The organism is Methylobacterium sp. UNC300MFChir4.1, from assembly GCF_900110155.1.
Classification (GTDB): Bacteria; Pseudomonadota; Alphaproteobacteria; order Rhizobiales; family Beijerinckiaceae; genus Methylobacterium.
The window spans coordinates 1-109,712 of sequence record NZ_FOCS01000010.1; the positions used below are offsets into that span (position 1 = coordinate 1).

General features: G+C 72.0%; 114 protein-coding genes and 1 tRNA gene (1 of these 115 running past the window's edge). 59 read left to right on the top strand and 56 right to left on the bottom strand.

Annotation, left to right across the window (positions count from 1 at the left end; all coding sequences use genetic code 11):
* The 3 genes from BMY19_RS14775 to ybgC form a co-directional block, all read left to right on the top strand.
* Nucleotides 1–165, top strand: a 165-nt coding sequence (locus tag BMY19_RS14775) for a Holliday junction DNA helicase RuvB C-terminal domain-containing protein (protein ID WP_280141635.1), incomplete at its 5' end; no start/stop codon positions are given.
* Between the two features lie 367 nt (nt 166–532).
* Nucleotides 533–1,258 (top strand): DUF4142 domain-containing protein, encoded by a 726-nt coding sequence (locus BMY19_RS14780; RefSeq protein ID WP_042669273.1) that lies wholly within the window; start codon nt 533–535, stop codon nt 1,256–1,258.
* 90 nt (nt 1,259–1,348) lie between these two features.
* Nucleotides 1,349–1,801 (top strand): tol-pal system-associated acyl-CoA thioesterase, encoded by a 453-nt coding sequence (gene ybgC / locus BMY19_RS14785; protein WP_091679884.1) that lies wholly within the window; start codon nt 1,349–1,351, stop codon nt 1,799–1,801.
* A gap of 3 nt (nt 1,802–1,804) precedes the next feature.
* Here the strand turns inward: ybgC and BMY19_RS14790 are convergent, their stop codons facing one another.
* Nucleotides 1,805–2,593, bottom strand: a complete 789-nt coding sequence (locus BMY19_RS14790) for an HpcH/HpaI aldolase family protein (protein ID WP_020093362.1) — start codon at nt 2,591–2,593, stop codon at nt 1,805–1,807.
* A gap of 308 nt (nt 2,594–2,901) precedes the next feature.
* On the opposite strand from BMY19_RS14790, the gene tolQ reads away from it, so the two are divergent.
* From tolQ to tolB, 4 genes are all read left to right on the top strand, one after another.
* On the top strand, nt 2,902–3,618 hold the full coding sequence (gene tolQ, locus BMY19_RS14795; RefSeq protein ID WP_012317751.1) for a protein TolQ: 717 nt from the start codon (nt 2,902–2,904) through the stop codon (nt 3,616–3,618).
* Nucleotides 3,619–3,645: 27 nt separating this feature from the next.
* On the top strand, nt 3,646–4,092 hold the full coding sequence (locus BMY19_RS14800; RefSeq protein ID WP_020093363.1) for an ExbD/TolR family protein: 447 nt from the start codon (nt 3,646–3,648) through the stop codon (nt 4,090–4,092).
* A 9-nt stretch (nt 4,093–4,101) separates the two neighbouring features.
* Complete coding sequence (tolA, locus tag BMY19_RS14805; RefSeq protein WP_100252134.1) at nt 4,102–5,439, top strand: cell envelope integrity protein TolA; 1,338 nt, start codon at nt 4,102–4,104, stop codon at nt 5,437–5,439.
* A gap of 66 nt (nt 5,440–5,505) precedes the next feature.
* The gene (tolB, locus tag BMY19_RS14810; protein ID WP_100252135.1) at nt 5,506–6,843 is read left to right on the top strand and encodes a Tol-Pal system beta propeller repeat protein TolB; all 1,338 of its coding nucleotides are present in this window, start codon (nt 5,506–5,508) and stop codon (nt 6,841–6,843) included.
* Between the two features lie 219 nt (nt 6,844–7,062).
* Here the strand turns inward: tolB and BMY19_RS14815 are convergent, their stop codons facing one another.
* From BMY19_RS14815 to secA, 7 genes are all read right to left on the bottom strand, one after another.
* Nucleotides 7,063–8,295, bottom strand: a complete 1,233-nt coding sequence (locus tag BMY19_RS14815) for an MFS transporter (RefSeq protein WP_100252136.1) — start codon at nt 8,293–8,295, stop codon at nt 7,063–7,065.
* 37 nt (nt 8,296–8,332) lie between these two features.
* Complete coding sequence (locus tag BMY19_RS14820; RefSeq protein ID WP_100252137.1) at nt 8,333–10,936, bottom strand: sensor histidine kinase; 2,604 nt, start codon at nt 10,934–10,936, stop codon at nt 8,333–8,335.
* 371 nt (nt 10,937–11,307) lie between these two features.
* On the bottom strand, nt 11,308–12,708 hold the full coding sequence (gene ahcY / locus BMY19_RS14825) for an adenosylhomocysteinase (protein WP_012317745.1): 1,401 nt from the start codon (nt 12,706–12,708) through the stop codon (nt 11,308–11,310).
* 158 nt (nt 12,709–12,866) lie between these two features.
* Nucleotides 12,867–13,271, bottom strand: coding sequence for a hypothetical protein (locus tag BMY19_RS14830; RefSeq protein WP_056525297.1), 405 nt, complete (start codon nt 13,269–13,271; stop codon nt 12,867–12,869).
* Nucleotides 13,272–13,578: 307 nt separating this feature from the next.
* Entirely contained in the window at nt 13,579–15,522 is a 1,944-nt protein-coding gene (locus tag BMY19_RS14835; RefSeq protein WP_100252138.1) for a potassium transporter Kup, read from the bottom strand.
* 114 nt (nt 15,523–15,636) lie between these two features.
* A complete protein-coding gene (gene bioD / locus BMY19_RS14840; protein WP_100252139.1) occupies nt 15,637–16,308 on the bottom strand; it encodes a dethiobiotin synthase in 672 nt (223 codons plus the stop codon).
* 7 nt (nt 16,309–16,315) lie between these two features.
* Complete coding sequence (gene secA / locus BMY19_RS14845; RefSeq protein ID WP_100252246.1) at nt 16,316–19,207, bottom strand: preprotein translocase subunit SecA; 2,892 nt, start codon at nt 19,205–19,207, stop codon at nt 16,316–16,318.
* 261 nt (nt 19,208–19,468) lie between these two features.
* Between secA and BMY19_RS14850 the strand changes: the two genes are divergently transcribed.
* The gene (locus tag BMY19_RS14850) at nt 19,469–20,392 is read left to right on the top strand and encodes a peptidylprolyl isomerase (protein ID WP_100252140.1); all 924 of its coding nucleotides are present in this window, start codon (nt 19,469–19,471) and stop codon (nt 20,390–20,392) included.
* A 46-nt stretch (nt 20,393–20,438) separates the two neighbouring features.
* On the opposite strand, the gene BMY19_RS30910 is transcribed toward BMY19_RS14850, so the two are convergent.
* Nucleotides 20,439–20,597, bottom strand: a complete 159-nt coding sequence (locus BMY19_RS30910; RefSeq protein ID WP_020093373.1) for a hypothetical protein — start codon at nt 20,595–20,597, stop codon at nt 20,439–20,441.
* Between the two features lie 93 nt (nt 20,598–20,690).
* Nucleotides 20,691–21,773, bottom strand: a complete 1,083-nt coding sequence (hemH, locus tag BMY19_RS14855) for a ferrochelatase (RefSeq protein ID WP_020093374.1) — start codon at nt 21,771–21,773, stop codon at nt 20,691–20,693.
* Nucleotides 21,774–22,055: 282 nt separating this feature from the next.
* Here hemH and BMY19_RS14860 point away from each other — a divergent pair, with 282 nt between their 5' ends.
* Nucleotides 22,056–22,745, top strand: coding sequence for a uracil-DNA glycosylase (locus BMY19_RS14860; protein ID WP_100252141.1), 690 nt, complete (start codon nt 22,056–22,058; stop codon nt 22,743–22,745).
* 25 nt (nt 22,746–22,770) lie between these two features.
* Here the strand turns inward: BMY19_RS14860 and BMY19_RS14865 are convergent, their stop codons facing one another.
* Complete coding sequence (locus BMY19_RS14865; RefSeq protein ID WP_020093376.1) at nt 22,771–23,184, bottom strand: hypothetical protein; 414 nt, start codon at nt 23,182–23,184, stop codon at nt 22,771–22,773.
* A gap of 285 nt (nt 23,185–23,469) precedes the next feature.
* On the opposite strand from BMY19_RS14865, the gene BMY19_RS14870 reads away from it, so the two are divergent.
* The 4 genes from BMY19_RS14870 to BMY19_RS14885 all read left to right on the top strand — a co-directional run bounded on the left by BMY19_RS14870 (nt 23,470) and on the right by BMY19_RS14885 (nt 26,825).
* A complete protein-coding gene (locus tag BMY19_RS14870; RefSeq protein ID WP_091976969.1) occupies nt 23,470–23,940 on the top strand; it encodes an AMP-dependent synthetase in 471 nt (156 codons plus the stop codon).
* 118 nt (nt 23,941–24,058) lie between these two features.
* Nucleotides 24,059–24,871 (top strand): enoyl-CoA hydratase, encoded by an 813-nt coding sequence (locus BMY19_RS14875; protein WP_100252142.1) that lies wholly within the window; start codon nt 24,059–24,061, stop codon nt 24,869–24,871.
* A gap of 140 nt (nt 24,872–25,011) precedes the next feature.
* Complete coding sequence (locus BMY19_RS14880; RefSeq protein ID WP_100252143.1) at nt 25,012–25,323, top strand: hypothetical protein; 312 nt, start codon at nt 25,012–25,014, stop codon at nt 25,321–25,323.
* A 65-nt stretch (nt 25,324–25,388) separates the two neighbouring features.
* Nucleotides 25,389–26,825 (top strand): phospholipase D-like domain-containing protein, encoded by a 1,437-nt coding sequence (locus BMY19_RS14885; RefSeq protein WP_020093380.1) that lies wholly within the window; start codon nt 25,389–25,391, stop codon nt 26,823–26,825.
* Here BMY19_RS14885 and BMY19_RS14890 read toward each other — a convergent pair.
* Nucleotides 26,743–27,528, bottom strand: a complete 786-nt coding sequence (locus BMY19_RS14890) for an endonuclease/exonuclease/phosphatase family protein (protein WP_170862974.1) — start codon at nt 27,526–27,528, stop codon at nt 26,743–26,745. The genes BMY19_RS14885 and BMY19_RS14890 overlap by 83 nt on opposite strands.
* A 243-nt stretch (nt 27,529–27,771) precedes the next feature.
* On the opposite strand from BMY19_RS14890, the gene BMY19_RS14895 reads away from it, so the two are divergent.
* Both BMY19_RS14895 and BMY19_RS14900 read left to right on the top strand, forming a co-directional pair.
* On the top strand, nt 27,772–29,010 hold the full coding sequence (locus tag BMY19_RS14895) for a metallophosphoesterase family protein (RefSeq protein WP_100252144.1): 1,239 nt from the start codon (nt 27,772–27,774) through the stop codon (nt 29,008–29,010).
* Nucleotides 29,011–29,032: 22 nt separating this feature from the next.
* Nucleotides 29,033–32,509, top strand: a complete 3,477-nt coding sequence (locus tag BMY19_RS14900) for an ATP-binding protein (RefSeq protein ID WP_100252145.1) — start codon at nt 29,033–29,035, stop codon at nt 32,507–32,509.
* Nucleotides 32,510–32,556: 47 nt separating this feature from the next.
* On the opposite strand, the gene BMY19_RS14905 is transcribed toward BMY19_RS14900, so the two are convergent.
* The 5 genes from BMY19_RS14905 to BMY19_RS14925 form a co-directional block, all read right to left on the bottom strand.
* Nucleotides 32,557–34,056, bottom strand: coding sequence for a carboxypeptidase M32 (locus tag BMY19_RS14905; protein ID WP_020093384.1), 1,500 nt, complete (start codon nt 34,054–34,056; stop codon nt 32,557–32,559).
* Between the two features lie 44 nt (nt 34,057–34,100).
* Complete coding sequence (locus BMY19_RS14910; RefSeq protein WP_056525268.1) at nt 34,101–35,903, bottom strand: ATP-binding cassette domain-containing protein; 1,803 nt, start codon at nt 35,901–35,903, stop codon at nt 34,101–34,103.
* A gap of 66 nt (nt 35,904–35,969) precedes the next feature.
* Nucleotides 35,970–36,206, bottom strand: coding sequence for a hypothetical protein (locus tag BMY19_RS14915; RefSeq protein ID WP_026604965.1), 237 nt, complete (start codon nt 36,204–36,206; stop codon nt 35,970–35,972).
* A gap of 80 nt (nt 36,207–36,286) precedes the next feature.
* A complete protein-coding gene (locus BMY19_RS14920) occupies nt 36,287–36,601 on the bottom strand; it encodes a polyhydroxyalkanoic acid system family protein (RefSeq protein WP_100252146.1) in 315 nt (104 codons plus the stop codon).
* Between the two features lie 123 nt (nt 36,602–36,724).
* Nucleotides 36,725–37,075: a septal ring lytic transglycosylase RlpA family protein gene (locus tag BMY19_RS14925; protein WP_100252147.1), complete on the bottom strand. Its 351-nt coding sequence runs from the start codon at nt 37,073–37,075 to the stop codon at nt 36,725–36,727.
* A 586-nt stretch (nt 37,076–37,661) separates the two neighbouring features.
* On the opposite strand from BMY19_RS14925, the gene BMY19_RS14930 reads away from it, so the two are divergent.
* Complete coding sequence (locus tag BMY19_RS14930; RefSeq protein ID WP_280141631.1) at nt 37,662–38,852, top strand: site-specific DNA-methyltransferase; 1,191 nt, start codon at nt 37,662–37,664, stop codon at nt 38,850–38,852.
* A 100-nt stretch (nt 38,853–38,952) separates the two neighbouring features.
* On the opposite strand, the gene mutY is transcribed toward BMY19_RS14930, so the two are convergent.
* Entirely contained in the window at nt 38,953–40,296 is a 1,344-nt protein-coding gene (mutY, locus tag BMY19_RS14935) for an A/G-specific adenine glycosylase (RefSeq protein WP_100252247.1), read from the bottom strand.
* 133 nt (nt 40,297–40,429) lie between these two features.
* Between mutY and BMY19_RS14940 the strand changes: the two genes are divergently transcribed.
* From BMY19_RS14940 to BMY19_RS14975, 8 genes are all read left to right on the top strand, one after another.
* Complete coding sequence (locus BMY19_RS14940) at nt 40,430–40,912, top strand: DUF721 domain-containing protein (protein WP_020093391.1); 483 nt, start codon at nt 40,430–40,432, stop codon at nt 40,910–40,912.
* 89 nt (nt 40,913–41,001) lie between these two features.
* Nucleotides 41,002–41,646 (top strand): DsbA family protein, encoded by a 645-nt coding sequence (locus BMY19_RS14945; RefSeq protein ID WP_100252149.1) that lies wholly within the window; start codon nt 41,002–41,004, stop codon nt 41,644–41,646.
* Nucleotides 41,647–41,837: 191 nt separating this feature from the next.
* Nucleotides 41,838–42,212: an AtpZ/AtpI family protein gene (locus BMY19_RS14950; RefSeq protein WP_056525259.1), complete on the top strand. Its 375-nt coding sequence runs from the start codon at nt 41,838–41,840 to the stop codon at nt 42,210–42,212.
* Nucleotides 42,213–42,286: 74 nt separating this feature from the next.
* On the top strand, nt 42,287–43,042 hold the full coding sequence (locus tag BMY19_RS14955; protein ID WP_020093394.1) for a F0F1 ATP synthase subunit A: 756 nt from the start codon (nt 42,287–42,289) through the stop codon (nt 43,040–43,042).
* 66 nt (nt 43,043–43,108) lie between these two features.
* Nucleotides 43,109–43,336: a F0F1 ATP synthase subunit C gene (locus tag BMY19_RS14960; protein ID WP_007566773.1), complete on the top strand. Its 228-nt coding sequence runs from the start codon at nt 43,109–43,111 to the stop codon at nt 43,334–43,336.
* 168 nt (nt 43,337–43,504) lie between these two features.
* On the top strand, nt 43,505–44,059 hold the full coding sequence (locus BMY19_RS14965) for a F0F1 ATP synthase subunit B family protein (RefSeq protein ID WP_244534929.1): 555 nt from the start codon (nt 43,505–43,507) through the stop codon (nt 44,057–44,059).
* Between the two features lie 15 nt (nt 44,060–44,074).
* Nucleotides 44,075–44,560 carry a F0F1 ATP synthase subunit B family protein gene (locus tag BMY19_RS14970; RefSeq protein ID WP_170855147.1) on the top strand — a complete coding sequence of 162 codons (486 nt, stop codon included), beginning with the start codon at nt 44,075–44,077 and terminating at the stop codon, nt 44,558–44,560.
* 214 nt (nt 44,561–44,774) lie between these two features.
* Complete coding sequence (locus BMY19_RS14975) at nt 44,775–46,055, top strand: NAD(P)/FAD-dependent oxidoreductase (RefSeq protein ID WP_091976979.1); 1,281 nt, start codon at nt 44,775–44,777, stop codon at nt 46,053–46,055.
* A gap of 79 nt (nt 46,056–46,134) precedes the next feature.
* Here the strand turns inward: BMY19_RS14975 and BMY19_RS14980 are convergent, their stop codons facing one another.
* Together BMY19_RS14980 and BMY19_RS14985 are read right to left on the bottom strand one after the other, a co-directional pair.
* Nucleotides 46,135–47,004 (bottom strand): formate/nitrite transporter family protein, encoded by an 870-nt coding sequence (locus BMY19_RS14980; RefSeq protein ID WP_091976981.1) that lies wholly within the window; start codon nt 47,002–47,004, stop codon nt 46,135–46,137.
* A 43-nt stretch (nt 47,005–47,047) separates the two neighbouring features.
* Entirely contained in the window at nt 47,048–47,788 is a 741-nt protein-coding gene (locus tag BMY19_RS14985; protein ID WP_020093399.1) for a competence/damage-inducible protein A, read from the bottom strand.
* A gap of 77 nt (nt 47,789–47,865) precedes the next feature.
* Here BMY19_RS14985 and sfsA point away from each other — a divergent pair, with 77 nt between their 5' ends.
* The gene (sfsA, locus tag BMY19_RS14990) at nt 47,866–48,579 is read left to right on the top strand and encodes a DNA/RNA nuclease SfsA (protein ID WP_091924979.1); all 714 of its coding nucleotides are present in this window, start codon (nt 47,866–47,868) and stop codon (nt 48,577–48,579) included.
* On the opposite strand, the gene BMY19_RS14995 is transcribed toward sfsA, so the two are convergent.
* A complete protein-coding gene (locus BMY19_RS14995; protein ID WP_100252151.1) occupies nt 48,566–49,408 on the bottom strand; it encodes an FkbM family methyltransferase in 843 nt (280 codons plus the stop codon). The two genes, sfsA and BMY19_RS14995, sit on opposite strands and share 14 nt — an antisense overlap.
* Nucleotides 49,409–49,524: 116 nt before the next feature.
* On the opposite strand from BMY19_RS14995, the gene BMY19_RS15000 reads away from it, so the two are divergent.
* Nucleotides 49,525–50,289 carry an alpha/beta fold hydrolase gene (locus tag BMY19_RS15000; protein ID WP_091679936.1) on the top strand — a complete coding sequence of 255 codons (765 nt, stop codon included), beginning with the start codon at nt 49,525–49,527 and terminating at the stop codon, nt 50,287–50,289.
* 4 nt (nt 50,290–50,293) lie between these two features.
* Here the strand turns inward: BMY19_RS15000 and BMY19_RS15005 are convergent, their stop codons facing one another.
* The 12 genes from BMY19_RS15005 to BMY19_RS15060 all read right to left on the bottom strand — a co-directional run bounded on the left by BMY19_RS15005 (nt 50,294) and on the right by BMY19_RS15060 (nt 60,856).
* A complete protein-coding gene (locus BMY19_RS15005; protein ID WP_042673785.1) occupies nt 50,294–51,055 on the bottom strand; it encodes an ABC transporter permease in 762 nt (253 codons plus the stop codon).
* Nucleotides 51,056–51,069: 14 nt separating this feature from the next.
* A complete protein-coding gene (locus BMY19_RS15010) occupies nt 51,070–52,005 on the bottom strand; it encodes an ABC transporter ATP-binding protein (protein WP_042673784.1) in 936 nt (311 codons plus the stop codon).
* Between the two features lie 171 nt (nt 52,006–52,176).
* Nucleotides 52,177–52,428, bottom strand: coding sequence for a hypothetical protein (locus tag BMY19_RS15015; protein ID WP_056525243.1), 252 nt, complete (start codon nt 52,426–52,428; stop codon nt 52,177–52,179).
* Between the two features lie 273 nt (nt 52,429–52,701).
* Nucleotides 52,702–53,028 (bottom strand): hypothetical protein, encoded by a 327-nt coding sequence (locus BMY19_RS15020; protein WP_100252152.1) that lies wholly within the window; start codon nt 53,026–53,028, stop codon nt 52,702–52,704.
* A 300-nt stretch (nt 53,029–53,328) separates the two neighbouring features.
* Nucleotides 53,329–53,646, bottom strand: coding sequence for a hypothetical protein (locus BMY19_RS15025; protein WP_244534923.1), 318 nt, complete (start codon nt 53,644–53,646; stop codon nt 53,329–53,331).
* A gap of 261 nt (nt 53,647–53,907) precedes the next feature.
* Nucleotides 53,908–54,291 carry an SUF system Fe-S cluster assembly protein gene (locus BMY19_RS15030; RefSeq protein ID WP_020093409.1) on the bottom strand — a complete coding sequence of 128 codons (384 nt, stop codon included), beginning with the start codon at nt 54,289–54,291 and terminating at the stop codon, nt 53,908–53,910.
* A gap of 50 nt (nt 54,292–54,341) precedes the next feature.
* Nucleotides 54,342–55,586 carry a cysteine desulfurase gene (locus BMY19_RS15035; RefSeq protein ID WP_100252154.1) on the bottom strand — a complete coding sequence of 415 codons (1,245 nt, stop codon included), beginning with the start codon at nt 55,584–55,586 and terminating at the stop codon, nt 54,342–54,344.
* A gap of 203 nt (nt 55,587–55,789) precedes the next feature.
* Complete coding sequence (locus BMY19_RS15040; RefSeq protein ID WP_100252155.1) at nt 55,790–57,112, bottom strand: SufB/SufD family protein; 1,323 nt, start codon at nt 57,110–57,112, stop codon at nt 55,790–55,792.
* A gap of 3 nt (nt 57,113–57,115) precedes the next feature.
* Nucleotides 57,116–57,868, bottom strand: coding sequence for a Fe-S cluster assembly ATPase SufC (gene sufC, locus BMY19_RS15045; RefSeq protein ID WP_020093412.1), 753 nt, complete (start codon nt 57,866–57,868; stop codon nt 57,116–57,118).
* 15 nt (nt 57,869–57,883) lie between these two features.
* A complete protein-coding gene (locus tag BMY19_RS15050; protein ID WP_100252156.1) occupies nt 57,884–58,123 on the bottom strand; it encodes a cytoplasmic protein in 240 nt (79 codons plus the stop codon).
* 25 nt (nt 58,124–58,148) lie between these two features.
* The gene (gene sufB, locus BMY19_RS15055) at nt 58,149–59,618 is read right to left on the bottom strand and encodes a Fe-S cluster assembly protein SufB (RefSeq protein ID WP_100252157.1); all 1,470 of its coding nucleotides are present in this window, start codon (nt 59,616–59,618) and stop codon (nt 58,149–58,151) included.
* 68 nt (nt 59,619–59,686) lie between these two features.
* Nucleotides 59,687–60,856: a cysteine desulfurase family protein gene (locus tag BMY19_RS15060; protein WP_020093415.1), complete on the bottom strand. Its 1,170-nt coding sequence runs from the start codon at nt 60,854–60,856 to the stop codon at nt 59,687–59,689.
* Nucleotides 60,857–61,129: 273 nt separating this feature from the next.
* Here BMY19_RS15060 and BMY19_RS15065 point away from each other — a divergent pair, with 273 nt between their 5' ends.
* From BMY19_RS15065 to BMY19_RS15075, 3 genes are all read left to right on the top strand, one after another.
* The gene (locus tag BMY19_RS15065) at nt 61,130–61,786 is read left to right on the top strand and encodes an alpha/beta hydrolase (protein ID WP_010686946.1); all 657 of its coding nucleotides are present in this window, start codon (nt 61,130–61,132) and stop codon (nt 61,784–61,786) included.
* A gap of 85 nt (nt 61,787–61,871) precedes the next feature.
* The gene (locus tag BMY19_RS15070) at nt 61,872–62,258 is read left to right on the top strand and encodes a response regulator (protein ID WP_026604970.1); all 387 of its coding nucleotides are present in this window, start codon (nt 61,872–61,874) and stop codon (nt 62,256–62,258) included.
* A 58-nt stretch (nt 62,259–62,316) separates the two neighbouring features.
* Nucleotides 62,317–63,609 carry an O-acetylhomoserine aminocarboxypropyltransferase/cysteine synthase family protein gene (locus tag BMY19_RS15075; protein ID WP_100252158.1) on the top strand — a complete coding sequence of 431 codons (1,293 nt, stop codon included), beginning with the start codon at nt 62,317–62,319 and terminating at the stop codon, nt 63,607–63,609.
* Between the two features lie 130 nt (nt 63,610–63,739).
* Here the strand turns inward: BMY19_RS15075 and BMY19_RS15080 are convergent, their stop codons facing one another.
* Together BMY19_RS15080 and BMY19_RS15085 are read right to left on the bottom strand one after the other, a co-directional pair.
* Nucleotides 63,740–64,909 (bottom strand): acetyl-CoA acetyltransferase, encoded by a 1,170-nt coding sequence (locus tag BMY19_RS15080; RefSeq protein ID WP_091679956.1) that lies wholly within the window; start codon nt 64,907–64,909, stop codon nt 63,740–63,742.
* A gap of 200 nt (nt 64,910–65,109) precedes the next feature.
* Entirely contained in the window at nt 65,110–65,679 is a 570-nt protein-coding gene (locus BMY19_RS15085) for an NUDIX domain-containing protein (RefSeq protein ID WP_100252159.1), read from the bottom strand.
* A gap of 129 nt (nt 65,680–65,808) precedes the next feature.
* On the opposite strand from BMY19_RS15085, the gene BMY19_RS15090 reads away from it, so the two are divergent.
* The 7 genes from BMY19_RS15090 to BMY19_RS15120 are packed head-to-tail and all read left to right on the top strand — an operon-like array spanning nt 65,809 to nt 70,029.
* Complete coding sequence (locus BMY19_RS15090; RefSeq protein ID WP_100252160.1) at nt 65,809–66,312, top strand: hypothetical protein; 504 nt, start codon at nt 65,809–65,811, stop codon at nt 66,310–66,312.
* A complete protein-coding gene (locus tag BMY19_RS15095) occupies nt 66,309–66,560 on the top strand; it encodes a monovalent cation/H+ antiporter complex subunit F (protein WP_020093421.1) in 252 nt (83 codons plus the stop codon). Before BMY19_RS15090 ends, BMY19_RS15095 begins: the two co-directional genes overlap by 4 nt.
* Nucleotides 66,557–66,841 carry a monovalent cation/H(+) antiporter subunit G gene (locus BMY19_RS15100; RefSeq protein ID WP_100252161.1) on the top strand — a complete coding sequence of 95 codons (285 nt, stop codon included), beginning with the start codon at nt 66,557–66,559 and terminating at the stop codon, nt 66,839–66,841. Before BMY19_RS15095 ends, BMY19_RS15100 begins: the two co-directional genes overlap by 4 nt.
* On the top strand, nt 66,838–67,089 hold the full coding sequence (locus BMY19_RS15105; protein WP_100252162.1) for a Na(+)/H(+) antiporter subunit B: 252 nt from the start codon (nt 66,838–66,840) through the stop codon (nt 67,087–67,089). The genes BMY19_RS15100 and BMY19_RS15105 overlap by 4 nt, the downstream gene beginning before the upstream one ends.
* A complete protein-coding gene (locus tag BMY19_RS15110) occupies nt 67,086–67,862 on the top strand; it encodes an MnhB domain-containing protein (protein ID WP_100252163.1) in 777 nt (258 codons plus the stop codon). Before BMY19_RS15105 ends, BMY19_RS15110 begins: the two co-directional genes overlap by 4 nt.
* Nucleotides 67,859–68,278 (top strand): sodium:proton antiporter, encoded by a 420-nt coding sequence (locus tag BMY19_RS15115; RefSeq protein WP_100252164.1) that lies wholly within the window; start codon nt 67,859–67,861, stop codon nt 68,276–68,278. Before BMY19_RS15110 ends, BMY19_RS15115 begins: the two co-directional genes overlap by 4 nt.
* On the top strand, nt 68,275–70,029 hold the full coding sequence (locus BMY19_RS15120) for a complex I subunit 5 family protein (RefSeq protein ID WP_100252165.1): 1,755 nt from the start codon (nt 68,275–68,277) through the stop codon (nt 70,027–70,029). Before BMY19_RS15115 ends, BMY19_RS15120 begins: the two co-directional genes overlap by 4 nt.
* A 111-nt stretch (nt 70,030–70,140) precedes the next feature.
* Here the strand turns inward: BMY19_RS15120 and BMY19_RS15125 are convergent.
* From BMY19_RS15125 to BMY19_RS15135, 3 genes are all read right to left on the bottom strand, one after another.
* Nucleotides 70,141–70,216, bottom strand: a tRNA-Thr gene (locus tag BMY19_RS15125).
* A gap of 109 nt (nt 70,217–70,325) precedes the next feature.
* Complete coding sequence (gene aroB, locus BMY19_RS15130) at nt 70,326–71,465, bottom strand: 3-dehydroquinate synthase (protein WP_100252166.1); 1,140 nt, start codon at nt 71,463–71,465, stop codon at nt 70,326–70,328.
* A gap of 19 nt (nt 71,466–71,484) precedes the next feature.
* Nucleotides 71,485–72,108 (bottom strand): shikimate kinase, encoded by a 624-nt coding sequence (locus BMY19_RS15135; protein WP_020093428.1) that lies wholly within the window; start codon nt 72,106–72,108, stop codon nt 71,485–71,487.
* Between the two features lie 244 nt (nt 72,109–72,352).
* On the opposite strand from BMY19_RS15135, the gene BMY19_RS15140 reads away from it, so the two are divergent.
* The 3 genes from BMY19_RS15140 to BMY19_RS15150 all read left to right on the top strand — a co-directional run bounded on the left by BMY19_RS15140 (nt 72,353) and on the right by BMY19_RS15150 (nt 74,094).
* Nucleotides 72,353–72,505 (top strand): hypothetical protein, encoded by a 153-nt coding sequence (locus BMY19_RS15140; protein WP_012317685.1) that lies wholly within the window; start codon nt 72,353–72,355, stop codon nt 72,503–72,505.
* A complete protein-coding gene (locus BMY19_RS15145) occupies nt 72,502–73,446 on the top strand; it encodes a site-specific tyrosine recombinase XerD (RefSeq protein ID WP_100252167.1) in 945 nt (314 codons plus the stop codon). Before BMY19_RS15140 ends, BMY19_RS15145 begins: the two co-directional genes overlap by 4 nt.
* Before the next feature lie 129 nt (nt 73,447–73,575).
* The gene (locus BMY19_RS15150; RefSeq protein WP_170862975.1) at nt 73,576–74,094 is read left to right on the top strand and encodes a MarR family winged helix-turn-helix transcriptional regulator; all 519 of its coding nucleotides are present in this window, start codon (nt 73,576–73,578) and stop codon (nt 74,092–74,094) included.
* A 63-nt stretch (nt 74,095–74,157) separates the two neighbouring features.
* Here BMY19_RS15150 and BMY19_RS15155 read toward each other — a convergent pair whose 3' ends face one another.
* Together BMY19_RS15155 and BMY19_RS15160 are read right to left on the bottom strand one after the other, a co-directional pair.
* The gene (locus BMY19_RS15155; RefSeq protein WP_042673136.1) at nt 74,158–74,523 is read right to left on the bottom strand and encodes a c-type cytochrome; all 366 of its coding nucleotides are present in this window, start codon (nt 74,521–74,523) and stop codon (nt 74,158–74,160) included.
* Nucleotides 74,524–74,733: 210 nt separating this feature from the next.
* Nucleotides 74,734–75,750 carry an NAD-dependent epimerase gene (locus tag BMY19_RS15160; RefSeq protein ID WP_100252168.1) on the bottom strand — a complete coding sequence of 339 codons (1,017 nt, stop codon included), beginning with the start codon at nt 75,748–75,750 and terminating at the stop codon, nt 74,734–74,736.
* A gap of 146 nt (nt 75,751–75,896) precedes the next feature.
* Here BMY19_RS15160 and BMY19_RS15165 point away from each other — a divergent pair, with 146 nt between their 5' ends.
* The 7 genes from BMY19_RS15165 to xseA all read left to right on the top strand — a co-directional run bounded on the left by BMY19_RS15165 (nt 75,897) and on the right by xseA (nt 81,967).
* Entirely contained in the window at nt 75,897–76,127 is a 231-nt protein-coding gene (locus BMY19_RS15165; protein ID WP_100252169.1) for a hypothetical protein, read from the top strand.
* 148 nt (nt 76,128–76,275) lie between these two features.
* On the top strand, nt 76,276–76,548 hold the full coding sequence (locus BMY19_RS15170) for a hypothetical protein (RefSeq protein WP_100252170.1): 273 nt from the start codon (nt 76,276–76,278) through the stop codon (nt 76,546–76,548).
* Between the two features lie 104 nt (nt 76,549–76,652).
* Complete coding sequence (locus BMY19_RS15175) at nt 76,653–76,910, top strand: DUF6894 family protein (protein WP_020093435.1); 258 nt, start codon at nt 76,653–76,655, stop codon at nt 76,908–76,910.
* Between the two features lie 67 nt (nt 76,911–76,977).
* Nucleotides 76,978–77,184 carry a ribosome modulation factor gene (locus BMY19_RS15180; protein ID WP_020093436.1) on the top strand — a complete coding sequence of 69 codons (207 nt, stop codon included), beginning with the start codon at nt 76,978–76,980 and terminating at the stop codon, nt 77,182–77,184.
* Complete coding sequence (locus BMY19_RS15185) at nt 77,184–78,500, top strand: MFS transporter (protein ID WP_100252171.1); 1,317 nt, start codon at nt 77,184–77,186, stop codon at nt 78,498–78,500. The genes BMY19_RS15180 and BMY19_RS15185 overlap by 1 nt, the downstream gene beginning before the upstream one ends.
* Before the next feature lie 182 nt (nt 78,501–78,682).
* Nucleotides 78,683–80,155, top strand: coding sequence for an MDR family MFS transporter (locus BMY19_RS15190; RefSeq protein WP_100252172.1), 1,473 nt, complete (start codon nt 78,683–78,685; stop codon nt 80,153–80,155).
* Between the two features lie 111 nt (nt 80,156–80,266).
* A complete protein-coding gene (gene xseA / locus BMY19_RS15195; protein ID WP_100252173.1) occupies nt 80,267–81,967 on the top strand; it encodes an exodeoxyribonuclease VII large subunit in 1,701 nt (566 codons plus the stop codon).
* 49 nt (nt 81,968–82,016) lie between these two features.
* Here xseA and BMY19_RS15200 read toward each other — a convergent pair whose 3' ends face one another.
* The gene (locus tag BMY19_RS15200) at nt 82,017–82,769 is read right to left on the bottom strand and encodes a GNAT family N-acetyltransferase (RefSeq protein ID WP_100252174.1); all 753 of its coding nucleotides are present in this window, start codon (nt 82,767–82,769) and stop codon (nt 82,017–82,019) included.
* 125 nt (nt 82,770–82,894) lie between these two features.
* Between BMY19_RS15200 and BMY19_RS15205 the strand changes: the two genes are divergently transcribed.
* Both BMY19_RS15205 and BMY19_RS15210 read left to right on the top strand, forming a co-directional pair.
* Entirely contained in the window at nt 82,895–84,322 is a 1,428-nt protein-coding gene (locus BMY19_RS15205; protein WP_100252175.1) for an alpha/beta hydrolase, read from the top strand.
* Nucleotides 84,319–85,866 (top strand): GMC family oxidoreductase, encoded by a 1,548-nt coding sequence (locus BMY19_RS15210; protein WP_100252176.1) that lies wholly within the window; start codon nt 84,319–84,321, stop codon nt 85,864–85,866. Before BMY19_RS15205 ends, BMY19_RS15210 begins: the two co-directional genes overlap by 4 nt.
* A 6-nt stretch (nt 85,867–85,872) precedes the next feature.
* On the opposite strand, the gene BMY19_RS15215 is transcribed toward BMY19_RS15210, so the two are convergent.
* Both BMY19_RS15215 and BMY19_RS15220 read right to left on the bottom strand, forming a co-directional pair.
* Nucleotides 85,873–86,589: a GNAT family N-acetyltransferase gene (locus BMY19_RS15215; RefSeq protein ID WP_100252177.1), complete on the bottom strand. Its 717-nt coding sequence runs from the start codon at nt 86,587–86,589 to the stop codon at nt 85,873–85,875.
* Nucleotides 86,586–87,212: an FMN-binding negative transcriptional regulator gene (locus BMY19_RS15220; RefSeq protein ID WP_100252178.1), complete on the bottom strand. Its 627-nt coding sequence runs from the start codon at nt 87,210–87,212 to the stop codon at nt 86,586–86,588. The genes BMY19_RS15215 and BMY19_RS15220 overlap by 4 nt, the downstream gene beginning before the upstream one ends.
* Before the next feature lie 98 nt (nt 87,213–87,310).
* On the opposite strand from BMY19_RS15220, the gene BMY19_RS15225 reads away from it, so the two are divergent.
* Entirely contained in the window at nt 87,311–88,816 is a 1,506-nt protein-coding gene (locus tag BMY19_RS15225; protein WP_100252179.1) for a MocR-like pyridoxine biosynthesis transcription factor PdxR, read from the top strand.
* Here BMY19_RS15225 and BMY19_RS15230 read toward each other — a convergent pair.
* From BMY19_RS15230 to BMY19_RS15275, 9 genes are all read right to left on the bottom strand, one after another.
* On the bottom strand, nt 88,788–90,062 hold the full coding sequence (locus BMY19_RS15230) for a hypothetical protein (RefSeq protein WP_100252180.1): 1,275 nt from the start codon (nt 90,060–90,062) through the stop codon (nt 88,788–88,790). The two genes, BMY19_RS15225 and BMY19_RS15230, sit on opposite strands and share 29 nt — an antisense overlap.
* 88 nt (nt 90,063–90,150) lie before the next feature.
* The gene (locus tag BMY19_RS15235) at nt 90,151–91,176 is read right to left on the bottom strand and encodes an ABC transporter ATP-binding protein (RefSeq protein ID WP_091679999.1); all 1,026 of its coding nucleotides are present in this window, start codon (nt 91,174–91,176) and stop codon (nt 90,151–90,153) included.
* An 8-nt stretch (nt 91,177–91,184) separates the two neighbouring features.
* Complete coding sequence (locus BMY19_RS15240) at nt 91,185–92,240, bottom strand: ABC transporter ATP-binding protein (RefSeq protein ID WP_100252181.1); 1,056 nt, start codon at nt 92,238–92,240, stop codon at nt 91,185–91,187.
* The gene (locus BMY19_RS15245; RefSeq protein WP_091680005.1) at nt 92,237–93,172 is read right to left on the bottom strand and encodes an ABC transporter permease; all 936 of its coding nucleotides are present in this window, start codon (nt 93,170–93,172) and stop codon (nt 92,237–92,239) included. The genes BMY19_RS15240 and BMY19_RS15245 overlap by 4 nt, the downstream gene beginning before the upstream one ends.
* Nucleotides 93,173–93,186: 14 nt before the next feature.
* Complete coding sequence (locus BMY19_RS15250) at nt 93,187–94,140, bottom strand: ABC transporter permease (protein ID WP_056522601.1); 954 nt, start codon at nt 94,138–94,140, stop codon at nt 93,187–93,189.
* 159 nt (nt 94,141–94,299) lie between these two features.
* Nucleotides 94,300–95,922, bottom strand: a complete 1,623-nt coding sequence (locus BMY19_RS15260; RefSeq protein WP_091680008.1) for an ABC transporter substrate-binding protein — start codon at nt 95,920–95,922, stop codon at nt 94,300–94,302.
* Nucleotides 95,923–96,029: 107 nt separating this feature from the next.
* Nucleotides 96,030–96,413, bottom strand: coding sequence for an oxalurate catabolism protein HpxZ (hpxZ, locus tag BMY19_RS15265; RefSeq protein WP_091680011.1), 384 nt, complete (start codon nt 96,411–96,413; stop codon nt 96,030–96,032).
* Entirely contained in the window at nt 96,410–97,810 is a 1,401-nt protein-coding gene (locus BMY19_RS15270) for an AtzE family amidohydrolase (RefSeq protein WP_100252182.1), read from the bottom strand. The genes hpxZ and BMY19_RS15270 overlap by 4 nt, the downstream gene beginning before the upstream one ends.
* Entirely contained in the window at nt 97,807–98,001 is a 195-nt protein-coding gene (locus BMY19_RS15275) for a DUF4089 domain-containing protein (RefSeq protein WP_020093454.1), read from the bottom strand. The genes BMY19_RS15270 and BMY19_RS15275 overlap by 4 nt, the downstream gene beginning before the upstream one ends.
* A 767-nt stretch (nt 98,002–98,768) precedes the next feature.
* Here BMY19_RS15275 and BMY19_RS15280 point away from each other — a divergent pair.
* The 3 genes from BMY19_RS15280 to BMY19_RS15290 all read left to right on the top strand — a co-directional run bounded on the left by BMY19_RS15280 (nt 98,769) and on the right by BMY19_RS15290 (nt 100,018).
* The gene (locus tag BMY19_RS15280; protein ID WP_020093455.1) at nt 98,769–99,149 is read left to right on the top strand and encodes a DUF6481 family protein; all 381 of its coding nucleotides are present in this window, start codon (nt 98,769–98,771) and stop codon (nt 99,147–99,149) included.
* A 171-nt stretch (nt 99,150–99,320) separates the two neighbouring features.
* Nucleotides 99,321–99,626, top strand: coding sequence for a hypothetical protein (locus tag BMY19_RS15285; RefSeq protein WP_100252183.1), 306 nt, complete (start codon nt 99,321–99,323; stop codon nt 99,624–99,626).
* Between the two features lie 104 nt (nt 99,627–99,730).
* On the top strand, nt 99,731–100,018 hold the full coding sequence (locus tag BMY19_RS15290) for a hypothetical protein (RefSeq protein WP_100252184.1): 288 nt from the start codon (nt 99,731–99,733) through the stop codon (nt 100,016–100,018).
* Between the two features lie 15 nt (nt 100,019–100,033).
* Here BMY19_RS15290 and BMY19_RS15295 read toward each other — a convergent pair whose 3' ends face one another.
* From BMY19_RS15295 to BMY19_RS15310, 4 genes are all read right to left on the bottom strand, one after another.
* Nucleotides 100,034–100,240 carry a hypothetical protein gene (locus BMY19_RS15295; RefSeq protein ID WP_091680024.1) on the bottom strand — a complete coding sequence of 69 codons (207 nt, stop codon included), beginning with the start codon at nt 100,238–100,240 and terminating at the stop codon, nt 100,034–100,036.
* Between the two features lie 189 nt (nt 100,241–100,429).
* Nucleotides 100,430–101,095 carry an HAD family hydrolase gene (locus BMY19_RS15300; protein WP_100252185.1) on the bottom strand — a complete coding sequence of 222 codons (666 nt, stop codon included), beginning with the start codon at nt 101,093–101,095 and terminating at the stop codon, nt 100,430–100,432.
* Nucleotides 101,096–101,249: 154 nt separating this feature from the next.
* On the bottom strand, nt 101,250–101,687 hold the full coding sequence (locus BMY19_RS15305) for a DUF2934 domain-containing protein (RefSeq protein WP_100252186.1): 438 nt from the start codon (nt 101,685–101,687) through the stop codon (nt 101,250–101,252).
* 109 nt (nt 101,688–101,796) lie between these two features.
* The gene (locus BMY19_RS15310) at nt 101,797–102,264 is read right to left on the bottom strand and encodes an atp-dependent helicase (RefSeq protein WP_091680183.1); all 468 of its coding nucleotides are present in this window, start codon (nt 102,262–102,264) and stop codon (nt 101,797–101,799) included.
* Between the two features lie 190 nt (nt 102,265–102,454).
* On the opposite strand from BMY19_RS15310, the gene BMY19_RS15315 reads away from it, so the two are divergent.
* The 7 genes from BMY19_RS15315 to BMY19_RS15345 all read left to right on the top strand — a co-directional run.
* The gene (locus tag BMY19_RS15315; protein WP_020093462.1) at nt 102,455–103,021 is read left to right on the top strand and encodes a NifU family protein; all 567 of its coding nucleotides are present in this window, start codon (nt 102,455–102,457) and stop codon (nt 103,019–103,021) included.
* Between the two features lie 288 nt (nt 103,022–103,309).
* Nucleotides 103,310–103,984 carry a tRNA (adenosine(37)-N6)-threonylcarbamoyltransferase complex dimerization subunit type 1 TsaB gene (gene tsaB / locus BMY19_RS15320; RefSeq protein ID WP_026604975.1) on the top strand — a complete coding sequence of 225 codons (675 nt, stop codon included), beginning with the start codon at nt 103,310–103,312 and terminating at the stop codon, nt 103,982–103,984.
* Nucleotides 103,981–104,496 (top strand): GNAT family N-acetyltransferase, encoded by a 516-nt coding sequence (locus BMY19_RS15325; RefSeq protein WP_100252187.1) that lies wholly within the window; start codon nt 103,981–103,983, stop codon nt 104,494–104,496. The genes tsaB and BMY19_RS15325 overlap by 4 nt, the downstream gene beginning before the upstream one ends.
* A gap of 4 nt (nt 104,497–104,500) precedes the next feature.
* Nucleotides 104,501–105,367 carry a lysophospholipid acyltransferase family protein gene (locus BMY19_RS15330; protein ID WP_020093464.1) on the top strand — a complete coding sequence of 289 codons (867 nt, stop codon included), beginning with the start codon at nt 104,501–104,503 and terminating at the stop codon, nt 105,365–105,367.
* A gap of 343 nt (nt 105,368–105,710) precedes the next feature.
* Entirely contained in the window at nt 105,711–107,447 is a 1,737-nt protein-coding gene (locus BMY19_RS15335; protein ID WP_056522564.1) for an L-lactate permease, read from the top strand.
* Between the two features lie 154 nt (nt 107,448–107,601).
* The gene (gene miaB / locus BMY19_RS15340) at nt 107,602–108,939 is read left to right on the top strand and encodes a tRNA (N6-isopentenyl adenosine(37)-C2)-methylthiotransferase MiaB (RefSeq protein ID WP_020093466.1); all 1,338 of its coding nucleotides are present in this window, start codon (nt 107,602–107,604) and stop codon (nt 108,937–108,939) included.
* 127 nt (nt 108,940–109,066) lie between these two features.
* A protein-coding gene (locus BMY19_RS15345; protein WP_244534931.1) for a PhoH family protein crosses the window boundary here: on the top strand, nt 109,067–109,712 show its 5' portion. It continues 371 nt past the right edge of the window; the window shows 646 of its 1,017 coding nt (coding positions 1–646); it begins with the start codon at nt 109,067–109,069; the stop codon falls past the right edge of the window.

A 109,712-nucleotide genomic window follows, 5' to 3' on the forward strand; every position in this document is an offset into this window, starting at 1 on the left:
GCGATCGAGGACATCATCGAGCCCTACCTGATCCAGCGCGGCTTCGTGCAGCGCACACCCCGCGGACGCGTCCTCACCCGACACGCCTACCGGCACATGCAGATGCCGGAACCGAAGCGCGAGACGCCCGGGCAGTTCGGCTTCTTCGGTGACGGAGAGCCCTGAGGACCGGTCAACGCGTCTCCATGCATTGAATTCGGACCAGCATTTCACCGGGCACATGCGCGGATCGCGCGATGCTGCGCGCGGCAGACGGGTGAGTTCCGCGTCGCGATCTCGGCAAGTCGCTGCCGTAACAGCCATTTTGTCGATCGTCTCGGAACAATATTGCCAAGCTTAGGCGGGGATCTCGTCGATCACGTAAGTGTAAAAACTGCCGGATCGCGTGGAACAGCGCCGAAACGCGACAGTTGGGGAGGCGACCGCGCCGGGTCCGCTCGGCGCCGGCAAGGCTGTCCCGATCAGGGTCCTGCCCTCCGATCGCGGCAGATCTTCGCGATCTCAAGAACAACGTCAGGGATAAACTTCCGCCATGAAGAAACTCACGCTCGCCGTGCTCGGCCTGTCCGTCGCCGCCATCTCGGCGCCCGCCTTCGCGCAGGACGCCCTGCCGATCCGCGTGCTGCCCTTCGCCAATCAGGACGGCGTCGGCGCCGCCGCGACCGAGACGCCCGCCTTCCGGGCCGAGGCGCTGCGTTCGGACGCCGCCAGCATCGAGGCGAGCCGGATCGCCCTCCAGCGGTCGCGCAACCCCCGGGTCCGCAACTACGCCAACCGCGTCCTCGTCGAGCGCAAGGCGACCACCGACGCGCTGCTGCCGCCGAACACCTCCCTCACCCGCAACGGCTCGGTGGTCTCCGACAACCAGGGCATCCGCACCGACCTGAGCAACCCGGTCGGCCTGGTGCTCGCGCCGGTGACGGTAGCCGCCAACATCGGCACCGGCATCGTCGGCGGCGCCCTCGGCGCGGTCGGCATCGTCGACAACAGCCCGGCCGAGCCGGGCCGCCGCGTGGCCCTCGGCGAGCGCGGCCAAGCGCGTCTGGCGCAGCTCCAGGCGGCCCCGAACGGCCGGGCCTTCGACCGGACCTACATTGACCAGCAGGCCCGCTCGGACGCCCGCACCCTGGCGCTCTACGACGCCTACGCCAAGCAGGGCGACAACGCCCAGGGCCGCAAGTTCGCCACCGAGGCCCTGCCCTACATCGCCGACGAGCACGCCCACTCGGCGAGCCTCGCGGCCCGCATCGGCGGCTGAGCGCCGCGCATGGCGTGATCTGCGCGAGGGCCGCCCCAGGGCGGCCCTCGTCGTGTTGCGCCGTCGCACAGCCCGTCGCTAAAGGGGCGCATGAGCGCGATCGAGCCCGCCAAGAATGGATCCGCGGAGGACGGTGCCCCGCCCCACCGGATGGGCGTGCGCGTCTACTACGAGGACACAGACTTCTCCGGCTTCGTCTACCACGCCAGCTACCTGCGCTTCCTCGAGCGCGGCCGCACCGAATTGTTGCGGGAACTCGCCGGCGACCAGTCGGACCTGCACCGCGACGCACGCGGCCTCGTCTTCGTGGTGCGGCGCATGAGCCTCGATTTCCTCCGGCCGGCCCGGATGGACGACCTGCTCACCGTCGTGACCCGCACGCGCGCCCTGCGCGGCGCCTCGATGCAGCTCGCCCAGGACGTCCGACGGGGCGACGAAGTGCTGGTCTCCGCGGAGGTCACGGTCGCCTGCGTGCGGGACGGCCGCGCCGTCCGCCTCCCGGACGCGCTGCGGCGGCGGCTCGCGCCCGGCGAGGCCGCCTAGACCTCAGCCGGCCCGCGCCGGGTCGGCCTCGCAGAGCACCCGCGCGAAGGCGTTGACGATGGTCAGCGCGTCGTACTCGACCGAGACCAGCTGGTAGCCCATCCCGACCATCTCCCGGGCCCGGGCCGGCGACGGCGCGAAGGCGCAGGGGATCTTGCCCGCCGCCCGGGTCTTGCGCGCGATCTCCCCGAGGGCCGCCGTGACCGCCGATCCCAGCGGGTCGATGGCCGCCCCCTTGGACAGGGCGATCGACAGGTCGGCGGGGCCGACCAGGACGCCGTCGATGCCCGGCACGGCGAGGATCGCCTCCAGGTCGGCGATCCCCGCCTCGGTCTCGCACATGGCGATCGTGAGCGCCCGATCGTTGGCGCCCGCGAGGTAGTCCGCGCCGTTCCGGAGCCCCGAGAGCCACATGGCCCGGTCCGGTCCCCAGCTCCGCTGCCCGACCGGCGGGAATTTCGCGGCCGCGGCCAGGGCCTCGGCATCCGCGACGGTGTTGATCATCGGCGCCACGACGCCGGCCGCGCCCGCGTCGAGCATCCGCGAGACCATGGCGAAGTCGCCCACCGGCACGCGCACCAGGGTCGATTTGCCGGCGAGGGCGACCTCGGTGATCGCCGCACACGACGTCTTGTAGTCGTAAGTGCCGTGCTGCTGATCCAGCAGGACGGCGTCGAAGCCGGCGCGCGCCAGGAAGCCGGCCAACATCGGGTCGGCGATCATGGACCAGCCCAGGAACCGGGCCGGGCCGGTGGGCAGCAGATCGGGCAGGCTGGGAACGGGGAGGGTCATGCGCGTCCTGCGGATCTCAGGGCTGTCGACTCGGCGCCGTGGGCCGCGACCATACGGGAGGCGCTTTCGACAGGTCCAGCCCGGAAGGCCCGTCGGACGGCGGCACATGCCTCAGGATCGCCCGGATCGAAACCGATCCTTAACCCTGCCGCGCCCTTAACGGAGGCGATGCCACGGCGGGGCGCGGGGGCCGTCGACGGCCCTTACTTTCGACAGATTCGCGGGCGACAGCGTTGATATCGCTCACGGATCCGGCGGACGCGGGCCTCGCCCGGCGCATCGCGATCCGGAGCAGGAGACCTCGACGGATGAACCCAGCCGACGCGATGCAGGCCGCGCCTGTCGCCGACATGACGCTGCTCGGCCTGTTCCTGCAGGCCCACTTCGTCGTGAAGATCGTGATGATCGGGCTGCTCAGCGCCTCGATCTGGTGCTGGTCGATCATCGTCGACAAGACGCTGCTGTTCCGCCGGACCAAGGCCGAGATGGACGCGTTCGAGGACGCCTTCTGGTCCGGCCGCTCCCTGGAGGAGCTGTTCCGCTCGTTCAACGACCGGCCGGCCACGGGCCTCGCCGCCGTCTTCGTCGCCGCCATGCGCGAGTGGAAGCGCTCGTTCGAGGGCTCCGGCCGGCAGATCCAGTCGCTGTCGCAGCGCATCGAGAAGCAGCTCGACGTCACCATCCACCGCGAGGTCGAGCGGCTGGAGTCGCGCCTGCTGTTCCTCGCCTCGATCGGCTCGGCCGGCCCGTATATCGGCCTGTTCGGCACCGTCTGGGGCATCATGACCGCGTTCACCTCGATCGCGGCCTCGAAGAACACCTCGCTCGCGGTCGTCGCCCCCGGCATCGCCGAGGCGCTGTTCGCCACCGCCATCGGCCTGTTCGCCGCGATCCCGGCGGTGCTCGCCTACAACAAGCTCCAGGCCGAGGTCTCCAAGGCGCAGTCGCGGCTGGAGAGCTTCGCCGACGAGTTCTCCGCCATCCTCTCCCGCCAGATCGACGAGCGCCTGCCGCTCGCCGCCTGAACCGGCTGATCCAGAGGAGACCGATCCATGGGCATGGCAGCGGGCGCATCGCAGGGCGGCAAGCGCCGCCGGCGCCGGGGCCGCCGCGGCGGACCCATCAACGAGATCAACATGACGCCGTTCATCGACGTCGTGCTCGTGCTCCTGATCATCTTCATGGTCGCGGCGCCGATGATGACCGTTGGCGTCCCCCTCGACCTGCCGCAATCCAAGGCCTCGCCGCTCAATTCCGACGTGAAGCCGATCACCCTGTCGATCCGCCAGACCGGCCAGGTCTTCCTCGGCGAGGACGAGCTCACCGACGACTCGATCGTGCCGAAGCTCATGGAGACCGCCAAGACCGGGACCGAGGAGCGCGTCTTCGTGCGCGGCGACAAGCGGGTCGATTACGGCCGCGTGGCGCAGGTGATGGCGATCGTGACCGGCGGCGGCTTCAAGAAGGTCGCCCTCGTCACCGAGCCTGAGCATCAGTAGGGCCGTCCCGTGGAGTTCCGCTTCGACCGCAAGGAACCGGGTGTCTGGATCTCCGCCGGCACCCACGTCGCGCTCCTCGCGCTGGCGCTGGTCAGCGTCGCGGCCCCGGCCTTGCCGGAGGCCCAGGAGGGCGTGCCCGTCGAGGTGATCACCGAGAACCAGTTCTCCGAGATCACCAAGGGCGAGCGTCAGGCCGACAAGCCGATGCCGAACGCCACCTCGCGGGCCGACCGCAAGGCCGAGAAGTTCGAGGACCGCGAGCCCGAGAATTCCAAGCAGGACGCGCCGACCGCCCCGACCCGCACGGCCGAGATGAAGCTCGCCAACGCGGACGAGATGCCGCTGCGCGCCGAGCCCGATCCGCAGGAGGCGGCCCAGGCCGCCAAGGCGGCTGAGAAGGCGGCGCAGGAGAAGCGCGACGCCGAGAAAGCCGCCGCCAAGGCGGCCGAGAAAGCGGCCGAGAAGGCCGCCGCGGAGAAGGCTGCCGCCGCCAAGGCCGAGGCGAAGGCCAAGGCCGAGGCGGTCGCGAAGGCCGAGGCCGAGAAGCGCGAGCAGCTCGAGAAGCTGATCGAGAAGCAGGAAGCCGAGGCCGCGGCGGCCGCCCAGAAGGCCGCCGCGAAGAAGGCCGAAGCCGCCAAGGAGGCGGCCAAGGAAGCGGCCAAGAAGGCCGCCGACGCGAAGGCCAAGGCCGAGGCCGAGGCCGAGCGTCAGAAGGAGATCGCGGAGGCCAAGGCCGAAGCCGAGCGCGAGAAGGCGGAGGCCGCCGCCAAGGCGAAAGCCGAGGCCGCGAAGGCCGAGGCGGCCGCCAAAGCCGAGGCCGCCGCCAAGGCGAAGGCGAAGGCCATGGCGGACGCGAAGGCCAAGGCCGATGCCGAGGCCAAGGCGCGCAAGCAGGCCGAGCTCGCCGACAAGTTCAACGCCGGCGACATCCGCTCGATGCTCGCCTCGAAGGCGCCGTCGCAGTCGACCGGCGCCACCGGCCACGCGGTGCAGAAGGTGGCGGCGCTCGGCGCCGCGACCGGCAACGCGCAGCGCCTCTCGCCGTCGCTGCGCGACGCCCTGGTCGGCCTGCTCCAGCAGCAGATCGAGCGGTGCTATTCGGCGCCCCCCGGCGCGGCCCAGGGCGTGGTCCTGCCGGTTCTCGACATCCGCCTGAACCCGAACGGCTCGCTCAGCACGGAGCCGCGGATCATGCGCGGCGGGGCGAGCGCGGTCGATCAGTCGATCGCGCAGGCCGCGCTCCGGGCGGTCCGCCGCTGCGCGCCGTACAACATTCCGGCCACCTACGCGCCGTACTACAACGACTGGAAGGCCATCAACGCGGAGTTCGAGTTCACGGCGACCTGAGGTCTTCCAGCCAGTGTCCCGCCGTCCCCGCGTTCCCGTCTGATCGTCACTCGGATCCGACCCACCATGCTGCACCTCCCCTCCGTCGGGCGCCTCCCGACGTCCTATGCCGCGCGCCTGCTCGCGCTCCTCGTGATGGTGACGGGCCTCCTGGCGGGGCCGGCCCAGGCGCAGCTGCAGCTGCGCATCGGCGGCGGCAACTTCCAGCCGATGCCCATCGCCATCGCGGATTTCGGCGGCGACCCGAGCCTCGCGGGCCTCGTCTCCGGCGTGGTCACCAACGACCTGCGCCGCTCTGGCTACTTCACGCCGCTCGACCACGCCCGCTTCCCCGAGCAGCCGAACTTCGACGCCGCGCCGAACTTCGAGAAGTGGCGCGCCACCGGCGTGCAGGGCCTCGTCACCGGCCGGGTCGTCCGCGAGGGCGGCCGGGTCAAGGTCGAGTTCCGGCTCTGGGACGTGACCAACGGCCAGCAGATGACCGGCCAGCAATACGGCACCGACGCCGCCAACGTCCGGCGCACCGGCCACCTGATCGCCGACGGGGTCTACACCAAGATCACCGGCCTCGGGCCCTGGTTCGACAGCCGCATCGCCTTCGTGGACGAGACCGGCCCCAAGGAGAACCGCCGCAAGCGCCTGATGGTCATGGACCAGGACGGCGCCAATGTCCGGGCGATCACCACCGGCGAGATGTCGATCGTGGCCCCGCGCTACTCGCCGGCCACGCAGGACATCGCCTTCATGGCCCAGGCCACCGGCCACCAGCCGCGGGTGCAGATGATCAACCTGGAGACCGGCTCCCGCCAGGCGCTCGGCAACGTCGATTCGATGAGCGCGAGCCCGCGCTTCTCGCCGGACGGCCGCAAGATCGTGATGAGCGTCCAGCAGGGCGGCAACGCCGACATCGTCACGATGGACCTCGCCTCGAAGGCCCAGCGCTCGATCACCAACGGCATGGCGATCGACACCTCGCCGACCTACTCGCCGGACGGGTCGCAGATCGCCTTCGAGTCCGACCGCGGCGGCTCCCAGCAGGTCTACGTGATGGGGGCGGACGGCTCGAACCCGCACCGGATCACCTTCGGCCCCGGCTCGGCCTCGCAGCCGGCCTTCTCGCCCCGGGGCGACCTGATCGCCTACACCCGCCAGCGCAACGGCGGCTTCGCCATCTGCGTCTCGAAGCCCGACGGCTCCGGCGAGCGCGTGCTCACCGAGGGCTTCCACAACGAGGGCCCGACCTTCGCGCCGAACGGCCAGTACGTGCTGTTCTTCCGCGATCCGGGCGGCCAGGGCGGTGGCAAGCTGTTCATGGTCGACATCACCGGCAAGGTGGAGCAGCCGGTCCCGACGCCCGCCTACGCGTCCGACCCGACCTGGTCGCCGCTGCTGTCGGGCCGCTGAGCGCGTCGCGGAGCCCGGCTCACGGGGCGGGCTCCGGGGCCGTTCCCGATTCTGGTGCAACGGTTCGGCAGGACGGCAGCTCCGGTCGAGAGAGCTGCGCCTTACCCCTCCCCCATACGGGAGAGGGGACCCGCGTTTCGTGCGGCGCCGGCTCGCTGCGCCACGATCGCCACGGCCGTCATCCGGGACGCGTCGCGTCCCGAGCCGCGCGAAGGCGCGCTATCCCTGCACCATCAGCCGGTCGCGCGCCTTCAACGCCGGGAAGAGCCTGCCCCAGAGCAGCGCGACCCCGACCGTCGCGGCCCCGCCGACCACCACCGCCGGGACCGCGCCGATCGCGGCGGCGAGCAGCCCCGATTCGAACTCGCCGAGCTCGTTCGAGGCGCCGATGAACACCGTGTTCACCGCCGAGACGCGGCCGCGCATCGCGTCCGGCGTCTCGCCCTGCACGAAGGTCTGGCGCACGTAGACCGAGATCATGTCGGCGGCGCCCGTGACGAACAGGCAGGCCATCGACAGCGGCAGCGACGTCGACAGCCCGAACGCGACCGTGGCGGCCCCGAACACCGCGGCGGCGCGGAGCATGCGCACGCCCGCGTGGCGCCGCAGGGGGTAGTTCGCCAGCAGCACCGCCATGGCGACAGCCCCGAAGGCCGGCATGCTCCGGAGCGCGCCGAGGCCGAGCGGGCCGACGTGCAAGACCTCCGCGGCGTAGATCGGCAGCAGCGCCGTGGCGCCGCCGAGCAGCACCGTGAACAGGTCGAGGCTGATCGCCCCGAGCACCACCGGCTGGGAGCGGATGTAGTCGATCCCGGCCGAGAGCGCCGCCCAGGTGATCGGCGGCCGCTCGCTCACCGCCGCCGGCCGGTAGCGGATCAGCAGGGTCAGGGCGCTGGCCAGGGCGAAGCTGCCCCCTGCCCCGCCGAACACGACGGCGGGTCCGAGGGCGTAGAGGAAGCCGCCGAGCGCCGGCCCCATCACCGACGCGCTCTGCCAGAGGGACGCGTTCCACGCGATCGCCGAGCCGAAGAGCGGCCCGGGCACCAGGGTCGGGAGCAGCGCCTGCAGGGCCGGGTTGGCGAAGGCCCGGGCCGTGCCGACGACGATGACCAGGGCGTAGATCGGCCAGACGGAGTGCACGCCCGCGAGGGCGCAGGCGAGGAGGCCGAGGCTCGCCGCGCTCTGGAGCGCGAAGGCCGCGGCGCCGACGAGGCGCCGGTCGTAGGCGTCGGCGACGTGGCCGGTGATCAGCGCGCACAGCACCGCGGGCAAGAAGCCCGCGAGGCCCACAAGGCCCAGCGCCAGGGCGGAATGGGTCAGGTCGTAGACGTACCAGCCGATCGCCACCGCCTGCATCTGGTAGGCGAGGCCCGTGAGGAACCGGGCCGAGCCGAACAGGCGGAAGTCGCCGATGCCGAAGACGGCCCAGCCGGAACGATCATGCGCGGACATGCCTCCTGCTGCGCGGGACCGGCCGCGGAATCAAGCGCTACGGTGACGTTCGCCGGTCGGATGTCGGCGGCTCCGGCCTGCTCGACTGCAGGGTCAGGGTCGGCTTGCGCGGCGGCGGCGGAGGAGGAGGCGACAGGACGGGCGGCTCGGGTTCGAGCGGCGGCGCGCGCCGGCCCTCTCCCGCGAGGTCGGTGGGGAACGTGCAGGTGACGCGGGTGCCGCTGCCCGGCGCGGTCTCCAGCTGCACCCGTCCCCCGTGCAGCTCGACGAAGGAGCGCACGATCGACAGGCCGAGGCCGACGCCCCGGTGGCGGGTTCCGAGGGTGTGGCTCTCGAAGCGGTTGAACACCGAATCGGCGATCTCGGGGGGCATGCCCCGGCCGTGGTCGCGCACGCTGAGGAGAAGCTCCTGCGCGGTCCGGCGGGCATGGACCTCCACGCGCTGGCCGGCATCCGAGAAGCCGACGGCGTTCGAGAGCAGGTTGAACAGGATCTGGCGCACCCGCTTCCCGTCGGCGTGAACGCTGCCGATATCCTCCGGCACGTCGAGGGCGAGGGTGATGTGCGATTCGGCGAGCCGGTCCTCGATGCCGCGGACGGCGGCCTCGACGGTGGCCTGGACGTCGACCTCCTCCCGCTGCAGCTCCAGCGAGCCGGCGTCGATCGAGGCGAGGTCGAGGATGTCGTTGATGATGACGAGCAGCGCCGCCGAGGAGCGCATGATGTGGTCGGAATACTCGCGCTGGCGGTCGTTGAGCGCGCCGACGGTCTCGTCGCCGAGAAGCTGGGTGAAGCCGATGATGTTGGTGAGCGGGGAGCGCAGCTCGTAGGAGACGTGGTGCACGAAGGTGTCGCGCAGCTGCGCGGCCTTCTCCAGGGCATCGTTCTTCTCGGTGAGCGCCCGCTCGACGTTCACACTCGCCGTGACGTCGATCAGGGTCAGGAGCGTCGCGCCCTCCGGGAGCGGCTGCGCGGCGCAGTCGAGCACGGTGCCGTCGACCACCTCGAGGCGGCAGGTCCGGGCCGTGCGCGATTCGAGGCCGACCACCGCGTCGCGGATGTCGAGCCACGGCTCCTCGACGGGGGCGAGCGCCCGGCAGGCAGCGATCACCGCGTCCACGTGCGGGCGCTCCTCGATCATCTCCGGGTCGAGCCGCCACACGGTGAAGAAGGCGCGGTTGGCGAGGGACAGGCGCCCGTCCGCGCCGAACACGGCCACCGGCTCGGCCAGCGTGTCCAGGGTCTCGGCCTGCAGGCGGCGCAGGGCGTTGTAGCGGGACTCGGCGTTTAGGCGGTCGGAGACGTCGTCGAACAGGTAGGTCAGGCCGCCCTGCGGGTTCGGGTCCGCGACCACGCGCAGGGTTCGGCCGTCGGGCAGGTACCACCAGGTCTGGTTCGCCTCCGCGGCCCGGTAGGCGGACAGCACGCCCTGCTTCCAGCCGCGGAAATCCGCGTGCTCCTCGAGCTTCCGCTCCGCCCGCAGGTGGTCGAGGATCTCGCCGTCGGAGGGACGCCCGTCGAGGAAGGCCTGATCGAGATCCCAGAGCTGCCGGTAGGCGGCGTTGTGGAAGATCAGCCGCTGCGAGACGTCGAACATCGCGACCGCGGTCGGCAGCTGGTCCAGGGTCCGCACGTTGGCGTTCATCTGCCGCTGCAGGTCGGCCCGGACGCTCTCGAGTTCCGACACGTCGATGGCGATGCCGACGCGGCCGGTTTCCAGCCCGGTCTCGAATACGTCGAGCATCCGCCGGTTCCCGGCCACGATGGCCGAGAGGCGCGGGACGCTCCGGGTCAGGCCGGCGAACCGGGCCGCCTCCTCGCGGGCGATCGTCTCGCGGGCCGGCCGGTCGAACAGCTCCAGGCCGGCGTCGAGGGCGGCCTCGCGGCTCTCCGCCTCGACCGCCGCCACGTAGGCGGCGTTGATCCAGCTCAGACCACCGTCGCGGTTGCGCCGCCAGACCGGCTGGGGGATCGCGTCGAGGAGCCCCGACAGGGCCGAGAGTCCCCGGCGGGTCTCGTCCAGGGTCGCGCGCAGGTCGGCGATCTCGCAGCGCTCCTGGCTGGTCTCGCGCAGGCGCAGGAGCGCCCGCCCCGCCACGGCCTGCCCGTGGGCCTCGATGTTGCGGCCGGTCTGGGTCCGCAGGCTCAGCGCGAAGCTGGTGCCGCGCGCCCGCAGGGTCTCGACGGCGGTCTCGACGGCGGCCGCGTCCGCGGCGACGAGCCACGTGCCGAAGGCCAGGACGCGGCGGGCGTAGCCGGAGGTTGGCCGCTCGCCGTGGATCGCGAGGCTGATGTCGCCCTCGACCACCGGCTCGCTGCGATGATCCCAGGTGACGATGATCTGCCGCTCGGCGTTGAGGAGCATCTCGGCCCGGTCATGGGCGCCGCGCAGGACGTCGAGGGTCGCGGCGAGCTCGCGCTCGCGGCGGGTCCACCGGCCGCGCTCGTAGAGGTGGAGGAGCGATAGGATCACCGCGAAGGCGACGAGGCCGCCGAAGATCGCCAGGGCGGCCACGCTGTGGATCTCCCGCGCGGGATGCGCGGCGGCGGCCTCCGGCAGCTCGGCGAAGGCCGCGCTCGCCGTCGTCAGCGCGAGCGCGCCCACGCCGATCCGAACGTGTGTCGCACGACCGACACCCATGGTTTGCCCTGCCCCCGTACCCGATGGCTGTCCGACCGGCGCGCGTCGCCGCGCGGCGCAGAAGGCACCGTTCCCGCGGCGATTCTCCCGAACCGCCGCAGCCCCATCGATCTAAGATTCGCCCGCACTCTAGGTGCGGCGGAATCGCCCCGGAAGGGGAACGAAGCGTGGCTTTGGGCAAAGTCGGCATAATCAGCCGTTAACGACACACAGAAGACACAGTTCGATTCGGCCGTCTGCGCTTGACAAACGAGAAGGCCCGGCGCAGCGCGCCGGGCCTCCAAATCTCTCCACCGGGCCGCGCCGCCGGATCGCGGCGGCACGGTGCCGGCCCCGGAAACGAGGCCGTCCGCGCCACCGGCGATGCGGGCTCAGTAGCGGTAGTGCTCGGGCTTGAACGGGCCGCTCTCGGAGACGCCGATATAGGCGGCCTGATCGGGGCGGAGCTTCGAGAGCTTCACGCCGATCTTCTCCAGATGCAGGGCGGCGACCTTCTCGTCGAGGGTCTTCGGCAGGGTGTAGACCTGCTTCTGGTACTTGCCCGGGTTGGACCAGAGCTCGATCTGGGCCAGCGTCTGGTTGGTGAACGAGGCCGACATCACGAAGGACGGGTGACCGGTGGCGTTGCCGAGGTTCACCAAGCGACCCTCCGACAGGAGGATGATGCGGTGGCCGTCCGCGAAGGTGATCTCGTCCACCTGCGGCTTGATGTTCGACCACTTGAGGTTCTTCAGGCCGGCGACCTGAATCTCGTTGTCGAAGTGGCCGATGTTGCAGACGATCGCCCGGTCCTTCATCGCCCGCATGTGGTCGATGGTGATGATGTCCTTGTTGCCCGTGGCGGTGACGAAGATGTCGGCGCGCGGGGCCGCATCCTCCATGGTCACGACCTCGTAGCCCTCCATGGCGGCCTGGAGCGCGCAGATCGGGTCGATCTCCGACACGAGCACGCGGCAGCCGGCGTTGCGCAGGGACGCGGCCGAACCCTTGCCCACGTCGCCGAAGCCCGCGACCATCGCGACCTTGCCGGCCATCATCACGTCGGTGCCGCGGCGGATGCCGTCGACCAGCGACTCCTTGCAGCCGTACAGGTTGTCGAACTTCGACTTGGTGACCGAGTCGTTCACGTTGATCGCCGGGAAGAGCAGCTTGCCCTCCTTGGCCAGCACGTAGAGGCGATGGACGCCCGTGGTGGTCTCCTCGGAGACGCCCTTGATGCTGTCGGCGAGACCGGCGAACCAGCCCTTCGGCTTCTCGGCGAGCTTGCGCTTGAGGAGCGCGAAGAAGACCTCCTCCTCCTCGCTGGCCGGCTTGTCGAGGAACGCGGTGTCGCCGTTCTCGGCGCGCAGGCCGAGATGGACGAACATGGTCGCGTCGCCGCCGTCGTCGAGGATCATGTTCGGCATGCCGCCGTCGTGCCAGTCGAACAGGCGCGAGGTGTAGTCCCAGTACTCCTCCAGGGTCTCGCCCTTCACGGCGAAGACCGGGATGCCGGCGGCCGCGATGGCGGCGGCGGCGTGGTCCTGGGTCGAGTAGATGTTGCACGAGACCCAGCGGATGTCGGCGCCGAGCGCCTTCAGGGTCTCGATCAGCACGGCGGTCTGGATCGTCATGTGGAGCGAGCCGGCGATCTTCGCGCCCTTCAGGGGCTGCGCGGCGCCGTACTCCTCGCGGACCGCCATCAGGCCCGGCATCTCCGTCTCGGCGATCGAGATCTCCTTCCGGCCGTAATCGGCCAGCCCGATATCCTTGACGATGTAATCCTTGGCCATGAGTCGATGGCTCCGTGTTCGCGTTGCGGGTCGGGGCAACCCCCTACCACCGCGCGGCCTACGAAGCAATCAAGACATAAAGATGTCTTTATGCGTTCTGATCGGCGGGGCGGCCGCGCGAACGCCCGCCCCGCTCCGGATCAGGTCCCGCCCGCCGCTCAGCGGGTCGGCCGCGCCAGCCACCCGAGGCCGAACGCGACGGCGGCCACCAGGGCGAGGGTCGTGCCGCGGTTCTCGTCCGCGCGCGCCGCGAGGGTGCGCCCGTGGCGCACGGCGCGGTCGCGGTAGTGCTGGCCGCGCTCGAGCGCCTCGTCCGCCAGGGCGTGCCCGCGCTCGCTGGCGTCGCGGAACCGGGCGCGCCCCTCCTCGACGAGGTGCTCGCCGCCGTCGCGCAGGTCGCGGACCGTATCCCGGGCCTCGCCGTAGGCGTACTGGGCAGCGCCGGCGGCCTGATCGTAGGCGCCGTCGAGCTGGTCGACGGCCCGGCCGCGCACCGCGCCCGCCGCCGTTTTGATCCGGCCGCGCAGATGGCGAACGCCGCCCTCGAGATGATCCCTGTTCATGCTGTCTCTCCATTCCGGCGCGCGCCCCGGGGGCGCGACGCCTGCGTCGGGGCGGAACGACGGCGGAAGGCTACGGTTCCCTGAGGAGCGGCGGAACGGCCTCAAGTTTCCGTGCATCGGCGAGCCGGCGCTGGAAACAGGTCCGGACCGGCGCAGCGTCCAGGGGCGCCACGGCGTCAATCGCCGGGATCAGATCGAGGCACATCGCGGCCGGGCGGGTGCTCCGATCTCTGCGCACGACTCGGCCTGTTCTGGACCGCGCCGCCGCGGTGACTTGCCGGGCGGCGGGAATGTCTCGGGCCGGGGCCTAGATCTCGATCTCGGTGCCGACCTCGACGACCTGCCGGGTCGGCACGCCGAAGAAGGCGCCGGTGCGCTCGGCGTTGCGCTGCATGAAGGCGAACAGGTTCTCCCGCCAGGGCGCCATGCCCCGCTTGTCCCGTCGCGGGATGATCGTCTCGTGCCCGACGAAGACGGTCATGTCGTCGAGGACGTGCGGCGGCAGGTGGCGCGATTCCACCGCGCAGGCCAGTCCCTCGGGGATCGAGGCCTCCTCCATGAAGCCGTAGCGGAGGATCACCCGGTAGAAATCCGGCGCCAGGATCGTCACGTGGGCGCGCCGGTCGCGCGGGACGGTGGGTGTCTCCTCGTAGAGCGCCGTGATGATCAGAATGCGCTCCATCAGGGCGTGGTTGCGCTCGACGAAGCGCGAGAGATGCAGAGGGATGCCGTGCTCGGCCGCCGAGAGGAACGCGGCCGTGCCCGGCAGCCGCAGCAGGTCACGGTGCTGGAGACCGCCGAGGAAGACGTCCTCCGGCAGGCGCAGGGCGGCCCTCGCCTCCTCGACCAGCTCGTTTCCCTTCTTCCAGGTCAGCATCATCGCGGCGACGAGCCCGGCGAGCAGCAGCGGAAACCAGCCGCCCTCGAACAGCTTCACGCTGTTGGCGGAGAAGAACACGAGGTCGATGGCGAGGAAGAAGCCGTTGACCGCGAGGACCAGGATCGGGTTGTAGCCCCAGCGGAGCGCGATCAGCGCGGCGAGCAGCGTGGTGATGCCCATCAGCATCGAGACCGCGATGCCGTAGGCGCCGGCCAGGGCGTCGGAGGAGCCGAAGACCACCACGGCCGTCAGGGTCGCCACGGCGAGCAGCCAGTTCACCGCCGGCACGTAGATCTGGCCGCGCTCCTCGTGCGCCGTCTGGACGATGCGCATGGCCGGCAGGAAGCCGAGCTGGACCGATTGCTGGGTCAGGGAGAACACGCCCGAGATGATCGCCTGCGAGGCGATGATGGTCGCCATCGTGGCGAGCGCGACCAGGGGCAGATGGCCCCAGTCGGGGCTGAGGCGGAAGAACGGGTTCTCCAGGGCGTCGGGCGCGGCGATCAGCAGGGCGCCCTGGCCGAAATAGTTGAGCACCAGCGCCGGCAGGACCAGCGCGAACCACGCGATGCGGATCGGCAGGGCGCCGAAATGGCCGAGATCGGCGTACATCGCCTCGCCGCCGGTCACCGCCAGGAAGGCCGCGCCGAGCATCGCGAAGCTGACGTGCCAGCCGCCATGGAGCATGAAATCGACGGCCCGGAACGGGTTGGCCGCCACCAAAATCTCGGGCTTGGCGACGATCCCGGCGATCCCGAGGAGCCCGAGGACGACGAACCAGACGAGCATGACCGGTCCGAACACCCGGCCGATGGCGGCGACGCCCTTGTGCTGGACCAGGAACAGACCGACCAGGATCACCAGCGTGATCGGCACGACGTACGGCCCGAGTGACGGCGCGTCGACCTTCAGGCCCTCGATCGCCGACAGCACCGAGATCGCCGGCGTGATCGCGCCGTCACCGTAGAGCAGCGCCGCGCCCACCAGCCCGACCACCAGGAGCAGCGCCTTCCACGTGCCAGGCCGGGCCTGACGGGCGCCGAGCAGCGCCAGCATGGCGACGATGCCGCCCTCACCCCGGTTGTCGGCGCGCAGGATCAGCACCGCGTATTTCAGCGACACGATCAGGATCAGCGACCACAGGATCAGCGACACCGCGCCGGTGGCCGCCGCAGCAACCGAGGCGCCGCCGGCGGTCGCGGCCTTCACCGCCTCCTTGAACGCGTAGAGCGGGCTCGTGCCGATGTCGCCGTACACGACGCCCAGCGCGCCGAACACGAGGGCCGGCCGGAGCCTGTCGCGCGCCGCTTCCGCGTCGACCGCGCTGGTCTCGGATCGGGGACTCGCCGCCGAGGCAAGGGTCTGGCTCACCGCAGGATTCCCCCACGGCGCCACCCGGCCTCGACCATCCGGGCGCCGGGCGCGACGCCGTGGCGGTAAAGCTAGGGGCCACGGCCGCGCCGTCCAGCGACGCTGTCGCGGCGCTCAGATCGAGCCGGTCAGCTCCTCCGGGCAGGCGTCGCCACGGCGCAGACAGAATACGGGCGCGCCGGCATGACGGGCGATGGCCGCGGCCACGGTCGCGGCGGGCGCCGGCGCGCCCGGGCTCTCGCTGACCACCACCGCGCGCAGTGGCACATCGTGGAGCCGCAGGGTCTCGCAGGCCGTGAGCGCGTGGCTGATCGCCCCGAGATAGCTCCCCGAGACGAGGAGCGCCGGGACGCCGAGCCCGCGGAGCCAGTCCAGGCCGGTGGCGGCCTCCGTGACCGGGCTCATGAGCCCGCCGACACCCTCGATCAGCAGCGTGTCCTGGGTGCGGGCGATCTCAGCCCGGCACCAGCTGACAAGGTCGGCGAGGTCCAGGGAGCGCCCCTCCAGCACGGCGGCCTGATCCGGCGAGAGCGGTGCCGCGAATCGCCAGGGCGAGCAGGCCTCCACGGCCTCCTCGTCCAGGGCGAGCCCCTGCGCGTCCAGCAGCCGGGCGGTGTCGCTCTCGACGAAGCCGGGATCGCTCAGCGGCGGGACGCCGCTCGCGAGCGGCTTCACCGTCCGCACCGTCCGGCCCTGCGCCCGCAGGCGGCGCGTCAGGGCGGCGGTAACGTAGGTCTTGCCGATCTCGGTCCCGGCCCCGGCGATGAACAGCGCCCGCGCGGGCATCCCCGCCTCAGGCCTGGAGGCTGCCGTGGCAGTGCTTGTACTTCTTGCCCGAGCCGCACGGGCACGGCTCGTTGCGGCCGACGCGGCCCCAGGTGGCGACGTCGGTCGGGTCGCGCTCCAGCACGGCGCCGTCCGCCGCGAGGCCCTGCGCCGCGAAGCCGTAGGCCGGTCCCCCGCCGCCGTCGCTGCCCGAGCCGAGACCGGCGTAGTCCATCTCGTTCTCGCCGGTGACCGGGTCGAGATGCTGGGCGAACATCGGCGGCAGCGCCGGACCGCCGGGCGGGTATCCCTCCTGCGGCTCCTGCATCATGATCTCGACCCGCGAGAGCTGCGCGGTCACCTGCTCGCGCAGGGCGGTCACGAGACCGTTGAACAGGTCGAAGGCCTCGGACTTGTACTCGTTCAGCGGGTCCCGCTGGGCGAAGCCGCGCCAGCCGATCACCTGCCGGAGGTGGTCCAGCGTCACGAGGTGCTCGCGCCAGAGATGGTCGAGCGTCTGCAGGAGGACCTGCTTCTCGATATAGGCCGTGACCTCGGCGCCGTTCTTCTCGGTCCGCTCGGCGTAGGCGATCTCGGCCGCCTTGAGCAGGCGCTCGCGCATCTCCTCGTCGGCGATGCCCTCTTCCTTGGCCCAGTCCTCGACCGGCACGTCGAGGTTGAGGATCTCCTTCACCTGCTCGCGCAGGCCGGCGACGTCCCACTGCTCGGCGTAGGCGTTCTCCGGGATGTGGCGGGCGACGAGGTCGTCGATCACGCCCTCGCGCATCTCGTCCACGGTCTCGCGGACGCTGTCCTGGCCCATGAAGTCGCGGCGCTGCTCGAACACGACCTTGCGCTGGTCGTTCATGACGTTGTCGTACTTGAGCACGTTCTTGCGCATGTCGAAGTTGCGCGCCTCGACCTTCTGCTGCGCCTTCTCGATGGCCTTGTTGATCCACGGGTGGATGATCGCCTCGCCCTGCTCCAGGCCGAGCTTCTGCAGCATCCCGTCCATGCGGTCGGAGCCGAAGATGCGCATCAGGTCGTCCTGAAGCGACAGGTAGAACTTCGAGCGGCCGGGATCGCCCTGGCGTCCGGAGCGGCCGCGGAGCTGGTTGTCGATGCGCCGCGATTCGTGACGCTCGGTGCCGATGATGTAGAGGCCGCCGGGCAGCGCCTTCTTGCGGCCCGCCTCCGGATCGGCCGGCTCGCCCGAGGCCAGCACCTTGGTGCGGTTCTCGGCGATCTCCGCCTTGATCGCCGCGATGGCGGCGTCGCGCTCCGGACCGTCGGCGAGGTGGCCCAGCTCCTTCTCGATCCGCATCTCCAGGTTGCCGCCGAGTTTGATGTCGGTGCCGCGGCCGGCCATGTTGGTGGCGATGGTGATCGCGCCCGGCACGCCCGCCTCGGCCACGATGTAGGCCTCCTGCTCGTGGAATCGGGCGTTGAGCACGGCGAAGCGCTTGGTCACCCGGCCCTCGCGGGCGGCGGCGTAGACGTCGGTCAGCGCGTTCGGGTCGGAGTAGTCGAGCAGGCTGTAGCCGGCCTTCTTGAGCATCTCGGCGAGGTGCTCCGACTTCTCGATCGAGCCGGTGCCGACCAGGATCGGCTGGTGGCGCGCATGCGCCTTGTCGATCTCGGCGATGATGCCCTCGTACTTCTCGCCGACGGTCCGGTAGACCTCGTCGTCCTCGTCGACGCGCTCGACCTCCTTGTTGGTCGGGATGTCGACCACGTCGAGCTTGTAGATCTCGGCGAACTCGTCGGCCTCGGTCGAGGCGGTTCCGGTCATGCCGGCGAGCTTCTTGTAGAGGCGGAAGTAGTTCTGGAAGGTGATCGAGGCGAGCGTCTGGTTCTCGGGCTGAATCGTGACCCGCTCCTTGGCCTCCAGCGCCTGGTGCAGGCCTTCCGAGTAGCGCCGGCCCTGCATCATGCGGCCCGTGAACTCGTCGATGATCACCACTTCGTCGTTCTTGACGATGTAGTCCTTGTCGCGGGTGAACAGCGTGTGGGCGCGCAGGGCCTGGTTCACGTGGTGGACCAGCGTGACGTTGTGGGCGTCGTAGAGGTCGCCCTCCTTCAGGAGGCCGGCCTCGCGCATCGCCTCCTCGATGAACTCGTTGCCCTCCTCGGTCAGCGAGACCGTGCGCTGCTTCTCGTCGAGGTCGTAGAACTCCTTGCGCAGGCGCGGCATCAGCGCGTCGACCGCCACGTAGAGTTCCGACCGGTCATCCACCGGCCCTGAGATGATCAGCGGCGTGCGCGCCTCGTCGATCAGGATCGAATCGACCTCGTCGACGATCGCGAAGTTGTGCCCGCGCTGTGCCAGCTGGGACAGCTCGTACTTCATGTTGTCGCGCAGGTAGTCGAAGCCGTACTCGTTGTTGGTGCCGTAGGTGATGTCGCAGGCGTAGGCCTCCTTGCGCTGCGCATCGTCGAGCCCGTGCACGATCGTGCCGACGGAGAGGCCCAGGAACCGGTAGACCTGACCCATCCACTCGGCGTCGCGCGAGGCGAGGTAGTCGTTCACGGTGACGACGTGGACGCCCTTGCCCTCCAGGGCGTTGAGGTAGACCGGCAGCGTCGCCACCAGGGTCTTGCCCTCGCCGGTCTTCATCTCGGCGATGCCGCCCTCGTGGAGCACCATGCCGCCGATGAGCTGCACGTCGAAGTGGCGCTGGCCGAAGACGCGCTTGGCCGCCTCGCGCACCGTGGCGAAGGCCGGCACGAGGATGTCGTCGAGACTCTTGCCGTTGGCGAGTTCGGCCTTCAGCATGTCGGTGCGGGCGCGCAGGGCCTCGTCCGAGAGGGCCTGGATCTCCGGTTCCAGCGCGTTGATCTGCGCGACGCGCGGGCGGTAGCCCTTGACGCGGCGGTCGTTCGAGGAGCCGAAAATCTTCTTGGCGATGGAGCCGAGCATCATAGACCTGCGGACGCGCGAGCCCGCCCACGGGTGAGCGTGGCGGGCCGGCCTGGACGGAGTTGGCCGGGCTTATAGAGGTAAACATCGCCCGGCGCACCTGGAAGGGGCAGCGCTCAACGCATGCCGGTACGGTCACGGTTCCGGCACCGGTGAAATGGCCGCGCTTGCCTTCTCGCCCGACGCGGGCCACCTGTGCCGCGGCGCGACGCCCGGCCGATCCGGCGCGGCGCCGAGACGTGAGCCGAGGACTTCGCCCGTATGCCGAACACCGCCCTTCTCCGGCGCGTCAGCGCGCTCGCCGTCATGGTCGCGATGCCGGGACTGGCGCTGGCCCAGGCACCCCAGAAGGCCCCCACGCCGGCCGCCAACACGCCGGCCGCCGCCTCGCCCGTCGCGCCGGCCGCGGCGCCGAGCGCCGACGCGGTCGTGGCGAGCGTGAACGGCAAGCCGATCACGCAGGGCGACCTCGCCATCGCGGCCGATGACCCGGCCCTGTCACTGCCCGGCGTCGACGAGGCCCAGAAGAAGAGCCTGCTCGTCGACTACATGGTCGACCTCCGCGTCGGCGCGCAGGCCGCCGAGGCCGCCAAGGTCGGCGACACGCCCGAGTTCAAGCGCAAGCTCGCCTACTTCCGCGACAAGCTCCTGCTCGACGACTACCTGGAGCAGGAGGCCAAGCGCGCGGTCACGCCCGAGGCGGAGCACGCGATCTTCGATCAGACCGTCAAGCTGATGAAGCCCGAGGAGGAGGTGCACGCGCGCCACATCCTGGTCGACAACGAGGCCGAGGCGAAGAAGATCGCCGCGCGCATCAAGGGCGGCGAGGACTTCGCCAAGGTCGCCGCCGAGGCGTCCAAGGACCCGGGCTCGAAGGCCGAGGGCGGCGATCTCGGCTGGTTCACCAAGGAGCGGATGGTGCCCGACTTCGCCAACGCCGCCTTCGCGATGAAGCCCGGCCAGGTCTCCGACCCGATCAAGACCCAGTTCGGCTGGCACGTGATTAAGGTCGAGGAGAAGCGGACCAAGCCGCAGCCGACCTTCGACGAGCTCAAGGAGCAGATCGACCAGCACCTGATCCGCAAGGCGCAGCAGGACATGATCCTGAAGCTCCGCTCGGAGGCCAAGATCGACCGCGCCGACGCGCCGCCGGCGGCTCAGACCGCGCCCGAACCGAAGAAGTGACGGTTCAAGGCTGACAGGCGCGGCCCCGCGGGGCCGCGCCCCGTCGTCAGTACGGCCGATCCGGGACGAGGTAGCTGGATCGCGCCGGGGCCGGCTGGGGCGTGATGCCGAGGGCCGAGAGTTCGGCGCCGCGGCGCCCCTCGGCGATCCTGTCGAGCACCGCGATCAGCAGCCACGGACACGCGATGCCGATGAAGAACGCCATGTGATCCTCCCGCGCCGAACCGATGGGCCCGTTCGGCTTAGGAAAATAATAGGCGGGCCGGGCCGCGCCGCAAGCGGCATCCCGGCCGGGATCTCAGATCCAGCCCTGGAGTTCGCGGCGCACGACGTGCTCGATCACCCGCATGCCGAGGTCGCTGTCGTTCAGGCAGGGGATGTAGGCGAAGCGCTCGCCGCCGTTCTCCTCGAAATAGTGCCGGTTCTCGCCGTCGAGCTCCTCGAGGGTTTCCAGGCAGTCCGCCGTGAAGCCCGGGGCGACGATCGCCATCCGCTTCACGCCCGACTTCGCGAGTTCCATCACCGTCTCGTCGGTGTAGGGCTTCAGCCACTCCTCGTTGCCGAAGCGCGACTGGAAGGTGACCCGCATCTTCTCCGGAGACAGGCCGAGCGCCTCGCGGATCAGGCGCCCGGTCTTGTGGCACTGACAATGGTACGGGTCGCCCTTGAGCAGGTAGCTCCGCGGCACGCCGTGGAACGAGGTGAGGATCACCTCCGGCTCGAAGTCGAGCTTGGCTAGGCCCTCGCGGATCGAATCGGCCATGGCAGCGATGTAGACCGGGTCGTCGTGATAGGGCGGCGAGACCCGCACCGTGGGCTGCCAGCGCATGTCCATCAGCGCCCGGAAGGCCTGATCGCAGGCCGTGGCCGAGGTCGCGGCGGCGTATTGCGGGTAGAGCGGCACCAGCAGGATGCGGTCGCAGCCCTGGTCGAGCAGCGCCTGGATCCGGCCGGCGACCTCGGGCTTGCCGTAGCGCATCGCCCAGTCGACCACCACGGACTCGCCCATGGCCGCCTGGAGGCGCTCGCTCTGGCCGCGGGTGATCGTCTTCAGCGGCCCCTCGTTGAGCGCGTTGTTCCAGACGCTGGCGTAGTCGCGGCCCTTCGGCCCGGGGCGCTTCGTCAGGATGATCAGGTTGAGGAGCGGCCACCAAATCAGCCGCGGCACCTCGATCACCCGGCGGTCCGACAGGAACTCCTTGAGATACCGGCGCATCGGCCAGTAGGACGTGCCCTCGGGTGTCCCGAGATTCATCAGGAGCACGCCGACGCGGCCCCAGGCCACCTTCGGGTGGTCGGCCGGAAGGGTGTTCGCCGCGGGCTGCAGCGGTGCGAGGGGCCGGCCATTCGCCAGCGCGGCGGGTTCGACGCGTTCGTTCATGGCAGCGTTCCGGCGCCGCGCGCCGAGATCCTTCCTCTGGCTTCCGATATCCGGCGGCCGGCGCGTACGCCTCGGCTTGGCCGGCGCTTAAACCCCGTCGGGTGCGCTTCCATGTAGGGTGCGAAGCCGCCCGGCGAAGGGCGGACGCGACATGCCGCACCGCGACAGGCCGCGCGCTCGACCCCCGTCCCTAAACACGGGCGGCTCCCGGCCGCAACCGCCGCGCCGATGACGGTGCGCGTCCGCCTCCTATCTCGGCGTGGAAACCGATCGCGAGAGACCATGGCCGCCACACCCGTCGCCGACGCCCTCACGGCCTTCCGCGCCTCCGGTTCGCCCTGGCTGAGCCTGCCGTTCTTCGCCGGCGGGGAGGCCGACGCCGTGGCGGCGCGGGTCGATGCCCGAATCGCCGCGGGCGCCCGCGTCCTGCCGGCACCGGACCGGATCTTCCGCGCCTTGGCCGAGACCCCGCTGCAGGACGTGCGGGCCGTGATCCTCGGGCAGGACCCCTACCCGACACCGGGCGACGCCAACGGCCTCGCCTTCTCGTTTGTCGGCTCCGGTCGCCTGCCCGCCTCGCTGAAGGTGATCCTGGCGGAGGCGGGATCCGACCGCGCCGCCGGCGGCGACCTGACGCCCTGGGCGCGGCAGGGCGTGCTCCTGCTCAACAGCGCACTCACCGTCGAGTCCGGCAAGGCCGGGGCGCACCTGCGCTACGGCTGGGCCGCGCTGACCGATCAGGCCGTGAGCGCCGTCTCGGCCCGCGCGGAGCCCGCCGTGTTCCTGCTCTGGGGCGCCCAGGCGCGGGCCAGGGCCGCGCTCATCGACGCGACCCGCCACGGCGTGTTCGAGAGCGGACACCCCTCGCCGCTCAACCGGGCGCGGGATTTCCCCGGCTCCGACCCGTTCGGCCGGGCCAACCGGTGGCTCGCCGCGCACGGGCGCCCGCCGATCGACTGGCGCCTCGGGTGAGGCCGGCGGCGATCCCGCGAATGGGCTATTGCGGCTTGGCGGGCTCGGCGGGCTTCGCCGGCGCGGCGGGGTCCTGGCCGGCGGGCAGGAGCACGTTCTTTGCCACCGTGCCCTCGGGCCCGTACTCGCCGGCCACCGCGAGGCAGGCCTGGTCGCGGTTCTGCGCCATCTGGTTCGACATCAGCGTGAACATGGTCTGCACCCGGTTGCCGAACGGTCCGCGCGGCTGGACGTCGCCGATCTGCACGTTCTGCTTCGCCAGCAGGGCCTCGAACTGGTCGCTGCCGATCCGGTAGCCGCAGACGTTCGAGGCCGCGAAGATGTAGGCGGCGAATTCCAGGGCCCGCGGCGACGGGGCGTTCCGGATCTGCGCCTGCGCCGGCAGGGCCGCGAGCGTGACGGCGGCGAGGAGTGTGATCCGGGTCGTTGTGGGGCGCATGCGCGGCGGTTCCTCGATCGGGGGCGGCCTCTCGCGGGCCGCCTCTGGCGGGCGGGACATAGGCCGGACCCGCGCGCGCGCCAATGCGACCGAAGATGCGACCCGAGATGTCGGCAATTCACCCGTCCCGGTTCACGGCCCGTTCGCCATAGGTCCAGTCACCGGCCCGCGCGTCGACGAAAAGACGGTCGTTTTTCGACGGAACGCCCGGGTGAGAGAGAGTGTTAACCTGCTCGCGTCACGCCAGGACCTGCAGTGTGTCCAGATTCAGGCGGTCCGCATCGCATGTACGGCGTCCATCACCCGGCGGCCTCCATCCCACTCCCGGCTCGCGACGCCGACCGGCGCGCCCGGCCGGGCGCGCAAGGAGCCGCCAGCGCGGAGCGGCGCGGCGCGCCGGCGGTGCCGGTCGCGGCGGTCTGTCCGCACCGCGTCTCGCGCTGGGCCTGGGGCGAGGGCCTGCGGGCCGGGCAGGCCGTGGCGCTCCTAGTGCAGGATCTCGGGCAGGTCGAGGCCATGCGCCTCGGCCTCACCCGCCTCGGGCTGCGCGTGGTCTGCCTCGACTGCGCCGGCCGCGACGCGGCGCTGGCGGAAAGCCTCGCGCAGTCGGGCGCTGGGCTGGTCGTGGTCGATACCGCGCTCGCCGACGCCTATGCCGGCGTGATGGGCCGGCTCACCGCCTATCCGGCGGTGTGGTGGAACGGTCCGGGCGCCGACTACGCGAGCCTCGACCTCGCCCTGGCCGAGCACGCCTGACAACCGCCGCATCGCGGATCGCGAGCCGCGGCACCGTCGCGGACCTGAACCCTGCGTGCTACCGTCCGGCGACGCGACCGGCCCCGTGCCAGGGAGGCCGGCGCCGGGAGACGCCGCCATGACCGCAGCCCTTGCCACGGCCCACGCCGCCAGCCCGGAGGAGCCGGTGCTGTTGCGCAGCGATGCCGACGGGGTCGCGACGCTGACGCTGAACCGGCCGCAGGCCCGCAACGCCCTGTCGATGGCCCTGATGGGCGCGCTCCAGGAGCAGCTCGACGCGATCCGCGCGGATCCGTCCGTGCGGGTGGTGATCCTGGAGGGGGCCGGCCCCGCCTTCTGCGCCGGGCACGATCTCAAGGAGATGCGCGCCGATCCGTCCCGCGAGGCGACCGAGGCGGTGTTCCGCACCTGCGCCCGGCTGATGCTGAGCCTCACGCGCCTGCCGCAGCCGGTGATCGCTCGCGTCCACGGGATCGCCACCGCCGCCGGCTGCCAGCTCGTGGCCACATGCGATCTCGCCGTGTGCGCCGAGACCGCCCGCTTCGCCACGCCGGGGGTGCAGATCGGCCTGTTCTGCTCGACCCCGATGGTCGCCCTGTCGCGCGCCGTATCGCGCAAGGCCGCCCTGGAGATGCTGCTGGTCGGTGAGCCGATCGACGCCGCGGAGGCCCTGCGGATCGGGCTGGTCAACCGCGTGGTGCCGGAGGCGGAGCTCGACGCGGCGGCGGGCGCCCTGGCGGCCCGGATCGCCGGGAAGGCCCGGCGCGTCCTGGCGATCGGCAAGGAGGCGTTCGGCCGGCAGATCGAGATGGGCCTGGAGGACGCCTACGGCTACACCGCCGAGGTCATGACCCGGAACATGATGATGGCCGACGCGCAGGAGGGGATCGACGCGTTCCTGGGCAAGCGGCCGCCCCGCTGGGAGCCGTGAGCCGGCGTCCCGGTCCGCGCACTGGCGCGATACGACGCAGGCCCTCCGGCGCGACGCGCATAGGTGATGGCGCCGCCCTGCCCTAGGATGAGGGGCCTGTCCGACCCTGCCGGACTCGGCGCCGCCACGCGGAACGGCTGATGAGCACCCTCGACCTGCTCGGTCTGACGCTGTCCTTCTACGGCACGATGCCGCCGCCGCGGCCCCCGCGGCCCAATCGCAACGGCGCGACCTGGGCGGCCGCCCTGATTTTCGGCGGCGTCTGCCTCGCGACGATCGGGCCGATGATCACCATCTGGAGCTTCCACCGGCCCTATGCCGAGGCCAAGGCGCGCTGCATCGCCTCCGGCGGCCGGGTCCTGTACGGGGCCCTCGACGGCAGCGGACCCTATCGCTGCGAGCGGCCCGCGGCCGCCGCGCCCATTGCGCATCCGGCCAAGCCGGCGGATTAATCCGCCCGCCGCATGCGCTTCAGGTCGATCCGGCGCCTCCCGACGCGAACCCGGATAGCCTCACCTTGGAAAACGCGATCACCCGCTGGGTCCAGTCGACCGCCCTGATGCGGTCGGATGTCGAGGCCCTGATCGGCTTCGCGCTGGCGATCGGCGTCACCCTGCACGCCCTGCTGCGCAAGCGCCGGGTCAGCGTGGCGGTGGGCTGGATCGGGCTCGCGTGGCTGTCGCCGATCTTCGGCACCGCCCTGTACCTGACCTTCGGCATCAACCGGGTCTCGCGCCGCGCGCGGCGGCTGCGGACCAAGCCGTCCGACGCGACGCAGCTGCCCGACACCGACGACGCCGTGGTGCCGGAGGCGCTCTGGCCCCTCGACCGGGCGATCCGGCGGATCACGAGCCTGCCGGCCTTCGCGGGCAACACCGTGCAGATGTTCCGCAACGGCGACGCCGGCTATCCGCAGATGCTGGCGGCGATTCGCGAGGCGCGGTCCAGCATCGGCCTGTCGAGCTACATCTTCCGGGACGACGCCACCGGCCGCGAATTCTGCGACGCCCTCGTGGAGGCGAAGGCCCGGGGCGTGCAGGTCCGCGTCATCATCGACGGGATCGGCGGCGGCTATTTCCGCGCGCCGGTCTACCACCGCCTGACGGCCGCCGGGGTGCCGGCCGCCCTGTTCATGCACTCCGCCCTCCCCTGGCGGATGCCGTTCCTCAATCTGCGCTCGCACAAGAAGCTGCTGATCGTCGACGGGCGGATCGCCTTCACGGGCGGTCTCAACATCTCGCACCCGAACCGCGTCGCCCTGAAGCCCGAGCACCCGATCCGGGACACGCATTTCCGCCTGACCGGCCCCGTGGTCGAGCAGCTCGCCGCCGCGTTCGCGGCCGACTGGGCCTTCGTGGACGGCGAGATCCTCGACGGCCCCCCGTGGTTCGTCGACCTCGAGCCCTGCGGACCGAGCGTCGCCCGGGCGGTGACCTCCGGCCCGGACGCGGACGTCGAGAAGATCGAGCAGGTCATCCTCCAGGCGCTCGCCTGCGCGCGCCGGTCGGTGCGCTTCGTGACGCCCTACTTCCTTCCCGACGAGCTGGTGACCGGCGCGCTCGCCCAGGCCGCGACCCGGGGCATCACCGTCGACGTGATCATCCCGCGGGTCAGCGACCATCCCTACATCGACTGGGCGACCCGGGCGCATCTCGACCCGCTGCTGCGGGCCGGCGTGAACGTCTGGCTCGACGAGCCGCCCTTCGACCATTCCAAGGCGATGGTGGTCGACGACATCTGGTGCTTCGTCGGCAGCGCCAACTGGGACATGCGCAGCTTCCGGCTCAATTTCGAGCTGAACGTCGAGATCATCGACGCCGACCTCGCCGCCGACCTCGACCGGTTCATGCGCGGCAAGATGGAGGCGCGGCTCAGCCGGGAGGATCTCGCCGCGCGCGGCCTGCCGATCCGTCTGCGCGACGCAGGCGTGCGACTGCTGCTGCCATACCTTTGAACCGGGCGGGGGCGTGCGCCTCCGGCGCCGGGCCGAGATGGACGACAATCGGCCGGTGATCGGAGCGTCCCCGCGGCAGCACCGCGTGCGCGTGGCAGACGAGCCCGCGGGCGAGGCAGCGGTCGAGCCGCAGCGGCAGCACCTCGACCATCGCGTGGGTCGATTGCCGCGGTCCGACGTCGCGGAAGCCCGGGATCAGCGCCGGGCCGACGATATTGTAGTCGCCGAGCACGGCCGCTCGCGGCGGCAGCTCGCTGACGATGCGCCGCAGCTGGCGCCGGTTCAGCATCTGTCCGTGCGACAGGTGGACGTTGGCCACGCCGAACTCGCCGAGATCGAGGATCTGGCAGACCCGGTGCACGAGGGCGCCGGAGGGGAGCGCGATGACCCGGGGCGGCGCCGCCCAGGGCTTCGGGCTCCACATGGCGAGCCCGTGGATCCGGCCCGGCAGGGGCGCCCAGGCGTAGTGGCCGCCGATCCGGTCCAGCAGGAAGCCGATGGCGCGGGTCGCCTCCTGCATCAGCAGCAGGTCGGGCTTCTCCTGCGCCACGAGGGCGGCGACGTCGTCCACCGCCGCGCCGGTGCGCCGCAGCAGGTTCCAGCTCACGATCTTGAAGGGCTGGTGCGGCCGCTCGGCGGGGCGGATCGGCGTGACGGGCGACGGTGCGGGGGTGGAGCGGGCCGGGCGTGCAGCAGGATTCATCGGGCCGGTCTCGTACCTCAACGCGCGGCGCTCCCGCCACCGCCACGCTCTAACGCGCCCGGAGCCGGGACGTTCGACCGCATGCGCGCCGGGCGCGGGCGCGGTCCGACCTGGGCGCCCCACAGCCCATCGCCGGGCGCCGCTTGAGGCGGACCCGGTCGGCGGCCTAAGAGCCGGCAGGGCGACGCCGGCCGCTCCGCGGATCGCCGCGCACCGCCATCCCACCGATCCCGTCCGGAGGCCATGACGGCGTTCAGCTTCATCCATGCCGCCGACCTGCATCTCGGCAGCCCGCTGTCGGGCCTCGCCGCGCGCGACGCGGAACTGGCCCGGCGCCTCGCCGCGGCGAGCCGGCAGGCCTTCGAGGATCTGGTGAGCCAGGCGATCGAGCGGTCGGTCGCCTTCGTCGTTGTCGCGGGTGACGTCTACGACGGCGACTGGGCCGACACCACGATCGGCCTGTTCTTCGCCCGGCAGGTCGCCCGCCTCGACCGCGCCGGTATCCGGACGATCCTCGTGCGCGGCAACCACGACGCCGAGAGCGTCATCACGCGCTCGATCACGCTGCCGGCCTCCGTCCACGTCTTCCCGACCGCCCGCGCCGGCACCCTGCGCCTCGACGCGCTCCGCGTCGCGGTCCACGGCCGCAGCTTCCAGGGCCGGGCCGTGGAGGAGAACCTCTCGCTCACCTACCCGGCCGCCGTGCCGGGCTGGTTCAACCTCGGGGTCCTGCACACCTCCTGCACCGGCCACGCCGCCCACGAGACCTACGCCCCCTGCTCGGTCGCCGACCTCGCGGCCCGGGGCTACGAGTACTGGGCGCTGGGCCACATCCACGAGTACGCGGAGCTGTCCCGGGATCCCTGGATCGTGTTCCCCGGCAATCTCCAGGGCCGGAGCGTGCGCGAGTGCGGCGAGAAGGGCGCCGTCGTGGTCGACGTCGCCGACGGGCGGGTGACCGGCGTCAGCCGCCTGCCCCTCGACCGGGCGCGATTCGAGCAGATCACGGTCGACCTCGCGGCGGTGGCCGACGCGCGCGGCGCCGTCGAGGCCGTCGAGGCGGCGCTGAGGCCCCTGGCCGGGATCGCGGCGCGCCGGCTGCTCCTGGTCCGCGTCCACCTCGCCGGGACGACCCGGGCCCACGACGCCCTCGCGGCCGATCGCGAGTCCCTGACGGCCGAGATCCAGGCGGCCGCGCACCGGCTGCACGAGGACATCTGGCTGGAGCGCCTGAAGATCGAGACCCGCCGCCCGCGCGCCGCGGCGGAGCCGACCGGCGCCGCCATCGACCCCGCGGCCCTGCTCGCCGACCTCGACCGCGACCCCGAGTTCCGCGCCCGGGCGAAGGCGGCGCTGGCCGAGATCGGCGGCCGGATGCCGGGGACGGCCGCCGCCGAGGCCGACCTCGACGCGGAGTTCGACGCGCTCTGCGCCGAGGCCGAGGCCCTCGTCCTCGGACGCCTCGGCGGCCGGCACTGCTGAGGCGCGCGCCCATGGACCCCCGATGCGCCTGATCCGCCTCGCCTTGGAGCGCTACGGCGCCTTCACGGACCGCACCGTCGCGTTCCGGCCCGACGCGCGCCTGCACGTCGTGCTGGGCGCCAACGAGGCCGGCAAGAGCACCGCGCTGGCGGCGGTCACCGACCTGCTGTTCGGCTTCGGGAAGACGACGCCCTACGCCTTCCTGCACGATATGCCGCAGCTGCGCCTCGGCGCCGAGATCGCCGCCGTCGACGGCCGCCGGCTGTCCTTCCGCCGCCGGAAGGGCAACAGCCGTACCCTCATCGACGCCGCCGACGCGCCGCTCGCCGACGACGCGCTGGCGCCGTTCCTCGGCGGCCTGTCCCGGACGGTGTTCTGCCGGGCCTTCGGACTCGACGCGGCGAGCCTCCGGGCCGGGGGCCGCGAGATGGTCGACGTGGAGGGCGAGGTCGGTGCGAGCCTGTTCGCAGCGGGCTCGGGCCTGCGCGGCCTCACGGAGCTGCAGACGACGCTCGACGCGGAGGCCGACGCCATCTTCGCCCCGCGCCAAGCCAAGCACCGGACCTTCTACCAAGCGCTGGAGCGCCACGAGACGGCCCGGCGAGCGATCCGCGAGCGGGGCCTGCGCGCCGGCGACTGGCGCGCCCTGAACGACGAGATCGCCGCAGCGGCCGCGCAGCTCGAGGCGCTCCGGTCCGAGCAGAAGGCCGGCGCGGTCGCGCGCGCCCGGCTGGAGCGGTTCAAGCGCGTCCGCCCGATCATCGCCGAGATCGACGCGCTCGAGCGGCGCATCGCCGCCGAGACCGACCTCGTCGACGCGGATCCCGCCTGGATCGCCCGCCTGGGGGCGGCCCTGGACGCGTGCCGCGCCGCGGACGCCGAGGCGGAGCGGGCCGAGACCGCGCGCGACCGGGCCCGCGGCGAGGCCGAATCGGTGCCGGTCGAGCCGGGGCTGACCCATCGGGCGGACGAGATCCTGGCGGCGTTCAGCGGCACCCGGGAGTTCGAGAAGGGCGGCACCGACCTGCCCCGCATCGAGGGCGACGCCCACAAGGTCGGGCTGGATCTGGAGCGGCTGCGCGCCCGGATCGGCGTGCCCGACCTCGCCGCGCTCGAGGCCCGCCAGCCCCCGGACGCCGCGCGGGCGCGGACCGAGCGGCTGATCCGCGACGGTCGGACCCTGGCGGCCGCCGAGGAGCAGATCGCCCGCGACCTCGCCGCCGCCCGCGCCGAGCAGGAACGCCTCGCCCGCGAGGTGGAGGCGGCCGACGCGGCCCGGGATCCGACCCCGCTCCGGGAGGCGCTGAAGCCCCTCGCCCGACTGCACGAGTGGATCGCCGCCCGCGACACCCTCGACGGCGCGATCCGCCGGGAGGCGGCGCTGCTGCGCAACCAGGCCGAGCGGCTGTCGCCGCCGGTGCCCGACCTCGCCGCCCTCGTGCGGACGCCCCTGCCCGCCCCCGACACGGTCGCGCGCTACCGTCAGGGCCTCGAGGCGAAGACCCGCGAGCACGAACGGGCCGCCGACCGGTGCGACGCGGCCCGCCGGCAGGTCGCGGTCACCCGGGCACGGCTGCGCGAGCGCGAGGCCGGCCGGCCCGTCGCCACCCGGGAGCGGCTCGACGCCCTGCGGTCAACCCGCGACGCGGCGTTCGCGCCGCTGCGCGACGCCCTCGCGGCCGGCCGGGCGGCCGCCGTCGCCGAGGTTGCGGCCTTCGAGCGCGCGCTCCTCGAGGCCGACCGCGTCGCGGACGAGCGCGCCTCCGACGCCGCCCGGGTCGCCGCCCACGCGGCCGACCTGGAACGGCTCGCCGCCGAGGAGGCGGAGGCCGCGCGAGCCGACGACGTCCTCGCCGGTCTCGCCGCGGAGATCGCGGCGGGCGAGGCGGCGTGGCGCGAGGCGTGGCGGCCCGCCGGGCTCGTGCCCGGTCCTCCGGCCGAGATGGCGGCCTGGCTCGCCGAGGTGGAGAGCCTGATCGAGGCCGAGCAGCGCCTCGCCGCGCAGCGGATCGAGGCCGACCGCCTCCTGGCACGGATCGAGGCCGCGCGGGGGCCCCTGGCCGACCTGCGCAGCCGCGCCGGCCTCGACGCCGCGCCGGACCTCGAGATCGCCGCCGCGCTGGACGGTCTCGAAGTGCGGATCGCCGCCCTGGCGAGCCGCTGGGAGGCCAACCTGCAGACCGCCGGCCTGCTGCGCGCGGCCGGACTGTCCGTCGCGCGGCTGGAGGCGAGCCTCGCGGAGACCGCCGCCCGCCGGGCCGCCTGGCGGGCCGACTGGGAGGCGGCGCTGCTGCCCCTCGGCCTCGACGGCACGGCCGGTCCGGAGGAGGCCGAGGGCGCGATGGAGGCGTGGCGCAGCGTGCCCGACCGGCTGGCGGAGCGGGCCGCCCTACAGCGCCGCTCGGCGGGGATCCGCCGGGACATGGATGCGTTCCGAGCCAACGCCGCCGCCCTGGTCGAGGCCCTGGCGCCCGACCTCGCGGAGGTGTCGCCCGCCGGCGCGGTCCGATCGCTCCACGGCCGCCTCGTCGCCGCGCAGGCCCGCGAGGCGCGCCGCGCCGAGCTCGACCGCCGCCGCGACGAGGCCGAGGCCGCCCATCGCGGCGCCTGCGACTCGCGCGACGCGGCGCGGGCGACGCTCGCCCGGCAGGTGGCCGAGGTGATGCCGGACCTCGCTGCGGCACCGACGCCGGAGATCGACCGGCTGTTCGGCCGCCTCAGCGCGCGGGAGGCGCTGCGCGCCGAGCGCCTGCGGCTCCGCGTCACGCTCGCGGGCGCGGCCGACGGGCTTCCGGAGGCCGAGCTGCGCGCCGGCCTGGAGACCGTGTCGCCGGAGGCGATCGAGGCGGAGCTGGCGCGGCTGTCGCTCGAGGCCGACGAGCAGGCCGAGCGCGGGCAGGTCATCTTCGCGGACCGCGACCGGGCGGAGCGGCGGCGGGCGGAGCTCGAGGGCGGCACCGGCGCCGAGCTGGCCCTCGCGGAGCGCAAGGCCGCTGAGGCGGATCTCCAGGCGGCTTCCCGCTCCTGGGCCGTCTTGCGGCTCGCCGGGCTGATGCTCGGGCAGGCGGTCGCCCGCCACCGCGCGGGGCAGCAGGACCCGCTCGTCACCCGGGCGGGCGCGCTGTTCCAGGCTCTCACCGGCGGCGCGTTCTCCGGTCTGGCGCAGATCTACGACGAGGCCGACACGCCGAAGCTCGCCGGGCAGCGCGCCGGCGGCGGCACGGTCGCCATCGAGGGCATGAGCGAGGGCACCCGCGACCAGCTCTATCTCGCCCTGCGGCTGGCCTATCTGGAGGATTACGCCGGCCGCGCCGAGCCGGCCCCGTTCATCGGCGACGACCTGTTCTCGACCTTCGACGAGACCCGGACCGGCTACGGCCTCGATGCGCTGGCGGCGATCGGCGCCCGGGTCCAGCCGATCCTGTTCACGCACCACCGCCACGTCGCGGACATCGCTCGCGACCGGCTCGGCGACGCCGTCGACGTGGTGACGCTCTAGGCGTCGCCGGCGGAGGGGTCGTTCGTCCCCTCCCCGGCCACCGCGTCTCAGCCGCCCGCGCCCCCGAGGTAGCGCGCCTCCAGATGGGCCCGGAACGCCGCCGTGCCCAGCCTCGTCCCGGTGGCGCGGGTGAGGAGGTCGTCGGTGTCGAGCAGGCTCCCCACCGCGTGGACATGCGTGCGGAGCCAGTCCCGCAGGGGCCCGAAATCGCCCTGCGCGAGGCAGCCCGGCAGCGCCGGCTCGGCCGCGCGGGCCGCCCGGAACAGCTGCGCGGCCGCCAGGGCGCCGAGCGTGTAGGTCGGGAAATACCCGAAGGCCCCGCTCGGCCAGTGGATGTCCTGGAGGCAGCCGACCCGGTCGTCGGGCACCGTGAGCCCGAGGAGATCGCGCAGGCCGTCGTTGAATGCCCCCGGCAGGTCGCGCACCGCGAGGTCGCCCGCGATCATCGCGGTCTCCAGCCGGTAGCGCAGGAGGATGTGGGCCGGATAGGTCGCCTCGTCGGCATCCACGCGGATGAAGCCCGGCGCGACCCGGGTGTTGAGCGCGTGCAGGTTCTCCGGCGACCATTCCGGCCCGGACCGCCCGAACGCCGCCTGCAGGAGCGGCGCCAGGAAGCTGAAGAACTCCCGGCTCCGGCAGGCCTGCATCTCCACGATGAGCGACTGGCTCTCGTGCAGGCTCATCCCCCGCGCCGCGCCGACCGGCTGGTTGCGCCACGCCGCCGGCCGGCCCTGCTCGTAGAGGGCGTGCCCGGTCTCGTGGAGAACGCCCATCAGCGCCCGGCCGAAATCGGCCGCGTCGTAGCGCGTCGTGATCCGCACGTCGTCGGTGGCGCCGCCGCAGAACGGGTGCAGGCTGATGTCGAGCCGGCCGCGGGTGAAGTCGAAGCCGACCGCCTCCATCAGCTTCAGGCCGAGGTCCCGCTGCACCGCCACGTCGAACGGGCCGGCGAGCGGGAGCGGCGCCGGCCGGGACGCCTGGATCTCCCGGGCACGGGCGATCAGGGCCGGCAGCCAGCCGGTCAGGTCCGCGAAGAGCGGGTCGATCGTCGCCCGGCGCATGCCGGGATCGTAGCTGTCGAGGAGCGCGTCGTAGGGATCGAGGCCGAGGGCCGCGCCCTTCGCCTGGCCGATCTCCCGCTGGAGCCGCAGCACCTCGGCGAGGTGGGGTTCGAGGCGGGCGAAATCGGCGTCGCGCCGCGCCTCGCGCCAGACCATCTCCGAGCGGGACACGGCGCGGGAGCTGGCCTCGACGAGGTCGCGGGGGACCGCCGTGGCGTGGGCCTGTGCGCGGCGCATCTCCCGCAGGTTGGCGGCGGGCCAGGGCTCGAGGCCCCCGCCCTGCTCGGCCGCCGCGAGCTCCTCGGCGGCCTCGGGGGCGGTGAGCATCCCGTGGGCGAGCCCGCGCAGGATCGCGAGCTGGTCCCCGCGGGCCTCGGCGGCGCCGTCCGGCATCAGGGTCTGCGCGTCCCATCCGAGGATCCCGGCCGCGCCCTCCAGGGCGGCGAGCCGGGCGAAGCGCTGTTCGAGGGTCTGATAGGCGGTCATGCGGTCTCCGGTCGGGTACGTCTCGCGGCGCGATGCGGCGGGTCTCATCCCGCCTGAAGCATCTCCAGTTCCAGCCAGCGGTCCTCCGCCTGCGACAGCTCGGTCTCGGCCTGGGCCAGCATGGTCGAGGCCTTGTCGAACCGGGCCGGGTCGCGGGCGTAGAGCTCGGGGTCGGCGAGGATCGTGCGGAGCTGGGCGATCGCCGCCTCCAGCTTCTCGATGCGGGCCGGCAGGGTCTTCAATTCGTGCTGGTCCTTGAAGCCGAGCTTGGGCTTGCCCGACGGCTGGGCGGCCGGCGCGGCGGCGCGCTCGCGCGACTCCTTCGCCTTCGGCGCGACGGTCCGCGCCTCGACGCCCTGACCGCGCTGGACCAGCATGTCGCTGTAGCCGCCGGCATACTCGACCCAGCGGCCGGCGCCCTCCGAGACCAGCACGCTGCCGGCCACGCGGTCGAGGAAGTCGCGGTCGTGGCTCACCAGGATCAGCGTGCCCTGGTAGTCGCCCAGCATCTCCTGGAGCAGGTCGAGGGTCTCGAGGTCGAGGTCGTTGGTGGGCTCGTCGAGGACGAGGAGGTTGGCCGGCTGGGCCAGGGCGCGGGCGATCAGCAGCCGGTTGCGCTCGCCGCCGGAGAGAACCGAGACCGGCGTGCGCGCCTGCTCGGGCGTGAACAGGAAGTCCTTGAGATAGCCGATCACGTGGCGGCTCTGGCCGTTCACCGTGACGCTGTCGCCGCGGCCGCCGGTCAGCACGTCGGTGACGGTCATCCCGGGCTCCAGCACGGCGCGGGCCTGATCGAGCACCACCGGCAGCAGGTTGGTGCCGAGCACCACCTGCCCGGCATCCGGCGCGAGCCGGCCCATCAGCAGGTTGATCAGGGTGCTCTTGCCCGCGCCGTTCGCCCCGACGATGCCGAGCCGGTCGCCCCGCATCACCCGCAGGGACAGCCCGTCGACGATCCTGCGCTCGCCGTAGCTCTTCGCGATGTCCCGGGCCTCGACGACGAGGCTCCCGGAAGATTCGGCGTCCGAGGCCTGCATGCTGACGCTGCCCACGGGGCGGCGCACCTCGCGTCGGTTCTGCCGGAGTTCGTGCAGGTTGCCGAGGCGGCGGACGTTGCGCTTGCGCCGCGCGGTGACGCCGTAGCGCAGCCAGTGCTCCTCGGCGGCGATCTTGCGGTCGAGCTTGTGCTGGTCCCGCTCCTCCTCCTCGAAGAAGGCGTCGCGCCACGCCTCGAAGCTGGAGAAGCCCTGGTCGATCCGGCGGGTCTCGCCGCGGTCGAGCCAGATCGTGGCCCGCGACAGGGCCGAGAGGAAGCGCCGGTCGTGGCTGATCAGCACGAGGGCCGCGCGGGTGCCCTTCAGCTCGGTCTCGAGCCACTCGATCGCCGGCAGGTCGAGATGGTTGGTGGGCTCGTCGAGGAGCAGCACGTCGGGCTCGGGGGCGAGCGCCTGCGCCAGCGCGGTGCGGCGCCCCTCGCCGCCGGAGAGCTTGCTCGGATCCTCCGCGCCGGTCAGGCCTAGGCTCTCCAGCAGGTAGCGCGCGCGGTGGGTCGATTCGCCCGGCGGCAGGCCGGCCTCGACGAAATCCAGGGTGGTGGCGAAGCCCGTGAAATCGGGCTCCTGCGCGAGGTAGCGGATCGTCGTGCCGGGCTGGACGAAGCGCCGGCCCCGGTCGGGCTCCGTGAGGCCCGCGGCGATCTTCATGAGCGTCGACTTCCCCGACCCGTTCCGGCCGACGAGGCAGGTGCGCTCGCCCGGCGCGATGGCGAGGCTCGCGCCCGTGATCAGCGGCGTGCCGCCGAAGGTGAGCGCGACGTCCTGGAGGGTGAGGAGCGGGGGAGCGGCCATGGGCCGGCTTATGGCAGTGCGGGGCGGCCTGTTCAAACAGAGCCGCCCCGGTCTGTCGGCGCCCGGTCAGGCGATCGGGTTGGCCGGTCCCGTCGGCGGGCTGATCTCGGGCACGCCCGGATCGTTGACGGGGATCTCGGGCGGCTGGATGCCCGGCGCCTCCGCCGGGGTGTTCCCGGGGATCTCCGGCCCGGGCGGCTGGGTCGGCGCCTGCGGCGGATCGTAGGGGCGGTCCGGCACCGGCGTCGGCTGCGGCGGCACCTCGGGGACCTGCCCCGGGTCGGCGAGCGTGAAATCGGGCACCGTCATCCTCCGCGAGACCGGCGGTGCACAGCGGCACCGGTCCCGCGGAAACAGAGTGCGGCGGATCCGGTTCCGGAGGGCTACTTCTTCGTCAGCAGGAGGTTGCCCTCCTTGCTCGCCACCTTCTGGATCTTCTCGGCGAACAGGGCGAGGAGGAACGGCAGCTTCACCTCGAGGCGCACGCTCTCCGCGCCCACGTCAATCGTGCCGGCGATCTTCTGCGCCACCGCGGACACGCCGAAATCGAGCCGGTCGCCCGTCCAGGCGAGCTGGTCCACCGTGATTCCGCTCTTGGCCAGGAGGGCCCGCGCCTGATCCGTGCCGTGCTCCAGGCGCCGCCTGGCCTCGTCGCGGCCGAGGTCGTGCGGGATGTCGACGATGAGGGGCTTGGGCATGGGTGGGTGATCCGAGCTGAACCCGGCAGCAGATGGTGCGTCCGGGTCCGGCAGACAACGCCCCGGAGGCTGCGCCGCCCGCGCGGGCGGAGGCGCGCCGGGGCGCTCGATGCCCGTGAAGGGTCAGTGCACGACGTGCAGCGACACGTAGCTGACGCCGCCCATGCCGAGGGCGCGGGCGGAGCCGCGCGACAGGTCGATGATGCGGCCGCGCACGAACGGACCGCGATCGTTGATGCGCACGACGATCGAGCGGCCGGTCCGCTTGTTCTCGACGCGGACCCGGGTGCCGAACGGCAGGCTGCGATGGGCGGCGGTCAGTCCGTTGGGGTTGAAACGCTCGCCGTTGGCGGTGCGATGGCCGCTCCCGTACCAGGAGGCCGCTCCGCTCTGGGCGGCAGCCGGGAGGCTTGTTCCGACGACGGTGGACAGCATTCCAAGCGAGACAACGAGCTTACCGAAACCGAACGACATTCTCGACGCATTCCCATTGTTTTTGTCGGGGCGGCGCCAGTCGTGCCCGAAACGGGCCGGAATATGGCAGGCTTTTTCGGGCTGTCGGGGTCACATTTTGGCCGATTTCGCGCTGGTCATCCCCATTACATGGCGGCTTATTTCAGTTTATTTCCGCTCTTGTTGCGGGTGATGCATTGGCGTGTGGTTCTGCGTATTCAGCAAGAACTGCTCGCCTCCGTCGGGGAGGATGCAAAATAGGACATCATTCTTAAGCCTTGCGCGGAGCGTGACCCTGCGTCCCGCTGAGGTGGAAGCGCGACCCGCCCGGCGCCCCTGGCACGACGATGATTGTCGTGCGCGGCTGTTTCCCAAGCACAGGCTGCCGCGGCCGCGCGCGACCCGCAGGGATAGAGTGTTGTCGCCCGATCCCGGCGGCGCCGCGCGGCCGGGTAACGGTTGCTTAATCTGTCGGAGGATTGTCCGGGCGCCCGGTCGGCAAAATCTGCAGCCCCAGAACGGGACGCGCCGGACGCGAAATCGACAACGTGACCTTTACCGTACCCGGCGCATGGTCTGCCGGTCAGTCGCGTAACCGGTGTTTGCCATGGCTTCCCCGCGTACCGTGGCTGCCGACGCCGTCGCCCGGAAACAGGTCTCGCGTGCCGGGCGGCCCGCGTCGGCGCCACGGATGGGTCTCGTACCCGCCCAGCGTTCTCTGCCCCTCGACCAGGTACTCGTCGGGGACTGCATCGCGGCCATGAACGCCTTGCCGGCGTCGAGCGTCGACTGCGTGTTCGCCGACCCGCCCTACAACCTTCAGCTCGGCGACGCCGGCCTCCTGCGCCCGGACCAGAGCCGCGTCGACGCGGTCGACGACGACTGGGACAAGTTCGCGACCTTCGAGGCCTACGACACCTTCACCCGGGACTGGCTCGCCGCCTGCCGCCGCGTGATGAAGCCGAACGCCACCCTCTGGGTGATCGGGTCGTACCACAACATCTTCCGGGTCGGGAGCGCGTTGCAGGATCTCGGTTACTGGATCCTCAACGACATCGTCTGGCGCAAGGCCAACCCGATGCCGAACTTCCGCGGCAAGCGCTTCACCAACGCCCACGAGACCCTGATCTGGGCCTCGCGCTCGGCCGACTCGAAGGGCTACACCTTCCATTACGAGGCGCTGAAAGGGGGCAACGAGGACCTCCAGATGCGCTCGGACTGGTTCATCCCCCTCTGCACCGGCGAGGAGCGGCTGAAGGATGCGGAGGGCCGCAAGGTCCACCCGACCCAGAAGCCCGAGGCTCTGCTCGCCCGGACGCTGCTCGCGGCGACCAATCCCGGCGACTTGGTGCTCGACCCGTTCTTCGGCACCGGCACGACCGGCGCCGTCGCCAAGCGCCTCGGCCGCCGCTTCATCGGCATCGAGCGCGAGGCGATCTACGCCGAGGCGGCCCGGGAGCGGATCGCCGCCGTGGAGACCCTGTCGAGGGCCGCCCTCATGGTGGCGCCGACCAAGCGCGCCGAGCCGCGGGTCCCGTTCCTGTCGGTGATCGAGGCGGGCCACATCCGCCCCGGCGAGACCGTGACCGACGAGCGCCGCCGGTTCCGCGCCACGGTGCGCCCGGACGGCCAGCTCGACAACGGCCTCGTCATCGGCTCGATCCACAAGATCGGCGCGCTCGTGCAGGGCCTGCCGGCCTGCAACGGCTGGACGTTCTGGCACGTGGAGCGCGGCGGCAAGCCGGTGGTGATCGACAGCTACCGGGCCGGTCTCCGGCAGGCGATGGCCAACGGCTGAGCCAGCACACCGTCTCTGCGAGCGGAGCGAAGCAGTCCAGCAGCGCCACGCAGACAGATGTCGCGCTGCCCTGGGTCGCTGCGCTCGCGATGACGGTCGGCTACCGCTTCCGGGCCGGCCCCGGCCGCCGCGGCGATGACCGGGCCCGCGCCGGTGCGGGCGATGGCTCGACCTCGCCTTCGAACAGTTCGTCCGTCTCCTGCGGCGGCACCGGCGCCGCCTTCGGCTGCGGCTTCGGGACAGCGCGCACGCGCGGGCGCGGGTCCGGATCCGGCATCGAGACCGGTGGCTCCATCGCCGCCAGCAGCGGCATCGGCGGCGGTTCCTTCCTCGGGCGCCCGCGCGGCTTCTTCTCGGGCTCCGGCTTCGGGTCGAAGGCGTGCGCCAGGACCTTGCGCATGAGGCCGGGCAGCGGTTCGTCCGCGAGGGCGCCGCGCGGCGTGAAGCGCATGCCGGCCGGAGCCGGCGTCGCCAGCGCGACGCGGGCCACGAACACCGTCAGCTCCAGGGGAAAATGCGTGAAGCCGTGGCGGACGAGGCCCGGGAGCCGCTTCCAACGCGCGTCGAGGGGCGCGTCCAGCAGGGCGGCGGCCACGTCGTAATCCGGCTCCCAGGCGCTCCCCGGCGGCTCGGCCATGTTGCCGAGCAGCCCCTCGGGGGCGCGGGTCCGCAGCAGCACCGCCTCGTCGCCGCTGCGGATCGCCACGAAGGCGGCGCCGCGGCGGAGCGCCCCCTTGGCGACCCTGATCTTGCGCGGGAAGGTCTCCTGCGTGCCCAGCGACCGCGCCCGGCAGGGCCGCATCCACGGGCAGAGCGCGCAGGCGGGGCGCTTGGGCGTGCAGATCGTCGCGCCGAGATCCATGAGCGCCTGGGCGAAGTCGCCCGGCCGCTCCTGCGGGACGAGCGCCTGCGTCAGGCGGCGGATCTCCGGCCGGCTGCCCGGGAGCGGGGCCGCCACCGCGTAGGCCCGGCTCAGGACCCGCTCGACATTGCCGTCGACGGCGGCCTCCGGCCGGTCGAACGCGATCGCGGCGATCGCGCCGGCCGTGTAGGCGCCGATTCCCGGGAGCTTGCGCAGGCCCTCGGCGGTGTCGGGGAAGTGGCCGCCGGCCGCCGCGACCGCCTTCGCGCAGGCGTGCAGATTGCGCGCGCGGGAATAGTAGCCGAGGCCGGCCCAGGCCGACATCACCGCCTCCTCGGGCGCCTCGGCCAGGGCGAAGATGTCGGGGAAGCGCGTCAGGAAGCGCTCGAAATACGGCCGCACCGCCGCGATGGTGGTCTGCTGCAGCATCACCTCGGACAGCCAGACCCGGTAGGGATCGGGGACTGCGCCGGCGAGCGCCCGCCAGGGCAGCACCCGCCGATGCCGGTCGTACCAGGCGAGCAGGTCGTCGGCGCGCGGTCCGGGACCGGCTTCAGGATCCGTGGCTGTGCGAGGCGGCATGGGCGGGTCGACAGGGGTCGCGCTGCATAGCCGGAGCGCCGCGGCGATCATAGGGCGGCGAAAGCGCCGGCGCGTGCTCCCTTCGTCAACCATCCTGCGCTAACCTTCTCGGATCCACGGGGCCGGAACCACCATGGCGCGCGTCAAACCGCTGGCCGAACTGATCGAGAGTTGCATCGGGCCGGCCTTCGCGGCGCAGGGTTTCGCCTCGACCGACATCCTGGCCGCGTGGCCGGAGATCGTCGGCGAGCGGCTGGCGCGCTACTGCCGCCCGTCCAAGCTGGAATGGCCGAAGCGCCGCCGGAGCGAGTCCGCCGCGCCCGAATCCGGCACGCTGGTCGTGCGCGTCGAGGGCGTCTTCGCGCTCGAGTTGCAGCATCTCGCGCCGGTGGTGATCCAGCGGATCAACGCCCATTACGGCTGGGCCTGCGTCTCCCGGATCGTGCTGCAGCAGGACCGGGTCGGGCGCGCCGGCCGGGCGCCCGCCCGCGCGCGGGTCGATCCGGCCGCCGCCGTCGAGGTCCAGCGCGCCGTGGCGGGAATCGCCGATGACGGCCTGCGCGCGGCCCTCGATCGCCTCGGCACCGCCGCCGTGGCGACGCGCCCGGAGCGGTGAACGGTCGATTCGGTCACCTTGCCAGGACGGTCGCGCCCGAGTACCGGCATCCGGACGCCACGACTGATCAATCCGGCGGAGCCTGCCCGATGACGACGCGACGCGACGCTCTCAAGTTCTCCGGCCTCGCCCTCGGCGCCGGCCTCGCCCTGCCGTATCTCGGACGTCCCGCCCGGGCGCAGAATTCCGAGATGGCGGCCCTGCTGCAGCCGGGCCCCCTCGGCGACGTCTGGCTCGGCCCGGCGGACGCCAAGTGCACGATCATCGAGTACGCCTCGATGACCTGCTCGCACTGCGCGGCTTTCCACCGGACCACGTGGCCGACCCTGAAGGAGCGCTACATCGACGCCGGCAAGGTGCGGTTCACGCTCCGCGAATTCCCCCTCGACCCGCTGGCCACCGCGGCCTTCATGCTGGCGCGCTGCCAGGGCGATGCCAAGTACTACCCGATCACCGACCTGCTGTTCGATCAGCAGGCGGCCTGGGCCTTCACGCCGAAGCCCGTGGACGCGCTGGAGCAGATGCTCCGGCAGGCGGGCTACAACAAGCAGACCTTCGAGGCCTGCCTGAAGGACCAGAAGATCTACAGCGCGGTCAACGCCGTGAAGCAGCGCGGCCTCGACGTCTTCAAGGTGGATTCGACCCCGACCTTCTTCATCAACGGCGAGCGCTACACCGGCGAGATGACCGTCGAGGGGATGGAGAAGGTGATCAAGCCGATCATCGGCGCCTGATCGGCCCGCCGGGGCCTCGCGCGCGGCGCGGCTCCGGCGCATCGCACAAAGTTGGAATACCAAACTAAAATCAATTACTTACGGTGTATGGGGTTCGCCTTGACACTCAAGATAGGCGAAACTATGGTGCGCCCCGCTTGCTGGGGGTGTCCAGCCGGTTCCACAGCTTCCCGCCCGATGAGTTTTGAGCCGTGAACGGCGACGATCCGAGGGACGGGAGAGGGACCGAGCAGACGCCGACGGACAGCGAACTCTCCGCGAGGCTCAGACGTCTCGAGACGCAGATCGAACGGAAGCGGCCGCAGGCTGCTCCCGGTCATTCCACGCGCCCTCGGGACGGCGGGCCATCCTCGCTGGGCCAGGCCATGACGCTCTCCACGGAGTTCGTCGCGGGCGTGATCGCGGGGGGCATACTCGGCTGGATCGTCGATCATGTCTTCGGGACGAAGCCCTGGGGCCTGATCGTCCTCCTGATGCTGGGGTTCGTCGCGGGGGTCTACAACGTGATGCGGGCGTCGGGTTTCGCCGGCGCGCGTCCGGGACGGCGCGATCGGCAGGAGCCATAAGGCGCGCCGGTCAGTGGGGAATGTGGGGCGGCCGACACCCGTCGGCGCGCCGGACAAGAAGGGCGGAAGCGGGAATGGCGGTCACGATCGACCCGATCCATCAGTTCGAGCTGAAGCCGCTCGTGTCGCTGGGCCATATCGGCCACCAGCAGCTCGCGTTCACGCAGTCGGCCCTCTACATGTTCGCCGCCGTCGGCGTGATCGCGCTCATCACCATCGTGGCGACCGCGTCCCGCTCGGTCGTTCCGGGCCGCATGCAGTCGCTGGCCGAGATCTTCTACGAATTCATCGCCGACACCGTGCACCAGGCGACGGGCGACGGCGGCAAGCGGTTCATGCCGCTCGTGTTCTCGCTGTTCATGTTCGTGCTCGTCCTGAACCTGTTCGGCATGATCCCCTACGCCTTCGCGGTGACCAGCCACCTGATCATCACCTTCGGCCTCGCCGCGCTGGTGATCTCCACCGTGGTGATCTTCGGCGTGATGAAGCACGGCACCCACTTCTTCGGCCTGTTCGTGCCGTCGGGCGTGCCGAAGCCGCTCCTCGCGATCCTGGTCCCGATCGAGGTGATCTCGTTCATCTCGCGCCCGATCAGCCTGTCGGTCCGTCTGTTCGCCAACATGCTGGCCGGCCACATCGCGATGAAGATCTTCGCGTTCTTCGTGGTCCAGCTCCTTCTCGCGGGCGCCTGGAGCGTGCTATCGCCGCTCCCGCTGTTCCTGACGATCGCGCTGACCGCTCTCGAGTTCCTCGTTGCGGCGCTTCAGGCCTACGTCTTCGCGACGCTGACGGCGATCTACCTCAACGACGCCCTTCACCCCGGCCACTGATCGGCCGGCTCCACCCGCCGCAAACGTCACCGCACGTTTCGATCTGAAGAGACCTCAGGAGTTACCATGGATCCCGTCGCTGCGAAGTACATCGGCGCCGGCCTCGCCTGCCTCGGCATGGCGGGTGCGGGCATCGGCCTCGGCAACCTGTTCGGTCAGTTCCTCGCCGGCGCCCTTCGCAACCCGTCCGCGGCCGACGGCCAGCGCGCCACCCTGCTCCTGGGCTTCGCCCTCACCGAGGCGCTCGGCATCTTCTCGCTGCTGATCGCGCTGCTGCTGCTCTTCGCCGTCTGATCGGCGCCAGAGGCCGCGGTCCCCGCGGTCTCCTCCCGGGCCCCGGCCCGATGAACGGGTGGACGCTCCCGCAACGGGGCGTCCGCCTTCGTCCGTCACCGCGCCGGCGGTGGCCTCAGCGAACGGTGTCAGTGTAGCGGTCTCATGGCGCAGCCCAATCCCCTCACCATGCCGCCCCCGGGCGCCGACACGCAGGTCGTGCCGGGCCATGTCGAGCATACGGAAGCGCATTCCGGCGCCTTCCCGCCCTTCGAGACCTCGGGCTTCCTGGCGCAGCTGATCTGGCTCGCCCTGGCCTTCGGCCTCCTCTACTACCTGATGGACAAGATCGCGCTGCCGCGGATCCAGTCGATCCTGCACGCCCGCGCCGAGCGCCTGCGTGCCGACCTGGACCAGGCGCAGGCGATGAAGGCCGAGGCGGATGCCGCCGGCGTGGCCTTCGAGACCGCCCTCCGGGACGCCCAGGGCAAGGCGCGCGACATCGCGCAGACCACCCGGAACGAACTGGCCGCTGAGGCCGAGACCAAGCGCAAGGCGCTGGAGGACGAGCTGAACGCCAAGCTCTCCGCCTCCGAGGCGACGATCCGCACGCGGACCGAGGCCGCCATGGGCAACGTCCGCTCGATCGCGGGTGAGGCCGCGTCGGCCATCGTCGAGCGTCTGACCGGGCAGGCCCCGGACCGGACGAGCCTCGACCGCGCCCTCGACGCCACCGCACACTGACGGGATCCCACGATGCTGCTCGAAGCCGAATTCTGGGTCGCCGTCGCGTTCGTCATCTTCATGGGCATCGCCTGGAAGGCCGGCGCCTTCTCGACGATGCTCAAGGGCCTGGACGGGCGCGCCAACCGCGTCCGCCACGAGCTCGACGAGGCCAAGCGCCTGCGCGAGGAGGCCGCCGCCGTGCTGGCCGACTACAAGCGCCGCCGCGCCGAGGCCGAGAAGGAGGCCGAGTCGATCGTCGCCGGTGCCCGCGAGGAGGCCCAGCGCGCCGCCGAGGAAGGCCACCGCAAGCTGGACGATTTCCTGGCCCGCCGCACCAAGGCCGCCGAGACGAAGATCGCCCAGGCGGAAGCCCAGGCCGAGGCTCAGGTCCGCGCCGCCGCCGCGGAGGCCGCCGTGAAGGTCTCGGAGACGATCCTGCGCGAGCGGATGCAGGGTGACGCCGCCCAGAACCTGATCCGCGCGAGCCTCGGCGAGGTGCGGACCCGCATGCGCTCCTGATCCGGAGGCAGCAGCGCGACGTTCACGAAAGCCGCCTCCGGGCGGCTTTTTTCATGGTCGACGGCCCCTGTCGGCCGACGCGATCCCGCCCGGCGCGGGATCGGGGGACGGGCCGCGCAGGACGCGCTTCCGACGCCGGGCGGAATCGGCGCGCGCCGCGGCGAACATCGAGGCCGTGACCGGCGTTCCCGACCCGTGAGGATGCGGAGACGTCATGGCGGAGAGACCACGGATCGTGATCGTCGGCGGCGGCGTCGCCGGGATCGAAGTGGCGACCAGCCTCGGACGCGGCGGCCGGGCCGACGTCACCCTCGCCGATCGCAGCCTCTCGCACGTCTGGAAGCCGATGCTGCACACCTTCGCGGCGGGTACGGCCCGGGCCGACCGGCAGAAGGTGGATCTCTTCGCCCAGGCGCGCCGCAACGGCTTCCGCTTCCAGCCCGGCGCCCTCGTGGGCATCGACCGGGCGGCCAGGCGCGTCCGGCTCGCGGTCGAGGCCGCGGAGGGGGTTCCGGAAGTGGAGCGCGCCTACGACCTGCTGGTGCTCGCCATCGGCAGCCGCGCCAACGATTTCGGCACGCCGGGCGTGGCCGAGCATTGCCTGACCATCGACGACCTGACCGAGGCCGAGCACTTCCACGAACAGCTGCGGTGCCATCTCCTGGCCCGGCTCGACGGCGGCGGCCTGCTGGAGATCGCCATCGTGGGCGGCGGTGCGACCGGCGTCGAGCTGGCCGCCGAGCTCAAGCACGCCATCAACCTCTTCGCGGCCTACGGCTCGCCCGACCTGCCGGGGCGCCTGCGCCTGACGCTGATCGAGAGCGGGCCGCGCCTGTTGCCGGCCTTCCCCGAGAAGGTGTCGCGCGCCGCCGCCCGCACCCTGTCGGATCTCGACGTGGAGGTCCGGACCGGCGCGACGGTGACGGCCGCGGACGCGGACGGGTTCATCCTGAAGGACGGCCGCCGCATCCCGGCCGGGCTGAAGGTCTGGGCCGCCGGCGTCAAGGCGCCGGACGTGCTCGCCGGCCTCGACGGCCTGGAGCGCTCGCGGGCCGGGCAACTCGTCGTCCGCCCGGACCTGCGCACGACCCGGGATCCGGCCATCATCGCCCTCGGCGACTGCGCCAGCCTCACCGACTCCCGGACCGGCCACCCCGTTCCGGCAACCGCGCAGGCCGCACGCCAGCAGGCGCAGCATCTCGCGCGCCATCTCGGCCGCGCGCTGGCCCGCGGGGATGCGCCCGACGCGGACCTGCCTCCGTTCCACTATGCCGAGAAGGGCGCGATCGTCTCGCTCGCGGATTTCAACGGCTGGGGCACGCTCGGCCGCTACACGTTCGGCGGCGGGCGCCTGAACGGGCTCTCGGCGCGGCTGACGCACGACCTCCTCTACCGGCAGCACCAGATCGGGCTCTACGGGCCGCTGCGCGGGACGATGACGTGGGTCCTCGACGATCTCGACCACCTGATCAGCCCGCCGGTGCGGCTCGACTGAGGCGGCCGGCGCGGATCCGGCGTCGCGGGCGGCGCGCGGTGCCGCCGGCGGCCCGAGTCCTCGGTCCAAGTCCTCGGTCTCAGTCCGGACGCTCGCCCTCGACCGCCTTGGTCTCCTCGACCTCGGGGGCGACCTGCCCGTAGTTCAGCACCGCCACCAGCGCCACGCCGCCGAACGTGTTGCCGAGCAGCGTCGGCAGGAAGAACTTCACCGCGTAATCGTGCAGCGACGCGGCGCCCGTGACCACGAGGTAGAAGGCCTCGACGGAGCCGGCCACGATGTGGGCGAGGCTGCAGAGCGCGACCAGCCACGTCATCAGGAGGATCACGAACGGCGCCGCGCTGGCGGTGGCCGGCAGGAACCAGACCATCAGGGCGATCATCCATCCGGCGAAGACGGCCTTGACGAAGGTCGCCCAGAACCCGTGCGCGATGGCGTCGTGGCTGATCTCCGCGAAGGCCCTGAGGACCGGCGGCTCGAAGGCGCCCGAATAGGCCAGCACCGTCGCGATCGCGAGCGTGCCCAGGATGTTGCCCGACAGCACAATCGTCCAGAGCCTGACGACGCGGAGCGCCGTCTTCACGGAGCGGTCGTGCAGGAGCGGCAGGATCGGCGTGATGGTGTTCTCGGTGAAGAGCTGCTGGCGCCCCAGGACGACGACCAGGAACCCGACCGCGTAGCCCATCGAGCCGACGATCTTGGCCCAGTCGGTTTCCGGCAGGTGGCTCCGCAGGACGCCCGGCACGATCAGCGACAGGGCGATGCTGAGCCCGGCCGCGAAGGCCGAGAGGAACAGCGCGAGGCCGTGGCGCCGCAGCTCCTCGTCGCCCTCGAGCCGGATGACCTCGTGCAGGACGTAGGCGTCGGGCCGGCCGATCTCGGAGACTTCCTTCAGCAGCTCGTCCCGGCGCGTCTCGGGGTCGGCCCGCTTGTCCCTATCCCGCACCATCCGACAGCTCCGCTACGCAACACGATCGATCGGACGGGACGAGTCAGGCCGAGAGCCGCGCCAGCAGGGCCTCGACGGCGCCGCGCGCCTCGGCGAGGGCCTCCGGGTCCCGGCTGCGCACGACGATCCGGTTGCGGAAGCCCTCCGGCGTGATCGCCGGGTACGAGCCGATGGAGACGGCTTGCCGCGCCCTCGCGATCTCGCCGAGGCCGCCCGCGTAGCTGCCCTCCGGGAGGCCGGCCGCCTCGATCGTCTCGGACAGCATCGCGGCGCCGCCCGTCAGCGTCGGGGCGATCGAGTCCAGCATGGCCTGCATGATGCTGGGCACGCCGGCCATCACGTGGACGTTGCCGATGCGGAAGCCCGGCGCCTTCGAGACGGGATTGGCGATCAGGTCGGCCCCGAACGGGATCCGCGCCATGCGCAGGCGGGCCTCGTTGAGATCCTCGGGTTTGTGCCGCTCCAGCAGCATCGCCCGGGCGCGCTCGTCGACGTCGATGCCGACCCCGAAGGCCTCGGCCACGCAGTCGGCGGTGATGTCGTCGTGGGTCGGGCCGATCCCGCCGGTGGTGAACAGGTAGGTGTAGCGGGCGCGCAGGGCGTTGACCGCCTCGACGATCATGGCCGCCTCGTCGGGCACGATCCGCACCTCGCGCAGGTCGATCCCGGCGGCGGTGAGGAAGTCGGCGATGGTGCCGATGTTCTTGTCCTTGGTGCGACCCGAGAGGATCTCGTCGCCGATGACGAGGATCGCGGCGGTGACGGATTCGGAAGGCTGGCTCATGGAACTCTGGCGTCGGGCGGGTCCTGCAGGCAGATAGCGCGACCGCGGCCCGCGACTACGTGAACCCCGAGGATCCCATGCAGTTCGCCGCGTCGCTGGTGCCGGGACGGCTCGTGCAGCGCTACAAGCGCTTCCTCGCCGATATCGACACCGATGACGGCCGCGTCACCGTTCACTGCCCCAATCCCGGAGCCATGCTCGGGCTCAATACGCCGGGCGCGCGCGTGCTGCTGTCGCGCTCGAGCAACCCCGCGCGCAAGCTGCCGCTCACCTGGGAACTGGTGGAGGCCGACCTCCCCGGCGGGGCGCAGTGGGTCGGCATCAACACGATGCGGCCGAACGCGCTCGTGGCCGAGGCCTTCCGGGCCGGCGCGATCGCGGCGCTCGACGGCCACGACGCGCTGAGGCCCGAGGTGCGCTACGCCGCGGCCAGCCGGGTCGACTTCCTCGCGAGCGGCGCGGCTACGGGGCCATGCCACGTCGAGGTCAAGAACTGCCACCTGATGCGGCGGGCGGGCCTGGCCGAGTTCCCGGACTGCAAGGCGGCCCGCAGCGCCCGGCACATGCGCGACCTGGCGCAGGTCGTGGCCGAGGGCGGTCGCGCGCTGGTGGTCATCGTCGTGCAGATGCGGGCCGAGGCCTTCGACGTCGCCCGGGACATCGATCCCGCCTTCGACCGGGCGTTCCGCGAAGCGCGCGCGGCGGGCGTGGCGGTCCGCGCCTATCGCTGCGCCGTCGCGCCGGAGGGCGTCGCCATCGCCGAGGAGATCCCGGTGATCACGCCGGCCTGACGGCGCCGCGCTCGAACATCAGGTTCAGACGCGAGCGCGCGATCTCGCGGTAGCCGTAGCGCCCCAGATGCCGCAGCAGGTCGAGCTGCCACTGGCCGGTGCCGTTCTCGACCAGCAGGATCCGCGGCAGGAGCGCGTCCGGCGCCTCGCGGAGGAACGGCTCGAGGATCAGGTCCTCGGCTCCCTCGACGTCGAGCTTGATGGCGTCGACGCGGTCGAGGCCCTCGCTGCGCAGCAGGTCGAGGAGCGTCACCGCCGGCACGGTGATCCGCGCGCCCTCGTTGGTGCCGACGATGCGCAGGCTCGACTCGCCGCGGTTGCGCGGATCGATGAACAGGGTCAGCTCGCCGGCCTTGTCGGCCACCGCGCAGGCGACCGCCTTGACGGTGTGGAACGGGTTCTGGGCGATGTTGTAGGTCAGGCGGTCGAACACGTCCGGCTGCGGCTCGACGGCGACGATCCGCGCCCCCGGCCCCGAGAACGCGGCCACGCAGAGGGCGTAGGCGCCGACATTGGCGCCGATGTCGAGGAACACGCAGTCCCGCGGCAGGCGCTCCTGCAGCAGCGCCCGCTCCTCCGGGTCGAAGAACTGCGGGGTGAAGAGCACCTTCTTCTCGCAGTTGTTGTTGTACGGGTGCAGCCGCATCCGCGCGCCGTAGCGGGTCACGTCGAGGGGCCTGCCCCCGAGGCGCGCGATCGCGATCCGGCGCAGGAACAGCGCGAGGCGCCGCCCGTACCAGGACTCGGCCGGGATCCGGTTCGTGCGGCGGGTGATCGCCGCCACGAGGCCGGACGGTTCGTAGGTGCCGTAGGGCTGCGTGTCCGTCATGACCGGGGCGGTTTGCCAGCCGGCGCTCCGACCCGCAAGCGGATCGATCCGCGTTGCTCCCGCGCGCCCGGGTGGTCTAAGCCGTGGCCGAGCTTGATGAACACAGGTTGCGTGGCATGGAGACCTTCAATTCCGACGGCGTGCGGATCGCCTATATCGACGTCCCGCCGGCGGACGGTCCGGGCAAGCCGATCCTGCTGATCCACGGATTCGCGTCGAACCACGCGGTCAACTGGGTCAACACCCAGTGGGTGAAGGCCCTGACCCAGGCCGGCTACCGCGCGATCGCGCTGGACAACCGCGGCCACGGCGAGAGCGAGAAGCTCTACGATCCGGCCGCCTACAGCTCCGAGGCCATGGCCGGCGACGCGGTCCGGCTCCTCGACCATCTCGGGATCGGGCGCGCCCACGTCATGGGCTACTCGATGGGCGGGCGGATCACCGCGCATCTCGCGCTCGACCACGCGGACCGGGTGCGCTCGGCCCTGATCGGCGGCCTCGGGATGCACCTCATCGAGGGCAAGGGCCTGCCCTCCGGCATCGCCGAGGCCCTGGAGGCGCCCGCCGGGACGCCCGCGCCCAACCCCACGGCGGCGGCCTTCCGGATGTTCGCCGAGCAGACCCGGAGCGACCTGCGGGCGCTCGCCGCCTGCATGCGCGGCTCGCGCCAGACGCTCAGCCGGGGCGAGCTCGCGCAGATCGAGGTGCCGGTCCTGGTCTCGGTCGGGACCCTCGACACGGTCGCGGGCTCGGGGCCGGCCCTCGCCGCCCTGATCCCGGACGCCCGGGCGCTCGAGATCGAGGGCAAGGACCACTCCACGGCGGTCGGCGCCAAGCCGCACCGGGACGGGGTGCTGGCCTTCCTGGCCGCGCAGCCCTGAGGCCTCAGCTCTTCAGCCGGTAGCCCGTGCGGAAGATGTAGGTCACGAGGCCGAGGCAGATCACCAGGAACAGCGCGGTCATGCCGAGGCTGACCGCGATGTTCACGTCCGCCTTGCCGAAGAACGCCCAGCGGAACCCACTGATCAGGTACACGACCGGGTTCAGCAGGCTCACCGCGTGCCAGAACGGCGGCAGCATGCTGATCGCGTAGAAGCTGCCGCCCAGGAAGGTCAGCGGGGTCACGACGAGGAGCGGGACCAGCTGCAGCTTCTCGAACCCGTCCGCCCACAGGCCGATGACGAAGCCGAACAGGCTGAACGTCACCGCGGTGAGCAGCAGGAACCCGATCATCCAGAGCGGGTGGTCGATCCGCAGCGGCACGAACAGGGCCGAGGTGGCCAGGATGATCAGCCCGATCAGGATCGACTTCGAGGCCGCGGCGCCGACGAAGCCCAGCACCACCTCCAGCGGCGAGATCGGCGCCGACAGGATCTCGTAGATCGTGCCGGCGAAGCGCGGGAAGTAGATGCCGAACGAGGCGTTGGAGATGCTCTGCGTCAGCAGCGAGAGCATGATCAGGCCGGGCACGATGAACAGCCCGTAGGGCACGTCGTCGACCGCCGAGACCCGGGAGCCGATCGCCGCGCCGAACACCACGAAGTACAGGGTCGTCGAGATGACCGGGGCCAGGATGCTCTGCCCGGCGGTGCGCCAGAAGCGTCCCATCTCGAACAGGTAGATGGCCCGGATCGCCGGCCAGTTCATGCTGAACGCCGCGCTCATGGCTGTGCCCTCTCCTCGCGCACGAGGCCGACGAAGATGTCCTCCAGCGAGCTCTGCTCGGTGTGGAGGTCGTTGAAGCGGATGCCCGCCGCCGCGAGGCCGGTCAGGAGCCCGGTGATGCCGGTGCGCTCGGCGCGGGTGTCGTAGGTGTAGACCAGCTCGGTCCCCTCCCCGCCGAGCGCCAGGCCGTAATCGGCGAGTTCCGGCGGTACCGCGGCGATCGGCTGCTGGAGGTGGAGCGTCAGCTGCTTGCGCCCGAGCTTGCGCATCAGCGCGGCCTTCTCCTCCACGAGGATGATCTCGCCCCGGCGGATCACGCCGATGCGGTCGGCCATCTCCTCGGCCTCCTCGATGTAGTGGGTGGTGAGGATGACGGTGACGCCCTGCTGGCGCAGGTCGCGCACGAGGCGCCACATGTCCTGGCGCAGCTCCACGTCGACGCCCGCCGTGGGCTCGTCGAGGAACAGCACCCGGGGCTCGTGCGACAGCGCCTTGGCGATGAGCACCCGCCGCTTCATGCCGCCCGACAGGGTCATCAGCCGGCTGTCGCGCTTGTCCCAGAGGGACAGCGCCCGGAGGATCCGCTCGATATGCCCGGGATCCGGCCGCAGCCCGAACAGGCCGCGGGAGAAGCTCACGGTGTTCAGCACCGTCTCGAAGGCGTCGGTGGTGAGTTCCTGCGGGACGAGCCCGATGGCCCGGCGCGCGGCACGGTAATCCGCCGCGATATCGTGGCCGTCGACCAGGACGGTCCCCGCACTCGCGGTGACGATCCCGCAGACGATGTTGATGAGCGTGGATTTGCCCGCTCCGTTCGGACCGAGCAGCGCGAAGATCTCGCCGCGCTCAATGGCGAGGTCGATGTCACGCAGGGCTGTGAAGCCGGACGTGTAGGTCTTCGACAGCTTCGAGATGGAGATGATCGGCATCAGAGCCTGGTGCGAGCGGGAGCGTGCACGGGTCCGGCAGCTATGCTCAGGCGCCGGACACGCGAGGGGCCGGCCGAGCGGGACGCCTCCGGCGGCGGGCGCCCCTATAGCATGGTGAATGACCGGCGCTGACCGAGCCCGTGTGCGCCACCGCACCGCGAGGGCGCCCGCCGCTCACCGGCGGCCGAGGCGCTCCGCCAGCGCGAGGCACTCCTTGCGGAGTTCCGGATCCTCGATGCGCGAGAACGCGGTCAGCAGGGCGGCGCATTCCGCGGCGCTCGGGCCGCCGGCTGCCGGGGACCCCGGCGGCCCGCGGAAGATCGAGACCGGGACGTTCAGCGCGTGGGCGATCTGGCGAAGCAGCACTTCCCGCTCGTGAGCGGAGTTCGCCGTGCCGTCGAGATCGAATCCGCCCGCGTCCGTCATGATCTCTTCGAAACCAGTCCTTCGGCCGAGCTCGGATGCACGGGATGCCCACAGACGCTGCTCACGCGGCGCGCGGCACGACCATCCACACTTTCTCGGCGGGTGCAACCTACCGTTATGGTATCAGCTTGGCAGGGCCGCACTGTCCAGAACGCGCGGACAGCCACCCCGGACCGAGATTTTGTGCCGCTCATCTGTAATCGGCGAAGTCGGTTCAGCCTCCGTTCCGAATCAACATCCAGAAATACAATTGCCGGTAGCATGGTTCCGGCGCTAGGCCGCTCGCCGAAGCGTGATCAGCGCGGCCAGACCGACAAGCGTCGCCGCACCGAGGATCCGGCGCCAGGGATTCACGCCGCGCAGGAGCTCGTCAATCGCCCACCATGTCAGCGCGATGTCGGCCCCGAAGGACAGAGCGGAGGCCGGCAGCCAGGGGGCCAGCTCTCCCCTGTCCCGAGCCAGCCAGGCCGCGAGGCTCAGGCCCGCGAAGAGCCAGAGCGGCAGGTTCGGCCACTGCGCCACGGTGATCGCGCCGGTGGTCCTGTCGCGAAACATCCAGTCGACGGCCCGCCCGAAGGTTGTGCGCGGACGTGGAGACATGGCTCGAACCTTCGTGAGCTCCGGCCGGCGCAGATCGTGCCGCCCCGCCGGACCAGAATGAGCCGACGGCTCCGGAAGAGGCCTTAACACATCGGTAACGTTAGCGAACGGAAACCGTCGGTAAATCCCTAACGGATCCTGAAAGGACTCGCGAAAAATTCGTTAATCTGGTGATCATCGGTCATCGGAACGGCGGCCAACCAGCCGAACATCGAGGATCGATCATGAGCGCCCGTCTCGAAGACCTGAAGTTCATGCTGACGCTCAGCGCCGTGGTCCTGCTCGGCAGCGGCCTCGACGTCATCCTGCGCTGATCGCGCCAATCAACCCGGTCCGCGGCGCCGCGCCGCCGGACGTGAAGGCGCGTCCGAGCGCCGCGCGGGCGGCCGACGGCCGAGCCTCCGGAGCACCGCCCCGGCCGGTCGTGTACGGGACGGCGATCAGCCGCGCGGCAGCGTCCGCGGGACGGCGCATCCCCCCTATCTCGACAATCGGGATCTGTCCGGAGCGAAGGAAGCTCCGCAAGTCCGCGGCCCGCGCCCGCCGCTCCGTCCGCATCTTGAGCACGGCGATCACGAGGCCGGCCAGCCCGGCCGCCTCCAAGAACGCCGCGACCACGTAGCCCGCAGCCATCCGCTTCCACCAACTGTATCGAGGAGAGGCCGCCCTCGCGGCGGCCGCCACCGATCTGCGGGGTCATGGTTAGCGGGGCCTTAACGGCTGCGTAGAAGTCCGCAGATCGCGCCGGCGTCGACACTCGCCGCCCGCGACCGGGGCGCGGTGCGAGCCTTTCCCGTGCAGCGATAATCGGGCGCCGCGCAGGGTCCGCGCGTCGCGCCCGGGAGTCCCTTCGGGAAGCCGTGACGCTCCGCGGGGGCGCTACCACATGTCGAGGGCGACGCGGGCCTCGTCGGACATGCGGCTCTGGTCCCACGGCGGGTCGAAGACCATGGTCACCGCGCAGGACTGGACCCCCGGCACGGCGGACACCGCGTTCTCGACCCAGCCGGGCATCTCGCCCGCGACCGGGCAGCCGGGCGCCGTGAGGGTCATGTCGATCGCGACGACGCGATCGTCGCCGATATCGACCTTGTAGATCAGGCCGAGCTCGTAGATGTCGGCCGGAATCTCGGGATCGTAGACCGTCTTCAGCGCCGCGACGATGTCGTCGGTCAGGCGGTCCAGTTCCGCCTGCGGGATCGTCGAGTCGCCGGCGACGTCGGGGGCGTTCTTGCCGCCCGTGATGGTGGCGTCGGTGCTCATCGCTTCACTCTCCCCGGGCCCGCGCGGGCGGGACCAGCCTCATCCCAGTATCAGGTGAACAGCATTTCTGCTCTGCCGAGCGCCTCGGCAAGGGCATCGATCTCGGCGGTCGTGTTGTAAAGCCCGAACGAGGCGCGGCAGGTCGAGGTGACGCCGAAGCGGTTGAGCAGCGGCATCGCGCAGTGGGTCCCGGCCCGCACCGCCACGCCCTGCCGGTCGATCACCGTGGCGATGTCGTGGGCGTGCGCGCCCTTCATCTCGAAGGCGATCACGCCGCCCTTGCCCGGTGCGGTGCCGATGAGGCGCAGGGAATTCATCGCGCCGAGGCGCTCCTGCGCGTAGGCCGTGAGCTTCGCCTCGTGGGCGGCGATCGCGTCGCGCCCGAGATTCATCATGTACTCGAGCGCGGCGCCGAGACCGACCGCCTCGATGATGGCCGGGGTGCCGGCCTCGAACCGGTGGGGCGGATCGTTGTAGGTGATCGCGTCCTCGCTGACCGTCCGGATCATCTCGCCGCCGCCCTGGTAGGGCGGCAGGCGCTCCAGCCATTCCTTCTTGCCGTAGAGCACGCCGATCCCGGTCGGGCCGTAGACCTTGTGGCCGGTGAAGACGAAGAAGTCGCAATCGAGCGCCCGCACGTCGACGGGCTGGTGCACCGCGCTCTGGGCCCCGTCGAGCAGGACCGGCACGCCGTGGGCATGGGCGATGCGCACGATCTCGGCGGCGGGCGTCACCGTGCCGAGCACGTTCGACATGTGGGTGATCGCCACCATCTTGGTCCGCGGCGAGAACAGCTTCTCGTATTCCTCGACCAGGAAATTGCCCTGGTCGTCCACCGGGGCCCACTTGATCACGGCGCCCCGGCGCTCGCGCAGGAAGTGCCAGGGCACGATGTTGGAGTGGTGCTCCATGATCGAGAGGATGATCTCGTCCCCCTCCCCGATCAGGCCGGCCCAGCCCATCGACGAGGCCACGAGGTTGTAGGCCTCGGTGGCGTTGCGGGTGAAGATGATCTCGTCCGTCGAGGCGGCGTTGAGGAACTGGCGCGTGGTCTCGCGCGCGCCCTCGAAGCCCTCGGTGGCGGCGTTCGCCATGTAGTGCAGGCCGCGATGGACGTTGGCGTAGCCGGTCTCCATGCAGGAGACCATCGCGTCGATCACCTGCCGGGGCTTCTGCGCCGAGGCGGCGTTGTCGAGGTAGACGAGCGGCTTGCCGTAGACCTGCTGGCCCAGGATCGGGAAATCCTTCCGGATCGCCTCGACGTCGTAGGTGGGGGTGAGGACGGGTGCGTTCATGGTCGCGACCTTCCGAAGACTTCGCCGATCCCGGGAACAGCCCTCATCCTGAGGTGCCGGAGCGAAGCGGAGGCCTCGAAGGAGGCCTCCAGCTAGCGTTGCGATCCCCGGATCCCGCCTGTAGGGCCCGCTGCCGCGGTGGCCTCGGGATGGGATCAGGCATCGAGAAGGGCCGGTCCGCGGAGCGGACCGGCCGGGTCCGATCAGCCGCGCGCCTGGAGCCAGGCCTCGATCTCGCCGATGAGCGCCGCGCGGGCGCCCTCGTGCGTGACCGCCTCGACGGCCTCGCCCACGAAGGCCTGGACGAGCAGGCTCTCGGCGGTCGCGCGCGGCAGGCCGCGGGCCATCAGGTAGAACAGCAGGTCCTCGTCCGGCGCACCGCAGGTGGCCCCGTGGCCGCAGGCGACGTCGTCGGCGAAGATCTCCAGCTCCGGCTTGTTCATCATCTGCCCCTCGTCGGTGAGGAGGAGGCAGTCGGACTTCATCTTGCCGTCGGTCTGCTGGGCGGCCTGACGGACGATGATCTTGCCCTGGAACACGCCGGTGGCGTCGCCGTCGATGATCCACTTGAACTGCTCGCGGCCGACGCCGCCGACAGCGGCGTGATCGGCGAGCAGCGTCGAGTCGGCGAGCTGACCCTTGCGCAGCATGGCGGCGCCGTTGACCACGACGTTGGTGTCGTCGCCCGCGACGTGGACGAAGATCTGGTGGCGCGACAGGACCGCTCCGGTCACGAGGTTCACGGTCTCGACCTGACCCTCGGCCTCGACCTTGAGCGACAGGGTCGAGAGCGCGATGGCGGCGTCGCCCTGCTTGTTCAGGCGGGTGTGCCGGAAGGCGGCCTTGGGGCCGACCACCACGTCGAGGGCGTCGTTCGGCTGGCAGGTGAGCCCGTCCGGACCCTCGTGGCTCTCCAGGAGGCCGAACTCCGCGCCCTCGCCGATCTGGACGAGCACGCGGGTCGCCGTCGAGAACGGCGTGTTCCCGGCGCCCACGAAGCGCAGGTGCAGCGGCCGCGCCGGCTTCGCACCGGGCGCCACCGTGATCAGCGCGCCGTCCGCCAGGAAGGCGGTGTTGAGCTGGTAGACCGGGTTCTCCCGGGCCTGCGCCACCGGCGCGAGCTGCTTCAGGTCGACATGCGCCTTCGTCAGCGCCTCGGACATCGGGACGACCGTGACCCCCTCGGGGATCCGGTCGAGATCCGACAGCTCGCGGACGAGATGGCCGTTCACGAAGGTCAGGCGCGCGGCCTCGATGCCGGAGAAGCCCTTCGCCCCCGCGACGGCCGCCCGGGCGGCGTCGAGGCTCGGCGCCTCGGCCGGGGGCGCGGCCTCCGTGATGGCGGCGCGCAGGTCCGTGTACTTGAAGGCCTCGACCCGCCGGCTCGGCAGGCCGGTCGCCTCGAAGAAGCGGAAGGCCTCCTCGCGGGCGATCGCCTTCTCGCTGGCGAAGCTCTGGCGGGCCGACTCGAACAGCTTCGACAGGCCGGCCTCGGCGGGGGAGCGGAGGTTCGTGACGTCGGCCATGGCTCAGGCCGCCTCCCCGGTGCGGTACTCGGCGTAGCCGGAGGCCTCGAGCTCGAGGGCGAGCTCCTTGCCGCCGGTCTTCACGATCTGACCCTTCGACATGACGTGCACGGTGTCGGGCACGATGTGGTTGAGCAGGCGCTGGTAGTGGGTGATCACCAGGAACGAGCGGCCCTGGTCGCGGAGCGCGTTCACGCCCTCGGAGACGATCCGCAGGGCGTCGATGTCGAGGCCGGAATCGGTCTCATCGAGCACGCAGAACTTCGGCTGCAGCAGCGCCATCTGGAGGATCTCCATGCGCTTCTTCTCGCCGCCGGAGAAGCCGACGTTGAGGGCGCGCTTGAGCATCTCCTTGTTGATCTCGAGCTTGTCGGCCGCGCCGTTCACCGCGCGGATGAAGTCCGGGGTCGACAGCTCGGCCTCGCCGCGCGCCTTGCGCTGCGCGTTCAGGCAGGCCTTGAGGAAGGTCATGGTGCCGACGCCGGGGATCTCCAGCGGGTACTGGAACGCCAGGAAGATGCCGGCCGCGGCGCGCTCGTCGGCGGCCATCTCCAGAACGTTCTGCCCGTCGAGCAGGATCTCGCCGTCGAGAACCTCGTAATCCTCCTTGCCGGCGATGACGTAGGAGAGGGTCGACTTGCCCGAGCCGTTCGGGCCCATGATCGCCGCGACCTCGCCGTCGTTCACGGTCAGGTTGAGGCCGTTCAGGATGCGGTTGTCCTCGATCTGCACGACGAGGTTCTTGATTTCCAGCATGTCAGTCCAAGTCCTTCAAAACCATTCGTCCCGCATCGCCCGCAGGAACGCGGCGCTCCCGGCCGGGTAGCCGGAGAGGTCGCCGATCACCGCGTCGATGCCGCACCGGGGACAGAGGGCGGTGCCCTCATCGGCGATCCAGCCCGCGATCTCGTCCGGCGCGAAAACCTCGAGGTAGAAGAAGCACCCGCACAGGACGCTGCTCCGGACCTCGTCGGCGTGCCGCGCGCTGTGCCGATGGGCCGCGCGCAGCACGTCGTCGTCGTATCCGCCCAGGTGGTCAGCCCACCGAGCCTTCCAGGCTGATCGAGATCAGCTTCTGGGCTTCGACGGCGAACTCCATCGGCAGCTGCTGCAGCACGTCCCGCACGAAGCCGTTGACGATGAGCGCGGTCGCCTCCTCCTCGGAGAGGCCGCGCTGCTGGCAGTAGAACTTCTGCTCCTCGGAAATCTTCGAGGTCGTCGCCTCGTGCTCGAAGACGGCCGAGGCGTTCTTCGACTCGATGTAGGGCACGGTGTGCGCGCCGCACTGGTCGCCGATCAGCAGGGAGTCGCAGTTCGTGAAGTTGCGCGCGCCTTTGGCCTTCCGGTGCGCCGAGACGAGGCCCCGGTAGGTGTTCTGCGACCGGCCGGCCGAGATGCCCTTCGAGATGATCCGGCTCGTCGTGTTCTTGCCGAGATGGATCATCTTGGTGCCGGAATCGACCTGCTGCATGCCGTTCGACACCGCGATCGAGTAGAACTCGCCGCGGGAATCGTCGCCGCGCAGGATGCAGGACGGGTACTTCCAGGTGATCGCCGAGCCGGTCTCGACCTGCGTCCACGAGATCTTCGAGCGGGCGCCGCGGCAGTCGCCGCGCTTCGTCACGAAGTTGTAGATGCCACCCTTGCCCTCGTTGTCGCCCGGGTACCAGTTCTGAACGGTCGAGTACTTGATCTCGGCATCGTCCAGGGCGACGAGTTCGACCACCGCGGCGTGGAGCTGGTTGTCGTCGCGCTTCGGGGCGGTGCAGCCCTCGAGATACGAGACGTAGGAGCCCTTGTCGGCGATGATCAGCGTGCGCTCGAACTGGCCGGTGTCGCGCTCGTTGATGCGGAAGTAGGTCGACAGCTCCATCGGGCAGCGGACGCCCGGCGGGATGTAGACGAACGACCCGTCGGAGAAGACGGCGGAGTTCAGCGTCGCGAAGAAGTTGTCGGTCACCGGCACGACCGAGCCGAGGTACTTCTGCACCAGCTCGGGATATTCCTGCACGGCCTCGGAGATCGGCATGAAGATCACGCCGGCCTTCGACAGCTCCTTCTTGAAGGTGGTGGCCACCGAGACCGAGTCGAACACGGCGTCGACCGCGACGCGGCGCTCCGGCGCGATGCCTTCCAGCACCTCGACCTCGCGCAGCGGGATGCCGAGCTTCTCGTAGGTCTTCAGGATCTCGGGATTGATCTCATCGAGCGATTCCGGGCCCTGCCGCTTCGGGGCGGCGTAGTAGTAGATGTCGTTATAGTCGACCTTGTCGTAGGAGACGCGGGCCCACTCCGGCTCCTTCATGGTCAGCCAGCGCCGGTAGGCGTCGAGGCGCCACTCCAGCAGCCACGCGGGCTCGTTCTTCTTGGCCGAGATGAAGCGGACGACGTCCTCGGAGATGCCCTTCTCGGACTTCTCCATCTCGATCGTGGTCTCGAACCCGTACTTGTACTGGTCGAGGTCGATCGAGCGGACCCGATCAATGGTTTCCTGCACAGCAGGCATCAGCGTCTCCTAGGCATCTCCGGCGTCAAGGACCGGGAAGCGTCTGTCGGAAAGCGGGGGGGCGGCGCTCAGGCCGCCTGGCCTCGCCGTCTATATAGGGTCTCCAAGACCCGTTCGAAGGCGTCGAGGAAGCATGCCACCTCCTCGTCCACCGTGTTCCAGCCGAGGCTGACGCGCAGCGCCCCCCCGGCGAGGTCGGAACCGACGCCCATCGCGGCGAGCGTCGCCGAGCGCGCGACCTTGCCCGACGAGCAGGCCGAGCCCGACGACACCGCCACGCCGGCGAGGTCGAGGGCGATCAGGGCCGAGGGCGCGTCGAGCCCCGGGACCGAGAAACTCAGGGTGTTGGGCAGGCGCGGCGCCCCGGCGGCGAACACCACCGCATCCGGCGCCATGGTGCGCACGCCGGCCTCGACCCGGTCCCGGAGCGCGGAGAGGCGCGCGGCCTCCGCGTCGAGCGCCGCGCGGGCGATCCGGGCAGCCTCACCCATGCCGACGATGGCCGGCAGGCACTCGGTGCCGCAGCGCAGCCGCCGCTCCTGGCCGCCCCCGCGCAGGAAGGCGCTCTCCAGGCTGACGCCCTCGGCCAGGACCAGCGCGCCGACCCCCTTGGGCGCCGCGAACTTGTGGCCCGAGAGGGTCAGCGCGTCGAGGCCGAGCGCCGCCATGTCGAGGGGGATCTTGCCGACGGCCTGCACGGCGTCGCTGTGAACCAGGGTCCGGCCGTGCGCCCGCGCCAGGCCGACGATCTCGGCCAGCGGCTGCACCGCGCCGGTCTCGTTGTTGGCGGCGTGGACCGAGAGGAGCAGGGTCTCGTCGGCGAGAGCACCCAGGCGCGCCTCCAGGGCGGCGAGATCGACCACGCCCTCGGCGGTGACCGGGACTTCCTCGACGGCCGCGTCCGGGAACCGGTGACCGGCCGCGACGCAGGGATGCTCCGTGGCGGAGTGGAGCAGCCGCCTCGGGGCCGCCGCGCCGCCGCGACGGAGGGCGCCCGACAGGACCGCGTTTGCCGCCTCGGTTCCGCCGCTGGTGAAGACGACCTGCTCGGGCTGGGCGTTCACGAGCGCCGCCACCTGGGTGCGGGCCGCTTCGAGGGCGGCCCGGGCCGCCCGCCCCTCCGCGTGGATCGAGGACGGGTTCCCGGGGAGCGTGAGCGCGCGCGCGACCGCCTCCGCGACGTCCGGGCGGACCGGCGCGGTGGCGTTGTAGTCGAGATAGGCGCGTGCCCGGCTCATCCGCGTTCCGTTAAGCCCTCTGCTGCGGCGCGTCACAATTCCTTGCCCGCGCGCCGGCTCGCCGTGCTAAGGCGCGCCGAGACAATGAGATCCCGCCGACCCGGCACGGTCGGCGTGGCAGCCAACGCGGTGCATCGGACGGGTTGTTTAGAACAGTTCTAATCGCCTAGAACTGTTCTAAGACTGCTTTTATGGTGCGCGCGCGACGAGTCAAGGCTGCTGCGCCGCCGGGCCGATAGCCCGGCGGGCGATCTCCGGAGCGAGAGACGAGCGATGCCCGAAGTGATCTTCACCGGCCCGGCCGGCCGCCTGGAAGGCCGTTACCAAGCCCCCAAGAAGCGCGGCGCGCCGATCGCCATCATCCTGCACCCGCACCCCCAGTTCGGGGGCACGATGAACAATCAGATCGTGTACAACCTGTTTTACACATTCGCCAATCGCGGTTTCGCGGCCCTGCGCTTCAATTTCCGCGGAGTCGGACGCAGCCAGGGCTCGTTCGACCACGGCTCGGGCGAGCTGTCGGACGCTGCGGCCGCCCTCGACTGGGTTCAGTCGGTCAACCCGGAGGCGAAGTCCTGCTGGATCGCCGGCGTGTCCTTCGGCTCTTGGATCGGGATGCAGCTCCTGATGCGCCGCCCCGAGATCGAGGGATTCATCTCCATCGCCGCCATGGCGAACCGCTACGACTTCACCTTCCTGGCTCCCTGCCCCTCCTCCGGCCTGTTCGTGCACGGCTCCGAGGACCGGGTCGCGCCCGCCCGCGAGGTCATGCCGGTGATCGAGAAGGTGAAGACCCAGAAGGGCGTCATCATCGAGCACCAGATGGTCGAGGGCGCCAACCATTTCTTCGACGGCAAGGTCGAGGAACTGACACAGACGGTCGACACCTACCTAGACAAGCGCCTCGGCAAGCGCGAGGAGGCGGCCTGACGGATCTGATCCCGCGCCTTGACGGGGGGAGCCCCGGAGGAATAGGGCGCGGGTTTCGGAATTGAGACGCACCTTCGCAGGTCTGATGTCAGATAGCCCGTCCGACCACCCCGTCGTTCTCCTCGTGGAAGATGACGGCCTCCTTCTGATGGAGGCCTCGGACACCCTCGCGGATGCGGGCTTCACCGTCGTCGAGGCGACGCATGCCGACAAGGCGCTGAAGGTTCTGGAGAACCGCGACGACGTCGGGGTCCTGATGACCGACGTCGACATGCCGCAGGGGTCGATGGACGGCTTCGCCCTGGCGCGCCTCGTCGCGCATCGCTGGCCGTCGATTCCCGTGCTGGTGGTGTCGGGCATGGGCACGCCCGGTCCCAACGACATGCCGGAGGGCGCCCGGTTCATCCCGAAGCCCTACGAGCCGACCACCCTGGTCCGGACCCTGCAGGCCTTCATCCGCCGCGCGGCTTGACGCACGGATCCGCTCGGGCTGACACCCGGTCCGGGCCCTGAACACCCGACCGAGAGCCATGACGGACCAGAACCGACCGCACCGCTTCGCGACCCGGGCCATCCACGCCGGCGCGGCGCCCGATCCCGCCACGGGCGCCCGGGTCCAGCCGATCTACTTCACCAACGGCTTCGTCTTCGACTCGACCGAGCAGGCCGCCGACATCTTCGCGGGCCGCCGGACCGGCTTCTCGTATTCGCGCGGATCCAATCCGACCGTCGCCGCGCTGGAGCGCCGGATCGCCGACCTCGAGGGCGCGAAGGCGGGCGTGGCGGTGTCCTCCGGACAGTCGGCCATGCAGCTCATTCTGATGACGCTGTTGAAGAGCGGCGACGCCTACGTCGCGTCTCCGCGCCTGTTCGGCGGGTCGCTCGGCCTGATGCGCCGGCTCGACGGCCGCTACGACCTGAAGCCGCGCTTCGCGCGCGGTATGGCCCCGGAGGATTTCGAGGCGGCGATCACCCCGGACTGCCGGGCCATCTTCTGCGAATCGATCGTGAACCCCTGCGCGTCGGTGGTGGACCTCGACGGCATCGCCGCGGTGGCCCGCCGCCACAACCTGCCGCTCGTCGTCGACAACACCCTCGCCTCGCCGGCCCTGATCCGGCCGATCGAGCACGGCGCCGACATCGTCTGGCACTCCACCTCGAAGTTCCTGAGCGGCTCCGGCCAGACCATCGGCGGCGTGATCTGCGACGCCGGCGGCTTCGACTGGGCGAAGGCCGGCGGCTACAACCTGATCACCGAGCCCTGGCCGGACTATGACGGGCTGGTGCTCACCGAGGCCTTCCCGGCGACCCCCTTCGCGGCGGCGTGCCGGTTCTTCGGCCTGCGGGACCTCGGGCCCGGCCTGTCGCCGATGAACGCGTTCCTGACGCTGATGGGGATCGAGACTCTGCCGCTGCGCATGGAGCGGCATTGTGCCAACGCGCGAGCGGTGGCGGCCTTCCTGAATGATCACCCGGCCGTGGCCTGGGTGAGCTACCCGATGTTGCCGGGCCAGACCGGCGAGGACCTCGCCCGCCGCTACACCCCGGACGGGCCGGGCTCGATCTTCACCTTCGCGCTGAAGGGCGGCGAGCCGGCGGCGCTGCGGTTCATCGCCGGCCTGGAGCTGATCTCTCACTTGGTGAACATCGGCGAGATCAAGTCGCTGGCGATCCACCCGTCCTCGACCACGCACCGGCAGCTGCCGGAGCACGAGAAGGCCGCCGCGCAGGTCGGGCCCGAGACCGTGCGGTTGTCGATCGGGCTGGAGAACGAGGCCGACCTCATCGCCGATCTCCAGCAGGCGCTGGATCGCCTCCTCTAGTCCGTCATCGCGAGCGCGGCGAAGCGACTCAGAGCCGCGCGATCTCGACGATCGTGAGGCCGCTGGATTGCTTCGCGCTGCCCGCGAGGACGGCCACGGCGGGCAGGGATTGGCCGCAACCGGGACGGCCTCAGCGCCGCCGCTCCAAGATCGACACGTAGTTGGCGACCGCCGCGCCGCCCATGTTGAAGATCCCGGCGAGCTCCGCCCCGGGCACCTGCATCTCACCGGCCTCGCCCATGAGCTGGAGGCAGGCCATGACGTGCATCGACACGCCGGTCGCCCCCACAGGATGACCCTTGGCCTTCAACCCGCCGGACGGGTTGATCGGCAGCCGGCCGCCCTTCTCGGCGAGTCCCTCGCGCACCACGCGAAAACCCTCGCCCGGGGCGGCGAGGCCCATCGCCTCGTACTCGATCAGCTCGGCGATGGTGAAGCAGTCGTGGGTCTCCACGAAGGAGAGGTCCTCATTGGCGATCCCGGCCTGGGCCCGCGCCCTCTCCCAGGCCATTCGCGCGCCCTTGAACTCCACCGGGTCGCGGCGGGACAGGGGCAGGATGTCATTGACGTGCGCCCGGGCGCGGAAGCCGATCGCCCGCTCCAGGCCCTCGGCGGTCTCGGCATCGGCCACCACAAGCGCCGCCGCCCCGTCCGAGATCAGCGAGCAGTCCGTGCGCCGCAGGGGGGCGGCCACGTAGGGGTTCTTCTCCGAGACCCGGTTGCAGAAGTCGAAGCCGAGGTCCTTGCGCAACTGCGCGTAGGGGTTGCCGACGCCGTTGCTGTGGTTCTTGGCGGCGATGCGGGCCAGCTCCTCGCTGCGGTCGCCGTAGCGCTGGAAGTAGCCCGCCGCGATCCGCCCGAACACGCCCGCGAAGCCGCCCTCGATGTCGGCCTCCTCCTTCCGGTAGGAGGCGCCCAGCAGGATGTCGCCGGTCTCAGCGACGGTCTTGGCGGTCATCTTCTCGGCGCCGATCACCAGGGCCACGCGGCCGCGGCCGCTGTCGACGAAGTCGAGGGCCGCGTAGAGCGCCGCCGACCCGGTGGCGCAGGCGTTCTCCAGGTGGGTCGCCGGCGCGTGGGCGAGGCCCGGCCGGTTCACCGCCACCAGCGAGCCCTCGAAGCCCTGCTTCGAGAAGCCGGTGTTCATCGAGCCCACGTAGATGCCGTCGACCTGCGACTCCTCGACGCCGGCATGGGCCAGCGCCTCGCCCGAGACCCGGGCGATCAGCCCCTCGACATCGGGCTCCTCGAGCTTGCCGAAGGGGGTGTGGGCCCAGCCCACGATGCAGGCGCGCGTCATCCGGTGACCTCCCGTGTCCGGCCCGGACGATGGGCCTGCGGCGGCCGGCGATCAAGACATGCGCGGATTGTTCGACGCGCCGGACACGCCGGACGAAACCCGCCCGGGCCCGGCTCAGCGCAGGTGAAAGGCCACCCACGCGACGCCGACGAGCACTAGCGCGGTCAGCAGCCCCCGGGCGAGCGCGCGTCGGCGGTGTCTCACGGGGCGAACAGCTCCGGGTGGCGTGCGCGGAGCGCCAGGATCAGGGCCAGCGTCTTCAGGTCGGTGATCTTGGCGCGGTCGGCGCGGGCGGCGAGCTCGGCCAGCGGCATCTCGACCACCCGGATGTTCTCGTGCTCGCCCTCGGCCCCGCCGCCCGCCTCCGCGCGATCCGCCCGGCCGTAGGGCGCGAGGTAGAGGTGGATCTTCTCGGTGGTCAGGCTGGCGCAGGAATAGGTGGCGCCGACGAACTCGAGCGCCCACAGGCGCAGGCCCACCTCCTCCAGCGCCTCCCGGCGGGCGTTCTCCTCCGGGCTGCCGGCGTCGATCAGGCCCGCCGGTGCCTCCAGCTGGACCTGCTCGCCGGCCGCGAACAGCGGCGGCACCCGCAGCTCGCGCACGAGCGTCGCGACCTTCCGCTCCGGGTCGTAGGGCAGGATCCCGACCGAGTTGCCGTGGTCCTCGATCTCGCGCTCGACGACGGCGCCGTCGGCGAGGCGCACCCGCGCGATCCCGAAGCGGCTCCAGCCCTCGTGGACGAAGCGGATAGTGAGGATCTCGGCTTTCATGGGCACTCCCACTCCTCATCGCCCTACACGGAACCGTGTCCCCGGGTTCCGGGAACGCCGACGACCGCGGCCACGTTTGGTCGGACACGCGCATGGTCACGCTTCCGCGGGGCGCGCCGGTCAGGATCGATGCGGGCAGGATCGACGCAGGCAGGACCGATCGGCGGGATCCGGAAGCGTTCGCGGCGGGACGGCGCCGCGATCTGGGTCGTCCTCGCGCTCACCTACATGGTCTTCGCCGGCTCGGTCAGCCTGAACGAGGGGATGGCCGCCGTCGGATGCGCCAGTCTCGGCACGCTCTGGTGGTGGGGCGTCGGACGGCCCGGCGGGCTGCGCTTCCGCTTCGACCGGGCGTCGCTCTACCCGCTCGGCCCGGCCGTCCGCGACATGCCGCGCCAGACCGCCCGCGTCGGGCTGCACCTCCTGCGCGCGATCCTCGGTCGCGCCGGCGGCGGCGCGACCCGCGAGCGGAGCGCCGCCGAGATCGCCTGGGCCACGCCGGAGGGCGACGCCGCGCCGGCGGCGCGGGCGGTCGGGTTGCTGGCCGCGTCGCTCGCCCCCGACAGCTACGTGCTCACCCTCGACCGCGCGCACGGAACGGTGGTGACGCACGGCCTTGAGGAGGCTCGATGAGCGTCTGGACGGTCGCCATCCTGGCGCTGCTGCCGCCGCTCGCCGTGGCCGCGGTCCTCGCGTGGCGGGGTCGGCCCGGCCAGCGTTTCGCCGCCTACCAGCTCGCCGGCAGCGTCACGGTCCTGATCCTGACGCTCATGGCTTTCGCCACCGACCAGGCGTCGATCACCGATCTCGCCCTCACCCTGGTCCTGCTCAACCTGCCCGGCACGATGCTGCTCGCGGTCTTCCTGGAGCGCTGGATATGAGCGTCGCGATCGGCTCGGTCCTGGTCCTTGCCGTGGCGTCCGCTTGGCTCGCGGCCCTCGCCCTCTGGCGCCTGCCCCGGGCGCTCGACCGGATTCACGCGCTCGCGTTCCTGAACGTCGCGGCCGCGATCCTCGTGACGGTGGCGGCCTTCCTGGCCGACGGCGTCTCCGGGCGCTCGCTCAAGATTCTGGTGATGATGGTGGTGTTCCTCGCCTGGGCGGCGGTGCTGTCGCACGTGTCCGGCCGGGCCGTGCTGATGCGCGAGAGCCGCTCGGCATGACGGTGATCCTGCCGCTGCTCTTCCTCTTCACAGCGATCTCCGGCACCGCCGTGGTCCTCGTGCGCGATCCTGCGCGGCAGGTCTTCGCCATCGCGGTCAACGGGCTCGTCCTGGCGATCCTGTTCGACGCCCTCCAGGCCCCCGACGTCGCGCTCTCGGAGCTGGCGGTCGGTTCGGCGGCGGTGCCGCTCCTCTTCCTCGTGGCCCTGATGGCCGTGCGGACGCAGCCGCCCGAGGAGGAATCGTGAGCCCGCGCGCCCGCGTCGCGCTCCTGGCCGTCGCGGGCCTCGTCCTCCTCCCGGGCGCGGCCGCGGTCATCGCCGGCCTGCCGCCCTTCGGATCGACGATCGCCCAGTACGGCGCGCGCATCAACGCGATCGTTCCGGAGGCCCGGCACGTCGCCAACATGGTCAGCGCGATCAACTTCGACCTGCGCGGCCTCGACACCCTCGGCGAGGAGTTCATGCTACTCGCCGCCATCACCGGGACGGTGGTGCTGCTGCGCGGGCGGCGCGGCGAGGGCACGACCGGGCGCGCCATGCGCCGGCCCGGCCGGGCCGTGATCCCGCGCTCCGAGGCCGTCGTGCTCGCGTGCCGCGTCGCCAGCCCGCTCACCGCGCTGTTCGGCCTCTACGTCGTGCTGCACGCGACCGTCACGCCGGGCGGCGGCTTCCAGGGCGGCGTCATCCTCGCCTCGGGCACCCTCCTCATCTACCTCGGCGAGGGCTATGCCGGCTGGCGCGACGCCATCCGCAGTCACTGGCTCGATGCCCTGGAGGGTGGCGGCGCGCTGCTCTTCGCCCTGTGCGGGCTCGTGCCGATGCTCACCGGCGCCGCTTTCATGCAGAACATCCTGCCGCTCGGCACCTTCCGCGACCTGTTCTCGGGCGGCCTGATGCTCGTCGAGAACCTCGGCGTCGCCCTGGCGGTGACGGGCGGCTTCACGCAGCTCTTCCTGGAATTCATGGAGGAGACCCGCGCGGCCGACGCGCCCGAGGAGCCGGGGGAGGAATCCGCGTGAGTGCGGTCACCAGTGTCCTGCCCTACGCGGTCGCCGCGTGGCTGTTCGGAATCGGCCTCTACGGCATCGCCACGAGCCGCAACTTCATCCACCTCGTGGGCTGCCTCGGCGTGTGCCAGTCGGCGACCTACGTGCTCCTGCTCGGCCTCGGCTATCGCTGGGGCAGCATCGCGCCGATCTTCTACGACCACCCGCCGGGGACGCCCGCCGTGGACCCGGTCATGCAGGCGCTGGTGCTCACCGACATCGTGGTCGGCGCGACGCTCACCGCCCTCCTCCTCGTCCTGACCATCCAGGCCTACAAGCGCGGCGGAAGCCTGGACCCGGAGAAGCTCCGGCCGATGCGCGCGGGCGGCCGGTCCGGGCGCGATGCCGGAACCAGCCGCGCGCGCGACGCGGAGCGGGGCGGCCCGTGACCGTCCTCCCGGCCGCCCTCCTGCCCCTGCCCGTCGCGATCCCGCTCGTGGTCTGCGCCGCGATGCTGGCGACCGCGCACGTCCTGCCCGGCCGCCTCCCCGACATCCTGGCGACGCTGGCGGCGCTCACCGTCGCGGTGCTGTGCGGCATCATCGCCAGCCACGCCGCCGGCGGGCCGCTGGTCTACTGGTTCGGCGGCTGGGAGCCCCGCGACGGCGTCCACCTCGGCATCGGCTTCTCGGTGGACGAGGCCAGCGGCTGGGTCGCGGCCTTCATCGGGCTGCTCTACGCCCTGACCTTCGTGTTCGCCTGGGGCTTCTTCGACCGCACCCACGGCCACTTCCACATCCTGATGCTGCTGTTCCTGGCCGCCATGGTCGGGTTCTGCTTCACCCGCGACATGTTCAACCTGTTCGTGTGGTTCGAGGTGATGAGCGTCGCGGCCTTCGCGCTCACGGCCTACCATCTGGCGGAGTCGTCGCTGGCGGGCGCCATCAACTTCACGGTGGTGAACAGCCTCGCGGGCTTCCTGATGCTCGGCGGCATCGGCCTGATCTACGCCCAGACCGGCACGCTCGACTTCGAGGGCATCGCGGCCGCGGTGGCGCGGGGCGGCCGGGATCCGGTGGTGGCCGGGGCGTTCTGCCTCGTCGCGGCCGCCCTGATGATCAAGGGCGCGATCGTGCCGTTCCAGTTCTGGCTCGCCGACGCGCACGCGGTCGCGCCGAGCCCGGTCTCGGTGATCTTCTCCGGATCGATGGTCTCGCTCGGCCTGTTCGGGCTCGCGAAGGTGAGCGCCGTCGTGTTCGGCGGCTCCGATCAGGTCCAGCACGCCCTGCCGGGGCTCCTCATCGGCCTAGGCAGCTTCACCGCCCTCCTGGGCGGCTGGATGGCGCTGCTGCAGCGGCACCTCAAGCGGCTACTCGCCTTCTCGACCATCTCGCACGCCGGCATCATGCTCACCGGCCTCGGCGCCCTCTCGGTCGACGGGACCGGCGGGATGCTCGTCTACGTGGTCGGCCACGGGCTGGTGAAGGGCGCCCTGTTCATGATCGCTGGCATCCTGCTCGCCACCCAGGCCAGCATTGACGAGATCGCCCTGCGCGGCCTCGGACGGGGGATCTGGCCCGCCGGCGTCGCCATGGCTCTGGCCGGGCTGCTGCTCTGCGGCCTGCCCCTCGGTGTGCTCGACCAGGGCACCCGCCTCGTCCAGGGCGCGCTCTGGCAGCAGGGGCACGGGGTGGCGCTGGCGGCCGGTGCCATCGGCGCGGCGCTGACCGGGGCCGCGGTGCTGCGGGCCGCGGGCCGGATCTTCCTCGGGCTCGGGCCCGATCCCGGCGACGAGGCCGGCGCCCCGAGCGCGGACGAGCGCGAGAAGGCCAACCGGCCGCTCTGGCTGATGCTGGCGCCGTGCTGCCTTCTCCTCGCGCTCGATATCGGTCTGCCGGCGGCTCTCATCGAGCACGCCCTGCCGCGGGCGGCGTCGGCCTTCATGCACCGGCCAACCGTGCACGCGCTAGCGGAGGGGCCCGGCTGGCTCCCCTGGGCCTCGGTCGCCGCCGCCCTGGCCGGCGCGGGCTACGGGCTGTTCCGCAAACACCTGCCCGCGTTCGTGGTCCGGCCGGTCAGCGCGACGCAATCGGCGCCGACCCGCGTGCTGGAAATGCTCCATAGCGGCTTGATCGGCGATTACGCCGCCTGGCTCGCCGTGGGCGTGGCGGCGATCGCGGCCGTGCTGGCCATCGCCTGAGCGCGCCGGTCGCCGCGCGCCTCAGCCGAGGGGCTCACGCGGGCTCGAGCCGGCACAGGCCATCGGCCAGCGGCTCGCTCGTGTATGCTTTCGGGAAACGCCTGGGGGAAATGGTGCCGCAAGAGGGATTCGAACCCCCGACCCCCTCATTACGAATGAGGTGCTCTACCAGCTGAGCTATTGCGGCCCTGGCCCCGACGGGACCGTCGGCGGCGCGCGGTGACCGGCGCCGGACGTGGCAGGCTCATAGCGGCCTGGCCTGCGTTAGGCAAGGCCACAGCAGGCGCTCGCGAGCGTCAGGCGGCTTGGTCCGACGCCAATTCATCCTGCAGGAACGCTGCCACCTCCGCCCGGTCCACGCCGGGGGCGATGAAGCTCTGGCCGATCCCCCGCGCGAGGATGAAGGTCAGCGCGCCGTCGCGGACCTTCTTGTCCTGGGTCATCGCGTCGAGGAGCGCCTCGGCGTCGCCGCACCCGCCCGGAACGGCCTGCAGACGGGTCGGCAGGCCGGCGAGCGCGAGATGGTTGGCGACCCGGCCCGCATCCTGGCCGGCGCAGAGCCCGAGGCGTGCCGAGAAGCGGAAGGCGAGCGCCATCCCGATCGCGACGCCCTCGCCGTGGACCAGGCGGGCGGAATCGTAGCCGGTCAGGCGCTCCAGGGCGTGGCCGAAGGTGTGGCCGAGATTGAGCAGCGCCCGCTCGCCGTCCTCCCGCTCATCGCGGGTGACCACCGCGGCCTTGGCCCGGCAGCAGGCGGCGACCGCCTGCTCGCGCTCCGGGCCGCCGGCGAAGATCCCGCGCCAGTTCGCCTCGCACCAGTCGAAGAAGCCCGGATCGGCGATCAGCCCGTACTTGGCGACCTCGGCGTAGCCGGCGCGCATCTCGCGCTCGGACAGGGTGTCGAGGGCGGCCGTGTCGGCCAGGACGAGGCGCGGCTGGTGGAAGGCGCCGATCAGGTTCTTGCCCAGCGGCGCGTTGATGCCGGTCTTGCCGCCGACCGAAGAATCGACCTGCGCGAGCAGGCTCGTCGGCACCTGCACGAAGCGCACGCCGCGCCGCAGGGTGGCGGCCGCGAAGCCCGCGAGGTCGCCGACCACGCCGCCGCCCAGTGCCACGACGAGGTCGCCGCGCTCGACCTTGAGGGCGAGCAGACCGTCGCAGACCTCCGCGTAGCCCGCGTAGGATTTGGAGGCCTCGCCCGGCGCCACCGTCACCACGCCCGCCTGGAGGCCGGCGCGCTCCAGGCTGGTTCGCAGCCGCGCGGCGTAGAGCGCGCCGACCGTCGCGTCCGTCACGATCGCTGCCCGGCGGGCCCCGAGCGCGGCGACCGCGGTGCCGGCGGTGTCGATCAGCCCGCGTCCGATCTGGATGTCGTAGGCGCGGTCGGCGTCGAGGGGCACGTGGACGGTCAGGAGGTCCGGACGGGGCTCGGTCATGGATCGGTTCGCTCGGGTCTCACTGGGCGGCCACGGGGATGGATCCTTCGCCGCTGAGATGGGCATCCAGCGCCTCCAGCACGTCCTGGACGACCCGGTCGTGCGAGACCTCCCGCGAGATGACCATCACGTCGGCTGCGGCGTAGACCGGGTGGCGCACGGCCATCAGGTCTCGCATCGTCGCCTCGGGATCCTCGGTCTGCAGCAGCGGGCGGTTGCCGCGCTTGCGCACGCGCCGCATCAGCACGTCCAGATCGGCCTTCAGCCAGACGGAGACCGCCGATTCCGCGATGCGCGCGCGGGTCGCCTCGCGCAGGTAGGCGCCGCCGCCCGTCGCCAGGACCAGCGGACCGGCCCGCAGCAGGCGCGAGATCACCCGCTCCTCGCCGTCGCGGAAGCTCGGCTCGCCGTAGATCGCGAAGATGTCGGGGATCGTCAGGCCGGCCGCGGCCTCGATCTCGATGTCGGCATCCTTGAAGATCAGGCCGAGGCGGCTCGCTAGACGGCGGCCGACGGTGCTCTTGCCCGCTCCCATGAGGCCCACGAGCACGATCGAGCGCAGGCCGAGCGCGCGGCGCAGACGCGCCTCGATCGGTTCCCCCGCCTCCTCCCCGCTCATGGCCTCCTGCATCGACTCCTGCATCGCATCCGTGCGGCGTCCCCGCCTCTCCACCGGCCCCCGCGCGCCTGTCGCCCGGGCAGCCTCACATCCTGCGGCAGGCTCTTAGCGCGATTCAAGCGGCCTGCGAAACGCATCCCTGTGTCGTCGTGGGCCTTGTCAGCGCCTCGTTCACGTGGTCGAACCCGGGCATCGGCGGCGGCTCGGAGAAGGCCTTCGCCCGCCCCCTCCCCGCCGCCAGCGCCCGTCTGCCCGAGGTTCGACCGACGTGCCGACCCTGTTCCGTTTCTTTGCCACCCTCGCGATCCTGGCGGGTCTGGTCTACGCGGCCATGTTCGCGCTCGCGCATTTCGTCCAGCCGACGCCGCGGGAGATGAGCGTGACCATCCCCGCCTCGAAGCTGCAGCCGGGCAACCGTTGAGCGGGCCGGAGGGCAGCGGCGACGCCGCCCGGGCGCCCCGCCCCGAGGTCGCCGAGTACCTCGACATGCTGGCCGCCGAGCGCGGTGCCGGACTGAACACCCTGAGCGCCTACCGCCGGGACCTGGACGATTACCTCGACTATCTCGCGCGCTCGGGCACGGCGCTCGGCGACGTGGAGGCCGGCACGCTGCGGGCCTTCCTGATCGACCTCGAGACCCGGGGCCTGAAGGCGTCCTCGGCGGCGCGGCGCCTGTCCTGCGTGCGCGGTTTCCACAAGTTCCTCTATGCCGAGGGCGGCGCCGAGAGCGATCCGAGCGTCGCGGTGTCCGGTCCGCGCCGCGGGCGCGCGCTCCCCAAGGTGCTGTCCATCGCGGAGGTCGACCGGCTGCTCGCCACGGCGCAGGCGGCCGCCGCCGCCGATCAGGCCCCCGGCCCGGCCCGGCGGGCACGCCGGATGGCGTGCCTGCTCGAGTTGCTCTACGCCACGGGCCTGCGCGTCTCGGAACTGGTCGCCCTGCCCCGCGCGGCGGGCGCGACGCGCGAGCGCTACCTCATCGTCAAGGGCAAGGGCGGCCGCGAGCGCCTCGTGCCCCTGACCGATGCGGCCCGCACCGCGATGGCGGCGCATCTTCCGGCCGTGCCGGAGGACAACCCGTGGCTGTTTCCCGCCGACAGCGACAGCGGCTATCTCACCCGGCAGGCCTTCGCCCGCGATCTCAAGGTGCTGGCCTCGGCAGCGGGGCTCCACCCGGATCGGGTGAGCCCCCACGTGCTCCGCCACGCCTTCGCGAGTCACCTCCTGCAGAACGGCGCCGACCTGCGCATCGTCCAGGAGCTGCTCGGCCACGCCGACATCTCGACGACGCAGATCTACACGCACGTCCTCGACGAGCGCCTGAAGGCGATGGTCCGCGATCTGCATCCGTTGATGGATGGCTGAGCGCTGCCGGGCGGATGGTGTGGCAACTCTCGGTCGGTCGCCCCAATTGTATACGTTTAGCGAACTGCCTAGAAGTAGCCCCTCGCCATACCGGTACGCGAGCCAGCCTTTACCAGAGAGAGTTTTCCTATGTCAGGCCCCACGGCCTCGCAGATCGGCATCGAGCCGGATCGAGCGGGGCACACGCGTGCCGACCAGCTTTCGCAGCGGGAGCGGCAGCGCCTCGACAATCAGCTGTGCTTCGCGGTCTACGCCGCCGCGCACGCGTTCGGCCGCGCCTACCGCAACCTCCTGGGGCGCCACGAACTCACCTATCCGCAATACCTCGTCCTGCTGGTCTTGTGGGAGCAGGACGGATTGTCGGTCAAGGAGATCGGGAACCGCCTGTTCCTAGACTCGGGGACGCTGACGCCGCTCCTGAAGCGCCTGGAAGCCTCCGGGCGGGTGCGCCGCGCCCGCGACCGGGTCGACGAGCGTCAGGTCAGCATCTTCCTCACCGCCGCCGGCGAGGCCCTGCGCGAGGAACTCGCCTGCCTGCCCGACGAGGCGGGGGGCATGACCGGTCTCGATATCCAGGGCCGCAAGGACCTGCTTCACGATCTCGTCACGCTCAGGCTGAGCCTGCAGGCCGGCCTCACGACCGACTAGGGCGCGGCCGGAGCGCCGGGAGCGGCCGGGCGGCCGCTCCCGGTTCGTGCCGATCTTCGCGTCTCAGGACTGCGTCTTGAGGTAGGCGATGACGTCGTTGATCTTCTTGTCGTCGGGGTAGCCCTGGAAGATCATCTTGGTGCCGGGCACCTTCGCCTTCGGGTTCTTCAGCCACTCGTGCAGGTTGGCCTCGTCCCAGGTGATGCCGGAGTTCTTCAGGGCGGCGGAGTAGTTGTAGCCCTCGTAGGTGCCCGCCTTGCGGCCGACGACGCCCTTCAGGTCAGGACCCACGCCGTTCTTCTGGAAGTTGTGGCACGCCTTGCAGGGGGCGAACGCCTTCTCGCCGGCCGCGGCGTCGCCGGCGTCCTGGGCCTGCGCGGCGAACGGCATCACGACGGCAAGGACGGCGCCGAAAACGAGTGAACGCATGGATTTCCTCCTGTTGGCCGCCGCTTGGGCAGCGATGCGGGCAGAGCTTGCCTGCCTGGAACAGCTCTAAATGAATGTGCCCGGCGCGCGCAACGGCCCAGTCTGGGATAGCCGTCATCCGGGGCCGGTTGGCGGCTGCTGCGGGCCGCCGCCCCACTCAACACCGCGTGAACGGATTGGCTCCGTGCGACGGCGCGCGGCGCCGTTCCCTCAGATTCCGTGATAGGTCCGATACCAGTCGACGAAGCGCCCGATCCCCGTCTTCAGTGGCGTGGCGGGCCGGAAGCCGGCGTCCCGCACGAGGTCGTCGATGTCGGCGTAGGTCGCCGGGACGTCCCCGGGCTGCATCGGCAGGAGGATCTTCTCCGCCTTGCGGCCCAGGGCGTCCTCGAGGAGCGCGATCATATCCAGGAGCGCCACCGGCTCGTTGTTGCCGATGTTGTAGATCCTGTAGGGGGCGGAGCTGGTCCCGGGATCCGGCGCCGCGCCGCTCCACGCGAGGTCCGGCGCGGCCGGCCGGTCGGCCAGGGCCCGGATCCCCGCGACGATGTCGTCGATGTAGGTGAAGTCCCGGAGCATCCGCCCTTCGTTGAACACGCGGATCGGTTCGCCCGCCAGGATCGCGCGGGTGAACAGGTACAGCGCCATGTCGGGCCGGCCCCAGGGGCCGTAGACGGTGAAGAAGCGCAGGCCCGTCGTCGGCAGGCCGTAGAGATGGCTGTAGCTGTGCGCCATCAGCTCGTTCGCCTTCTTGGTCGCGGCGTAGAGGCTGAGCGGATGGTCGACGTTCTGGTGCACCGAGAACGGCATCGCGGTGACGCCGCCGTAGACGGAGCTGGAGGACGCGTAGAGGAGGTGTCCCACGCCGCCGTGGCGGCAGGCCTCGAGGACGTTCAGGAAGCCGACGAGGTTGCTCGCCGCGTAGGCGTGCGGATCGGTGAGCGAGTAGCGCACGCCGGCCTGGGCCGCGAGGTGGATCACCGTGCGGAACGCGTGGCGGCGGAACAGCGCGTCGAGGCCGCCGCGGTCGGCGAGGTCGAGGCGCGCGAAGCTGTAGCCCGGGAAATCCGGGAGGCGTTGCAGCCGGGCTTCCTTGAGGCGCACGTCGTAATAGGCGTTGACGCTGTCCAGCCCGACGACCTGCCGGCCCTCTTCGAGGAGGCGCAGGGCGAGCTGGTTCCCGATGAAGCCGGCCACGCCGGTGATCAGAACAGGTGGCAGGGACATGCGCGCGGACCGACGGGCTGACTGGCCGCCCGGGGTCGAGCTGTAGCATGGGGTATGGGCGCGACAAATCGGTGTCCGACATGAGCCTGCCGACGCTCCGAGCGGCCTGTCGCGCGGGCGCGTGACGCGCTAGGCTCGCGGCTGCCGTGCAGCCCGATCCGAGACCGCTCCCCGACAGCCTGACGCGCCTGCTGACCGTGCCCGAGCAGCGCCAGGTCCGGGCGCGTCCCGAGCCTTCGCGGAGGGAGCGGGCTTCGGAGCCGCGCTCCGCACACGCGGCGCTGGAAGCGGCGATCCTCCGCGGCTTCGTGTTCGGTCTCTCGGGGCTCGTCTGGCTCGTCGTGCTGGCGCTGTCGGTCCGGCATATCGCGCACTGATCGCGCCCCGAGCCCCCCGCAGCCCCGGCGTGACGCTGTGGATATCGGTGGTGCGCCTGTTCGCCCGCGTCCTCAATCAGTACGCGAACAGCCAAGTTCGCTATTGAGGCGGCCAGACCGGGGGCGGCTCGACGGCGAGGATGGGACGATGTCTCTGACAGGGCGTTTCTGGTTCCGGAAGACCTGGACGGGGCGGCTGGTGCTCCTGGTCGAGGAGGAGCGCCCCCGCTGGTTCGGCCGCGGCTCCGGCAAGCCGCGCTGGCGCAACGCCAAGCTCCTCGATTTCGCCGAGCCCGAGCTGCGGCCGCTCATGGCGATGGAGAAGCAGCACCGCGCGGGCGGTTCCAGCGGCCAGGTGCGGGCGCTGCGCCCGGTCCCGGCCGCGCCGGCCGCGCCGGCCGCGCGCGCCGCGCACGGCTGAGGGCCGAGGCAGGGGCGCGCGCCGCATCTGGTCCGACGCGCGGCTATCACCACCTGTCGTGGGTCGCTCCGCCCGGGGCGGCACTCCTGCAATCGGTGAAGACCATGCCGCGCTACTTCTTCCACACGCAGATCGGCGAGGACGTCATCTCCGACCCGACCGGGATCGAGCTGCGGGATCCGGACGCGGCCTGGGAGGCGGCGCGGGAGACGATCCGCGCCGCCCTGCGCCAGCCGCAGGATCAGGCCCGGCTGATGACGGCGTGCCTCGTGGTCACGGACGACGACGGCGAGGTCGTGCTGGAATTCCCGTTCAGCGAGGCCGTGGCGCTGCCCGCCGACGCGGACCCGACGCGTCACTGAGATCGGCGACGCGCGCGCTCCGCGCCCTACATCGCGCCGCAGCCCACCGGAACGGAGCTGCGCCCGTATGGATACGCCACCGAACGACCTCGATGCCCGCGCCCTCGGCCGGGCCGCGCCCGCCAAAGGGCTCGCCCGGGAAGCCTGCCCCTACGCGGAGGGGACGGAAGCGCGCGCGCTCTGGCTGGCCGGTTACGACGCGGCCCTGGCGGAGGGCGAGACGCCCGTGACCGGCGGTCTCGCCAAGCACCCGGTCGACGGGTCGGCCCGCTGATGGACGCCCGGACCGCACCGCATCCCGGCGCGCATCATTCGACTCTCGACCGCAAGTCGGTCGGGGCCGTCGTCCTGGGCAACGCCCTCGAATTCTACGACTTCACCGTCTACGCCTTCTTCGCCAAGCCGATCGGCGAGGCCTTCTTCCCGGCGAACGACCCGACCCACAGCCTGCTGGCATCGCTCGCCCTGTTCGGCATCGGCTACGTCATGCGGCCCATCGGCGGTGTGCTGATCGGCGCCTTCGCGGACCGGGCCGGCCGCAAGCCCGCGATGCTGATCACCATCGCGCTGATGGCCGTCGGCATGCTCATGCTGGCCGCCTGCCCCTCCTACGCGACGATCGGCGGCTGGGCGCAGGTCATCGTCATCGCCGGACGCCTCGTGCAGGGCCTCGCCCTCGGCGGCGAGGTCGGTCCCTCGACCGCCTTCCTGCTGGAGGCCGCGCCCCCGGACCGGCGCGGCTTCGTGACGAGCTGGCAGATCGCCAGCCAGGGCTGCGCGGCCCTGTTCGCCGGGATCATCGCGACCGCCCTGGCGCTCGCGGTCGGCGACCAAGCGATGGCGCAGTGGGGCTGGCGGCTGATGTTCGCCCTCGGCCTGTGCGTCGTACCGGTCGGCCTCGTCATCCGCAGCCACCTGCCCGAGACCGCCGGCGCCGAGGAGGATCCGCACGCGGCGGCCTCGACGATGGCGGTGGTCGGCCGGCTCCTGCGCGAGCACGGCCGCCTGCTGGGCCTGACCTTCCTGGTCATCGCGGCCTCGACCGTGTCGAACGCGGTCGGCACCAACATGCCGGTCTTCGCGGGCGCGACCCTCGGCCTGAGCGAGACCGCCGCGACGGCGGTGCCGATCGCCCTCGGGCTCGCCTCGGTGATCTTCCCGCTGCTCGGCGGCTGGCTGGCCGACCGGTACGGGCGGCGACCGGTGATGATCTGGCCGCGGGCGCTGATCCTCATCCTGGCGGTCCCGGCCTTCGCCTGGGTGGTGCGGGCGCCGAGCGCTGCCAGCGTCTACGCGGTCACCTTCCTGCTCTCGGCGCTGTCGTCCATCAACGCGGCGGCCGTGATCGTCGGCATTCCCGAGGCCCTGCCGCGGGCGGTGCGCAGCGCCGGGTTGTCGATCGTCTACGCGGTCTCCGTCTCGGTGTTCGGCGGCAGCACGAACTACGTGGTGAACTGGCTGATCGCCGCGACCGGCGACCGGCTCGCGCCGGCCTACTACCTCGCCGCGTTCAGCCTCGTCGGGACGATCGCCGCGTTCCTGCTGCCCGAGACCCGCGGGAGGGACCTCGACGCCGACGCGGAGGCCTGAGTCGGTCGCGCCTGGGCATTTCGCATTATGTATGCACGTGCTGCATCGGGGCGCGTCATCCATGCGCCCATCGCGGGGCCGACGCCGAGCGCATGTGCGCCCGCGCACGGATCTCGCCGCGAAGAGGCCGGTTGCCCGAGCCAACGCTAGGTGTGCAGGCGCGGCGGGCCTAGATCGGCCCGATGCCCAAGTCCTTCGAGACGCGCCGCCCGCTGGTCCTCGCCGCGGTGATGGCGTCGATGTTCATGATCGCCATCGAGGCGACGATCGTCTCGACGGCGATGCCGCAGATCGCCGGTCATCTCGGCGACCTTCACCTCTACGCCTGGGTATTCGCGTCCTTCCTACTGACGCAGACGGCCACCACGGTGGTGTTCGGCAAGCTCTCGGACCTCTACGGACGCCGGCCAGTCCTGCTGTTCGGCATCGCGGTGTTCCTGGCGGGCTCCCTCCTGTGCGGGCTCGCGTGGTCGATGCCCTCGCTGATCCTGTTCCGCCTCATCCAGGGCGTCGGCGCAGGGGCGATCCAGCCGGTGAGCCTGACCGTCATCGGCGACCTTTACGCGGTGCGGGAACGCGGCAAGGTCCAGGGCTACCTCGCGAGTGTCTGGGGGATCTCGTCGGTCGCCGGCCCGCTGGTCGGCGGCCTGATCATCGGCCACCTGAGCTGGCCCTGGATCTTCTGGATCAACCTGCCGATCGGCGTGATCGCGGCCGGCCTGTTCCTGTGCTTCCTCCACGAGGGCGTCGAGCGCCGCCCGCGCCAGATCGACGCGATCGGTGCGGCCCTGTTCACCGCCGCCATCGCTGCGCTGATGATCGCACTGACCGAGGCGGGCGAGTCGGCCGAAGCGGCCCTGTGGCCGGCGCTGGCCTTCGTGGTGGCCGCGACACTGTTCGTCGTCCAGGAGCGGCGCGCGCCGGACCCGATGCTCGACATCCGCCTATGGTTGCAGCGCCCCATCGCGACCGCCAACACCGCGACGCTGCTCTCCGGCATGACGGTGATCGGTCTCACGGCGTTCCTGCCGATGTACGTGCAGGGCGTCATGCGGCAGTCGCCCCTGATCGCCGGCCTGACCCTGACCCTGATGGTGCTCGGCTGGCCGATCGGCGCCACGACGGCGGCGCGCAGCTTCGTGCGGTTCGGCCTGCGCCCGATCCTGCTGGTCGGCGCGACGCTTCTGCCCCTCGGCGCGGTCGCCTTCGTGGCCCTCGGGCCCGACACCTCCCCGGCGGTGGCGGCCTGCGGCTCGGTCGTGATGGGCCTCGGCATGGGCTTCCTGTCCACGGCCGCCATCGTGATCATCCAGGACAGCGTCGCCTGGGCGCAGCGCGGGGCGGCGACGGCCTCCAACATCTTCTCGCGCAACCTCGGCTCGACGCTCGGCGCGACCGTCCTCGGCGCGGTGCTGAATTACCGGCTCGCGAACCCGTCGAGCGGCCCGGCGGTGAACTCCGATCAGCTGCGGCGCCTGCTCGACGATCCGGCAAGCCTCGGGGCCGGCGGCGAGGCGATCCGGGCCGGCCTGGAGCACGCCCTGCACGGCACGTTCTGGACGGTGTTCGCCGTGGCGGGGCTGACCCTGCTCCTGTCGCTGCTGGTCCCGCCGGTGGCGATCTCCGACCGGCCGCGCGAGCTCGCCGTCGAGTGAAGGGAGCGGCATTCGCCGAGGGAGAGGCGCCGCAGGCGCGGCGCCGGCCGAGCGATCCCGTCTCCACAGCGGGCCTTTGACTGTCCCGCCGGAGGCCCCTAGCGTCGGCTCATGCCCCTCGTGCCGCCCCCGCGCCCCGCAGCCCAGCAAGCGGCGGACATCCCTCCGACCAGCGTGCTCAACGCCAACCAGCCGGAATGGTCGGTCGGCGAGCTCGCGGGCGCCCTGAAGCGCACCCTCGAGGACGCCTTCGGGCACGTCCGGCTGCGCGGGGAGATCTCCGGGTATCGCGGCCAGCACGGCTCGGGCCACGCCTACTTCTCCCTGAAGGACGGGCAGGCGCGGATCGACGCGGTGGTCTGGAAGGGCGTGTTCGGACGCCTGCGCCAGCGGCCGCAGGAGGGGTTGGAGGTCGTCGCCACCGGCCGCATCACGACCTTCGCGGGCAAGTCCTCGTACCAGATCGTCATCGAGAGCCTGGAGCCCGCGGGGCTCGGCGCCTGGATGGCGCTCTTGGAGGAGCGCAAGAAGCAGCTCGCGGCCGAGGGCCTCTTCGCGCCGGACCACAAGCGGCCTATCCCCTACCTGCCGCGGGTCGTCGGCGTCGTCACCTCGCCGACCGGCGCGGTGATCCGCGACATCCTCCACCGGCTAGAGGACCGCTTTCCCCGTCCGGTCCTCGTCTGGCCGGTGCGGGTCCAGGGCGACGGCGCGGCCGAGGAGGTCGCGGCCGCGATCCGCGGCTTCAACGCCCTCGCGGCCGGGGGGCCGATCCCGCGCCCGGACGTGCTCATCGTGGCCCGCGGCGGCGGCTCGATCGAGGATCTCTGGGCCTTCAACGAGGAATGCGTCGTCCGCGCCGCCTTCGCGAGCGCGATCCCGCTGATCTCGGCGGTGGGGCACGAGACCGACACCACGCTGATCGACTACGTCTCGGACCGCCGCGCGCCGACCCCGACGGGCGCCGCCGAGATGGCGGTGCCGGTCCGCGCCGACCTGATCGCCACGGTGGCGGACCTGTCGGCCCGCGGCCGGGGGGCGGTCGGGCGCCGGGTCGACCGCGACCGGTCGGACCTGCGCGCCCTCGGACGCGCCCTTCCGAGCGCCGACGCCCTGCTGGCGGCCAAGCGCCAGCGGCTCGACCTCGCCGAGGCGCGCCTCGCCCCGGCGCTGGCGGCGGGCGCGAGCCGCCACCGCGCGCGGCTCCAGCTGCTCCTCGACCGGATGGCCCGCCGCTCGCCCGACGTGGCCCTCGCCAACGCCCGCGCCCGGCTGGCGCGGATCGACCACCGGCCGCTCCACGCCCTGCGCAACGACGTCCAGCGCAAGGGCGAGGCCCTGGTCCAGCTCGGGCGCCGCCTCGTCGTCGCGCGCGAGGCCAGCCTGGAACGGGCCCGGGCGCTGCAGGCGCGCCGCACCGACCGGCTCCTCGCCCTGTCGGAGCGCCTCACCCAGGCGGGCGCGCGCGGCATCGAGCGTCGTCGCGACCGGCTCGACGGTCTGGCGGGCCTGCTCGGCTCGCTCAGCTACCGCGCGGTGCTCGACCGGGGCTACGTGCTGGTGCGCGACGCCGCGGGGCTGCCCGTCCGCCGCGCCGCGGAGGCGGCGGCCGCCCAGCGCCTCAGCCTGCAATTCGCCGACGGGACCGTGACGGCCGTGCCCGACGGGACGGCCGATCCGTCCCTGTCGGCCGCTCCATCCCCGGCCGCGAAGCCCGCTCGGCGCGGCGGCGCGGCCGCGCCGGCGACGGCCGGCAAGCGGACCGGCGCGAGCTCCGCCCCGACGCGGCAGGGCTCGCTGTTCGACGCCTGAAACGGTCGCCGCGGCCGGATGTAAGGGCCGGCCCGCGACCCCCCGCGTCTCAACCGGGCTCCGGTCCGACCCGGTAGTGATAGCGGTACAGTTCGCGCTCGAATCCGAGGGCGCTGTAGAGCGCCCGCGCCGGCGTGTTCGCGGCCACGACCTGCAGGCAGGCGGCCCGGGCGCCCTCCCCGCGGCCCCAGCGCAGCAGCGCGCCGACCGCGCGCCGGGCATGGCCGCGGCCGCGCAGGAGTTCGGGCGTCGCCACCGCCTCGATGACCATCAGCTCCCGGTCGAGCACCCCGAAGGCGATGGCGCCGATGCACCCCTCGGCCGCGGCCGCCGCGAAGGCCCGCGGCAGGGCCAGGGCCGCGACGGTGTCGCGGAACACCCGCGCGGCCGCTTCATCCGCGCGGTTCACCGCGTCGCGCAGGGCCAGCCAGTCCGGCCCGGGCGCCGCGGCGACCGCCACGGCCGGATCGGGCGCAATCGGCAGGTCGTCGAGACCGCGGATCAGCGTGCAGGTCTCGTCGACCACATCGTAATCGCTGCCGGCGAGGAGCGGCTCCATCTGCGGGGCGATGGCCGGCACGCGGAAGATCGGGCGCTGCCCCAGGCGGCCGTAGATCGCGCGCGCCGCCGCGATGGCCGGTCCGGGCGCGCCGCTCCCGCGCATGGGGTTCACGGAATTCTGCCGCTTCGAGCGGCCGCCGGCGGCGCGCAGCAGGTAGCCGTTGACCAGGAGCTCGCGCGGGCTCGGCCAAGCGTTGAGGCAGGCCTCCTCCACGCGCCAGGCCTGTTCGAGATCCGCCATCGCCGCCTCCTCCGATGCTCCTGATCGCACGCGGCCACGACTCGGCCAATGAGTCCGAGACAAGACTTCGGCCATGCGGCGTCGCGTACGCTTGAAGCATTCCGGCGCCGCGCGATGTCTCGCCGATGTCCGAGCCCGAAGTCCTGTTCTGCCTGCACTTTCTGGGCGGAAGTGCCCGAAGCTGGGAGCGTCTCGCGCGCGCCCTCGACGGGACGCCGTTGACTTGCGTGCCCGTAGACTTGCCGGGCTTCGGCGATGCCGCCGGCACGCCGGGCTACTCCGTCGCCGCCATGGCCGATCACGTGGCCGAGGCCATCCGCGCGCGGGCTCCGGCGCGCTACGCGATTGCCGGCCACAGCATGGGGGCCAAGGTGGCGCTGGCGCTCGCGCGCCGGGCCGAGGATGGCGAGGCGGGGCTGGCGGGGCTCACCGACCTCGTCCTGGTCTCCGGTTCGCCGCCGAGCCCGGAGCCGATCCCGGAGGACCGGCGCGCCGACATGCTCGCTTGGATCGACGCGGATCCCGAGACCCGGCGCCGCGAGGCCGAGGCCTTCGTGCGCGCCAACGTGGGCGACGGCCTGGATCCCGAGAGCGAGGCGCGGGCGGTGGCCGACGTCCTGCGGGCCGAGCCGGCCGCCTGGAAAGCCTGGCTCGAGGAGGGCGCCAACGAGGATTGCTGCCGCCGGGTCGGCGTCCTGCGCACCCCGGCGCTGATCCTCGCGGGGTCCGAGGATGCCGATCTCGGGCCTGACGCGCAGCGGGCCCTCACGGCGCCCCACCTCGCGCACCATCGTCTCGTCACCGTGGACGGCGTCGGCCACCTCCTGCCGCTGGAGCGGCCCGCGGCCCTGGCCGACCACCTGCGCGCCCATCTCGGTGACCGGCCCCGGCCGCCCATCGAGGCCGGCCCGGCGGTGCCGCCGGACTACGCGGCGCTGATCGCCTCCGAGCGCGTGAACAGCCGCCTCCGTGAGGCGCTCGCGGAACGCGCCGCGCCGGGCGATCCCGCCTATCGGCCGGCGGCCCTCGACCCGGTGGAACTCGCGATCCTGCGGGCCGCCCTCGCCCGCGTCGTGCCGGTGCCGCACCTCGATCTGGCCGGCCGCCTCGACCGGCGGCTTTCCTCCGGCGACGGGGACGGCTGGCGCTTCTCGACCCTGCCGCCGGACGCGGAGGCCTACCGCGCCGCCCTTCGGACGCTCGACGCCGCCGCCCGCATAGCCCGCAACCGCCCGTTCGTGACCCTCGACGCGGCCGAGCAGGACGGGCTGCTCACCCTGTGCGCGCGCGCCGCGCTGAAGGTTCCGGAGAGCCTCGGCGGCCGCCTCGACGCCGACCGGATGCGGTTCTGGTTCGAGGATCTCCGCGCCGACGCGGTCCGCCTCTGGCTCGGCCACCCGGCGGCCCTGGCGCGGATCGGCTTCTCGGGCATCGGTGCCGGCGGCGACCGGCCGGGCGAGATCGCGGACGGCCTGCCGGGCTTCCACGCCGTCGGACTCGACGCGCCGGAACCCTGGGAGCCGCGGGCGCTGCGGACGGAGGCGGGACGATGAACCTCGCGGGGATGCGGACCTACCGCGCGGACGAGGCCGTCGACGCGGTCGTGGTGGGGACCGGTGCCGGCGGCGCGCCGCTCCTCGCGCGCCTCGCCGCGGCGGGGCTGAAGGTCGTGGCCCTGGAGGCCGGACCGAACTTCACCCCGGAGCGCTTCGCCTTCGACGAGACGCTGGCCGACGAGATCTACTGGACCGAGGAGCGGCTGAGCGGCGGCTCGACCCCGGAGGCCTTCGGGGCGAACAACAGCGGCACCGGCGTCGGCGGCTCGACACTGCACTGGGGCGCCTTCGTGCCGAGGGCCGACGCCCGCGACCTCCGACTGCACACGGAGAGCGGCGAAGGGGTCGACTGGCCGCTGACCTACGAGGACCTGCTCCCGTTCTATGAGCAGGTCGAGCGGTTCCTCGGCGTCTCGGGCGCGCAGAGCTACCCGTGGGACGCCGGCCGCCGCTATCCCCTGCCCCCGGTCCCGCGCAACGGGCCGGCGCAGATCATGGCGCGGGCCTGCGAGGCCCGCGGCATCCGGTGGGCGGACGCGCCCGCCGCCGTGGTCTCGCGGGACTTCCAGTCCGAGGACGGGCCCCGCCGCAACGCCTGCATCAATTGCGGCTACTGCCACCAGGGCTGCCGCACGGGCGCCAAGGCCAGCATGGACGTGACCTACCTGCCCTACGCGGTCGCCCACGGCGCCGAGATCCGGGCCGAGGCCTTCGTCCATGGCCTGGAGCGGGGCGCCGACGGCCGGATTACCGGCGTGGTCTACCGGCAGGACGGCGCGGAGCGGCGGCAGCGCTGCGGCGCCGTCTTCCTCTGCGCCGGGGCGGTCGAGACGCCGCGCCTGCTGCTCCATCTCGGCCTGGCCAATTCCAGCGGCCAGATCGGGCGCAACTACATGGGCCACGTGGCGACCCAGGTCTGGGGCACCTTCGACCACGAGGTGCGCATGAACCGGGGCTATCCGTCCTCGCTGATCACCGAGGACTTCATCCGCGCCGGTGCCGACTTCGCCGGCGGCTACCTGATCCAGAGCCTCGGCGTGGTGCCGTTGACCTTCGGCAACTCGGCGGCGCGGGGGCGCGGCCTGTGGGGGCAGCCGCTGCTCGACTACCTCGACCGCTACAACCACTTCGCCGGCATCGGCATCAACGGCGAGACGCTGCCCTGCGACGCCAACGTGCTGACCCTTGCCGACGAGACCGACGCGCACGGGATGCGCAAGGCCCATATCAGCTTCGGCTACAGCACCAACGAGAACCGCCTCAACGCGCACGCCACCAAGGTCATGCGCGATCTCTGGGAGGAGGCGGGGGCCGACGACGTCTGGGTGCTGGAGCGCGTCGCCCACACGCTCGGGACCTGCCGGATGGGCCGCGACGGGACGAGCGCCGTCGTCGACCCGCACGGCCGCAGCTTCGACATCGACAACCTGTGGATCTGCGACGGCTCGACCTTCCCGAGCTCGCTCGCGGCGAACCCGGCCCTGACCATCATGGCGCTCAGCCTGCGCAGCGCGGAGGCGTTCCTGACCGGCGGCTCCTGAGCCGGCTCAGCCCGCGGCGGCGCGCAGGTCCGCGAGCCCGCGCCGCTGGCGACCCGCCCCGTCGAAGTTCGACGGGTCCAGCCACGCCGCGAAGCCGGCGCGGGCTCGCGGCCACTCGGTATCGGTGATGGAGAACCACGCCGTGTCGCGGGAGCGGCCCTTCACCACCACGGCGTTGCGGAAGATGCCCTCGAAGGTGAAGCCGAGCCGCAGCGCCGCCGCCCGGGACGGGGCGTTGAGGCTGTCGCATTTCCACTCGTAGCGCCGGTAGCCGAGCTCGTCGAAGGCCCGGGCCATCATCAGCGCCATGGCCTCCGTGGCGGCGGGCGCCCGCTGCAGCCGGGGGCCGAAGTGGAGGTGGCCGACCTCGATCACGCCGTTGGCGGGATCGATCCGGAGATACGAGGCGATCCCGAGGGCGTCGCCGCTCTCGGGATCCAGGATCGCGTGGAACAGCGGGTCCTCGCTCGTCTGCTGCCGCGCGAGGCGCGCCCGGTAGGCCTCCGCGCTCTCCGGCATCTCGTCGCCGAGATAGGTCCAGCCGCGCGTGTCGGGGGCGGCCCTGTAGGTGGCGTAGAGTGCGTCCGCGTGCGCCGCGGCGTCGAGCGGTACGAGCCGGCAGAAGCGGCCCTCCAGGGGCGTGCGCGGCGGCCGCGGGCGCGGGCTCCAGTCCGGCAGCGCCGGGCCGACGGGCTGGCCGAAGCCGTTGAGGCGCGCGCTCACAGCCCGCTCCGCTCGGCGACCAGGCCGGCGAGACCCGCCTCGCCCTCGGCGCGCAGCCCCGCGATGACCCCGTGCCGGTCGGCCTCCGGCCTGTTCTGGCTCATCTTCCACTTCCCCTCGATCCGCATGATCGGAATCTCGATGCCGATGATGCCCCGAACCTGCGCGGCGACGAACGGCGCCGGCGCGTCCGCGACCGCCCACGGCTCGGCCCGGGACGCCTCGCGCAGGGCGGTGAGGTCGGCGATCTGGCGCCCGAGCCAGTCCGTATCCTCGATCATCCGCGGCCGGCCCCAGGCATGGACGGTGGCGTAGTTCCAGGTCGGGACCACCCGGCCGTGCTCGCGCTTGCTCGCGTACCAGCTCGGCGTGACGTAGCCCTGCGGCCCCTGGAACACGATCAGGCACTCCTCTGCCGCGGAGAGATCCTGACCCTGCGGGTTGGCGCGGGCGAGATGCGCCCGCAGCACCCCGTGGGGACCGTCGTCGTCCAGGAGGAACGGGATCGGATTGGCGGTCAGGCCACCCGCGCCGGCGGTCACCAGCAGGCCGAGGGGGTTGGCGCGGATCAGCGCGTGCTGCGCGGCGCGTGAATCGTCCCGGAAATGGGGCGGCTGGTACATGGGCCTGTCCTGCGGCGATCTTGCGGATCCGGGCTTGACCGTTCGGCGGTCCAGGCGAAAGGTCCAATTCTCGCACCGCGACTGGACCAGTTTGCCGCATGGCCCGGGCTCCCCTGCCCCTGACGCTCACCCTCGACACCGCGGCCGCGGCGCCGCTGCACGCGCAGCTCCGGGAGGGCCTGCGCGCGGCGATCCTCGAGCGCCGGCTGCCGCGCGGGGCCCGGCTCCCGGCCTCGCGGGTCCTGGCCGCCGACCTCGGCTGCGCGCGCGGGACCGTCGTCCTGGCGCTGGAGCAGCTGACCGCGGAGGGCTACCTGACGGCGCGGCCGGGCTCCGCGACGCGCGTCGCCGCGACCCTGCCGGACGACGCGCTGCCCGCGCCCGGCCCCCTCCGCCGCCCGGGTGACGAGCCGGCCCCGACCCTGTCCCGTCGGGGCACCCGCCTCGTGTCCGCTTCGAGTCGGCGCTACATGGCGGGTCCGGGCGTGCCCGACGCCTTCGCGCTGGGCCGGCCGGCGCAGGACGCTTTCCCCTTCGAGGTCTGGGGTCGCCTGCTCCAGGCCGAGTGGCGCCACGGCCCGACCGAGCGGCCGGACCCGCGCGGCTCGCCGGCCCTGCGCGGCGCCATCGCCGCCTACCTGGCGCAGGCGCGCGGCGTCGCCTGCGAGGCCGACGACGTCATCGTCACCGCGGGTATCCGACAGAGCCTGCGCCTGCTCGCCGAGCTGCTCCTCGATCCCGGCGAGACCGCCCTGGTGGAGGAGCCCGGCTTCCCGGGCATCGCGCAGGCCCTCGCCGGCGCCGGCCTGAACCCCATCCCCGTCCCGGTCGGACCCGGGGGCCTGTCGGTGGCCCTGGCCGCCGCGGGGGCGCCCGGCGCGCGGCTCGCGGTGGTGACGCCGGCCCACCATTACCCCCTCGGGCACGCCATGAGCCTGGAGAACCGCCTCGACCTGCTGGCCTGGGCCGAGGCGGTCTCGGGCTGGATCGTGGAGGACGATTACGACGGCGCCTACCGCTACGCCGGACGCCCGCTCGCGCCGTTGCGCGCCCTCGATCGCGGCGGCCGGGTGATCTACGTCGGCAGCTTCTCGAAGCTGCTGCTGCCCGCCCTCGGCCTGAGCTACCTCGTGCTGCCCCGCGGCCTCGTCGCGCCGGTCAATCAGGCGCTGGCCGAGACGGGCCCCGCCCCGTCCGGGATCGGCCAGTGGGCGCTGGCGCGCTTCATCGAGGACGGCCACCTCGCCGGCCATCTGCGCCGGACCCGCCGCCTCTACGCCCTGCGCCAGGAGGCGCTGATCGAGGCCGCGCGCCGCCACGCCGGGGACGTCGCGGCGATCGCCGCGATGGAGGGTGGGATGCACGTTATCGCCCGGCCGGGGCCGGCTTGGCGCCCGGCCCTCACCGACGTGGCCGCCGCGGCGGCGCTCGGCCGCGCGGGGATCTCGGCGGTCGCGCTCTCGGCCTACCACGCCGGCCCGGCGGAGCCGGGCCTGCTCCTCGGCTACGCCGCCGTGCCCGAGCGGGCGATCGAGCCGGCGGTGCGGCGCATGGCGGAAGTCCTGCGGGCGGCGGTCAGTGGAGGATCGCGCCCGTCTCCATGAACCGGTTCAGCCGCTCGATCAGCGGCGCGACCATCACCCGCTCGTACTGCGGCAGCAATCCACGCCGCGCGTGGGCCACGTTGGCCTCGGCCTGCTCGCGGGCGAGGCGGTGCCAGCGCGCCCGGTCGTCCCGGCACGCGGCCCAGGCGCGCTCGATCGACCGGAACACGAGCGGCAGCCGCTCGGCCGGGTCGGACACGAGGTCGTAGTGGTGGTCAATCAGGCCGCCGAAGGTCTCGAAGCCCAGCTCGGACAGCCGCGCGACGGCGCGCGGCGCGCCCACCGTCACGAAGGGCAGGCCCGTCGCCGCTGCCTTGATCGCCTTCTCGGTGATCCGCTCGACGCCCGGCTCGAAGAAGTCGGTCTCCGAGATGACGGTCAGGTCGCACGCCGCGTAGGCCTGGGTGTCGAGGGTCATGACCATGTCGGTGCCCTGATCGGCATCGATCCGCCGCGCCCGGCGCGGGATCCAGCTGCCGACATCGGCGAGCAGCGGCCCGAAGGCCGCCTCGATCTCCGGCGGCGCGTGGAAGACGTTGATGCCGCCCGCCTTCGGGTTGTCCTCGCCGATGCCGTGGAAGGAGATCAGCCCGTCGCGGTCCAGCCCGCTGAGCTGGAACCAGCGGTAGAGCAGCACCCGGTGCCAGCGCAGGGCCGCGTTCTGGCAGAGGAACCGGGCCGGGCCGGCGGCGCGGGCGAAGGGCGCGTAGCCGGTGCGGTCGAGGGGGTGCTGTGGGAAGAGCCGCGGACCCTCGGCGTCGTCCAGCCAGAGGGCGACCTGGAGCGGGAAGAACTCGAAGGTCCAGAACCGCAGGCCCTCGCCGTAGAGGCGCTCGTAGTCGAGCCGCAGCAGCCGGTTCTGCGTGACCAGGATCACCCGCTCGCGCGGGATCCCGCGGTCTTCGAGGTTCCGGTGCAGCGCTTCGAAGGTCGGCGCGTGCAGGCCCGGCCCCTCGTTCGAGAGGTCGAGGAGCAGCGCGGCGCGCCCGGCGCGGAGGTTCTCGGCGTCCCCCGGTTCGAGGAGGTCGAGGCGCCCGTTCGCCTCCGGGAAGCCCAGGCGCACGAAATCGAGGACCGGCAGGCAGAGGACGTGGTTCGCCGGGCCGGGTTGGGCGGTGACGGTGACCCGCTTGCCCAGCCAGCCGAGGGCCGCCGGCAGGAAGTGCCCGGCCTCGCCCCGCGGGACGAGCAGGATCTCGGACGGGACTGGCCCGGATAGGACTGGCCCGGATAGGACTTGGCTCATCGTGACGCCCGCGCGGCCGGTTCGGACGCGGTCCGCCGCCGCGGGACCGCGCCGAGCCGGATAAAGCCTCGGCGCGGGTGCGTCGAGGTCAGGCCGGGACCGGCTCGGCGGCGCGCACCGGGGTCGGGCCGGCCCGGTAGGCCGCCGAGGCCTCCTCGGTCCGCCAGCAGGCGACGCGGTGGCCGGGGGCGATCTCGACGACCGGCGGCATCTCCCGGCGGCAGCTTTCCTCGGCCAGGAAGCAGCGCGGCGCGAACGGGCAGCCCGGCGGGCGGTTGGCGAGGTCGGGCGGGCTGCCCGGAATGGTCTGGAGCCGGGAGCCCTTGGCGAGCGCCCCCTCCGCGCGGCTGCGCAGCAGGCCGATCGTGTAGGGGTGGTGCGGGTTCAGGACCACCTGATGCGCCGTGCCGGTCTCGACGATCTTGCCCGCGTACATCACGGCGATCCGGTCGGCGACCTCGACCGCCGCGCCGAGATCGTGGGTGACGATCACGATCGACAGGCCGAGGTCGCGCTGCAGCTCGCGGAGCAGCAGCAGGACCTGGATCTGCACCGTGGCGTCGAGCGCCGTGGTCGGCTCGTCGGCGAGCAGGACTTGCGGCCGGCAGGCCAGCGCCAGCGCGATCATGGCCCGCTGGCGCATGCCCCCCGACATCTCGTGCGGGTAGTTGTCGAGCCGCCGCTCCGGGCTCGGGATCCGCACCCGCTCGAACAGGGCGAGCGCCCGCTTCCGCGCCGCGTCCTTGGAGATCGTCTCGTGGCGCAGGATCGCCTCGGTGATCTGCCGGCCGACCGTGTAGACCGGGTCGAAGGCGAGCAGCGGCTCCTGGAAGATCATCGAGACGTCGCCGCCGCGGAAATCGGCGAGCTGGCGCCGGGTCAGCGCCTGCACGTCCTTGCCGGCGGCCCGGATGCCGCCCTCGATCCGGCTGCGCCCCTCCGGGAACAGCCGCAGGATCGCCCGCAGGGTCACGCTCTTGCCGGAGCCGGATTCGCCGATGAGCGCCAGCGCCTGCCCGCGCTCCAGGCTCAGGTCGACGCCGTCGACGACCTGCACCTTGCCGAAGGCGACGCGCAGGTTCTCCAGGGCGACCGCGGGTTCTGAACCGGACATCGGGGTGCTCATGCTGCCAGCGCGCCCGCAAGCGCCGCGGAGTGGCCGGAACCCGGCTGGCGGGCGAGGCAGGCGACGCGGTGCAGCGGCCGGATCGTGTCGAGGGGCGGCTCCGTCCGGCCGCAGACGTCCTCCGCCAGGGCGCAGCGCGGGTGGAAGCGACAGCCCGACGGCGGGTCGATCGGGTTCGGCGGGTCGCCCGCGAGCAGCGCCGCCTGAGTGCGGTTGTCGGGATCGAGCGACGGCATCGAGGCGAGCAGCGCCTCGGTGTAGGGGTGCGCCGGCGCGTCGAGCACCGTGTCGGACGGGCCGATCTCGGAGACCCGGCCGAGATACATCACCATCACCCGGTCGGAGATGAAGCGCACGACGTTCAGGTCGTGGCTGATGAAGATGTAGGTCAGGCCGAACTCGGCCTTGAGGTCGAGGAGAAGGTTCAGGACCTGCGCCTCGACCGACTTGTCGAGCGCCGAGACCGCCTCGTCGAGGAGCACCAGCCGCGGCTCCAGGGCGAGCGAGCGGGCGATGTTCACCCGCTGGCGCTGGCCGCCGGAGATCTCGTGCGGGTAGCGGCCGGCGAAGCGCTTCGGCTCCAGCCCGACCCGGGCGAGCAGCCCGCGGGCGCGCTCCACCGCCTCGCGGGCGGGCACGCCGTTGACCTTCGGGCCGAAGGCGATCGACTGCTCGACGGTCATGCGCGGGTTGAGGGACGCGTAGCTGTCCTGGAACACCATCTGGGCCTGGCGGCGGTAGGACCGCCAGGGCATGGCGCGCTCGCCGACCGGCTGGCCGTCGTACAGCATCGTGCCGGCATCGCGCTCGATCAGGCCCATGAGCAGCTTGGCGGTCGTCGACTTCCCGCAGCCGGACTCACCGACGATGCCGAGCGTCTCGCCCTTCAGGACGTCGAAATCGACGCCGTCGACCGCGCGGACGACCTGCTTCTTGCCCCCGGCCTTGCGGACCGGGAAGTGCTTGACGAGGCCCGAGACCGACAGGAGCGGCTGGGCGGGTCCGCCGCGGTCGCGGGCGAACGGGTCGGGGGCGTCCGGGATGACGCTCACTGGCGAATCTCCATGGCGGACCGGAGGCCGTCCGAGAACAGGTTGAAGGCGATCGAGACGACGAAGATGCAGACGCCCGGGAGGGCGGCCACGACCGGGTTCACGTAGATCGCCGTGCGCAGGGTGTTGAGCATCAGGCCCCATTCGGGCTCGGGCGGGCGCACGCCGAGGCCGAGGAACGACAGGCCGGAGGCTAGGATCATCGAGACCGAGATCAGGCTGGTCGCGTAGACGAAGATCGGCCCGACGACGTTGCCGAGCACCTGCACGCGCATGATCGTCAGGGCCGAGGCGCCTGACAGCTTGGCGGCGTCGATGTAGTCGCGCTTGCGGATGCCCGTGGTGACGCTCTCGGCGACGCGGGCGATCTGGGGCACGAACACGCAGGTCAGCGACACGATCGAGTTGAAGATGCCGGCGCCGAGTGCCCCGGACAGCGCGATCGCCAGCAGCACCGACGGGAAGGCGAAGAAGACGTCGATGGTGCGCATCAGGATCGTGTTGGTCCAGCCGCCGACGTAGCCGGCGAGGATCCCGATCGCGGAGCCGATCACGAAGGCGATCAGCACCGGCGTGACGCCGATGAACAGCGACAGCCGCGAGCCCAGCATCAGCCGGCTGATCATGTCGCGGCCGAGCTCGTCGGATCCGAGCCAGTAGGTGGCGTCGCCGACGTGCCTGAGGCGGCGCAGCATGGAGCCCTTGTAGGGGTCCATCGGGGTGATCCAGGGCGAGAGGATCGCGATCAGCACGACGATCAGGATCACGGCGCCCGCGCCCATGGCGACGGGGTCGCGCACGAGCCGGTGGCCGACATGGCCCCAGAAGCCCCGCGACGGGGCGAAGGCGGCCTCGGGCCCGTGGGTCACGTCCTCGGCGGCGAGGACGCCGCCGTCGAGGGCCACGGAGGCCGCGGTGACGGGAACGGTCATCGTCGGGCTCCGGCTCAAGCGCGCTCGATGCGCGGGTCGAGGGCGGTCTGCATCACGTCCACCAGCAGGTTGAGGAGCACGAAGAACATCGCCAGCACGAGGATCGAGCCCTGGAGCAGGGGCAGGTCGCGCTGGAAGATCGCGGCGTTGAGAAGGAAGCCGGTGCCCGGCCACGCGAACACGGTCTCGACCAGGATCGAGCCGCCGAGCAGGTAGCCGAGCTGCAGGCCCATGATGGCGAGCGCGGTCGGGGCGGCGTTGCGCACGACGTGGCGGAACACGCCGCGCTCGTCCATGCCCTTGGCGCGCAGGGCCTCGACGAAGTCCTGGGACAGGATGTCGGCCACCAGCGCCCGGACCGTGCGGGCGATGATGCCCATCGGGATCACCGACATCGTGATGGCCGGCAGGATCAGGTAGCGCAGGTGCTCGAAGTCGGGCCGCCAGTTGCCGGAGCCGTCGGGCCCGGCCCCGGTGGGCGGCAGCCAGCCGAGATTGGCCGAGAACACGATCACCAGGACCATGCCGAGCCAGTAGTGCGGCACGCTCACGCCGAAGACCGACACGGCCGAGGCGGCCCGGTCGGCCAGGGAGTTGCGGTGATAGCCCGCCACGAAGCCGAACAGGGTGCCGAAGGTGAAGCCGATCACGGTCGCCACCGAGGCCAGGATCAGCGAGTTCACCACGGCGCGGCTGACCTCGCCGAGCACCGGCCGGCCGGTGGCGATCGAGGTTCCGAGATCGCCGTGCAGCACGTGCCACAGCCAGATCAGGTACTGGACCGGCAGCGGCTTATCGAAGCCGTAGGCGGCCCGCATCTCGTCGATGGTGGCCTGGGTGGCGTCGGCGGGCAGGACCGCGCTCAGGGGATCGCCCGGCGCGAGGTGGACGAGGAGGAAGCAGACGACGCTGACCCCGAACGCCACGGGCGTCACGTAGACCAGACGTTTGAGGATGTAGAGCAGCATTCAAGGGCCTGTTGTCTACTCAGCCGAGACTATTCCCCTCCCCTTGTGGGGAGGGGTCAGGGGTGGGGGTGGTTCAGGAGGCACCGCAACGCCCTATCCTGCACCACCCCCACCTCCGGCTCCTCCCCACAAGGGGGAGGAGAGAGGCGCCCCGTTACGCTACCGCCCCGCGGTCGCCATCGTAATCTTCGAGAAGTCCTGGAACCAGTTCTGCGCCTGGACGAAGCCCTTCACCTTGGGGCTCATCGCGCGCGGATTGACGTCGTGCGTGATCATGATGAACAGCGCGTCGTCGACGTACTTCTCGTGGACCTTCTCCAGGACTTTCGTCTGCTCGGCCTTGTCGAAGGTGTTGCGGACCTGATCGAACAGCTTGTCCATCGCCGGATCGCAGTAATAGCCCCAGTTCGTGCCGTTCGGCGGGGCGAAGTTGCACTGCAGGTGGCGGATGAAGCCGGTGAAGGGGTCCTGGATGAAGTACGAGTAGTTGATCGCCGAGACGCCGCGGGAGATGTCGGCCTTGGCCCCGGCCCGCCAGATGTTGATCAGCGTGTTCCACTCCACGACCTCGTAATCGACCTGGATGCCCACGTCGGCGAGGTTCTGCTGGACGAACTCGTTCATCGGCAGCGGCTGCATCTGGCCCGAGCCCGAGGCCGAGATCGCGACCTTGAGCTTCAGGGGCTTGGCCGCGCTGTAGCCCGCCTCGGCCAGCAGCTTCTTGGCGGCCTCCGGGTCGTACTTGATGTCGAAGGTCGGGTGGCCGAACCACTGGTGGCCGGGCGGCATGAAGCCCTTGGCGGGGATCGCGAGGCCGCCGAGCAGCTCCTTCAGGCCCTCGCGGTCGATGGCGAGGTTCGCGGCCTTGCGGACGCGGATGTCGTTCCAGGGCGAGCCCTCGACCCGCGACAGGTGCCACGTCCAGTTATGCGGGTAGGCGTTGGTGACGATGGTGAAGCCGGCGCTCTTCAGCGAGGCCACGGAATCCGGCGCGGGCGCCTCGATCCAGTCCACCTGTCCGGAGCGGAGGGCGGCGGTCCGGGCGTTGGCCTCCGGCAGCGGGATCAGCACGAGCTTGTCGAGCTTCGGCACGCGGTCCTTGTCCCAGTACTCTTTGAACGGGACCATCTCGGCCCGCTCGCGCGGGGCGAACAGGGTCAGCTTCCACGGGCCGGTGCCCGAGGGCTGCTTGGCGAAGGCGTCCCAGGACTTGCCGAGCTTCTCCCACTGGGCCGGCGACGACATCATGATCCAGGCGATCTGGTAGGGCAGCGTCGCGTCGGGGGCCTTGGTGGTGATCTCGACGGTCAGCGGGTCGACCACCCGGTAGCTCGCGACCGCCGGGATGCGGGTCTTGCCCTGCGCGGACTGGCGCGGGTCGTATTGCGGCGCGTCGGCCTTCAGGAGCTTGTCGAGGTTCCAGACCACCGCGTCGGCGGTGAAGTCCGAGCCGTCGTGGAATTTCACGCCCGGCCGGAGCTTGAAGGTCCACTTGGTCTTGTCGGTGGCGTCGACGCCCCAGCTGGTGGCGAGCCCCGGCACGAGGTCGGAGGCCAGCTCGGCGCTCGACAGGTCCCAGTTGATGAGGCCGTCATAGACCGTGTAGCCCATGAACCGCATGCCCTCGCCGCCGTTGTCGGTCTGGCCGGTGGTCAGCGGGATGTCGGAGGCGGTCATGCCGATCCGCAGCGTCCCCTGCGCGAGGGCAGCGGTGCTCGCGGAGAGCGCCAGGGCACCGGCCAGCGCCGCACGGGCGCCGAGTTTTCTCAGACGGGACAGCATCTTGGGTCGGGTACTCGCGTTGGTCCGCGCCAGACGGCGCGGAATACGCTCGACCGTATGCAAGCCCGCGGCCACACGCCCCCGCCGGGGCGCGGGCCGCTCCGCGGCTAGTCCGCATCGATCAGGCTCACGTGGGCTGCGACCACCCGCCAGCCCTCCGGGAAGCGCGCCCAGGTCTGGCTCTGGCGACCGATCTTCCCCGGTGCGCTGGCGCGCGTGAACAGCGTCATCGCGGTGGCGAAGTCGCGCCCGTAGGTGGTGATCTGCGTCCGCGCCAGGGTCCGCTCCAGGCCCACCGGGGAGCGGGCCCGGCGGAAGGCGCGGATCGCGTCCATGCCGTAGAGGTTCTCGCCGATCCCGTAGCGGATGGTCAGCGGATCGTCCCGGAACAGCGCCTCCAGGGTCGGGACGTCGTTGGTGGTGAGCGCCGTCTCGTAGGCCCGGAACGCGGCCTCGACCTCGGCCTTCACGGCGGGATCGTCGATGATCATCGGGCAAGCTCCGCGATGGGCGCCGTGCTGACGCCGGTCCGTTCGAGATAGCGCGCCGCGCGCAGGACGAGATCCTCGCGCCAGGGCGCGGCGATGATCTGGACGCCGAGCGGCAGACCGGCGTCGAGCCGGACCGGCGCCGCCACGACCGGGAGGCCGATGAAGCTGACCGGCTGCGTGAACACGCCGATATTGGCGCGCACCGGCAGCGTCACGCCGTCGAGGACGAAGTGGGTCTGGCCGCCCCTCGGCGCGCGGCAGGGCGTGGCCGGGGCCAGGATCACGTCGACGGTCTCGAACAGCTCCAGTACCCGCGCCCGGTACCAGCGGCGGAACCGCTGCGCCCGCTCCACGTGGGGCGCCGGGATCATCGCCCCGGCGATCAGCCGGTCGCGCACCGCCGGGTCGAAATCCTGCGGCCGGGTGCGGAGACGGTCGAGGTGGAGCGTGGCGCCCTCCGCGGCGGTGATCAGGTAGGCGGCCGCGCGAGCGCGGTGGGCCTCCGGCAGCTCGACGGTGCGCCGCGCGCCGAGCGCCTCGGCGGCGCGCGCCACCGCCGCGAAGGCTTCCGGATCGCCGTTGCGGGCGAAATGGCCGCCGGCCACCGCGACGCGCAGGCCGTCGATCCCCGCCTCGAGCCGCGGCAGGACCGGTTCCGCCGGGCGGAGCGTCGCCACCGGATCGTCCGGATCGGGGCCCTGCATGGCGTCGTAGGCGAGCGCGAGGTCGGTCACGCTCCGGGCCATCGGCCCGAGGTGGTCGAGGCTGCCTACGAAGGGGAAGCTCCCCGCGCGGGTCAGCCGGCCGTAGGTCGGCTTGAGGCCGTAGCAGCCGCAGAACGCGGCGGGGACGCGGATCGAGCCGTTCGTGTCCGAGCCCAGCGTGAGCGGCACCATCCTGGCGGCGATGGCCGCGCCCGAGCCGCCCGACGAGCCGCCGGTCATGTGATCCAGGGCGTGCGGGTTGTGGGCGTCGCCGTCGTGGATGTTCTCGCCGGTGAAGTCGTAGGCGTACTCGCCCATGTTGAGGGCGCCGACGAGGATCGCCCCCGCGGCCTCCAGGCGTCGGACCAGGGCGCCGTCCCGCTCCGCCGGCGGCCGCTCCCGGTTGATCTTCGATCCGGCGCGGGTCGGCAGGCCGTCGATGTCGATCAGGTTCTTCACCGCGAACGGCACGCCGGCCAGCGGGCCCGGCGACGCCCCCTCGCGGCGCGCCGCGTCCTGCGCGTCGGCCCGGGCCAGGGCACGGGCGGACAGCACGTCGGTGAAGGCGCCGACCCGGTCGTCGAGGCGCCCGATCCGGTCGAGCGCCGCCGTGACGGCCTGCCGCGCGGTGGTCCGGCCATCGGCGATCGCTGCCGCGATCGCCGTTGCCGTCGAGGGATCGCTCGCGCTCACGCTTCGAACCTCGGGGCCGCGTCGATCTCGTCGGCGAGCGGGAAAGCCTCCACCAGCTCGGCCGCCGCGGCCAGGACGCGCAGATTCGCGGTCACCGGGGCGATCCACGCGGGGTCGAGGGTGAGGCCGAGGAGGGCCGCCGCGGCCGCGGCGTAGCTCTCGGGATCGTACGGGGGGCGGGTCTCGGACATGGAACTCCTCAGGCCGTTCGCGCGGGACGCGATCGATCGCGGCAAGCAGGCCCTGTGCCGCGAGCCCGCGCGCAGTGCCGCGAACCGGCGCGCCCGCGTGCCTAGATCATAGGCAGGCAGGGACGTGCTGGCGATGGATTCGATGCGCTCCGATCCGCGTGCACAAGAATTAGGCGGCGGTGGGAGGGCCGTTTCTGGGCACGCCCGCGCGCCGGAGCGGAATCGCGACCCCTCGCGGGATCGAAGGTCCGGCAACGAATACGCTGTCGATTTTGCAGGTCTGCTTTGTGATGGAAGTATAGGTCCGTCCAGCGGACAGCTGCGCGACGGGCGCCGGGCGAACACGAATCTTGTCTTCGCCCGGCGCGCGACCCATCTAGGACTGGCAGGCAAGTCCAGGGGATGGATGCGCGCCCACCTGTCGAGCACCGAAGCCCTTGCCGGCTGCCGGCCTGAGGTATTTCCGCACCGCGGCTCGAAACTCTTACAGAGTGGGCCGGGATTGTCGCTGGACCGGCCGCCTGCGCAGGTCTCGCCGATTGCATCTCGCGTGAAGCTCTGATTAAGGGCTCTGCGATCTTCGAACAATGGTCCGACCCGAGCGTTCAGACGCAGGCCGAACGCTCGGGTCGGACCATCGGTACAGCCGGTGGATCGGTGCGGTTCCGGGGCGCGGGGATGGCGTCGGAACCTGCAGACTCCGTACGTGCCCGGCCCCGCCGGATGTCCCCGCGACACGCGAGACGTACCCAACTGAGAAAGGTCAGATGAGCGCATTCGACTACAGGAATTTCGACGACCGTCGCCAGAACTCGCAGAACGCGAAGGCCGCCCTGCTGGCCAAGTTCAAGGCGCGCCCCCCGTCCGACGACCCCGAGGTGATCGCCAAGGCGAAGGCCCGCGCCGAGGTTGCCAAGGCCCGCGAGGAGCGCTCCCGCGAGCGCGAGGCCGCCCGGATCGCCGCCGAGCGGAAGGCCGCCGAGGAGAAGCGTCAGCGGGAGGAGGCGGAACTCGCCGCCCAGATCGCCCGCGAGGCCGCCGAGCTGGCCGCCGCGCAGGAGCGCAAGTCGGCCGACCTGGCCGCCAAGAAGGCCCAGCGCGACGCGCGCTACGCGGCCCGCAAGGCGAAGGTCAAGACCAAGCGCTGAGCGCAGGCCGTCGGCTCACCCGAGCTTCGGACGCCCACGACGCCCGCCCCCAAGGCGGGCGTCGTCGCGTTCGGGGGAGCGTGTCCGCACGCGGCAACCAACGCGCGCGGCAACGCGTTGAGGGCGGCCGAACCGCGACGCGCCCGTCCGGCGCGGGCAGCCGAGGCCGCGATGCTTTCCCGATCCCGACAGGTTCTCCCCGCGGTCCTCGTCCTCGCCGCCCTGTCCGCCGCCGTCGCGCCCCGGACGGCCCGCGCGCAGGGGGAGGACTCGGTGATGGCCTGCGAGACGCTGATCGCCGCCCGGCGGATCGACGCGTCCTCGGGCAGCGGTGGCCCCGTCCCCACGGAGGCCGGCTGTCGGCGGATCCCGCGCAGCGCGATCGGCACCGTGGAGCAGCGGGCCCTGATCGGCGGGGCGCCCTACGAGTGCCTGACCGTCGCGGGCGGGGGGGCGTGCCGTTGGATCGTGCCCTGACGCGAAGGCTGTCGATTATTGCCGGAGCCCGCACTCTGACCAAGCTTCACGGGTGATCGAGACGCTCTATCTGTGTCTCGAGCGAGTGAGGTCCGAACGTCAGTATGCCGAGTACCCTGGCAAGCACGCGCGTATCGATCGTGGCAGCGACCTGGATCGTCTCGGCCCTGGCCGGCGGGGCCGCCCGGGCGGAGCCGCCGATCCGGAGCCCGGAGGACGCGGCCTGCCGCAACGACGCCCGCGCGAAGGTGTTCTCGGCGCCCAACCCGCAGGGTCTCGAACTCGAGGAGATCGGGCGCCGGATCTACTTCGCCTGCATGGACCGCGTCGCGAAGGCGGCCGCACCGGCGGCGAAGCGGGGTGGCCGGCGCCATCGGCACCGGCGGCATTGACCCGCGACGCGGGGGTCAGGCGTCGAGCGGCGCGCCGATCCGGGCGCGGAGCCGCAGCCGCAGGGCCTCGTTACCGCCTTCGGCATCGAGGGCGGCCATCAGGCGGAGCAGCTGGCTGAGCGGGGTCGACCGGCTCTCGACCGCGTCGGCGATCTGCTCCGGCAGCGACTTGGCGACCGGTACGAAGCGCGGTGCCGGGCCGGCCTGGTGAGTCTGGGGCATGCGAGGCGCTCGTCCTTCGAAGGAGTCCAGATTGGCGGGCGGGTCGCTACGCCTTTCGATCGACGGGCACCAGTCCTTTTCGCGTGAATACGTAGCCGGCATCGCTCCGCGTCACCGCGCTGCAACAGCGTGGCGGGAATGTGTGGACGACGCCGGACCCGCCGCGGAATCCGCTTGCCGGGCCGGCGCTCAGCCGCCCGCCAGCGGCGACTCCGCGAATCGGTCGAGCAGATTCTCGGGGTCCCGGTAGATCGCCGCGCAGCCGGCCGCCCTCAGGTCCGCCTCCGGAAAGCCGCCGCAGAGGAGGCCGACGGTGCGCAGGGCCGCCTTCGCGGCGGCTTCGGCGTCGTAGGGGGTGTCGCCGACGACGATGATCGCGTCGGGCGGGACGCCGTCGAGCTTCGCCAGGGCGGCCTCGAAGATGTCGGGGTGCGGCTTGGACCGGTCCGCGTCGTCCGAGCTCGTGGCGACGTCGACGAGGTCGCCGATCTCCAGGATCTCGGTGTAGTGCTCGACCTCGGAGCGCTTGCCCGACGAGGCGAGCGCGATCTTCAGCCCGGCGGAGCGGATGTGCTCGAACAGCGGCCGGACACCCGGGAACGGCCGGACCTCGGACAGGTAGCGCCGTTTGAACAGGTCGGAGCGGTAGGCCTCGATGGTCTCGCCCTCCCGCGCGATCCGCTCCTCCGACAGGAAGACCGGCATCAGCTCGTCGCCGCCCTTGCCGATCTGCCGGCGGACTTCGGCGAAGCCGGTTTCCACGCCGAAATGCGCGAAGGCCTCCACCCAGGCGCGGGCATGCAGGTCGACGCTGTCGAGCAGCGTCCCGTCGATGTCGAAGATCACCGCGCGCATCGCAGCCCCGTCGCGGAGCCCTGCGCCCGCATCAGGCCGGACAACCTGCCGGCGCCCGGCCTGTTCCGCGCCGGGCCCACGAACGACGGAAGCCCGCCCCTGCGCGAGGGGCGGGCTCCGGGAAAGGCCGGGGTGGCGCCGCGGCGCCGACCCTTCAGTGCATCGAGGCCGGGGTCCGGGCAGGCTTCGCCTTGGCGGCGAGGCCGGCGGTCACCGCGGCCTTGGAGGCGCGGGCGGGCTTCGGGGCCGCCGGCTTCGCGGCGGCCTTCACGGCCGCGGGCTTGGCAGCGGCGGTCTTCGACGCGGCGGGCTTGGCAGCGGCGGGCTTGGCAATGGCGGTCTTGGTGGCAGCGGTCTTGGCGACCGGCTTGGCGACCGGCTTGGCGGCGGTCTTCACCGGCGCGGCCTTCGCGGCGGCCTCGACGAGCTTGGCGGCCTCGACCGTCTCGGACGCGGCGGCCGCGAGCATCGCGTTCGCGCGCAGCTCGGACTCGGCGCGGATCCAGTGGGCCGCAGCGTGCCCGTGAATCCGGCCCTCGTTCTCCCAGATGTAGTAGGCGCACTCGCGCACGTGGTGCTCGCTGATCAGCATGCGGTCGATCTCCTGTCCGTCCCGGGGACGACGATGGGAGAGCCGGGTTAAGCGTCGGTTAACCCTGCCGCCGGCGACCGGTCGCGGTGCGCGCGCGCTTCGGGCCGCCCTACTGGGCGATCCCCAGCACCCGCCGCGCCTCGGTCAGCAGCACGGCGTGCCGGGCCGCGCCAGGACCCTGATCCGGCGCCTCGCGGCCGGCCCGGGCGATCAGGTCCTGGAAGCGCCGCCGGTCGAGGGCGCGGTGCCCGATGCTGGCGAGGACCGCGCCCAGGACGGTCCGGACCGCCTCGGTGCGCTCGTCGGCCATCGCGGCGGCTTCGGACGCGGCCGCGTTCGCCTGCGCGTCCACCTGCGTCTCGGCCCGCGCGGTCGTGGCCGCCTCCGCGCGGGTCTGCGCCTCCGCGAGCGCCGCGGCGAGGCGCTGCCCCTCCTGCCAGGCCTGGTCGTGCTGATGCGTGCGCAGCGCGAGCAGCACCTTGAGCGAGGCCGCTTCCGCGCGCGCCGCGTCCAGCTTGGCTTGGGCCTCGCGCAGATCCTTCAGCAAGTCCTGCGCGAGGGTCTGGTCCGCGGTCATGTCCACTGCCGGCTCCTCTGGCGTTCGACGGCGTTCGTCCTGTCGCGCCGTCGGCCGAATGTCCACTCTCGCGCGCCGGCGGGACCGGACGACAGGTTGAGAAAATCCGATCGCCGGTCCACATGGGAGGCGGCGCCTCGCGGCGCCTGTCCCGGCCGGCCTTGAACCGGCGCAGCGGAGTATCGCCACCATGTTCATCCAGACCGAAGCCACGCCGAACCCGGCCACCCTGAAGTTCCTGCCCGGCCGCGTCGTGCTGGCGGAATCGACCTTCGAGGCGCGGGACGCCGAGGCCGCCGCCCGCTCGCCCCTGGCCGCGGCGCTGTTCACCGTCCCGGGCGTGGCGGGCGTCTATTTCGGCCACGATTTCATCTCGGTGACCAAGGCCGAGGACGGCTCGGACTGGGCGCAGGTCAAGCCGGCGGTGCTCGGCGCGATCATGGAGCACTTTCAGTCCGGCGCGCCCGTGATGGCCGAGGGCGGCCACGGCGAGATCGAGCCGGGCGACGAGTTCTACGACGAGGCGGACCACGACACCGTCGTGACCATCAAGGACCTGCTCGAGACCCGGGTGCGCCCGGCGGTGGCGGGCGACGGCGGCGACATCACCTTCCGCGGCTACAAGGAGGGCGTGGTCTATCTGGAGATGAAGGGGGCCTGCTCGGGCTGCCCGTCCTCCACGGCGACCCTGCGGCACGGCGTGCAGAACCTGTTCCGGCACTTCCTGCCGGAGATCCGCGAGGTCCAGGCGATCTGAGGATTCGCGCCCGCGCCGCGGTGCGGGCGGCACGCCGGAGGGCCGGAACGGCCCTCGGCTGCCCCCCGGCTCCCGCCTTCGCGGCGGAGCCGGGGGCCGGTGCGCCGGACCCGTCCGAGGCCGCGGGCGCGCACCGGCGCAAGCCGGCAACACTCCACCGGTGATCCGCCCGGTGCGGGCGCCCCGCCGCTGACGAGGCGTCGGTTTTGCTCTAACGCTGGAGGCTCTTCGCGCCCGTCGCGGCGCAGGGAGGCAACCGTCGGCGCGGACCGGCCTGTGGGAGTGAGCGTGCGTATCCTGGCCATCGACACAGCGCTGGACACCTGCGCCGCCTGCGTCATGGCGGAGGAGTCCGAGGCGCCCCTCGCCGCCGAGTCGCTGCCCATGGCGCGCGGCCACGCGGAATCCCTGCTGCCGCTGATCGAGCGGGTGATCGCTCGGGTCGAGGGCGGATTTGAGGCGATCGACCGGGTCGCCGTGACGGTCGGGCCCGGCAGCTACACCGGGCTGCGGGTCGGCCTGTCGGCGGCCCGCGCCATCGGCCTCTCGACCGGCAAGCCCGTCGTCGGCGTCGGCACCCTCTCGGCGCTCCTCGCGCCGCTCCTGGCCGACACCGTCGCGGGCACGATCGCCGCGGTGATCGACGCCCGCCACGGCGCTGTCTACGTGCAGGCCCTCGGGCCGGGCGACGGCCTCGCGCCCGCGCATCTCGCCGTCGAGGCGGCGGCCGAGCAGCTGGGCGACGGCCCGGTGGTGCTGACCGGCTCCGGCGCGCCGATGCTGGCCGCCGCGCTCGCCGCACGCGGCGTCGCGGCGCGCGTCGCCCATGTCGGCGGTCCCGATATCGCGGCGGTGGCCTCCCTCGGCCTCGTCGCCGACCCGGCGCAGGCCCTGGCGCGGCCCCTCTACCTGCGGGGGCCGGATGCCCGGCCGCAGGACCACGCGCGGATCGCACGGCGATGACGCGCCCGCTGCCCTTCTGGCCCTTCGACTGGTGGTTCGCGTGGTGGGACGCGCTGACCCCGGAGCCCTACGTCGCGCCGCTCCGCGACGCCGCGCAGGCCCCTGCCCTCGCCCGCCTCCACGCGACCGCCTTCGCGCGGCCCTGGGACGCGCACGAGTTCGAGCGGATGCTCTGCGAGCGCTCGACCCACGCGCACGCCCTCTGGCGCGCGGGCGTCCTCCAGGGCTTCGTGCTCTCGCGCCGGGCCGCCGACGAGGCCGAGATCCTGACGGTCGTGCTGTCCCCGGCTCTGCGCGGCGGCGGCCACAGCCGCACGCTGCTCCGCGAGCACCTGGCGAGCCTCGCCCTCGACGGCGTCGCCCGGGTGCATCTGGAGGTCGACGAGGGCAACGCTCCCGCGCTGCGGCTCTACGCCCGGCACGGCTTCCGGCAGGTCGGTTCGCGCACCGGCTACTATCTCAAGGCCGACGGCAGCCGGGCGACCGCGCTGACGATGAGCGCCGACCTGTGACGCCGTGAGCCGCCTCGGCATCGCCTGGCGCGTCGCGGCCCTCGCCCTCGCCTTCGCTGTGCTGGGACCGCCCCACTGGATCGCCCTGCGCCTCCTCGGCCGCCGCGCGACCCTGGCGCCGATCCTGTTCCACCGCGTCTTCCTGTGGCTGTTCGGGGTGCGGGTCACGCAGAGCGGGACGCCCCCGGCCCCCGGCGAGGCGGCTCTGGTGCTCGCCAACCACGTCTCGTGGCTCGACATCATCGCGGTGGGCTCGCTGCGGCCGCTCTCCTTCGTGGCGAAGTCCGAGATCGCCGGCTGGCCGCTGATCGGCGTCCTCGCGGGGCTCCAGCGGACGATCTACATCGACCGGCAGCGCCGCGGCGCGACCGCGAGCGTCAGCACCGCCATGGGCCACCGCCTGGCCGAGGGGGAGCTGGTCGTCCTGTTCGCGGAGGGGACCACCGGCGACGGGACCCGGCTCCTGCCGTTCCGCTCCTCCCTCGTCGGCGCCGCCCGCGCGGCGCTGCAGGCCGAGGCCGGGCGCGGACGGGTGCGCCTCCAGCCGCTCGCCATCGCCTATCCACGGCGCAACGGCCTGCCGGTCACGCGCGCCGAGCGCGCGGAGATCGCGTGGTACGGCGACATGGAGCTGGTGCCGCACCTCGCGACCTTCGTGCAGGGCGGCCCCATCGACGTGCACGTGGTCTGGGGCGCGCCGATCCCCTTCGAGGCGACCACCGACCGGAAGGTCGCCACCGCGGCCGCCGAAGCCGAGGTGCGCGCGGCCCTGCGGGGCGCCGGCACGGGCGCCGGCACCGCCCCGGCACCCGACACGCGGCCGGCCGCCCCGGGGATCGGTCTCCAGGGGCCGGAGATCGCGCCGGTCTGAACCCTCGGCGCTGCGCCGGACGCTGCTCCCGCGTCGGGATCCGGAGCCGGCGCGCCCGCGACCCCGGCACCGTGGGAGGCGCGCGCGGCCTGCTTTTCCACGCCTAAGCTCCTGGACGCGAACGGAATCCTGTCTCAGATCCAGATTTTACGCCTGGTCCGGACGGGTCTGATCCTTTCGAGACCAGCTCGTCGCTGTTCGACCGGGCGGATCCGCCGATCCGCGCGAGAGTAAGCCGGTGGAATCACCGTCAGAATACATGATTCAACGCATTGAGCGGCCGGAACACGTCTGCTAGCTAGGCCGCAATCCGGAACAGACGGAAATTATTGGAGGACGCCCGGTGCAAACCTGGAACCAGGTTTACGACCCGTTCGGGAGCCCGTGGCTCTCGACGCTCGCCGCTTCAGTGCCGGTCATCGCACTGCTCGCCATGATCGCCAGCGGGCGCGTGAAGGCCCATATCGCGGCGGTCATCGCCCTCGGCCTCGCCATGCTGGTGGCCATCGTCGGCTTCGGCATGCCGACCGATCTCGCCACCCGCGCCGCCATCCTCGGGATGGTCACGGGCTTCTTCCCGATCGGCTGGATCATCCTCAACGTCATCTTCCTCTACCGGCTCACGGTGGAGAAGGGCTGGTTCGCGATCCTGCAACAGTCGGTGGCGGGCATCACCGCGGACCGACGCCTCCAGCTGCTCCTGGTGGCCTTCGCGTTCGGCGCCTTCTTCGAGGGCGCGGGCGGCTTCGGCACGCCGGTCGCCGTCACGGGCGCGATCCTGATCGGCCTCGGCTTCTCGCCGCTCGCCGCGTCCGGCCTGTCGCTGATCGCCAACACCGCGCCGGTGGCCTTCGGGGCGCTCGGCGCGCCGATCCAGGGCCTCGCCTCGGTCACCGGCTACCCGCCCGAGATCCTCGGCGCGATGATCGGCCGGCAGCTGCCGCTGTTCTCGCTGATCGTGCCGTTCTGGCTGATCTGGGTGTTCGCGGGGTTCCGCGGCATGATCCGGGTGTGGCCGCCGATCCTGGTCTGCGGCGCCTCCTTCGCGGTCGCGCAGTTCCTGATCTCGAACTACGTCAACCCGTGGATCGTCGATATCGGCGCCTCGCTCGCCTCGATGCTCGCGCTCGTGCTGTTCCTGAAGGTCTGGCAGCCCAAGGAGATCTGGTCGTCGCCGGCTCTGCGCGGCCACGATCCGTCGCTCGCCGTCGCCGGTCCGCGGCCCGTGGCGCTCGGCGCCGGCGTGCCCGGCACGCCCCCGGTCCATACCGGCGCCCGCACCGCCTCGCAGGGCGAGATCCTGATGGCCTGGGTGCCGTGGATCATCCTGTCGATCGTCGTGGCCATCTGGGGGACCGGCTGGTTCAAGGGCATCGTCAACCCGCTCTTCACCTGGAAATACGAGGTGCCGGGCCTGCACAACGTGATCATGAAGGTGCCGCCGGTGGTGGCCAAGCCGGTGCCGGAGGGCGCGGTCTTCCTGTTCACCTACATGTCGTACACCGGCACCGGCGTGCTGATCGCGGCGATCATCTCCGGCCTGATCATGCGGTTCTCGCCGCTACGCCTCGTCACCGCCTACTTCGAGACCATCTGGGCCCTGCGCTACTCGCTCATCACCATCGCGGCGATGCTCGCGCTCGGCGTCCTCACCCGCTACGCGGGCGTCGACGCCACGCTCGGGCTGGCCTTCGCGGGCACCGGCATCCTCTACCCGTTCTTCGGGACGCTGCTAGGCTGGCTGGGCGTGGCGCTCACGGGTTCGGACACGGCCTCGAACGTGCTGTTCGGCGGCCTCCAGAGGATTACCTCCGAGCAGCTCGGCCTCTCGGGCGTGCTGATGGCGGCGGCGAACTCGTCGGGCGGCGTGATGGGCAAGATGGTCGACGCCCAGTCGATCGTCGTCGCCTCCACGGCCACCGGCTATTTCGGCCAGGAAGGCAAGATCCTGCGCTTCGTGTTCTGGCACTCGATCGCGCTGGCCTGCCTCGTCGGGCTGTTCGTGATGCTGCAGGCCTACGTGCCGTTCTTCCAGCAGATGGTCATCGACCTGCCCGCGGCGGCGCCGGCCGCCCACTGAGGCCGGTTCGACCGGCCAGCCTCTGACCGGCCGCCCGCGGGCGGCCGGTCGCGTTTCGGGCGCCGCGACGGCCCCCGCGATCCGTGCTACAGGCCGCGTGCCGGGCCCCGCGGGGCGGGTGCAAGGATCATCGGACGGTTCGGGACGGCGCGCGTTGAAGAAGGCTTTCGTCAAATCCTACGGTTGCCAGATGAACGCCTACGACGCGGCCCGCATGGCCGACGTCCTCGGCGCCGAGGGCTACACGGCGACCGACACGGTCGAGGACGCGGACGTCGTCGTCCTCAACACCTGCCACATCCGCGAGAAGGCCGCCGAGAAGGTCTATTCCGAACTCGGCCGCCTGCGCGTGCTCAAGGGTGAGCGGAAGGCGCAGGGCCTCGACACGCGCATCGTGGTCGCGGGCTGCGTCGCCCAGGCCGAGGGCGCCGAGATCCAGGCGCGCCAGCCCGCCGTCGACGTGGTCGTCGGCCCGCAGAGCTATCACCGGCTGCCGGACCTGCTGGCGCGCTCCCGCGAGCGCCGCGTCGTCGACACCGAGTTCCCGGTCGAGGACAAGTTCGACCACCTGCCCCGCCGGCGGACGCTGGGTTCGTCGGCCTTCCTCACCGTTCAGGAGGGCTGCGACAAGTTCTGCGCCTTCTGCGTGGTGCCCTACACGCGGGGCGCGGAGGTCTCGCGCTCCGTGGCGGCGGTGCTCGCCGAGGCCGAGAAGCTCGCCGACGGGGGCGTCCGCGAGATCACGCTGATCGGCCAGAACGTCAACGCCTATCACGGCGACGGCCCCGACGGCGCGCCCGCGGGCCTCGCCGACCTGGTGCGCGCGGTGGCGAAGATCCCCGGCATCGCGCGGATCCGCTACACGACGAGCCACCCGAACGACTTCGACGACGCCCTGATCCGGGCGCACGCCGAGGTGCCGGCCCTGATGCCCTACCTGCACCTCCCGGTGCAGTCGGGCTCCGACCGGATCCTCGCCGCGATGAACCGCAAGCACACCGGCGACCAGTACCGCCGGCTGATGGACCGGATCCGCGCGGCGCGGCCCGACATCGCCCTGTCCTCCGACTTCATCGTCGGCTTCCCCGGCGAGACCGACGCGGACTTCGCCGAGACCCTGCGGCTCGTGCGCGACGTCGGCTTCGAGAGCGCCTTCTCGTTCAAGTACAGCCCGCGCCCCGGCACGCCGGCCGCCGACCGCACCGATCAGGTGCCGGAGGCCGTGATGGCGGCCCGGCTCGCCGAGCTGCAGGCGCTCCTCGACGGCCAGCGCCACGCCTATCAGCGGGCGGCCGTCGGCCGGGTCTTCGACGTTCTGGTCGAGAAGCCCGGGCGGCACCCCGGTCAGGTCGCGGGCAAGACGCCGCACCTGCTGGCCGTCCAGTTCGACGCCGCGCCTCACCATATCGGACAGGTCGTGCCCGTGCGGATCACCGAGGCAGGGTCCAACAGCTTGTTCGGGGAACTCGTCTCCGCGGCTGCGGCGGCGTGAGGAGCGGAGCGGTCGGGATGATGGCGAGGATGGCGGCTTGAGCGCGTCGGACGGTGCGGGCGCGCGCGGCGCGCTCAAGGGGCGCGGCCCGGCGGCGCGGCCGGCCGGATCGGACGAGGCGGTCGAGGTGCCGCTGACCTTCGACGACAACCGCCTCGCGAGCCTCGTCTTCGGCCAGTACGATCAGAACGTCGCCCATATCGAGCGCCGGCTGGAGGTCACCGCCACCGCGCTCGGCAACCACCTCGTCATCAAGGGGCCGGCCGACGCCGCCGAGACGGCGCGGCGGGTGTTCCAGAAGCTCTACGCCCGGGTGCGGACCGGCGGCAGCACGCTGACCCTCGGCGACGTGGACGGCGCCATCCGTGAGGCCACCGCGCAGGCGACCCTGTTCCCGGCCGAGGTCATCGCGGCCGAGGCCGACAGGCCGCATTTCGAGCAGATCGCCACCCGCAAGCGCGGGGCCGTGCGGGCGCGCAACCCGGCGCAGGACGCCTACATCAAGCTCCTGCGCACCAACGAGCTGGTCTTCGCCGAGGGCCCGGCCGGGACCGGCAAGACCTGGCTCGCCGTCGGCCACGCCGTGTCGCTCCTGGAGCAGGGCCATGCCGAGCGGCTGATCCTGTCCAGGCCCGCGGTCGAGGCCGGCGAGCGCCTGGGCTTCCTGCCGGGCGACATGCGCGAGAAGGTCGACCCCTACCTCCGCCCGATCTACGACGCCCTGTACGACTTCATGGAGGCCCGCCACGTCGATCGCGGCCTCCAGACCGGCC

Excerpts from the sequence above, each read along its gene's own strand:
- BMY19_RS14780 (WP_042669273.1), top strand. The coding sequence starts at position 533 with ATGAAGAAACTCACGCTCGCCGTGCTCGGCCTGTCCGTCGCCGCCATC.
- ybgC (WP_091679884.1), top strand. The coding sequence starts at position 1,349 with ATGAGCGCGATCGAGCCCGCCAAGAATGGATCCGCGGAGGACGGTGCC.
- BMY19_RS14790 (WP_020093362.1), bottom strand. The coding sequence starts at position 2,593 with ATGACCCTCCCCGTTCCCAGCCTGCCCGATCTGCTGCCCACCGGCCCG.
- tolQ (WP_012317751.1), top strand. The coding sequence starts at position 2,902 with ATGAACCCAGCCGACGCGATGCAGGCCGCGCCTGTCGCCGACATGACG.
- BMY19_RS14800 (WP_020093363.1), top strand. The coding sequence starts at position 3,646 with ATGGGCATGGCAGCGGGCGCATCGCAGGGCGGCAAGCGCCGCCGGCGC.
- tolB (WP_100252135.1), top strand. The coding sequence starts at position 5,506 with ATGCTGCACCTCCCCTCCGTCGGGCGCCTCCCGACGTCCTATGCCGCG.
- BMY19_RS14815 (WP_100252136.1), bottom strand. The coding sequence starts at position 8,295 with ATGTCCGCGCATGATCGTTCCGGCTGGGCCGTCTTCGGCATCGGCGAC.
- BMY19_RS14820 (WP_100252137.1), bottom strand. The coding sequence starts at position 10,936 with ATGGGTGTCGGTCGTGCGACACACGTTCGGATCGGCGTGGGCGCGCTC.
- ahcY (WP_012317745.1), bottom strand. The coding sequence starts at position 12,708 with ATGGCCAAGGATTACATCGTCAAGGATATCGGGCTGGCCGATTACGGC.
- BMY19_RS14830 (WP_056525297.1), bottom strand. The coding sequence starts at position 13,271 with ATGAACAGGGATCATCTCGAGGGCGGCGTTCGCCATCTGCGCGGCCGG.
- bioD (WP_100252139.1), bottom strand. The coding sequence starts at position 16,308 with ATGCCCGCGCGGGCGCTGTTCATCGCCGGGGCCGGGACCGAGATCGGC.
- secA (WP_100252246.1), bottom strand. The coding sequence starts at position 19,207 with ATGCTCGGCTCCATCGCCAAGAAGATTTTCGGCTCCTCGAACGACCGC.
- BMY19_RS14850 (WP_100252140.1), top strand. The coding sequence starts at position 19,469 with ATGCCGAACACCGCCCTTCTCCGGCGCGTCAGCGCGCTCGCCGTCATG.
- BMY19_RS30910 (WP_020093373.1), bottom strand. The coding sequence starts at position 20,597 with ATGGCGTTCTTCATCGGCATCGCGTGTCCGTGGCTGCTGATCGCGGTG.
- hemH (WP_020093374.1), bottom strand. The coding sequence starts at position 21,773 with ATGAACGAACGCGTCGAACCCGCCGCGCTGGCGAATGGCCGGCCCCTC.
- BMY19_RS14860 (WP_100252141.1), top strand. The coding sequence starts at position 22,056 with ATGGCCGCCACACCCGTCGCCGACGCCCTCACGGCCTTCCGCGCCTCC.
- BMY19_RS14865 (WP_020093376.1), bottom strand. The coding sequence starts at position 23,184 with ATGCGCCCCACAACGACCCGGATCACACTCCTCGCCGCCGTCACGCTC.
- BMY19_RS14870 (WP_091976969.1), top strand. The coding sequence starts at position 23,470 with ATGTACGGCGTCCATCACCCGGCGGCCTCCATCCCACTCCCGGCTCGC.
- BMY19_RS14875 (WP_100252142.1), top strand. The coding sequence starts at position 24,059 with ATGACCGCAGCCCTTGCCACGGCCCACGCCGCCAGCCCGGAGGAGCCG.
- BMY19_RS14880 (WP_100252143.1), top strand. The coding sequence starts at position 25,012 with ATGAGCACCCTCGACCTGCTCGGTCTGACGCTGTCCTTCTACGGCACG.
- BMY19_RS14890 (WP_170862974.1), bottom strand. The coding sequence starts at position 27,528 with ATGAATCCTGCTGCACGCCCGGCCCGCTCCACCCCCGCACCGTCGCCC.
- BMY19_RS14895 (WP_100252144.1), top strand. The coding sequence starts at position 27,772 with ATGACGGCGTTCAGCTTCATCCATGCCGCCGACCTGCATCTCGGCAGC.
- BMY19_RS14900 (WP_100252145.1), top strand. The coding sequence starts at position 29,033 with ATGCGCCTGATCCGCCTCGCCTTGGAGCGCTACGGCGCCTTCACGGAC.
- BMY19_RS14905 (WP_020093384.1), bottom strand. The coding sequence starts at position 34,056 with ATGACCGCCTATCAGACCCTCGAACAGCGCTTCGCCCGGCTCGCCGCC.
- BMY19_RS14910 (WP_056525268.1), bottom strand. The coding sequence starts at position 35,903 with ATGGCCGCTCCCCCGCTCCTCACCCTCCAGGACGTCGCGCTCACCTTC.
- BMY19_RS14920 (WP_100252146.1), bottom strand. The coding sequence starts at position 36,601 with ATGCCCAAGCCCCTCATCGTCGACATCCCGCACGACCTCGGCCGCGAC.
- BMY19_RS14925 (WP_100252147.1), bottom strand. The coding sequence starts at position 37,075 with ATGTCGTTCGGTTTCGGTAAGCTCGTTGTCTCGCTTGGAATGCTGTCC.
- BMY19_RS14930 (WP_280141631.1), top strand. The coding sequence starts at position 37,662 with ATGGCTTCCCCGCGTACCGTGGCTGCCGACGCCGTCGCCCGGAAACAG.
- mutY (WP_100252247.1), bottom strand. The coding sequence starts at position 40,296 with ATGCCGCCTCGCACAGCCACGGATCCTGAAGCCGGTCCCGGACCGCGC.
- BMY19_RS14940 (WP_020093391.1), top strand. The coding sequence starts at position 40,430 with ATGGCGCGCGTCAAACCGCTGGCCGAACTGATCGAGAGTTGCATCGGG.
- BMY19_RS14945 (WP_100252149.1), top strand. The coding sequence starts at position 41,002 with ATGACGACGCGACGCGACGCTCTCAAGTTCTCCGGCCTCGCCCTCGGC.
- BMY19_RS14955 (WP_020093394.1), top strand. The coding sequence starts at position 42,287 with ATGGCGGTCACGATCGACCCGATCCATCAGTTCGAGCTGAAGCCGCTC.
- BMY19_RS14960 (WP_007566773.1), top strand. The coding sequence starts at position 43,109 with ATGGATCCCGTCGCTGCGAAGTACATCGGCGCCGGCCTCGCCTGCCTC.
- BMY19_RS14965 (WP_244534929.1), top strand. The coding sequence starts at position 43,505 with ATGCCGCCCCCGGGCGCCGACACGCAGGTCGTGCCGGGCCATGTCGAG.
- BMY19_RS14975 (WP_091976979.1), top strand. The coding sequence starts at position 44,775 with ATGGCGGAGAGACCACGGATCGTGATCGTCGGCGGCGGCGTCGCCGGG.
- BMY19_RS14980 (WP_091976981.1), bottom strand. The coding sequence starts at position 47,004 with ATGGTGCGGGATAGGGACAAGCGGGCCGACCCCGAGACGCGCCGGGAC.
- BMY19_RS14985 (WP_020093399.1), bottom strand. The coding sequence starts at position 47,788 with ATGAGCCAGCCTTCCGAATCCGTCACCGCCGCGATCCTCGTCATCGGC.
- sfsA (WP_091924979.1), top strand. The coding sequence starts at position 47,866 with ATGCAGTTCGCCGCGTCGCTGGTGCCGGGACGGCTCGTGCAGCGCTAC.
- BMY19_RS14995 (WP_100252151.1), bottom strand. The coding sequence starts at position 49,408 with ATGACGGACACGCAGCCCTACGGCACCTACGAACCGTCCGGCCTCGTG.
- BMY19_RS15000 (WP_091679936.1), top strand. The coding sequence starts at position 49,525 with ATGGAGACCTTCAATTCCGACGGCGTGCGGATCGCCTATATCGACGTC.
- BMY19_RS15005 (WP_042673785.1), bottom strand. The coding sequence starts at position 51,055 with ATGAACTGGCCGGCGATCCGGGCCATCTACCTGTTCGAGATGGGACGC.
- BMY19_RS15015 (WP_056525243.1), bottom strand. The coding sequence starts at position 52,428 with ATGACGGACGCGGGCGGATTCGATCTCGACGGCACGGCGAACTCCGCT.
- BMY19_RS15020 (WP_100252152.1), bottom strand. The coding sequence starts at position 53,028 with ATGTCTCCACGTCCGCGCACAACCTTCGGGCGGGCCGTCGACTGGATG.
- BMY19_RS15030 (WP_020093409.1), bottom strand. The coding sequence starts at position 54,291 with ATGAGCACCGACGCCACCATCACGGGCGGCAAGAACGCCCCCGACGTC.
- BMY19_RS15035 (WP_100252154.1), bottom strand. The coding sequence starts at position 55,586 with ATGAACGCACCCGTCCTCACCCCCACCTACGACGTCGAGGCGATCCGG.
- BMY19_RS15040 (WP_100252155.1), bottom strand. The coding sequence starts at position 57,112 with ATGGCCGACGTCACGAACCTCCGCTCCCCCGCCGAGGCCGGCCTGTCG.
- sufC (WP_020093412.1), bottom strand. The coding sequence starts at position 57,868 with ATGCTGGAAATCAAGAACCTCGTCGTGCAGATCGAGGACAACCGCATC.
- sufB (WP_100252157.1), bottom strand. The coding sequence starts at position 59,618 with ATGCCTGCTGTGCAGGAAACCATTGATCGGGTCCGCTCGATCGACCTC.
- BMY19_RS15060 (WP_020093415.1), bottom strand. The coding sequence starts at position 60,856 with ATGAGCCGGGCACGCGCCTATCTCGACTACAACGCCACCGCGCCGGTC.
- BMY19_RS15065 (WP_010686946.1), top strand. The coding sequence starts at position 61,130 with ATGCCCGAAGTGATCTTCACCGGCCCGGCCGGCCGCCTGGAAGGCCGT.
- BMY19_RS15070 (WP_026604970.1), top strand. The coding sequence starts at position 61,872 with ATGTCAGATAGCCCGTCCGACCACCCCGTCGTTCTCCTCGTGGAAGAT.
- BMY19_RS15075 (WP_100252158.1), top strand. The coding sequence starts at position 62,317 with ATGACGGACCAGAACCGACCGCACCGCTTCGCGACCCGGGCCATCCAC.
- BMY19_RS15080 (WP_091679956.1), bottom strand. The coding sequence starts at position 64,909 with ATGACGCGCGCCTGCATCGTGGGCTGGGCCCACACCCCCTTCGGCAAG.
- BMY19_RS15085 (WP_100252159.1), bottom strand. The coding sequence starts at position 65,679 with ATGAAAGCCGAGATCCTCACTATCCGCTTCGTCCACGAGGGCTGGAGC.
- BMY19_RS15090 (WP_100252160.1), top strand. The coding sequence starts at position 65,809 with ATGCGGGCAGGATCGACGCAGGCAGGACCGATCGGCGGGATCCGGAAG.
- BMY19_RS15095 (WP_020093421.1), top strand. The coding sequence starts at position 66,309 with ATGAGCGTCTGGACGGTCGCCATCCTGGCGCTGCTGCCGCCGCTCGCC.
- BMY19_RS15100 (WP_100252161.1), top strand. The coding sequence starts at position 66,557 with ATGAGCGTCGCGATCGGCTCGGTCCTGGTCCTTGCCGTGGCGTCCGCT.
- BMY19_RS15105 (WP_100252162.1), top strand. The coding sequence starts at position 66,838 with ATGACGGTGATCCTGCCGCTGCTCTTCCTCTTCACAGCGATCTCCGGC.
- aroB (WP_100252166.1), bottom strand. The coding sequence starts at position 71,465 with ATGACCGAGCCCCGTCCGGACCTCCTGACCGTCCACGTGCCCCTCGAC.
- BMY19_RS15135 (WP_020093428.1), bottom strand. The coding sequence starts at position 72,108 with ATGCAGGAGTCGATGCAGGAGGCCATGAGCGGGGAGGAGGCGGGGGAA.
- BMY19_RS15150 (WP_170862975.1), top strand. The coding sequence starts at position 73,576 with ATGTCAGGCCCCACGGCCTCGCAGATCGGCATCGAGCCGGATCGAGCG.
- BMY19_RS15155 (WP_042673136.1), bottom strand. The coding sequence starts at position 74,523 with ATGCGTTCACTCGTTTTCGGCGCCGTCCTTGCCGTCGTGATGCCGTTC.
- BMY19_RS15160 (WP_100252168.1), bottom strand. The coding sequence starts at position 75,750 with ATGTCCCTGCCACCTGTTCTGATCACCGGCGTGGCCGGCTTCATCGGG.
- BMY19_RS15170 (WP_100252170.1), top strand. The coding sequence starts at position 76,276 with ATGTCTCTGACAGGGCGTTTCTGGTTCCGGAAGACCTGGACGGGGCGG.
- BMY19_RS15175 (WP_020093435.1), top strand. The coding sequence starts at position 76,653 with ATGCCGCGCTACTTCTTCCACACGCAGATCGGCGAGGACGTCATCTCC.
- BMY19_RS15180 (WP_020093436.1), top strand. The coding sequence starts at position 76,978 with ATGGATACGCCACCGAACGACCTCGATGCCCGCGCCCTCGGCCGGGCC.
- BMY19_RS15185 (WP_100252171.1), top strand. The coding sequence starts at position 77,184 with ATGGACGCCCGGACCGCACCGCATCCCGGCGCGCATCATTCGACTCTC.
- BMY19_RS15190 (WP_100252172.1), top strand. The coding sequence starts at position 78,683 with ATGCCCAAGTCCTTCGAGACGCGCCGCCCGCTGGTCCTCGCCGCGGTG.
- xseA (WP_100252173.1), top strand. The coding sequence starts at position 80,267 with ATGCCCCTCGTGCCGCCCCCGCGCCCCGCAGCCCAGCAAGCGGCGGAC.
- BMY19_RS15200 (WP_100252174.1), bottom strand. The coding sequence starts at position 82,769 with ATGGCGGATCTCGAACAGGCCTGGCGCGTGGAGGAGGCCTGCCTCAAC.
- BMY19_RS15205 (WP_100252175.1), top strand. The coding sequence starts at position 82,895 with ATGTCCGAGCCCGAAGTCCTGTTCTGCCTGCACTTTCTGGGCGGAAGT.
- BMY19_RS15210 (WP_100252176.1), top strand. The coding sequence starts at position 84,319 with ATGAACCTCGCGGGGATGCGGACCTACCGCGCGGACGAGGCCGTCGAC.
- BMY19_RS15220 (WP_100252178.1), bottom strand. The coding sequence starts at position 87,212 with ATGTACCAGCCGCCCCATTTCCGGGACGATTCACGCGCCGCGCAGCAC.
- BMY19_RS15225 (WP_100252179.1), top strand. The coding sequence starts at position 87,311 with ATGGCCCGGGCTCCCCTGCCCCTGACGCTCACCCTCGACACCGCGGCC.
- BMY19_RS15230 (WP_100252180.1), bottom strand. The coding sequence starts at position 90,062 with ATGAGCCAAGTCCTATCCGGGCCAGTCCTATCCGGGCCAGTCCCGTCC.
- BMY19_RS15235 (WP_091679999.1), bottom strand. The coding sequence starts at position 91,176 with ATGTCCGGTTCAGAACCCGCGGTCGCCCTGGAGAACCTGCGCGTCGCC.
- BMY19_RS15245 (WP_091680005.1), bottom strand. The coding sequence starts at position 93,172 with ATGACCGTTCCCGTCACCGCGGCCTCCGTGGCCCTCGACGGCGGCGTC.
- BMY19_RS15250 (WP_056522601.1), bottom strand. The coding sequence starts at position 94,140 with ATGCTGCTCTACATCCTCAAACGTCTGGTCTACGTGACGCCCGTGGCG.
- BMY19_RS15260 (WP_091680008.1), bottom strand. The coding sequence starts at position 95,922 with ATGCTGTCCCGTCTGAGAAAACTCGGCGCCCGTGCGGCGCTGGCCGGT.
- hpxZ (WP_091680011.1), bottom strand. The coding sequence starts at position 96,413 with ATGATCATCGACGATCCCGCCGTGAAGGCCGAGGTCGAGGCCGCGTTC.
- BMY19_RS15275 (WP_020093454.1), bottom strand. The coding sequence starts at position 98,001 with ATGTCCGAGACCCGCCCCCCGTACGATCCCGAGAGCTACGCCGCGGCC.
- BMY19_RS15280 (WP_020093455.1), top strand. The coding sequence starts at position 98,769 with ATGAGCGCATTCGACTACAGGAATTTCGACGACCGTCGCCAGAACTCG.
- BMY19_RS15285 (WP_100252183.1), top strand. The coding sequence starts at position 99,321 with ATGCTTTCCCGATCCCGACAGGTTCTCCCCGCGGTCCTCGTCCTCGCC.
- BMY19_RS15290 (WP_100252184.1), top strand. The coding sequence starts at position 99,731 with ATGCCGAGTACCCTGGCAAGCACGCGCGTATCGATCGTGGCAGCGACC.
- BMY19_RS15295 (WP_091680024.1), bottom strand. The coding sequence starts at position 100,240 with ATGCCCCAGACTCACCAGGCCGGCCCGGCACCGCGCTTCGTACCGGTC.
- BMY19_RS15300 (WP_100252185.1), bottom strand. The coding sequence starts at position 101,095 with ATGCGCGCGGTGATCTTCGACATCGACGGGACGCTGCTCGACAGCGTC.
- BMY19_RS15305 (WP_100252186.1), bottom strand. The coding sequence starts at position 101,687 with ATGCTGATCAGCGAGCACCACGTGCGCGAGTGCGCCTACTACATCTGG.
- BMY19_RS15310 (WP_091680183.1), bottom strand. The coding sequence starts at position 102,264 with ATGACCGCGGACCAGACCCTCGCGCAGGACTTGCTGAAGGATCTGCGC.
- BMY19_RS15315 (WP_020093462.1), top strand. The coding sequence starts at position 102,455 with ATGTTCATCCAGACCGAAGCCACGCCGAACCCGGCCACCCTGAAGTTC.
- BMY19_RS15325 (WP_100252187.1), top strand. The coding sequence starts at position 103,981 with ATGACGCGCCCGCTGCCCTTCTGGCCCTTCGACTGGTGGTTCGCGTGG.